Here is a 115343-nt window from a genome sequence, read left to right as displayed (position 1 = left end):
CCGTTGTGCGGAGAAGAGCAGGTCCGGTTTGAGATCCCCCATCCCGACATAGGGATTTGCGTGGTTTGCCAATATCCAAAGACTGATCGTGGCTGTGAGCACGTAGAGGATCAGGGCACGCCGCCCGGCAAGCGGTCGGTCGGCATGGACCGAAGCAATCGTGATGGCTGTCAGCAGGGTCAGGAAAAGGACGAGATACCACTTGGATTCGTCGATCGACGCGCTCGCCACCGCCAATCGCTCATTACGGGCATCCTGAAGTTCGTCAAAATCATTGACGAGTTGCGAGACAATCGGACCGGGCAGGCCCGAAAGCGCAATCTTTTGGACCATGGCGCGAATCTCCAGAATCGCGTGATCCACTTCCAATGTCGAAGCCGTGTTGTTCCGTCGTCCCCATTCATCGTCGACCACGATGGTGCGATAGTTGAGCACCGCAGTCTTTAGTTCCTCATCGTTGAGAACCATGGGGTTAGCTGTATCCAGCAATCGGTGGATGGCAGAGCGCTCCTTGCTCACGGAAAAATCGGCGCGAGAATTGAGCGACCATGCGTCGGCAGCGACAAAGCCAATGGAAAGCGCCCATGCGGTTGCAATCGTTCCGAGAAAGGCCGGTGCAGGTATGGAAAAAATATCGTGTTTGGCGTGCACATTGAGATATCGTAGCGCGCAATAGCCGATAGCGAATAGTATAAGAGCAAAAGCTATGAAAAACAAAAAGACGGCATAGGTGGGAAATTCTAGAAACGTCGCGAGCATTGTTTATGTCTCCACCTAACCCCTGAATAGTGGGGGCAATAATAACTGCTCGTCCGGCTCTGGCAATCGAGAGCGCAAACAATAAACAGAAAGGTCGGCCCGTAAACAATGCCGACGCGGAACCTCCGGGGAGGGAGCTTCGATGATTTATCCTGTGCATGACAGTCATGGTAATCGCATCGGCACCATCATGCCTGAAGACAGCGAAAACCCCGAGGAACGCTGGATCGCCTACGCGCTGCACAATCAGCGAATGGCGTTCGGCAGCTGGCAGGCAGCACGGGACTGGATTGAAAGAAAAGCCGCAGATGAGGGCGCGCGATAAGCCACTTCCGGAAGATGTTCCGTGTGCGTCTTATCGGTTAACCTAATTTAGCGGTTTCATGTGCATTTAAAACTGACATAGCTATACTTTTTTTGAAAAGGAACTGTCACGCTTGGGAGAATATTGATGCTACGGATTGCAGCTGTTGGTCTTGCTTCGCTTTTTCTTTGTCTGCCTGCGACGGCGGCCTCTAAAAAATGCGCCAATGCGCAAGATCAGGCCACGATGACCCAATGCGCTGGCGATGATTTTTCTGCTGCTGATAAGAAGCTCAACGCCAGCTTCAAGGAAATCCAGAAGCGTCTTGCCGATGACGCCGATGGAAAGGCGCGGTTTGTCAAAGCCCAGCGCGCATGGATTGCATTCAGAGATGCCGAATGCGGTTTCAATGCGGGCAATTCTTCCGGCGGCAGCATCTATCCGATGCTTGTTGCCAGCTGCAAAACTGACCTGACAGAGCAGCGCAATAAGCAACTGCGGACTTATCTAAGCTGCGAAGAGGGTGATCTCAGTTGTCCGGTTCCGGCTAATTGATTCTTTGCTTCCGAAGCGCAGCGCCATATTTCGGGCTGCAACGGGGCGCACACTCCTGATCGGAAGAGCAGGCGGAACTATAACGATCATAAGCCTGTCTTCCGAACCAAGGAGGATATGCCGTGAAAACGATGATTCTAGCGATCGGATTGGTCGCGCTATCGACGGCTGGCGCGTTTGCAGCCGAACCTGCCAAGATGATGGATAGCCAGTCCGGCAAAATACTGACCACACCGAAGGGCATGACGCTCTATACGTTTGACAAGGACGAAGGCGGTAAATCGTCCTGCGATGCCAAATGCCTGAAGATGTGGCCTGCATTTCATGCCGACAAAGGCGCAAAATCGGACGGCGACTTTTCTGTCGTCAAAGCCACGGACGGCAAGGATATGTGGGCTTACAAGGGAATGCCGCTTTATCGTTACCACGATGACATGAAGATGGGTGACGTTAAAGGCGACGGCAAGGGCGGCGTCTGGCACGTCGTCAAATGAAAGAGGGCGCTACGGCGCCCTTTTCGCTTCTAATCGTCATGAAATCATCCGCGTATGGTGACGGCGTAAAGCAAAGCCAGAAAATTGACGAGCATGAAGCCTGTTCCCATATAGGGCAAGGCCTTTGCAAAAAAGAACTGCAGCTTGGCCATAAATCATCTCCGCAATTGAACGATTGCGGCACTCTACAGGCCATTTCAATCCAGGATTCGGCAGCGAGGTTTCCAGCTGTTGCAATTTGTAACGTCAGATTGCCGACGAGGGATCAATTTCCGGTCGGCGCGGTTGCGCCGGAGACACCCTTGTCGGGAACCGGCGGCTTGTTGCCGTCCGGATTGGTCACCATAGTCAAAGCCGCTAACGCCAGCAGAATGGGGGCGGCCAGCATGGCCACGCGCAAAACGAAGCAAGCCGCGTGCTTCACTCGTCTCCATGTCGAGGCCTGTCTCATGGGCTTATTGTTGCACAGCTTGTCCTTTCCAATGCGTTAACAGATTGTAATGTTCTAAAATTCCTCAATCACACTGGCCGCAGGCGTTCATTCGTAGGCCAAGAGAAAACACCAAGGATTTTTTACACAAAGGGCTCGAATCGCTTGACGAAGTGGGCAGGGATCAATATTGGAACTGCGCAGAGCCGAACCAATTGATTTGGAAACGCTCTCAGGAAGGCCTCGTGGCGGAGTGGTTACGCAGAGGACTGCAAATCCTTGCACCCCGGTTCGATTCCGGGCGAGGCCTCCATCTCTTTCTCAAAATCACTGTAAGCGGTTGATATCCAAGGTTTTATTTTCTTGGGTGTGGCAATCTATTCACACGGTGTTCTGCCGCACTTTGATCGGGTGTGGCAAACCATGCCGTCTTTTGGCTCTCAGCCTCCGCAATATGTTCGCCCCGGCTTAGTAACTGACTGAAATTTCAATACTGTGGAGGGCGTCTAGATGCCGAAATACGGCATGTGCCGTATATCATCGAGGCCAAATCTGGCGTTTTCTAAACGCCGGATTGTGCGTCAGCGCCCGCATGATCTCATCGTATATCGGCGTCAGCTGGCGGGGCCAGCAAAGGAGGAACGATGAAGACCATAGCTTTGTTAGCCGTTGGTGCATTCATGACGGCAGGAACTGCATTTGCGGCCGCGCCAACGAACGGAAACCTGGATACCCAGACGGTAAAGTCCGATAAATCTACCGGGGTCATTGTCGCGGGCGGCAAGAACAGGAGCGGATTTACGACCAGTTCGGGATCGGGTTTCAGCGGTGGACGGACCATTTTCGGCGGTTGAATGATTTGCCCCGTTTAGGCGGGGCAGACGCTCACATGTGCTCTCCCGCAAGAGAGTTCTGCCTTAATGCTTATGCCTGCAGATAGTGTATCAAAACGAAATCCGGCGTTTGCCGTCCCAACGGCTGTTTGAACGGCCACGGCACCAATGTGTCAGGTGACGTCATCCTGGGCTATGATGCCGCCTTCGCCTTCGAGGATCGCTATGCGTTTGGCTTCGGAGGCGGTGAATTTCAAGCGAACGCCAACTCCGCGTTCATCTTCCGGGATAAAAACTGCGCCGAGATCTTCCAGCGCGCTTTGTAGCTGATTGATCGTTTCAGCGGACGGCTTGTCGATCTTTCGTTCAAAATCTTCGATAACCGATGCATCCACCTTGGATAGTTTGGCGAGGTTATCGCGTGAAATCTCGACGAGCGCGCGGCCTGCTCGACACAATGGGCCTGTCAGCATTTTTAACCTCCATGTTTTAGCTGCGGGAATTGAACCGTGAGTCTGACGCGGGAACAAGTCGGATCACGCGGTGGATTCCCGTCAGGCCGCCGATCACTTAGTCGTGGTCGTCATGATCGCGATCGGACGGTGTCTGCGTGCGGGCGAGATTGCCTTTTGAGAAAGTATAGCCGGTCTCAACCGCATTCAGCCCGAACTTGTTGCGCAGGCGGTCAATCGCGGTTTCGGCGACGGCGCGCTTTGTGGCCTGCGTGTCCACCAGATCCGGCGGGTCGGCACGGTCGCTTGAGGACAGCTCGCTGACACCGATTCCAAGCAGCCGGAATTTGGTGCCGTCCAGCTCCTTTTCCAGAAGCTGCAATCCATGGCGGAAAATGCGGTCAGCCAGCTGAGTCGGGTCCGAAAGCTGGCGATTGCGGGTGCGCAGCTTGAAGTCCTGCGTCTTGAGCTTGAGGACAACCGTGCGCCCGGCAATTTCACCTGCTTTGAGCCGTCGCGATACTTTTTCTGCAAGCGCACGCAAAACAGGCACCAGATCGGCCGCAGTGGAAAGATCGGTGCTGAAGGTCGTTTCCGCCGAAACGCTTTTCATATCATGTTCCGGCTCGACCCGTCGGCTATCCTGCCCCCGCGACAGGCGATAGAGACGCTGGCCCATGGTGCCATAGGCCTTCATCAGCCCGCCTTCATCCATCGTCTGGAGCTGGCCTATGCTACGGATGCCGTCGCTTTGCAGCTTGGCCGCAAATGCTTTGCCGACGCCCCAGATCATGCTCACCGGCTTATCGCGCAGAAAATCGAGCGCCTCGGCTTCTCCAATAACGGAAAACCCGCGCGGCTTTTCCAGATCGGAGGCCACCTTGGCGAGATATTTGCAATAGGACAGGCCGATGGATGCGCTGATTCCAATCTCGCTTTCCACGCGCTTGGAAAAGCGTGCGAGAACCACGGCGGGCGGTGCCTTATGCAGTCGTTCCGTGCCACTGAGATCGAGAAACGCTTCGTCAATGGAAAGCGGCTCAACCAATGGGGTGAGATCACGCATCAGCTGGCGCACTTCGCGCCCCACGCGGGCATATTTCTCCATATTAGGCTTGATAACGACCGCCTCGGGACAGGCTTCCAGCGCCTTGAACATCGGCATCGCCGAACGCACACCATGAATACGGGCGAGGTAACACGCTGTCGAAACGACGCCGCGCTTGCCGCCGCCGATGATGAGCGGTTTGTCGCGCAATTCAGGATTATCGCGCTTTTCAACAGAAGCGTAGAAGGCGTCGCAATCGATATGCGCCAGCGTCAGCTTGTACAATTCCGGATGTCGCACCAGGCGTGGGCTGCCGCAGGAAAAACACCGGCGCACCGAAGCACTCTTCTGTAGCGACAGGCAGTCGCGACATAAGCCTTGCTCCGAACTGTTTCCGGCGAAATTCTCAACCATCGTCCACATGCGCAGCTTCGTCGTCTGGCCCAGCTTCGACTCGATGAAGCCTGCTCAAACGAACATAAAAGGAACATGCTTTGTATATCACCAATCCCGCGCCACGCCACTGGCAGAGGCGCGCGCAACCGTCGTGCTCTTGACATTGGCAGCGATATCACCAAGTTTAGTGTTATGAACAACCGTTTCGCCGCCATACCCCATCGGGTTCAACCGATCGCGGGATAAAGGCCCTCGAGTCCTGCCTAGCGCAGAAGGACTCCGGGGGATGGTTCGTCGCTTGCCTCAAGCGAATTCGACAAGCGCTTTCATGAAAACATCCCAATAATCCGCTTCGAGCCATCATGCTCGGAGATATTTATCTTTTATAACAGTGAGCTATCGCCATGAGCGTCAAGAATCGCAAGAAGCCCAATATTGTCGTCAGCGACGTCGATTACGAGCGCCTGATGGGGCTGGCCAACAGCGTCGCCGAGCAGCACGAGGAAATCGCCGACGAGCTGATGGCCGAACTTGACCGCGCCAAGGTCGTGCCCGCCAAGCGGCTGCCGCAAAATGTGGTGCATATGGGTTCGGTGGTCGAATTCCGTTCCAATGACGGACATGAGCGCCGCGTGACGCTGGTTTATCCGGGCGAGGCGGACATTGCACAGGGCAAGGTTTCGATTCTGACCCCGATTGGCACGGCACTGATCGGGCTTGCACCCGGCCAGTCGATTTCATGGACCGCACGCGACGGGCGGGCGCATGAACTGAACGTTATCAATGTGTCCGCGGCGGAAGAGGTCGTCACCGGGCCGACAGCAGCCTGATTTCAGCTCAAAAACAGGGCGGTGTCTGTCGAATCAGTCGGCGCCGCTCTGCAAATGCTGGCCCACACCGCCGGGTAAGAAGGACGCCGCTTTCTGGATGATTGACGGATCGCGCCCGGTTTCTTCGCAAAAGCGCATCAGCGTTGGCTCGTGGCTTAAGAAAAACTGGAGCACACCAGCCAGAAAGCCCGGCTCACGCGCTGCCTGACGGATGGACGAGGCTTCGATGCCCGTCAGCGCAAGAAAGCGCGGGAGTAAATCCTTGTCCTGCGCAAGCCAGGCCAAAGCTTCAATGGCGAGACCCTGCGCTTCTGTTTCGTTCATAAGCGTTTTCATCGTCACCTCCATTTCAGCCGATCCATGCAGCCGCCACGCGGGCCTGCAATTGTTTTCATATAAGATGCAGGTCCTTGTAGCGACAACGGAATTATTTGCCTTTCGTCAATGAAATGAGGTTAAATCATAGAGTGGACCGAGGGGAATGTCGGTGCACACACTGTTTGGTGTCAGCCAATGCCAGTAGATGAATGAATAATCGGGCCGGGCAGTTGCCCCAGGGAAGTTTCGATGACGAAAAGCGTAATGATCGTCGAAGACAACGAATTGAATATGAAGTTGTTTCGCGATCTTATCGAAGCCAGCGGATACGAAACGATCCGGACACGAAACGGTCTCGAGGCGCTTGATCTCGCACGCGAACACCGGCCAGATCTCATTCTCATGGATATTCAGCTTCCGGAAGTCTCAGGTCTGGAAGTGACCAAGTGGCTGAAAGACGATGAAGAACTGCGCCATATTCCGGTGATAGCGGTCACGGCTTTCGCCATGAAAGGCGACGAGGAACGCATCCGGCAGGGCGGATGCGAGGCCTATATATCCAAGCCAATTTCTGTTCCGAGATTTATAGAAACGATAAAGTCTTATCTGGGCGACGCTTAGGCTCGACCAGGCGAGGGGGATCATGACTGCCAGAATTCTCGTCGTCGATGATGTGGCTTCCAATGTGAAGCTTCTGGAAGCAAGGCTGCTTGCTGAGTATTACGAAGTTGTCAGCGCTTATAACGGATCAGATGCCTTCGAAATCTGCTTAGGCGGGCAGATTGACGTTGTCCTGCTCGATGTTCTCATGCCGGGCATGAATGGCTTCGAAGTTTGCCGCAAGCTGAAGGACGACCCGCGCACGTCCAATATTCCTGTGGTCATGGTGACATCGCTTGACCGCCCGGAAGACAAGATTCGTGGGTTGGAGGCGGGTGCAGATGATTTTCTCTCCAAGCCGGTCAACGATCTCCATCTGATGTCGCGTGTGAAAAGCCTCGCCCGCCTGAAGCTGGTCTCGGACGAGTTGTTTCAGCGCAGCAACAGCGTGGCCGATGCCGAGGTGGAGGCGCTGCTTTCAGCCAAGGTTTCTGGTTCCGGTCCGAACTTGCAGGATGCCGCCCGCATCCTCGTTGTGGACGAGGATGAAACGGCGGCAGCACGGTTGCGCGTTATTTTGGGCGAAACCTATCGGGTCGATATCGCCACAGACGCCAATGCCGCTCTCATCAAGGCCATCGAGGCGGATTATGACAGCATCGTCGTTTCGGCGGCTTTCACCTATTACGACCCGCTGCGCCTCTGCTCCCAATTGCGCACCATCGAGCGTACCCGACTGGTGCCGATCATCCTGATTGTGCGGGAAGACGAGGGCGCGCTTGTCGTTCGCGCGCTGGAGCTTGGCGTTAACGATTATCTGATGCGCCCGCTGGAAAAGCTGGAGCTTTTTGCGCGGCTGCGTACGCAGATCAAGCGCAAGTGCTACAATGATCTGCTGCGGCAGAGCCTGAACCGCTCGATCACCATGGCGGTAACGGACGATCTCACGGGGCTGCACAACCGCCGCTATCTCGATACGCATATGCCGGTGCTTTATAGCCGCGCCACAGGCCGGGAGCGCCCGCTGACGGTCATCATGATCGACTTCGACTATTTCAAGCGCGTCAACGACCAGTACGGGCATGATGCTGGCGACGATGTCCTGCGCGAATTCGCATCGCGCCTGCGCAAGAATATACGCGGCATGGACCTGATGTGTCGCTATGGTGGCGAGGAGTTCATCGTCGTGCTGCCGGATACGGATTTGCAGGCTGGTGCAGCCGTTGCAGAGCGTATCCGCACCTCTGTGGAGGCAGTGCCTTTCTCGGTCGCTAGCGGGCGCCACAAGGTCAATATGACGATCAGTGTCGGTCTGGCTGGCTTGCGCCTGATCGGCGACAGCGTCGAAGCGCTGTTCGACAGAACCGATGCAGCGCTTTATCTCGCAAAAAAGAATGGGCGGAATCGGGTGGTCGCTTCGGCTGCCTGAATGTTTTGATAAACGACGGATCAAAAACAAAAAGCCGTCTCGTGAGAGACGGCTTTTTTGATTCCGGTCACCGCATGGGCAACGCGGGAAACGAATTACTTGATCTTCGTTTCCTTGAACTCGACGTGCTTGCGCGCAATCGGGTCGTACTTGGTCTTTGTCATCTTTTCCGTCATCGTGCGGCTGTTCTTCTTCGTAACGTAGAAGAAGCCGGTGTCAGCGGTCGACAAAAGCTTGATCTTGATCGTCGTAGCCTTGGCCATATCGAAATACCTGCTCTTTAACTTTGCCGGAGCATCACCTTTTCGGAAACCGGACCCGCTTATCGGGCTCCCATTCTCCGGGGTCATACTCTATGGATGGTAACCGCCAGCGATTCCGGCAATTCACCCGGCAGCGGAAATTCGCCGCATAACTACGGATTGGGGCCGAAAAGTCAAGTCCGCTTCTTTCTGAAAAGCAGTCTTCCTGCTGCAAAGATCGCATATGCGGCAAAAAATACCCCAAGCGTCCACGAAAAACCTGCCGGGCCGAAAGCATCCATGCCGACACCCACGGCCTGCGGGCCTGCCAGCATGCCAATTGCATAGCAGAACACGAAGGCGGCATTGGCCGACGCCAGTTCGCGGCCTGTGAGTTCGGAACCAAGATGCGCAAGACCGACCGTGTAGAGACCAGCCACCACGCCACCCCACAGGAACAGCACGCCCGCCATCAGATACCAGTGTTGCATCAGATAGGGCAGCGCGATCATGCCGATGAGGCCGGTGACTGCACAGAACAGCAGAAGCTTGCGGCGGTCGGAAATCTTGTCGCTGATGATGCCAAGCGGAATTTGCAGCAGCACATTGCCGAGACCGATCATCGTCAGCAACAACGCAGCATCCGCTTCCGGATAGCCAATACGCGCGCCAAAGACCGGGAAAAGCGCAAAGCCGCCTGTTTCCACGGCACCAAAGACGAAGACCGCCATCGTCGCGGTTGGCACGGCGAAGATAAACGGCAGGAAGGGAACATGTTCACCTTCCTCGAAATCCGGGCTGTCGCGCCAGGCAATTGTCACCGGGATGAGCGCAATCATGATGATTGCGAATCCAACGAAGAATGGTAGGCCACCGGCGCTGCCGATCTTTGAGAAAAGCCATGGTCCGAGCGCGAAACCGAGCGAGAGCGACGTGGAATAGATCCCAAGCACCAGTCCGCGTTTTTCCGGCGGTGCTGAGGCATTGATCCAATATTCTGACAGGACGAACAGCACCGTCAGTGCAAAATGCAGCACGATGCGCAACGCGAACCACGCCCAGAGCGGCTGGAAAAAATGAAAGCCGAGGAAGGCAATACCGCCGATGACGAGCATCAGAAAGATGGCTCTGACCACGCCGAGCTTTGCCGCAATCGGAGCGGCGAGGGGGGCGGCGGCAATCGAGGCAAGCCCGGCAACAGCGGTATTGGCGCCGATAAGGCTTGCCGAATGACCGCGGGCTTCCAGCAGCACGCTCAAAAGCGGAATGCCCAGCCCGATAGCCGCACCCACCGCGCTGATGGTCGCAATGGCCGCAGCAAGCGAACGCCAGTGCATCTGGCCTTCCTGCGGAAGAGCGCCGTTCACGCCTTCCGTGCTTGTTTTGGCAGAAGCACGGTCGGTTGCTGGAATTTCTGTATTCATCAGGTCAGATCACTTCACGGACAAAGCGGCCGTGCCGCACACGGTATTGCACCACCGGAAGGGCCGCAGGCAAATCAAGGCGTGTTTCAGCCAGTAGATTTTGTGCTTCCTCCAGGATGATCTGGGTAATGCGAGCGAGATCGAGTTTGCCCACATCATCGATCGATACCCAGTCGAGATTTTCCAGTTCACCGCTTGGTGCGAGCTTTTGCTTGCCGAATTCCGGCAGGCTGTCGCAAAATGCGATGAAGAAGCGTGTATCGAATCGACGGACATGTTCCGGCGGGGTCACGGCACGCGCAAAATAGCGCAGGCTGGACAAAGCGGGCAGGGCGCCCTGGCCGAGAAAGGCCCGCCAGTCCTGATGATTGGCCGCGGGGCCAAACGGCGGTTCAGCCGAAGAATCGCTGTTGACCGGATGCGCCACACGGAGACCGGTTTCCTCGAATGTTTCGCGGATGGCGCAGAGGCCAAGCGCGCGGGCGCGACGCATCGAGGGGCGGGAACCCATGCCATTCAGAAGTTTCAATGTGTCGTCGTGGCTGAGTTCGCTCGAAGCTGAAATCGCGCCGTCAATTGAATCGGCACGGCCGCCAGGAAACACGAATTTTCCCGGCATGAAGGCAAGGCTGTGATGGCGCTTGCCCATCAGCACGCAAGGCTTGCCGGATGAACGGTCGATCAGAAGCAGCGAGGCTGCGTCGCGCGGGCGCAGCACCTTCTTCTTCTGTTCAGCCAAGGGCGTGGAAACTGTCACGGTCATGATAGCCGGATCAGGTCACGTCGCCGTAGTCGCCTTCGCCTTTGCCCCCGAAACCATGCATGTAAAGCGCCCATTGCAGGCCGATGGTTGCCCCTTTGAGCGGCTGGAGCAGCATGAGCGACAAAATGACTGTCAGCGGCCCCCAGATCGCCATATGCGCCCACAGCGACAGATTGGTCGTGGCTTCCACGCCCATGAAAGCGCCGACCACGATGTGACCGACAACCAGAATCGTCAGATAGGCCGGAAGGTCATCAGCACGCTGTTCGGTATAATCCTCGTTACAGAAGGAACATTTGGCGACCGGCTTGACGAAAGCGCGGAAAAGCTTGCCCTCGCCGCAATGCGGACAGCGGCAGCGGAAACCGCGCCACATGGCCTCACCAAGCGGGCGCTTGGGATGGGCTTTTCTGCTGGTTTCGCCACCGAAAACCTGAATGTTCTGCGCGGAATTGGCCTCAAGCGTGCTCATTACCGACCTCTCTTCTTGTGACGCGGGATGCCCGAGGGCTTGCCCTTTCGTCCGCGCATCGTCCGGGTTGCCTTGTGATGCGAGCGCGTCGACATCGGCAGGGGATGCGGTTCCGATACCATCTCAAAACGAAGCGCGCCCGCAACGGGGAGCGCCTCAACCAGCCTGACCGTGACAGTATCACCGAGGCGGAAGCCTTTTCCGCTTCTTTCTCCGGCAATCGCATGGTTGGCTTCGTCATATAAATAGTATTCATGACCCAAAGTTGAAATGGGCACCAGTCCATCCGCGCCATATGTCGCAAGGTTCACGAAAAGACCGGCCCGGGTAACACCCGTCACGCGACCTTCATACTCGTCACCGAGATGTGAAGCGAGGAAATGCGCGATCAAACGATCCACGGTTTCACGTTCGGCCAGCATGGCGTGGCGCTCGGTTGAGGAAATCAGCGCGGAGATTTCCTCAAGGCGCGCTTCCTCATCGGTCGTTATTCCGTCCTTGCCAAGCCTCAGCGCCTTGATCAGCGCGCGATGCACGATCAGATCGGCATAACGGCGGATTGGTGAGGTGAAATGCGCATAGCGGCGCAGATGCAGCCCGAAATGCCCGATATTGTCAGGGCTGTATATGGCCTGGCTCTGCGTGCGCAGCACGACCTGATTGACCAGTTCCTGATGATCGGTGTCCTCGACAGCCACCAGAATACGGTTGAACTGCGATGGTTGCAGCGGCCCGCCCTTGGCGAGATTGAGGTCGAGCGTGCGCAGAAATTCGCGCAGGCTTTCCTGCTTGGCAAGCGCCGGCTCGTCGTGGATGCGGAAGATCAATGGCTGACGATGATCTTCCAGTGTTTCAGCTGCCGCGACATTGGCCTGAATCATGAACTCTTCGATGAGTTTGTGCGCATCGAGACGTTCCGGCACGATCACCTTGTCCACCTTGCCATCCGGCGTCAGCAGGATTTTCTTTTCAGGGAGATCGAGTTCCAGCGGCTCGCGGGCGTCCCGCCCGCGCTTCAACACCGCATAAGCAGCCCAAAGCGGCTTCAGCACGCTATCGAGGATCGGTGCCGTTTTGTCATCTGTCGCGCCGTCAATGGCGGCTTGAGCCTGACCATAGGCAAGCTTGGCGGCAGAGCGCATCATGATGCGGTGAAACTTGTGCGATTTCTTTCTGCCGTCTGCGGCAAAGACCATCCGCACAGCCAAAGCCGGGCGGTCTTCCAGCTCGCGCAGCGAACAGAGATTGTTCGATATGCGCTCCGGCAGCATCGGCACAACCCGGTCCGGGAAATAGACGGAATTGCCGCGCTTCAAAGCTTCCCGGTCCAGCGCCGAACCGGGGCGTATATAGGCCGCCACATCGGCAATCGCCACGATAACGATCTGGCCACCGGGGTTTTCCGGGTCGGTATCCGGCTCCGCATAGACGGCGTCGTCATGGTCCTTGGCGTCGGCCGGGTCGATGGTGAGAAGCGGAACCGCGCGCCAGTCTTCGCGGCCATCGAGCGTCGCGGGCTTGGCATCTTCGGATTCGCGGATCACCTCATCCGGGAACACATGCGGAATTTCATGTTCGTGGATGGCGATCATCGACAGCGCCTTTTCGCTATCGATGGAACCAACCACCTGTCGGACCTTGCCACGCGGCAGCCCCTGACGGCGCGACGAGATCAGTTCGACTTCCACCAGATCGCCGCTTTCGGCATTTTCCAGTTGGGCAGGGTCAAGCTGCACTTCCGCCTGCTTGCGATCCACAGGCTCCAGCCGCCACTCGCCATTGCCAAGCTTGCGTACAACGCCCAGCACCGCATCGGTGCGGTGTTCGAGCCGCTTCATCACGCGCGCGGTATAGTCCGGGCCGTCGCGGTCTTCATTGCGGAAAATCTTTGCGAGAACGCGGTCGCCGACACCGACCGCGGGACCACCTTCGGACGCCTTGTTAAGCCGCGTGCGGCGCACCAGCACCACGGGAGGCTTGCCATAGGCGGCCTCGTCCCATTCGGCTGGACGGGCCAGCAAGCCGCCATCCTCGTCGCGTCCCGTGACATCCAGTACGGTGACGCTTGGCAATGAGCCGGGACGTGAAAGCTTGCGTGCACGCTTTTCGACAAGACCGTCATCGGCCAGTTCGCGCAACAGGTCTTTCAGATAAACCCGTGCATCGCCCTTGATATTGAATGCCTTGGCAAGTTCACGCTTTCCAGCGCGATCAGGATTTTCCTCGATATATTTGAGGACTTCCTCACGCGTCGGCAGAAAGGCATGCGGATCACCCGTATGCGCGTCCGATTTTGCCTGTGCTGCACGCCGTTCGGTCCGTGCGGATCGACCGGAATCGGGTTTAGGAAAACGACGTGCCAATTGTTACTCCTCTGCCGCTGCGGCCTTCTTAGCCTTCGGAGCGGCTTTTGCCTTTGCGGGCGCTTTCTTTGCTGCCGGCTTTTTGGCTGCGGCTTTCTTTTCTGTACCGGCGGCAGATTTGCGGGCAGGGGCTTTCTTGCCCTTGGTCGAGCCAGCCTTTTCGGTGATCAGCGCCAGCGCTTCTTCCAGCGTGACACTTGCCGGGTCCTTGCCCTTCGGCAAAGTCGCATTGACCTTGCCCCAGTTCACATAAGGACCATAGCGTCCGTCGCGCACCGTGATCGACCCTCCATCCGGATGGTCGCCAAGCGTTGCCAGCGCCGCAGGTGTCGAACGCCCGCGACCGCCCTTCGACTGCTTGTCTGCCAGCACCGAAACGGCGCGGTTGAGACCAACCGAGAACACCTCCTCGGCATTTTCCAGATTGGCGAATGTGCCGTCATGGCTGACATAAGGCCCATAACGCCCGATGCCCGCTGAAATCATCTTGCCGGTTTCCGGATGCTGGCCCACATCGCGCGGCAGCGACAGCAGGGCCACAGCCTTTTCATGGTCGACCGTATCCAGCGTCCAGCCTTTCGGCAGGCTGGCGCGCTTGGCTTCCTTGCCTTCGCCACGCTGGATATAGGGACCAAACCGGCCTGTCCGTGCAGTGATTTCCTCACCCGTAAACGGATCTTTGCCGAGCGACTTCGGTTCGTCGGCTGCTGCTGCCTCGCCATTGGCTTCGCCACCGAGCTGGCGGGTGAATTTGCACTCGGGATAGTTGGAGCAGCCGACAAACGCGCCATACTTGCCAAGTTTCAGCGACAGCACGCCGGTGCCGCAGGTCGGGCACGAACGCGGATCGCTGCCGTCTTCGCGAGCGGGGAAAGCCAGCGGCGCCAGTTCCTCGTTCAGCGCATCAAGAACATTGGTAACGCGCAGTTCCTTGATGTCATCGACCGAGCCGGAGAAATCGCGCCAGAAATCACGCAGCACGTCTTTCCAGGAAAGCTTGCCATCGGAAATGAGATCGAGCTTCTCTTCAAGGCTCGCCGTGAAATCATATTCGACATAGCGGTCGAAGAAGCTTTCAAGGAAAGCCGTGACCAGACGGCCCTTCGGTTCCGGGATCAGCTTGCGCTTGTCCATGCTGATATATTCGCGGTCGCGCAGCGTGGCGAGCGTGGCGGCATAGGTCGAAGGACGACCGATGCCCAGCTCTTCCATCTTCTTGATCAGCGAGGCTTCCGAATAGCGCGGCGGCGGTTCGGTCGAATGCTGGGTGGCATCGATCTTTTCGCGCGCCAGCGCTTCGCCGCTGCGAATCTCCGGCAGCTTTGCGCTGTCCTCGTCGTCGTCCTCTTCCTCGCGATGATCCATATAGGCTGCAAGGAAGCCGTCAAACTTCGTCACCGAGCCATTGGCGCGCAGCATTGCCGAGCGCGAACCATTGACGGCTTCAATGTCAGCCGTGGTGCGCTCGATATCGGCGGCCTGCATCTGGCTGGCGATAGCGCGCTTCCAGATCAGCTCATAAAGCCGCGCCTGATCTTCATCGAGATAACGGCGCACTTCCTTCGGATGACGCGAAAAATCGGTCGGACGAATGGCTTCGTGCGCTTCCTGCGCGTTCTTGGCCTTGCTGGAATAATAGCGCGGCTTTTCCGGCACATATTTTGCGCCGAATGTGTCGCCGATGGCCTGACGTGCGGCAGTGATCGCTTCCGGTGCCATCTGCACGCCGTCGGTACGCATATAGGTGATGAGACCGGCAGTCTCGCCGCCGATATCCACGCCTTCATAAAGGCGCTGCGCCACCTGCATGGTACGCGACGCCGAGAAACCGAGCTGGCCGGAAGCGGCCTGCTGCAAGGTCGAAGTGGTGAAAGGTGGTCCGGGATTGCGCTTGGTCGGCTTGGCTTCGACCGAAATAGCCTTGAAGCTTGCGCCTTCCAGCATAGTGCGGATGCCAGTTGCCTGTTCGCCATTCTTGATATCAAGCTTGCCGAGCTTTTTGCCGTCCACGGCGGTCAGCCGCGCGGTGAAGCTGTCACTGCGCGGCGTCTTCAAAAGAGCGGCAATGTTCCAGTATTCTTCGCGAATGAAGCGTTCGATTTCCGACTCGCGGTCGGCGACGAGGCGCAGGGCGACCGACTGTACGCGACCAGCCGAACGTGCGCCGGGCAGCTTGCGCCACAGAACCGGCGATAGCGTGAAGCCAAAGAGATAGTCGAGCGCACGGCGCGCAAGATAGGCATCGACCAGCGGCTCGTCGATATCGCGCGGATTGGCGATGGCGTCGAGAACGGCCTTCTTGGTAATGGCGTTGAACGCGACGCGCTTGACCGTCTTGCCCTTCAGCGCCTTTTTCTGATTGAGCACTTCCAGCACGTGCCAGGAAATGGCTTCACCTTCGCGATCCGGATCGGTTGCGAGAATGAGGCCATCGCTGTCTTTCAGCGCCTTGACGATATCTGACAGTCGCTTGGAGGAATTGCCGTCCACTTCCCACGACATGGCAAAATCTTCGTCGGGCCGCACCGAACCATCCTTGGCTGGCAAGTCTCGCACGTGACCAAACGATGCCAGAACCTTATAGTTCGAGCCCAGATACTTATTGATAGTTTTCGCCTTGGCAGGCGATTCGACAACAACGACGTTCATTTAAAACAGCCCAGATTCGCGCCCCGCAGAGGCGTTTTGCCTCCCAACCGCGTCATATTTGTTGCCTTCCACATGAACAGAGGGCGACGTTTGGTCAAGAGTGCGAGACAAAAAATCGCGAAATACAACTATAAATAGTGATTGCCAGATATGTAACTTTTGGTAGATTTGGAGCCAAATATGGTCGGAGCGTTCATAATTTGCATAGTGATTTTCTAATAAAGCTACTTGCTTATTTGTTGGGGGCAGCATGAAGCAACGTCGTGAAGATAATCCTGAGACCCTCGTATATATAGAACAGATGCTGGGCGAACTTGGGAAACTGGCAAAGAAGACAGACAATCCCTTATTGGCTTACATGATTCAAATGGCTTCGGAAGAGGCGAAGGATCTGATTGAGGGGAAGCGAAATCATTAAAGGAACGGGCGGGGCACAGATTACCCCTCGGGGAGGAGGGCGATCTGATTGCCGGGATAGCGCACAAGGCGTCCCGCCAGATCAAGTTCCAGCAGAATAAGCTGGACCTGACTGGCTCCAATGCCGGTGTGACGGACAAGACTATCGATATCGACCGGGCTTGGACCGAGAACGTCCACAATGCGGTAACGTTCCTCATCCGTCATGAGCGCGGGCAGTTCATCCAGCGGTTCTTCCAGTTGATGGTTACCGTCAGCCTGCGGAATTTCGGCGCTAAAAAGATCTTGCGGCCGCAAGATAGGATTGAGTGCCTCGATCACATCTTCCACGCCGGTGACCAGTGTTGCGCCTTGTTTCAGGAGCGCATTGGTGCCACGGGCGCGTGGGTCCAGCGGTGAGCCGGGCACGGCGAAAACCGTGCGGCCCATTTCGCCCGCCATCCGCGCGCTGATCAGCGAACCGGAGCGTTCCGCCGCTTCCACAACGATCAGGCCGAGCGAAAGCCCGGCAATGATGCGGTTACGGCGCGGAAAATCGCGGGATCGCGGTTCTGCGCCCATCGGCATTTCGGTGATCAAAGCGCCGTCATGTTCGGGGATTGCGCGGTATAGCGGCAGGTTTTCAGGCGGGTAGGGGCGATCCAGCCCTCCAGCCAGCACGGCAACCGTGCCGCTCGTCAGGCTGGCCTTGTGTGCGGCGGCATCAATGCCACGCGCGAGGCCGGAAATCACGGCAAAGCCCGCATCGCCGAGATCACGCGCCAGTTTCTCCGTGAAGCGCGCACCCACAACAGAAGCATTGCGCGAGCCGACAATGGCAACGGGTGGCTTGCGGAACACGTTCTCACCGCCCTTGATGATCACCAAAGGCGGCGGCGCTTCGCAGTTCTTCAGTTGCGCGGGATAATCCGGTTCGCCCATGCCGACGAGGCGAGCGCCATGGCGCTCGATTGCCTCCAGTTCTCGCTCGGCATTTTCCATCGGCGTAATGCGAAGTGGTCTGGTGCTGCCGCCCCGGATGTTGAGATCGGGCAGCCTCTCCAACGCATTGGCGGCGGAACCACAAAAAAGGATAAGGTCGCGAAAGGTAACCGCACCGATATTGTCGGTACGAATAAGGCGCAGCCAGTTCAATCTCTGGCGATCTGAGAGGCGAATTCCGGTTTTTGAATTCGCACCCTCCATCACCCCTTGGCTCCGATCCGGCTTTCGGTGCCGTTCAGAAGCCGCTTTATATTGGCGTGATGCTTAAAGAAGATGATCACTGTCAGCACTGCAAACAGGCCCGCAATGGCGTGGTCGCCTTTGAAATAAAGGCCAATCGGCACGATGACACTGGCCAGAAGCGCGGATAGCGACGAATAACGCGTGACAATTGCGGTTACGATCCAGACAGCGGCGAAGATCAAGGCGCCGGGCCATGCCAGGCCGATCAGAATGCCGAGATAGGTGGCAACGCCTTTGCCGCCCTTGAAGCCGATCCATACCGGAAAGAGATGGCCGATAAAGGCGCCAAAGCCCGCAGCAATCGCGGCACCTTCGCCATAGCGCCAGGCGATCAGCACGGCAAAGGTGCCCTTCAGCGCGTCGAGAATAAGTGTCGCGGCGGCGAGTTTCTTGTTGCCGGTGCGCAGCACATTGGTTGCGCCGATATTGCCCGAGCCGATGGACCGCACATCACCCAAGCCCGCCAGTCGGGTGAGGATCAGCCCGAAAGGAATGGAACCGAGGAGATAGCCGAATATTAGTGTCGCAACGAGCACGAGATTAAAGAAACCGGTTTCGGCCATATAGATTCCCTCTGGCTTTTATTGTCATCCGTGGTCCCGAAAAGAATTCCCCTCCCGGGACCGTGGATTCTTATGCCGAATAAACGGTCTTGCCGGCGACTATAGTGCGGACAACGCGACCCTGAAAGCGGGCGCTTTCAAAACAGCTGTTCTTCGAAAGCGAATGCAGCTCTTCCTCCCGCACAATCCACGGCTCGTCGAGATCGACAATGGCAAGATCAGCGGAAGCGCCGGGCTTGAGCGTGCCTGCATCCAGACCGAAAATCTTCGCTGGGGCGGTAGACAGCACTTCAACCAGACGCAGCAGCGGGATGCTGTCATTGTGATAAAGACGAAGGGCTGCGCCCAGAAGCGTTTCCAGGCCGATGGCTCCGGCTTCTGCATCCGCAAAAGGCAGGCGCTTGGTGTCCACATCCTGCGGATCATGCGCGGAGACGACAATATCGATGGTGCCGTTCTTGACCGCCTCGACCATGGCAAGCCGGTCCTGTTCACTGCGCAGCGGCGGCGACAGGCGGAAGAAGGTGCGGAACTCGCCAATATCGTTCTCATTGAGCGACAAGTGGTTGATCGACACACCTGCCGTCACCTTGGCGCCAAGGTCCTTGGCACGGCGCATGGCATCTGCCGACATGGCGCAGGAAAGCTGTGCCGCGTGATAATTGCTGTTGGTCAGCGCGGCGAGGCGCAGATCGCGCTCCAGCGGGATGACCTCGGCTTCACGCGGACTTCCGGACAGGCCGAGCCAGCTTGCGAACAGGCCTTCATTCATCACGCCATTGGCACCGAGATAAGGATCGCGAGTTTCACAGGCGATGACCGCGTTGAAATCGCGGGCATAGGTCAGTGCGCGGCGCATCAGCTGCGTATTGGCTATTGTCTGACGGCCTTCGGTGAAGGCGACCGCACCGGCATCGCGCAACAGACCGATTTCAGTCATTTCTTCGCCGTGCAGCCCCTTGGTGATCGCAGCCGCCGGGTGCACATTGACAACGGCTGTATCGCGGGCAGTGCGCTTGACGAACTCCACCAGTGCCACATCGTCGATGACCGGATCGGTATCCGGCATCATGATGATAGAAGTCACACCACCGGCGGCAGCAGCGCGGCTGGCTGAAGCAATGGTTTCGCGGTGTTCCGCGCCCGGCTCGCCGATAAACACCCGCGAATCGACCAGACCGGGCAGAACTGCCTTACCGTCCAGATCGATGATTTCCGCGCCTTCCGGCGCGCCCTGATTGCGGGCATCCGCTCCGGCGGCAACGATCTTGCCGTCGCGGATCAGCACGCTGCCGGTTTCATCGAGACCGCGCGACGGATCGACGATGCGCGCATTTTCAAACAGAACGGCGCTCATGCTGCTTCTCCGTTGCTTGGATTTCGGCGCGGATCGAGTAGGGCTTCCATCACGGCCATGCGCACGGCAACGCCCATTTCCACCTGCTGCTGGATGACGCTCTGCGGGCCATCGGCGACATCCGAGGCGATTTCGACGCCACGGTTCATCGGACCGGGATGCATGACGAGCGCGTCAGGCTTGGCGTGTTTCAGTTTTTCCTTATCGAGGCCGTAGAAGCGGAAATATTCACGCACCGACGGCACGAAGGCACCTGCCATGCGCTCGCGTTGCAAGCGCAACATCATGACCACATCGGCGTCTTTCAGACCTTCCTCCATCGAGTTGAAGACTTCGACACTCATATCCGCCATGCCGGAAGGCAGAAGCGTGGATGGCGCGACGACACGCACGCGCGCACCGAGGGCGTTGAGAAGCAGAATGTTGGAGCGCGCCACACGTGAGTGGAGCACATCGCCGCAAATGGCGACAATCAGGTTTTCGATCTGGCCTTTGGCGCGACGGATCGTCAGCGCATCCAGCAGGGCCTGTGTGGGATGCTCATGCGCGCCGTCGCCCGCATTGACGACCGAGCAGCCGACCTTTTGCGCGAGCAGGGCGGCAGCTCCGGCAGAGGCGTGACGGATGACCAGAATATCCGGTTGCATCGCGTTCAGCGTCATCGCCGTATCGATGAGCGTTTCGCCCTTCTTGACCGACGAATTGCCGACCGACATGTTCATCACGTCGGCACCGAGCCGTTTACCGGCCAGTTCGAACGACGATTGCGTTCGCGTCGATGCTTCGAAGAAAAGATTGATTTGCGTGCGACCGCGCAGCACGGACTTTTTCTTCTCTGGCTGCCGGGATACGGCGATTTCCTGATCGGCAAGATCGAGGAGGCAGAGAATGTCCAGGGGCGATAGCCCCTTGATACCAAGCAGGTGGCGGTGAGGGAAAAGCGGAGAGACCGGTTCTTTTATCATGGCAAGTCACCCGTATAGGACCATAGCACTAAGCCCGCAACCGTCCTTATAACGGCATCTGCCGATTCCCCAAGAAAAACCTGTGTCGTTTGAGCGACAAATTCGGGAATGGATGGCAAATTTTTAGCAAATGCGGTGCAAGACGGTTAAGTTGAACAAAACGAACAGCACGGAATGAGCCTTTGAAAACGCACGAAGTCACCAACCAGACGCCGCCCATGACGGGCACCAATGCATATCTGGGCGATCCGCTTCTGATGCAGATTGCGGCTCGTTTTCCAAAAGAGCTCCACAATGAGCTGGAACAGACAGGGCGTTTCGTGCTGTCGGCGGAAGCGCAGGATCTGGCGCGACTGGCTAATACGGAACTGCCAAAGCTGCGCACCCATGACCGGCAGGGCAACCGTATCGATCTGGTCGAATATCACCCGGCCTATCACGCACTCATGCGCCGCTCCATCGCGCAGGGCCTGCATTGCTCGATCTGGGAGGATAATCCGGCAGAGACCGGTCGCCGTCATCAGGCGCGCGCCGCACGCTTTTATCTCACCGCACAGCTTGAAGCCGGGCACCTTTGCCCACTCACCATGACAAGCGCCTCGCTTGCGGCATTGATGGGCGCGCCGGACATCTACAAAGAGTGGTCTCCGGCGGTCCTGTCGCGCAAATACGACTTTTCTCAAAAGCCCGCGCTCGGCAAAAACGGCGTCACGCTCGGCATGGGCATGACGGAAAAGCAGGGCGGCACGGATGTGCGCACCAACACGACCCGCGCGACAGTCAATGAGGAGGGCACCTATACGATCACCGGGCATAAATGGTTCATGTCCGCGCCGATGTCGGATGCGTTTCTGGTTCTGGCGCAGGTCGATGAGCAGCTTTCCTGCTTTCTGGTTCCGCGCCTCACTTCGGAAGGTAAAGGCAACGGCTTTGCCTTCCAGCGGCTCAAGGACAAGCTCGGCAACAAGTCCAACGCCTCTTCGGAAGTCGAGTTCGACGGCGCCATCGGCCAGCTGATCGGCAATCCGGGCGAGGGCGTAAAAACCATCATGGACATGGTAACGCTGACACGGCTTGATTGTGCCGTTGCATCGGCAGGCCTGATGCGCTCCGGTCTGGCGGAGGCGGTGCACCACTGCCGTCACCGCGAGGTCTTCGGTAAGTCTCTGATCGAACAACCTTTGATGAGCCGTGTTCTGGCCGATATGGCGCTGGATGTTGCTGGTGCGACAGCGCTTTCCATGCGCCTTGCCCGCGCCTTTGACATGGCGGCTGGTGATCGCGCCGAAGCTGCTTTCGCCCGCTGCATGACGCCGGTGGTGAAATATTGGGTGTGCAAGATTGCGCCCGCCTTGCTTTACGAAGCCATGGAGTGTCTTGGCGGCAACGGCTATATCGAAGACGGCAATCTGGCCCGCGCCTATCGCGAAGCGCCGGTCAACGCCATATGGGAAGGTTCTGGCAATGTCATGGCGCTGGATGTGGCGCGGGTGCTGTCGCGTGCGCCCGGTCTGTTTGACGAAGTGCTGGAATGGATCGGCGGACAACTTGGCCAGCGCGGGCAGGGCACCATCGACGTTCTGCGCGCTGCTTTGCAACTGACGGAAAGCGATCAGGGGGTTGCCCGTCTTCTGACGGAACAGCTTGCCTATGCGGCTGCGGCGGCGGAATTGCGCCAGCTCGGCGCGGACGACATTGCTGATGCCTTCATCGAAACCCGGCTCGGCGGCCAGTGGCGCAGCACCTATGGCATGCTCGATGCGCGCCATGATGCGATGCGCATTCTCGACCAGCTTTATCCGGCGTCGTAATCGTCATCGGCTTCCGACCGCCTGATCAGATGCAGGCGGTCGAGCGCGCCTTGCAGGATGAAGGCAGCAGCAGCCGAATCGATGCGTTCGGCGCGCTTGCCGCGTGATACATCCATGCCGATCAGCGCGCGTTCAGCGGCAACGGTGGACAGCCGTTCATCCCAGAACACGAAGGGCAGATCGGTCAGCGGCTGCATGGTGCGCACGAAAGCGCGGGTTGCCTGAACACGGGGACCGGAAGTGCCGTCCATATTCATAGGCAAGCCGATCACGATCACGCCGACCCTATCCGCCTCCAGCGCCTTCAAAAGCGTTTGCGCATCCAGCGTGAATTTCACGCGTTTGATGACCGGACGCGGATTGGCAAAGGAGAAACCGAGGTCCGATACGGCGACGCCTATGGTTTTGGTGCCAAGGTCCAATCCGGCAATCGTCTGACCGGGCTTCAGCAGCGCCGGGATTTCCTCGATTTCAACGATAGCCATAAGTCCTCATCGGAATTTGAAGTGGTCTTCATATTGCTTTCAACTTTATGGGCGTCATATCTGTTCTCAACCCGGAAATCGAGATCGAAGGAGAATCGTCATGAAACTGACCTGGCTTGGCCATGCCGCCTTCCGCATTGAAACCGCAAAGGCGGTCATCCTCATCGATCCGTTCCTGAACGGCAATCCCGGGGCAAAAGGCATCGACTTCAAGGAAGCGACCAAAGGCGTCACCCATATTGCACTGACCCACGGCCACGGCGATCACATCGGCGACACGGTTGCCATTGCCAAGGAGCATGGCGCGACGGTTATCGCCAATGCCGATCTGGCAAGCTGGCTCGGCACACAGGGCGTTGAAAAGCTCGAGATGGGCAACACCGGCGGCACGCAGTCGCATGACGGCTTCACCGTCACCTTTGTCAATGCGCTGCATTCCTCGGCTTTTCTGACGGAAAACGGTGTTTCGCAGGCGCTTGGCAACCCGAACGGTCTGGTGTTCCACTTTGAAGACGATCCTACGCTTTATCACATGGGCGATACGGATATTTTCTCCGACATGGCGCTCATCCACGAGTTGCACCAACCGGAAATCGGCATTGTGCCGGTTGGCGACCGCTTCACCATGGGCGGTGCGGTGGCGGCTCTGGCCTGCCAGCGTTATTTCAACTTCAAGACCGTGTTGCCCTGCCATTACGGTTCTTTCCCGATCATCGACCAAACCGCGGAAAAGTTTGTGGCCGGTATGGCCGATCATCCCGGCACGAAGGTTCTGGCAGATCCTGCCGGCACCGTTCACAGCTTCTAATCCCTGTTGAAGCGCCAAGAAATGTTGCGCTTCAACAATCGCGCCGTTATAGCCGTAGCAAAGAACCTTCAGGGTGGCGGGTCGCCGCCCTGATACAGCATTTGCGGAGAACAGAATGTCCGTCGATATTTCCACCGTCAAACGCGTTGCGCATCTCGCGCGCATCGCCGTCAGCGAAGACGATGCCGAGCGCATGACCGGTGAACTCAATGCAATTCTGGGCTTTGTCGAGCAATTGAACGAAGTCAATGTTGACGGCGTCGAGCCGATGACCTCGGTGACGCCGATGAATATGCGCCTGCGCGACGACAAGGTGACCGATGGCGGCATCGCCGATGCCGTGGTTGCCAATGCGCCAGTCACGGAAGACAATTTCTTCGTCGTTCCGAAGGTCGTGGAGTAAGCCATGGCCGTTCGGGTTTCCATCGAGACCCCATTGCAGGACGACGTGCGCGAGCTGGTCGAGCACCTGAACGCGCATATGCTGCCGCTGTCGCCACTGGAATTCCAGTTCAAGATGACAGTTGAGCAGATGGCGGAGCCGGATACCACGGTTTTCGTGGCCCGCGACGAGACGGGCAGGGCTGTCGGTTGCGGCGCTTTGAAGCTGCACGAAGACGGCATCGGCGAATTGAAACGCATGTTCACCCGCCCGGAAGTGCGCGGCAAACGTGTGGGGTCTGCTCTCGTGGATGCGATTGTCGATGCGGCAAACGCCAAAAACGTTTCCCGCCTTGTGCTCGAAACCGGGACGGGCCCCGGCTTTGCCGGTGCCTGGCGGCTTTATGAGAATTCGGGTTTTACGCGCTGCGGTGTGGTTCTGGACTATCCGGACTCCGAATACAGCGCCTTTTTTGAAAAGCGTCTCTCTGAGGCGCACTGACAGGATTTGACGATGAGCGAACTGACCGCACTGACCATTGCCGAAGCGCGCGACAAGCTGAAGGCCAAGGCCATCACCGCGACCGAGCTGACCGATGCCTATCTGGCCGCTATCGACACCGCCAATGAAGCCATCAATGCCTATGTGACCGTTACGCACGATCAGGCGCGTTCCATGGCCAAGGCCTCGGATGAGCGCATCGCCAAGGGCGAAGCGGGCACGCTGGAAGGCATCCCGCTCGGCGTGAAAGACCTGTTCGCAACCAAGGGTGTGCATACGCAGGCTTGCTCGCATATTCTCGACGGCTTCAAGCCGGAATATGAATCGACCGTCACCGCCAATCTCTGGGCTGACGGCGCGGTCATGCTGGGCAAGCTCAACATGGACGAATTCGCCATGGGCTCGTCCAACGAAACCTCCTATTATGGCTCGGTCAAGAACCCGTGGCGCGCCAAGGGTTCCAATGCCGATCTGGTGCCGGGCGGTTCGTCCGGCGGTTCGGCTGCTGCCGTCGCCGCACAGCTTTGCGCCGGCGCCACCGCGACCGATACGGGCGGCTCGATCCGCCAGCCTGCAGCCTTCACCGGCACGGTCGGCATCAAGCCGACCTATGGACGCGTGTCGCGCTGGGGCACGGTTGCCTTCGCTTCGTCGCTCGATCAGGCTGGTCCGATTGCCCGCGACGTACGCGATGCCGCTATTCTGCTCAAGTCCATGGCATCGCTCGACCTGAAGGACACCACCTCGGTCGATCTGCCGGTGCCGGATTATGAAGCCGCCATCGGCAAGTCGCTGAAGGGCATCAAGATCGGCATTCCGCGGGAATATCGCGTCGATGGCATGCCGGGCGAGATCGAAGAACTGTGGCAGAAGGGCATCCAGTATCTGAAGGATGCCGGTGCCGAGATCGTCGATATTTCGCTGCCGCACACGAAATATGCGCTGCCTGCTTATTACATCGTCGCACCGGCGGAAGCTTCGTCCAACCTCGCGCGCTATGACGGCGTGCGCTATGGCCTGCGTGTGCCCGGCAAGGACATTGCCGACATGTATGAGCAGACCCGCGCGGCCGGTTTCGGCAAGGAAGTGAAGCGCCGTATCGTGATCGGCACCTATGTGTTGTCAGCTGGTTATTACGACGCCTATTATCTGCGCGCCCAGAAAGTTCGCACGCTGATCAAGAAAGACTTCGAGGACGTTTTCGCCAAGGGCGTGCACGCAATCCTCACGCCTGCGACGCCGTCGGCTGCATTCGGCCTTGCCGATGAAGACCTAGCTAACGATCCGGTCAAGATGTACCTCAACGACATCTTCACCGTGACTGTGAACATGGCCGGTCTTCCGGGCATTGCAGTGCCTGCTGGCATCAACGGGCAGGGCCTGCCGCTCGGTCTTCAGCTGATTGGTCGCCCGTTCGAGGAAGAAACCCTGTTCCAGACAGCCCACGCTATCGAGCAGGCCGCCGGACGCTTCACTCCGGCCAAATGGTGGTAAAAGTCGAAACTGCAATTCGCCGGGGATTGTATCGGCCCGAAAATCGAAGTCGATTTTCGGAAAGCACGATGCAACACTCAAAAGATATCGAGCGTCCTTTGTGCGTCCTTTCGGACGCACGGCGCTCGATGGCCGGCGAATTTGTTTTCATGGCCGCTCTTGCGGTCAGGGCGTGGGAAATCCCTGCCAAGACAGGTCCCTTAAGCGATCAACGTCGTGCAGAGCTGGAAGCGAATTTCCTTGGTTATCTGCATGAAAATGCCGATGGCGTTTTGGTTGCGGAGCTCGACGGAAAAATCCTCGGCTGGGGCGCTCGTGTTCCTGGCAGCAATTATATCGCCGATCTCTGGATCGATCCGCCCTATCACGGACAGGGCATCGGCAGACGCATTCTCGACGCGCTGATGGCGCAAATTCTGCTGGATGGCTTCGATTCAGTAACGATTGGCACACATGCCGATAATCTCCCGGCCATCGGCCTTTACGAGAAAATGGGCTTTCGCATCGAGTGGCGCGGCGAAGAAGCTTCTGTCAGCATGGGCCGTGTTGTTGAAAAAGTGCGTATGCGCGCAACGCTTTGAAACCCCTTGGAGTGCACCCCTTCTGTTGCCGAACAGTCCGGCGCGCCTATCCTTCTCTTGAGAGTTCCAGTTTTTCTGAGGAGGAGGGCCATCATGTGGATCATGCTGACGGATGTGAGTGGCGAAAAGCTCGCGATCAATTTCAACCACGTTCTATCCTATAATGCCTACGGTACTGGCACACGCATTCTGACGATGAGTGCGGACCAGACCTTCTTCGTCAAGGAATCGCTGGAAGATATTGAGTCGCGCCTAGGTATCAACGTGAAAGCGTAAAAATCTTTCTTTTCAGTCAGTTGAAATATCTGGCTCAGATATAAATAAAGCGGCGGTTGGCCAAAACCAACGCGCCGCTCTCTGTTCATGATAAGCTTAATTTAAATGTCGAGTTCTTCCACGAAAGCAGCGCGATCCGTGATGAAGCGGAAACGGGCTTCCGGCTTGGTTCCCATCAGTTCATCGACGGTGTTGCGGGTTTCATCGATATAGTCTTCGTCCACCTGCACCCGCAGCAGCGTGCGCTTCTTCGGGTCCATCGTGGTTTCCTTCAACTGCTCCGCGCGCATCTCGCCAAGACCTTTGAAGCGACCAATTTCCACCTTACCACGTCCGGTAAACATGGTGCGCAGCAATTCGTCCTTATGGGCGTCATCGCGGGCATAGGCTGTCTTGCCGCCTTGGCTCAGACGGTAAAGCGGCGGTACGGCCAGATAAAGGTGGCCGTTACGGATCAGTTCCGGCATTTCCTGATAGAAGAAAGTGATCAGCAGCGATGCGATATGCGCGCCGTCCACGTCGGCATCGGTCATGATGATCACGCGGTCATAACGCAGATCGTCTTCGCGATAATTCTTCCGCGTGCCACTACCCAGCGCCTGAATGAGATCGGCAATCTGCTGGTTTGCTGTCAGCTTTTCGCGGCCAGCGCTGGCGACGTTCAGAATCTTGCCACGCAAGGGCAGGATCGCCTGCGTGGCGCGATTGCGCGCCTGCTTGGCCGAACCGCCTGCCGAGTCACCTTCTACGATGAACAATTCCGCACCCGCTGCCGCATTCTGTGTGCAGTCGGCCAGTTTGCCGGGCAGGCGCAGCTTGCGCGTTGCGCTCTTGCGCACGGTTTCCTTTTCCTGACGACGGCGCAGACGTTCTTCCGCTCGGTCCACCACCCAGTCGAGCAGGCGCGAGGCTTCCTGCGGTGAGGCCGCGAGCCAGTGGTCGAACGGATCGCGGATTGCATTTTCCACAATGCGCTGCGCTTCCACCGTCGCCAGCTTATCCTTGGTCTGACCGACGAATTCCGGTTCGCGGATGAAGACCGACAACATGCCCGCAGCCGAAACCATGACGTCATCCGTCGTGATGATCGAAGCGCGCTTGTTATTGGTCAGTTCCGCATAGGCCTTGAGACCACGCGTCAGCGCAATGCGCAGGCCAGCCTCATGCGTGCCGCCATCGGCAGTCGGAATCGTATTACAATAGGAATGGACGAAGCCGTCGCCGCCATACCACGTGACCGCCCATTCGACGGCGCCGTGCCCGCCCTGCTTCTCGGTCTTGCCAGCAAAAAGCTCGCGGGTGACCTGATGCTCCTTGCCGAGGGAGGCCTGAAGATAGTCCTTCAGACCACCGGGGAAGTGGAAAACGGCCTTTTCAGGCGTTTCCCTTTTGGGGTCGAGCAGCGAAGGATCGCAGTTCCAGCGGATTTCGACGCCGCCGAACAGGTAAGCCTTCGACCGCGCCATGCGATAAAGCCGGTGCGGGTCGAAATGCGCCGTCTTGCCGAAAATATCCGGATCCGGGTGAAAGCGAACACGTGTGCCGCGACGATTATGCACTTCGCCTGCATCTTCCAACCCGCCCTGCGGAATACCGCGCGAAAAGCGCTGGCGATAGAGACGACGGTTGCGCGCGACTTCCACTTCCAGCACGTCGGACAGCGCATTGACCACCGAAACGCCGACGCCGTGCAGGCCGCCCGATGTTTCATAGGCCTTGCCGTCGAACTTGCCGCCCGCATGCAGCTTGGTCATGATGACTTCAAGCGTGGACTTGCCCGGCACCTGCGGGTGTTCGTCAACCGGAATGCCGCGGCCATTATCGGAAACGGTGATGAAACCTTCTGCATCGAGGCTGACTTCGATGAAATTTGCATGGCCTGCCACCGCTTCATCCATCGAGTTATCGATGACTTCCGCAAATAGGTGGTGCAATGCCTTTTCGTCGGTGCCACCGATATACATGCCGGGGCGCAAACGCACCGGCTCCAGCCCTTCGAGAACGCGGATGGACGAGGCGTTGTAATCATCGCCACCTGATGAAACCGGCGGGGCCTTGGTCGCAACCGGCTTTGCAGCCTGTTGAACAGGTGCAGACGGCAATGGCGTTGCCGCAGGTGGTGCGACGGGTTGAGGCGCGGCGCTCTGTTCCGTGCGTCGTTCCACCTGCCGCTCCCGGGCATTATTCACCACTCTCGAAAAGAGATCGTTGCTGTCGTCCATCTTTACCCGATAAGCTCTCTGTCAGAATTTCAGGAAGGACCATGCGGCTTGCTGCCCCGGCATGGACCGAAAATATACTGTCTGCGAATCATCCGAATGATGCCATGCGCAGCCGTGAAAGGCGAATGAAGTTCGCCTTACGTTCCACTTTCGCACGGCTTTATCAAAGGATTTCGTGTGATGTCGTGTCGGTTTGCACCGGAAACAAGGCGAAAGTCAAACAAGCGGATGTTCATTCGATGAATATGATGGAAACGGGGCCGTTGTTGGCCTACAGCGGACAAACGAGCATTTAGAAGAAATCGTGAGCGGGAAATGCAGGGCAGCGCGGCAGGCGGCGTAGAAGCGCATGTAAAAGGCATGGCCATTATGGTCGTCTCGGTGCTGATGCTTCCGCTGATGGACGCCATCGGCAAATGGCTGGCCATGATGGACAATATGCCTCCGGCAACCGTTACGTTCATGCGCTTTTTCGTGCAATGCTGGTTGATGTTCTTCATTCTGCTTGTGGCAGGTGGTGGAGTGGCGGCACTTCGCACGCAGCATCTGGCGGGCAACCTCATACGCGGGGTTCTGATGGGCTTTGGCGGCCTCTGCTTTTTCACAGCTGTCAAATATATGCCACTTGCCGACGCCATGGCCGTATTCTTCGCAGAGCCGCTTATCCTCACGCTGCTTTCGGCGATCTTCCTCAAGGAGAAGGTCGGCTGGCGGCGATTCAGCGCGGTCGGTATCGGCCTCATCGGCACGATGATCGTCATCCAGCCAAGCTTCGAGATTTTCGGCGCGGTGTCGCTGTTGCCGCTGGCGACGGCGGTGACATTCGCGATCTATCTGATCCTAAACCGCAAATTCGGCGCGAAGGAGAGCCCGCTCGTCATGCAGTTTTACGCAGGCGTTGGCGGCTGGGTGTTTGCGGGGCTCGCCATGCTCGTCGGGCCAACCATGGGCCTCGAAGATTTGAGCTTCGGCGTGCCCAACGGCATCCAGCCCTGGCTGCTGTTGCTGCTTCTGGGCACTATCGGCACGGTCAGCCATTTGATGGTCGTGCACGCCTTCAAACTGGCGCCAGCTTCCATGCTGGCACCGTTTCAATATCTGGAAATCGTGAATGCGGTTCTGGTCGGGCTGATCGTCTTCGGCGATTTTCCAACGCCATCCAAATGGTTTGGCATCGTGATCATCATCGGCTCGGGCTTCTATGTCTTCATGCGCGAGCGCAAACTGAAGGTCGAAGTCTGACGCTTACTTCACTGCGCGACGACCGAATACGTTTTCGAACGCCTTGCCGAGCGCCACATCCATATCGCCCAAGGTCACGGGCAGGCCGAGATCAACAAGGCTCGTGACGCCGTGTTCTGAAATGCCGCACGGCACGATGCCGCCGTAATGGCCGAGATTCGGCTCCACATTGATGGCGATGCCATGAAAGCTGACCCAGCGGCGCAGACGAATGCCGATAGCGGCAATCTTGTCCTCGCACATGTCGCCATTGGCAAGGCGGGGCTTTTCAGGGCGCATCACCCAGACACCGACGCGATCTTCGCGGCGCTCGCCCTTCACATTGAATTCGGCGAGGCTTTCAATGATCCATTGTTCCAGTGCGGCCACGAAAGCGCGCACATCTTCGCGCCGGCGCTTCAGATCGAGCATCACATAGGCCACACGCTGACCCGGACCGTGATAGGTATATTCGCCGCCGCGCCCGGTGTTGAACACCGGCAAACTGTCCGGCGTCAGCAGGTCTTCTGCCCGCGCGCTCGTGCCCGCCGTATAAAGGGGAGGGTGCTCCACCAGCCAGACGAGTTCACTCGCCGTGCCTTCGCGGATGGCCTGAACCCGCGCTTCCATGAAGGCGAGCGCTTCCTCGTAATCGGTAAGCCCATCCGCCACGAGCCATTCCACCGGCGGCGCATCGGCGTCCACAGGCAAGAACTGCACGTTGAGCGCGTCGCGTTGCGGCTTGGAGGAACTATCCATAAGTGAGGCAGAATTGGTCATGATGGCAGCATATGGCGGTTTTCAGCGCCCGTTTCCAGATGTCAAAATGCCTCTGCTCTTCACTGAACCGCGAGCGGCACTTCCGTTTCGCAGCGATTGCGGCCAGCCTGCTTGGCCCGATAGAGCGCCTGATCGGCGGCGTCGACCAGATGCGTATAGTCCGGATGGCCGTTGAATGTGGCGATGCCGATGGAAAGCGTCACGGTGTCCACCGTGCCATTGGTCAGATTGAATGTTTGTTGCTCGACCAGCTTACGCAGCTCTTCGCCAATACCAAAGGCCCTGTGTTCGTCGGTTTCGACGAGCGCGACCAGAAACTCTTCCCCGCCATAGCGGAAGACAAAATCTCCCGGACGGCAATGGGCCAGAATCGTTTCTGCGACCTGCTGCAATACGGCGTCGCCACCGCCATGCCCATGGGTGTCGTTGATCTTCTTGAAATGATCGATATCAACCATCAAAATGCTGAGATCGAGTCCTTTCTGCGAGGCCATGCGGATTTCGCGGGTCAGAATAGGCGGCAGAAAACGGCGGTTCAGGGCGCGTGTCAGCGGATCACGGCCTGTCTCCATCGTTGCTGCGGCCTGAAACAATTCCGCCAGCAGAAACTTCGCTTCGCCAATCCTTGTCTGAAACTCTGCCATCGCAGCTGGAAGCGCTGCCGGGTCACTTTTGCGGGCCGTATTCAAAGTTGGCAACAATTCATAATCGATGAGGCTGACGGTCTGACGCAGGCGCTCAAGCGTGGCCGAACCGGAAAACAGCATGTCGGCCTTGTGCTGCAGCCATAGGCCGAAATCCGAGCTGCCGAGCGAGAGCAGGGGGCTGTCGTTGTTGCCATAAAGGTTGAACAACAGAGATTGGCTCCATTCCATCAGGGCGGCGCGTTGCGATTCCCGTTCGAGTGGAATGTCGTGGCTTAGCGTGAAGGCGCGATATGCTTCGTCCGTCTGGGCGCTTTTGCGCGCGTCTTTGACGAAGGCCTGACTCATGATTTCAATGGCAATATCGACCGCATTGCTGACATGCACGATCAGCCGAGCCAGCGCATCGCGCTCCGGCACAGTCTTCTTCAACTGGCGGATGATTTCGTTTTTCAGCAGCCGTGCGCCCTGCATGACGATATGGATCGGCACCTGAATACGCGCATGAACCTCGCCAATCTTGCGCTGTTCCTGCACGAAAGCGGCGACATCCGTGGGACGACTCACCAGAAGATGCACGAGCCAGTCGCTGAGCGAATGTTGCAGACGATCATGCACGACAGTTTGCGACAGGAAGGCCGCCGCCTCGCGATTTTGCATCAGGCGGCTATAAAAGATGTCCACGAAGCTCTGTTTGTGCTGCTCGACCAGATCGGACAAAAGCCGCGACTGGTCTTCAGACAGGTGCGAGACCAGCTCTACCCATTCCTCTTCGGTCGCCCCAAGGCCTGTTTGAGATCCCCACCGCGTTGCATCGTTCAACAAGGCCGCACCACCCATATCCAAAATCCCGCCAAGCGCTGCCAGTTCCAGCAACCATCGTTACCGGCCAAGACCGGTTGAAATGGGGAACAGGATTCTGCAGCTTTCTTCAGGTTCTATAAGGTGTGCTCGGCGGAACTCAATGCCTTATGTCGTTGATGTGCGAATTTGCCTGCGAACGGCGTTGCTCGGGGAAATTCGGGGTCGAAAAAGCCCTCGAAGTCGCTGTGGCGCCGTTTTTATGCCTTCAGCCGGTTAATTTCGCCGTTTCATACTTCATAGTAAATTACTGAAATATAGGAGGTAAATTGCGTTCGGCTTGAAATTTGATATGATTGCTAATCATATTCAGGGTGCATTCATGTGGGAGACTTCATGATGCATGCACCTGAAAAGGAGAAGCATAATGAAGAGCAACCTTACAAGTTTTTGGTCTGGCAAGGCATTGCTGGCCGGAACGATTGGCGCGACATTTCTGATCGGCGCCATCGCACCCGCAGCTGCGGCGCCGGTCATGCCTTCGGCTCCAGCTGTCGCCAACGAAAACATCCAGCAGGTTCGCGACCACTGGAGAGGCCGCGGCGGACATTGGAACGGTTACCGCCATGGACCACGTCCGGGCTGGCATGGCGGCGGTTATCGTCCGGGGCCGGGCTATTGGAACGGCCATCGCGGCTATAACTACTACCGCCATGGCTATCGCCGCCACAGCGACGGCTGGTGGTATCCGCTTGCGGCCTTCGGTGCGGGCGCAATCATTGGCGGGGCTATCGCGGCTCCACCGCCGCCACCTCCACCGGTCTATCGCGCACCGGCCTACAACACGTCTCATGTGGAATGGTGCTATGACCGTTACCGGTCCTACCGCAGCTCGGACAATACGTTCCAGCCTTACAATGGTCCGCGCCAGCAGTGCTATTCACCGTATCGCTGATAGATTCGGCCTCAATGAATAGGAAGCCGCCCTTCGGGGCGGCTTTTCTTTTGTAAAAAGCAGCAAAAACCATCAGCTTGCGCTGATTGAAGCCAGTCTCGTTTCGCTATGGCGCGGGATTACGTGCAGTTGACAGGATTTTTTGAATTTATGTTGGAGAAACGTGATTTTATGGTGTTGACCATTCGAAAACTCGCCCTTATGTTCCGCCGCACTTCCAGGGACGATTTGTTCCTCAGGGAGCGCGTAGCTCAGCCGGTAGAGCAACTGACTTTTAATCAGTAGGTCCAGGGTTCGAATCCCTGCGCGCTCACCACTTTTCCAAGACCTTATTTGATCGACTCTCCAGTCTTTGGATCGATTTTGATTTCAACTTTTGCGCCGTTCTTCATGAAATACTCGATCTCATAATAGCCGCGATCATTCCAATCGACTTCATCGACATATGACACGTCCGAGGTTTGCTCGATCTTCGAAATGATTTCAGAAAGTTTCTGTCCTTCCGGGGCGGCGGCTGACGCCAGGCCACAGGTCGCTGCAAATGCCAGAACGGTAAGCATCAAACGCATTGGTTCTCTCCATTTTCCATTGTTACATGGGGAGATATAGGCCCGCATTCAGCAATGTTAAGGAACTAAATCCTCTGCACCTCGAATCTGGTCGCCTACGACGCTTCTTCCTCGACGGCAGTCTGTGCGATCTGTTGGGAACCGCTGTTGATCTGTTGTGCGGCAAGGAAGCCGAGCCAGACCGCGATCAGGCATAGGATAACCGAAATACCGATATTGAGCAGAGCTTTGCCGGGTTGGCCTGCTCGCAGGAGATCCAGCGTTTGCAGGCTGAATGAAGAAAATGTGGTGAAGCCGCCGCACACGCCGACCATGAAGGCGAGACGCCAGATTTCCGGCACCGCAAAGCGCCCCTGTTCAAGTGTCAGCGCACCGAAAAAGGAAATCGCAAACGATCCGGCTATATTGATGACGATTGTGCCCCAGGGAAGGTCGCGACTGACGGGCAACATCAAAAGCGCGAGCCAGTAACGCGCTACACTTCCGATTGCGCCGCCGAGCGCCACCATGATGGTTGCTTGCATAATTCACCTGTCAAAATTGCGGAACGAAATGCCTGCTGGAGAAAGTCGGGCAGGGGATAACCCTCAGCCCCGGCAGCTTCCCGCTATCGACGCATTGCGTTCCTGTTGTCAATTCGATCAGGAGTCATCAGCCAGAAGCGGCGGTTTCGGGAGAACCCCATTCCCATCATGCGCATCGTTTATATAGAATAGCCGCACGCCCCGTCAACGCGACTGGAGCTTCACAATCGCGCAACCCGATTCCGCAACGCATCGCTGATGCGATAAATAGTGGAAGCCGGTGCGGGAAGAGTACGTCGCATGAAAGCGACTTTCTTCAGGTAGCGGTCGATTTTCCAGGTGGCCCATGTTCCACCGCGGAAATAGCCCACATCACCGGCTTTCAGCGTTCGGTGTTTTCCGTCGGCATCGGTGACATGCACCTCGCCTTCGAGAATATAAACCGTTTCATCCCAGCCGAAATACCAGCGGAATTCGCCCGCGGTGCAATCCCAGATCGCAGTGAAAGCCGCGCGGTCACCGCTGGCGGATTGCTCGCACGAACGTGCCCTTGGCGATCCCGCCAGTATCCATTCAGGATTAATCGGCGCGGATTTCAGCTCCATGTCGAATGCATTATCGGCGATGAGCGCAGGCTTCGCCGGTGTGCTAAAAATATTAGGCTTAAAGACATTTGGCATTGTACGCGCAACCGCCATAACGGCTGTCGCCAGCATAAATTTCCAGGCCATGGTATCCCCCCCGATCCACAATGGCCTGTTCTTAGCTGTAAATCGTCGGAAAAGTATTAATTCGCGAGTGAATTTGGCGCGCCAAAACCAGAAATATAGTTTCCAACGGGCGTATCCATGCTTCAATTTTATTGAACTGATAGTGCGTTTTAGCCAATGAAAATGAAAAGGAGCTTGTGATAAGTGTGATGATGAACCCTCTTTCAGAGGGCATTGTCAGATCGATTTCGATAAGAGGCGCGCGTAATGAGCCAGACGAAGCTATTTTCTCCTTTGGACGTGGGCGGTTTGCATCTGAAAAACCGCATTGTCATTGCCCCGATGTGCCAATATTCGGCTGAAGACGGCAAAACGACCGATTGGCATCTGATGCATCTGGGTAATCTGGCGCAGTCCGGGGCAGGGCTACTGACCATTGAGGCAACGGCAGTCAGCCCAGAAGGCCGGATCAGTTATGCGGATGTCGGGCTTTATTCCGATGAAACCGAAGCCGCGCTGGAACGGACGCTCGACGGTATTCGTCGCTGGTCATCCATGCCCATCGCCATGCAGCTTGCGCATGCAGGCCGCAAAGCATCCACTGATTTGCCATGGCAAGGGGGACGCCAGATTGCGCCGCAGCACGAGAACGGCTGGCAGACCATTGCGCCATCCGCAGTGGCGTTTAACCCCGCCGACAATGCTCCGACGGCGATGGATAAAGACGAGCTGAAGCGCATCCGCGATGCATTTGTAAGCGCTGCCAAACGCTCGGCGCGGCTTGGCCTCGATGCAATCCAGGTGCACGGAGCCCATGGTTACCTTTTGCATGAATTCCTGTCGCCGCTCTCGAACAAGCGCGACGATGAATATGGCGGCTCGCTGGAAAACCGTCTGCGTTTTCCGCTGGAAGTGTTCGACGCTGTACGTGCAGCGTTTCCGGCAGACCGTCCGGTCACGATGCGCGTTTCCGGAACGGATTGGGTCGAAGGCGGTTGGGACATCGAGCAGACCGTGGCGTTCTCGCACGCTTTGGCCGCAAGAGGTTGCGCAGCAATTCACGTTTCGAGCGGCGGCCTTGATGCGGCACAGAAAATTCCAGTTGGCCCGAGCTATCAGGTGCCGCTGGCGCGCGCTGTAAAAGCGGCTGTCAATATTCCCGTCGTTGCTGTTGGTCTGATTACCGATTTCGAGCAGGCAGAAGCCATTCTAGCCACTGGTGATGCTGATATGATTGGACTCGCACGCACGGTTCTCTATGATCCGCGCTGGCCGTGGCATGCGGCGGCGCATTTCGGCGAAACGATTGAGGCGGCTCCCCAGTTTCTGCGTTCACAGCCGCGCCAGTTCCGCAATCTCTTCACACAGGCAAAGTAACGAACACCCGCCAAGCTGGATTAAACGGGGCAGTCTACGCTGCCCCTGACTGCTATGATTAATTGCATAACCTATGTTATGGAACATAAGTATCCATAAGTTTGCGACACAACAGCAAAACCCGACCGTGCATTATTTTTGGTGTTGGGGGCGGTAATTTTCGAAATGCAAACATTCTGGCTTGTCGTCCGGCCTATAGCTTCACCCAGATAATCAAGTTGCAGCCTTGCGGTTGAACGTTATCCCCAGCCAACCCCCGAGTGAAAATTCATCCGAATCGAGTTTGAATTTCTGTCTCTTCAACTGACAAGCGGAAGCCTCAAACCCTAGAAATTACGGAGATTTTTGCCAAAATCTGATGTAAAACAGAGCGGCAAAATTGTACGGAAACTCGTTTTTCCGTACCCGTTTTCGCCCACAAAAATCGCTCCCAATTTTTTGATTATTTGTATTAAATCAATGTGTTGCTAAGTTCGCTTGCATGTGGTCCGCTTATCCATAAGATGCAGGACATTTCATAAATTTCAAAAGAGGGGTTCTTAAATGTATCGGAAATTTCTACTGACAGGCGTATGTCTTCTGGCACTGGCAGGTGCGGCATCTGCCGAAACCGTACTCAATCGCGGTAATGACACAGATCCGGCCACTCTCGACCATCACCGCACCTCCAGTGTTGCCGAGGGTAACGTGCTGCGCGACCTCTATGACGGTCTGACCATTCAGGATGCTGACGGCAAGGCAATTCCCGGCGTCGCCAAGTCCTGGGATGTTTCCGAAGACGGCACGGTCTACACCTTCCATCTGCGTGACAATGCGAAATGGTCGAATGGCGATCCGGTCACCGCAGGTGATTTTCAGTTCACGTTCCGTCGTCTGATGGACCCGAAGACAGCTGCCGGTTATGCCAGCATGCTGTTTGTCATCAAGAACGCAGAAGATATTGCAGGCGGTAAAAAGCCTGTCGACCAGCTTGGCGTTGAAGCTCTCGACGACCATACGCTGAAGATCACGTTGAACGCCCCTGCTCCGTATTTTCTCGAGCTTCTGACACACCAAACCGGCTTTCCGCTGAATCAGAAAAGCGTTGAGGCCAATGGCGACAAGTTCACCACGCCCGGCAAGATGGTGACCAACGGCGCCTATATGCTTGAGAGCTTCACGCCGAACGACAAGATCGTCATGAAGAAGAACCCGTATTATTATGAAGCCGATCAGGTGAAGATCGATACGGTGAACTGGATTCCCTTTGAAGACCGCGCCAGCTGTATGCGCCGCTTCGAGGCCAAGGAAGTGCAAATCTGTTCCGACGTTCCCGCCGAGCAGATGGATTATGTGAAGAAAAATCTCGCCAAGGAATTCCGCATGGCGCCTTATCTCGGCGTCTATTATCTGCCGGTCAAAGGCAAATCGGCGGACAGCAAGCTGAAGGACGTCAAAGTGCGTCAGGCGATCTCGCTGGCCATCGACCGTGAATTTCTGGCCGATCAGGTCTGGCAGGGAACCATGCTGCCCGGCTATTCCATGGTGCCGCCCGGTATCGCCAATTACCTGAAAGACGCGCCAAAGCTCGATTATTCCGACGATATGCTGGAGCGTGAGGACAAGGCCAAGGAGCTTCTGAAAGAAGCCGGAGTGGAGCCGAATACGCTCTCCATCGAGTTGCTCTACAACACGTCCGAGAACAACAAGAACACCATGGCGGCCATTGCCGACATGCTGGGCAATATCGGCGTGAAGGCCTCGCTCAACGAGACCGAAGGCGCAACCTATTTCAATTTCATGCGCGATGACGGCCCGTTTGATATCGCACGCGCTGGCTGGATCGGCGATTACAACGACCCGCAGAACTTCCTGTTCATCAGCCAGGGCAATGTCAGCTTCAACTATTCCAAGTGGAAGAACGCCGACTATGACGCGCTGATGGCCAAGGCGGAAAAGACGACCGATCTCGGTGAACGCGCCAAGGTGCTGGGCGAAGCCGAAAAAATCCAGCTTGATGAAGTGGGCAATATTCCGATCCTCTATTACTCGTCGCGCGCGCTCGTTTCGGACAAGGTCGCCGGATGGAACGACAATCTTATGGATAGCCACAAGACCCGCTGGCTTTCCCTCAAACAGTAATTTCAGACAGGGCTGCGCTTGGTGGCGCGGCCCTATTTTTGCGTGGAAGAGGAACGAGATACCCCCTCTCCCGCCAGCGTTTCCGTTTTCGCCTTACGATGGGCGAAAGCAGAGAAAATACCAGAAAAACAATAATCTAAAGCCCTTAGTGGGATTTGTCGGCCAGGTTTTTGACCATCCGGCAAAGAAGGGACAACGACATGCTGGGCTATACGCTCCGACGATTGGGTAGTGCGATACCCACGGTCTTCATTATCGTCACGCTGACATTCTTTCTAATTCGGCTCGCGCCGGGCGGTCCATTCGACCTTGAGCGCCCGATTGATCCGCTGATCCTCGAAAATCTCAAACGCGCCTATAATATGGATGCGCCGCTCTGGCAGCAGTATCTGATTTATCTTGGTAATCTCTTGCAGGGCGATCTCGGCCCAAGCTTTACGCGGCGCGATTTTTCCGTGAATGACCTGTTCGCGTCAGGTTTGCCGGTGTCGATCATGCTCGGCACTTTGGGCCTGACGCTGGCGGCGATCATCGGCACTTTTCTCGGCACGCTTGCCGCGCTGAAGCAGAATTCCGCCGTCGATTATTTCGTGGTGGCTCTGGCGACCTTCGGCATCACAACGCCCAATTTTGTTGTAGCCCCCCTTCTCAGCCTGCTCTTCGGCGTCATTCTGGGCTGGGTTCCGGCAGGCGGTTGGTCATCGGCCAATGTCACCTACTGGATATTGCCGGTGCTGACGCTTGCTCTGCCGCAAGTGGGGGTTATTGCCCGTCTGGTGCGTGGCGCAACCATTGAAGCGTTGCGCGCCAATCATGTGCGCACCGCCCGCGCCTATGGCTTGCCGACCCGTGTTGTGGTTGGCGTTCATGCTTTGCGTGCTGCTATGCTGCCCGCCGTTTCCTATCTTGGGCCGACTGCCGCCGCCCTCCTCACAGGTTCGGTTGTGGTCGAGACGATTTTCGGCATTCCGGGCATCGGACGCTATTTCGTGCAGGGCGCGCTCAGCCGTGATTACACGCTCGTCATGGGAACGGTTGTGGTGATCTCGATCTTCGTCGTGGTGTTCAATCTGATTGTAGATCTTCTCTATGCATGGCTTGATCCGAGGGTTCGCTATGACTGATCTGACCGTACCAACGGAAACCGCCGAATTGAGCATGCCAAGCCGCTCGCTCTGGCAGGATGCATGGCTGCGCCTGCGCAAGAACAAGGCCGCCGTCGCCAGCGCTATCGTACTTGCCGTCTTGGCTCTTGCGGGCATTTTCGGGCCGATGCTGAGCCCGCATCCTTATGACAAGATTTATCCGCAGTTCGTGCGTGTTGCGCCAAGCCTCGAAGCCTATCCGCGCGCGGATACGATCCTGCCCGGCCTTGAACGCGAACTCGCCCGCGCGCGATTGAAGGCCTCCGCCGAACCGGAACTGACCGGCAACAACATCATTGTCGACTTTACGGCGCAACGCCCAACCGACGACCGTGTTCTGCGTTATTTCCAGCGCTCCGATCTGTTCAGCAATCCGAAGGTGGAACTGGCCGCCGACGGCCTGAGCGGTAAGCTGACGCTCAACGTAAGCCGCAATTATTTCCTGCTTGGCACGGATAATCTCGGTCGCGATCTGATGACGCGCATCTTCATCGGCGTGCGCATGTCGCTGGCCATCGGCCTGCTAGCCTCGGCCATGTCGCTGGTGCTGGGCGTCTCCTTCGGTGCGATTTCCGGCTATCTCGGCGGGCGCATCGACAATGTCATGATGCGTGTTGTCGATATCCTTTATTCGCTGCCGTTTATCTTCTTTGTGATCCTGATGCTCGTCTTCTTCGGGCGCTCAATCTTCATCATCTTCATTGCCATCGGCGCGACGGAATGGCTGGATATGGCACGCATCGTGCGCGGCCAGACATTAAGCCTCAAGCGGCAGGAATTTGTACAGGCGGCGGAAGCGCTCGGCGCAACACGGCGCGGGGTCATCACGCGGCATATCATTCCCAACGCGCTCGGCCCGGTGATCGTCTTCGTCACATTGCTGGTTCCCAAAGCGATCCTGCTGGAAAGCCTGCTCTCCTTCCTCGGCCTTGGTGTGCAAGACCCCCTCACCTCGCTCGGCTTGCTGATCTCGGAAGGTGCCCAAAACATGCGCGGTGCAAGCTGGCAATTGATCTGGCCCGCAGCAACATTGACCATCATTCTGTTTGCGCTGAACTTTTTGGGCGACGGCCTGCGTGACAGTCTTGACCCGAAGGACCGCTGAGATGACGAAGGAAACCATTCTGAGCGTTCGCGATCTTCGCGTGACCTTCGACACCCATGATGGCCCGGTTCCGGCAGTGCGTGGTATCGACCTCGACGTCAAGGCCGGGGAAACGGTGGCCATTGTGGGGGAATCGGGTTCCGGCAAAAGCCAGACAACAATGGCGCTGATGGGGCTGTTGGCGCGCAACGGCAAGGCAACAGGACAGGCGCTCTATCGCGGTCAGGACCTGATCGGCATGTCCGACAAGGCGCTGAACAACATTCGTGGCGCCAAGATCACCATGATCTTTCAGGAGCCGATGACGTCGCTCGATCCGCTCTATCGCATCGGCGACCAGCTTGCCGAACCGTTGCGCTATCACCGCGGCATGAGCAAGAAACAGGCGCGCCCGCGCATTCTGGAACTGCTGAAACTCGTTGGCATTCCGGAGCCAGAACGCCGCATCGACAGCTATCCTTACGAACTGTCCGGTGGCCAGCGTCAGCGCGTGATGATCGCGATGGCACTCGCCAACGAGCCCGATATTCTGATTGCCGATGAGCCGACCACGGCGCTTGATGTCACCATTCAGGCGCAGATACTCGACCTTTTGGCCGATCTGCAACAGCGCCTTGGCATGGCGGTTGTGTTCATCACCCATGACCTCGGCATCGTGCGCCGTTTTGCCGACCGGGTTTATGTGATGCGCTCCGGCGAGGTGGTCGAGACCAACCAAACGGAGGCGCTTTTTACCGCGCCGCAGCACGCGTACACCCGGATGTTGCTCGATGCCGAACCGGAAGGCGAAAAACTACCGCCTCCGGATGAAGCGCCTGTCTTGATCCGCGCCGATAATGTGAAGGTCAACTTCCTGATCCACAAACCTTGGCTCGGCGCTGCCAATTTCATGACCGCGGTGAACAATGTCTCGCTCACGCTCAAGGAAGGTCAGACCATTGGGATCGTTGGCGAGTCCGGTTCGGGCAAATCCACGCTCGGCCGTGCTATCCTCCGGCTTCTCGATTCCGAAGGCCGCATCGCCTATCTCGGCAAGGAATTGCCACGCGACCCGCAAGCCATGCGCCCGAAACGCCGGGAACTGCAACTGGTTTTTCAGGACCCGTTTGGTTCGCTCAGCCCGCGCATGACGGTAGGGCGCATCATCACCGAAGGGCTGCTGATCCACGAGCCACAGCTTTCAGCCAGGGAGCGTGACCGTTGGGCGCAGGAAGCGCTGAAAGAGGTCGGGCTGGACCCCGCCATGCGCAATCGCTACCCGCATGAATTTTCAGGCGGACAGCGCCAGCGTATCGCCATTGCCCGCACCATGATCCTGAAACCGCGCGTCATCGTTCTGGACGAGCCCACAAGCGCGCTCGACCGATCGGTGCAGAAGCAGATTGTGGCACTGCTGCGTGATCTGCAAAAGGAGCACGGCCTCTCCTATCTATTCATCAGCCACGATATGGCTGTGGTCCGCGCCGTGTCGGATTATGTGATCGTGATGCGCAATGGCAGGATCGTTGAACAAGGCGATACTGAGCAAATGTTCGATCATCCTCGTGAAGACTATACTAAGGCGCTGATGGCGGCAGCGCTCAGCGAGGAACGCTTCGGCTCGGCAAGCTAACGCAACCGGCATTCTTCAAAGCATACGATGAAAACGGGGCTTCGGCCCCGTTTTTTATTGCCCGGTTTAGAACTGCGAAGAAACGATGTGTCCGGCTGTAATTTCAAAATAGGTATCAATAAAACAAAGGCAACTAATAGGCGTTGTAAAATAAATATTAAAATGAACACACTGTCATATTCCTTATATTATTGCAAAAATATTGCAAAATTAAATATTTGGAATGAAAATATTCTCAATAAAATAAGGAATGAAACCTGAAATAATATTTTCAAAAATCAGGAGATATATATGCGAAGTTCTCGTCGAATTGTTCGATTATTAGCTGCGACTATTTATCTGTTTCCTTCTTATTCCAACGCGCAACAGGCCGAACCATCTCGAGCATTCACGTCCGACGCGGAATATCTGGCAAGCTGGGGCCTCCCCATGATCAACCCCATCCCCGCATACCGACGCGGTTTTACAGGAAAAGGCATCACGGTCGCCGTGCTCGACACTGGCATTGATATCTACCATCCGGAATTTGCCGGGAAAGTGCATCCCTGGTCGAGAAACTTCGGCACTTTCATGCACGAACGCGATGTTCGGGACCTTCAGCGAAACGGGACGCCCATCGGGCACGGAACCCATGTCAGCGGTACCATCGCGGCAGCCCGCAATGGAACCGGCATGCATGGCGTTGCCTATGATGCACAAATCCTCGCCTTGCGGGCCATCGTGCCGGACCGGCAATATGACGCGATCAACAGGGCACTGCGCTATGCATCAACGACAGGGGTGAAGGTGCTGAACGGCAGCTATGGCCCCTATGCGTTTCCTACCCCTTACAACAACCGCAATTATCAACGGTTGAGCTATCATCCGATTCTGTATGGCAACTATCTTCGTAATGATTATGAAGCCCTGAAAGTCGCCGCCAAAGCCGATATCGTCATGGTCTTCGCTGCCGGCAATAATTACAAGGTCCAGCCATATTCGTCAGCCCAGCCGAGCGGCAGCGCCCTGTTTCCTGCAATCACACCCCAGAATACCGCGCTCGGCAAATATAAATTTGTCGATGGTCGCCGCCGCGATCTCGACATGAACAATCCCAACACATTCCGCCTTTTGGCACCGAATGATCCTGCCGTCGCCAATCTCGACTTTTCGGATTTGAGAGGCTCGATCATTGCCGTTGTTTCCGTTGGTCCAAACCGGCAAATTGCGAGCTACAGCAATCGTTGCGGTATTGCGGCAGAATGGTGCATGGCGGCCCCAGGCGGCGATACGGGCGGCGCTGTTTACTCGACCTATCCCGGTGGCGGTTATTCCTACATGCAGGGCACATCCATGGCGACGCCGCATGTTGCCGGTGCCGCCGCCGTTGTGCGTCAGGCCTTTCCCTATATGAATGCGCGGCAGACGATTGAAACCCTGCTGACCACCGCCACCAATATCGGCCCGACCGAAATCTACGGCCAAGGCCTCCTGAATCTTGGCGCGGCAATCAACGGGCCGATGAAATTCCGCCATGCCGAAGGTTTCAACGTCGATACGCAGGGCTATTCTTCAACGTGGTCCAATCCCATCTCCGGCATCGGCGGTCTGACAAAACGTGGCGCAGGCATTCTGCGGCTCACCGGTGATAACAGCTTTACCGGCGATTCCGCAGTCGTCGGTGGAACGCTGATCTTCGACGGCGACAACTACACATCCGTCCGGGTTGCAAGAGCAGGGCGACTAAGCGGCATCGGCAGCGTCCAATCCGTGACCAACGAAACCGGCGGTGTTGTCGCTCCCGGTGATAATGGTGTCGGCACACTGACCGTCAAAGGCGATTACATCGGCAAAGGCGGCACGGTCGAGATTGCCACCGGTATCGGTGCCGATAATAGAGAGACCAGCCGTCTGGTCATAGCTGGCGACAGTTCCGGCAACAGCCAGCTTCGCCTTGTTTCCTATGGCCAGTCCAGCCAGCAGATTGCCGATGATACCAAGATCATCGAGGTTGCAGGCAATCCGGCGGGTACATTCGCGCTCGCAGGCGATTATACGACGGAAGACGGCGAAGCGGCGGTTGTCAGCGGCGTCTATGCCTACGAAATCACCGCAACACCTGACCAGCCGACCGAAGCCCCCTCGCCTGCGGCGTCAGAACCGGCTGCTTCTGCGGCAACCGCGAATAGCGTGGCGCTGACTGGTGACGGCGGATTTTATCTGCGCAATACATCCGCCAATGGCGAAAAGCGCTATAATCCGTCCATGCCGATCTATGAAGGCTATGCGCGCAATATGCAGGCGTTGAACCAGATGCCAAGTTTGCAGCAGCGCGTCGGCAATCGATACTGGACCGGTGATATATTGCCGAGTGAGGATATCAAGGACGGCCATGCGACGGCAGGACCGGATATCGCCATCGACAAATATGGCGTCTGGGGCCGTATCGAAGGAACCCACAGCAAATTTGCGGCGGGCGGCTCCACCGCCGATGTGACGCAGGATATCGGCGTATTCGTCATGCAGGCCGGTATCGACGCGATGTTTCACGAGAGCGAATCCGGTCGCCTGATCGGCAGTCTGACGGCGCAATATGGCAAAGCCAGCAGTGATATCTCGTCGTTTAGTGGCGATGGCACCATCGACACCGACGGCTGGGGATTAGGCGGCGCACTCACCTGGTATGGCAATAATGGCTATTATCTCGATGGACAGCTCCAGTTGACCTGGTATGACAGCAAGCTCGTGTCCGATACACTTAAAAAGTCATTGGCCGATGGCAATAAGGGCTTTGGCTATGGTCTCAGCCTTGAAGGTGGACGACGTATCGAAGTCAACGAACATTGGTCGATCACACCGCAGGCGCAGCTTGTCTGGTCTTCGGTGGATTTCGACAGTTTCCACGATGTCGCGGGCGTACCTGTCGATCTGCGCAACGGCGACAGCCTCAATGCCCGCATTGGGCTGGCGGCGGAATACCATAATGCATGGCATGACGAAAATAACAGGCTGACCCAGACCAAACTCTATGTCGCCGCCAATCTCTATCAGGAGTTCATGAACGACTATAAGATCAGAGCGGGTGGTGTTGATTTCAAAAGCGAAAACGACAAAACCTGGGGCGGTATCGGCGCCGGTGGAACCTATGCCTGGGCCGATGGCAAATATGCGCTGTTCGGCGAAGGCATGGTCAAGACCAGCTTCGAGGATTTCGGCGATAATTATAGCCTCAAGGGAACGCTCGGTTTCAAGGTGAACTGGTAATCTCATCTCATAACAACCAGAGGACCCCGTCAGGGGTCTTCAAGTTGAAAGCAGAATTCGGAACGTTTCCACGCTGCTTTGTGTTAAAAAGCCTTATGAGAGATTTGTTCGATCAGCTTGAACCTGTTGAGATTCTTGCGCCCGGCGCGGTACTTCTGCGCGGCTTCGCATTGCCGGATGAAGAAGCGATTTTGAAATCGGTCGCGGATATCAGCGCTGCCGCACCATTTCGGCATATGGTGACGCCCGGTGGCTATCGCATGTCGGTCGCCATGACCAATTGCGGGCAAGCGGGCTGGGTAACCGACAAAACTGGCTATCGATATAGCGCCAATGACCCTGAAACCGGGAAGCCATGGCCAGCCATGCCGGACGCCCTTCGGTCTCTCGCTGAAAATGCCGCCCGACAGGCCGGATATCCCGATTTTTCGCTTGATGCCTGCTTGATCAACCGATACGAGCCCGGCGCAAAGCTGTCCTTGCATCAGGACAAGGACGAGCGTGATTTCGCCAATCCGATTGTGTCCGTTTCGCTTGGTCTTCCGGCGATCTTTCAGTTCGGAGGCCTCAAGCGCAACGACCCGATCACCAAATATCCCTTGCATCATGGCGATGTGGTTGTCTGGGGTGGCCCGTCACGCCTTTATCACCATGGCATATTGGCGCTGAAAGATGGCGAACACGACAAGGTTGGTCGTGTTCGCCTCAATCTGACTTTCCGAAAAGCGTTTTAAACGCCTAGTTCAAAGCCTGCTGGCGCGTTTCGACATTGATCAGGAACGCAATCACACCTGCCAGCGCCAAAAGGCCAGCAAACATTGCCACAGCCACGTTGAAACTTTGGCTGATAACGATGGCCAAAGCCGACGGCGCCAGAAGGCCACCAAGACGCGCCATGGCACCTGCCGCGCCCATGCCGCTGGCGCGCAGGGCTGTCGGATAAAGCTCCGGCGTGAAGGCATAGAGCGCGCCCCATGTGCCGAGCAGCGCGAAGCTCATGATCAGGATCGATGCGCCGACTACAGCCGAACTATCGGCAATCGTGAACAAGGCACAGGCCGCAGCGCTGATGAACAGGAAGCTGATCAGCGTCTTGCGACGGCCCCATGTTTCAACGCCGTAAGCGGCGAGTGCATAGCCCGGCAATTGCGCCAGCGCCACCACGACCAGAAAGCCGTAACCGCGCACGAAGCCGAAGCCGTCACCGGCGAGCTTGGCCGGTATCCAGGTGAAAATGCCGTAATAGGATACCGAGACGAGGAACCAGATCGCGAGCGTTGCGAGCGTGCGCTGACGCAGCTTTGGCGACAAAAGCCGTTCATTCGTTACAAGAAGCGGCGCTTCAAGTCGCGCCTTTGGCGGCAGTTCTGGCTTTCCGTTGCGGCGCAGCACGCGGTTCATCACTGATTTTGCCTCATCCGCGCGACCGGATTTCAAAAGATGCATTGGCGATTCAGGCACCCAGAGGCGCAGCCAGATACCGATAAGCGCAGGCGCTGCGGTGACGACGAAAATATAGCGCCATGCATCCTCGACACCGGCAAGGCTCGCGGCCCATGCGGCAAGCGCGATCACCACGGTGCCCACGGCCCAGAAACCTTCCAGCATGACCAGCCAGCGACCACGGTTCCTGGAGGGCAAAAACTCAGCCATCATGGCATAATCGACAGGCAGCGTTCCACCGACGGCCACGCCGGTCAGGAAACGCAGTGCAAGCAGAACTTCGAAACCAGGTGCGAAGGCTGACAGCAGACCAAACACGGCATCGCACGCGACGGTGATCAGCAGCACACGGCGGCGGCCATATTTATCGGCGAGTCTGCCGAACACGGCTGCACCGACCAACATGCCGAAGAAGAAAAGCGTTCCGGTTTGCAATGCCTGCGGCACGGTCAGCCCGAATGTTTTTGCAATGGACGCTGCGGTGAAGCCGACAGCCAGAACCTGCATCGCGTCCGCTGCCCAGACGAGGCCGAAAACCCCGAGCAAGCCTCGCTGGAATGCGCCCGTCCCCGCCTGATCGAGCGATTGTTCGATGGTGATCTTCATGCCGTCTACGTCCCTCTCCGGCCGAATAAAGTGCGAGCATTTACAGCGCTGCGCATACCGTCCTGTCAATCGCTGTTTTCTGAAACTGCACCGCCTTTTGCCTGCAAAAAGGTCCACAGGCTTTCAGCACGTGGCGAAAGCGGTGCATCGTGGCGGAAGATGCGAATTTCCGTCGTCAGATCCCAATAGGGATCGACCGAAGCGGGCACCATATCGCCACGACGGATTTCTTCCAGAACCAGACTTTCCGGCAGCCATGCCATGCCCCACCCGGCCTGAACCATCGCTTTGAGACCGATAGACATGGTGTTCTCATGCACGACCTTGCGCGCAAAACTTGGACCGGACGCAAATTTCTGCGCCAGAGCCGCGCCGAAGAATGAAAAGTCGCCATAGCTGAGATAGGGCAGTGGCGCGCCGGTCTCGATAGCGCGATCCAGCACAGGCCCGTCCCCGGACGGCAACGACACCGGGATCAGCCTTTCTGTGCCCAGAACGATCGACGGAAACCGTTCCCTGTCGATCAGGATTGGCACTGACGGATGCGCATAAGTCAGAAAGAAATCGACTTCGCCTTCGGTCAGGGTCGCGATATTGTCTTCAAACCCGCCGCGATCCGGCGCCAGATGCGAATGAATATTGCCGATGGTCGCATCAATCCCCTTCAGCCATTGCGGAAAGAACGTGACGGTCAAAGTATGCAAGGCTGAAAATTTCAGCGCAGGGTTGTGTCCTTGCCGGCTTGGCTGAAGGCTTCTGCGCGTGGCGTAAAACTGCCGGACCGCATCTTCCGCGACGTGAAGAAAGGTCTTCCCTTCATGGGTCAACTGAGCCGGAAAGGTGGCGCGATTGACGAGCGTTACCCCCAGCCAGACCTCAAGCTGCTTGATCCGCCGCGAAAAGGCCGACTGCGTCACATGGCGCGCCTCTGCCGCCCGGGAGAAGCTCGACGTTGACGCAAGCGCGATGAAGTCTTCCAGCCATTTCAGTTCCATAGGCGCTCCTTAGGGGAGTAGGGGAATAAGGGAGTAAGGGAATAGGTCAGTAAGGCAGTAAGGCAGTAAGGCAGTATGTTTGCGTCTCGGACAGGCGATAACAACAGCTATTCACCTATTCCCTTACTCCCTTATTCCCCTACTCCCTTCCCCTTATGCAATTTCTGCATAGTGATTGCAAAACATAGCATTGGCCAGCTAAATTCTTTTTTCCTACCGTCCTTTCAATCGAGAAATGCAGATGCCGAGGACGTATTTTGGCCAGAGTAATTTATGTGAACGGAGCCTTCGTCGACGAAAGCGACGCAAAGGTTTCGGTTTTTGATCGCGGCTTTCTGTTTGGCGACGGAATCTACGAAGTGAGCGCTGTGATCGATGGACGTCTGGTCGATAATGATCTTCATCTCGCCCGGCTGGAACGCTCGGTCAAAGAAATCGACATCGCCCTGCCCGTCTCGCTTGACGATATTCGCAAGGCGCAGATTGAACTCATCCGCCGCAACACGCTTCACGAAGGCGTGGTCTACATGCAGGTGACGCGCGGCGAAGCCGATCGCGATTTTGTCTATGCAGACGATATCAAGCCCAATCTGGTGATGTTCACGCAGGCCAAAAATCTGGCCAATGCACCGTCGGTGCTGAATGGGGTTCGTGTCGATGTCACACCGGATACGCGCTGGGCACGCCGCGATATCAAGACCGTCATGCTGCTGGCGCAGGTCATGGCCAAGAAGCAGGCCAAGAGCAAAGGCTTTCATGAAGTCTGGCTGGTTGAAGACGGTTTTGTCACCGAAGGCGCTTCATCGACCGCCTTCATCATTTCGCACGACAATGTGCTGGTGACGCGTCCCAATTCGCATTCCATCCTGCCCGGCTGCACGCGCCGGGCCGTTCTGAAAATCGCCGAGGAACAGAACCTCACCATCGAGGAGCGGCTGTTCACGGTCGATGAAGCCAAGGCCGCCAAAGAGGCCTTTCTCACGAGCGCATCGAGCTTCGTGACGCCGATTATCGGCATTCAGGACCACACCATCGGCGATGGCAAGCCGGGTCCGCATACGCGTCGTCTGCAGGAAATCTACATGGATCTGGCCCGCACGGGTGCAGAAGCCGTTCTCTAACCCAAAAGAAAGCAAGAGGGGAATATGACAATAAAAAACCTATTTAAGTCAGCAGCTTATAGCGCATTGTTCGCAAGCGTCGCCACAGCGGCAGGAGTAAGCAGTGCATCTGCCGCTACCGAGGGTTACGGCGATTGCCCGCTGATCGGTGATAAGGGATCGGCATCGATCACCCCGGCTGTGCCCGGTCAGTTCACCGTCATCATCAACCTGCCTGCCATCGGCCAGTTCAATGGCGATACGCCGGACACGATCAAGGACGGCTATGAATTCTGCATGGCCGTCAATATCGCGCATCGCCTTGGCCTTGAGAAAGTAAAGCTGGTCAACGCCTCGTTTGACTCCATCGTTGCAGGCCAGAACAAGGATTATGACATCGCGCTGGCGCTGATCTCCGTCACCGAACCGCGCAAGAAGGTCGTTGATTTCTCCACGCCTTACATGAACTCCGACTATGGTGTAGCGGCCCGCGCCGACAAGCCGGTGACGGAAGCCGAAATGAAGACGGTGAAGGTCGGCACGCAGGCTGGCACGACGCTGGTTCCTTTCGCGCAGGAAACGCTGAAAGTTGCAAGCCTCGATGTCTTCGACGATACCGCATCGATGTTCACCGCGCTTGCCGCTGGCAAGGTCAATGCCGTGATGACCGATCTGTCGATCATTCTCGGTCAGGTGAAGAATTCCAACGGCAAGCTGGCAGTGGTCGGCAAATATGAATCCAGCGGCGAAACCGCCGGTATTTATCCGAAGGGCACAGAAAACAAGAAAGTCATCGATCAACTGATCGCCGACATGGGAAAAGACGGAACCCTGAAGAAGCTGGAAGCAGCCTATCTGCTGCCGTCATGGGGCATGTCCCCGTCCGACGTTCCACTTTGGAAGCCTTGATCTGACGGTTTGCCGGGCTGCGGCTGCCATTGCAGCCGTGGCCCGGTCTTCCGATCTTGACACCGTGGCAGCACGTTTCACAAACGGGCGCGCGACCACCTTGCCTCAGCGAGAATATCTATGTCCCATCCGGCACCGGAAGCCAGCGCGGAGCGCGCGCGGCAATGGCGCAGCCGAAACAAAGTCCGCACCCATAGCGGTCGGTCCTTGTTGGCTTTCGCCTTTTCGTTCATCACCCTTCTGGCTTCGGCGCAGACCGTCCACAGCGTGACCAGTTATACGATCTCGCAGGGATGGCCTGCGACGCCCGTTCTCACCATCGGCTGGGCGCTGCTTTTGGCTCCGCTCGCCGTATTGTGGTTCGCCTGGCGTGCTGTACAGCTTTCAATGCAGGCCGGGAAAAGCGCCGATATCTACGCGGGCCGGGAACTGGGTGCACGTGCTTCGGATATGTCCTGGCAGGTCATCTCCTATGCCGTTGCCGTGCTGATCCTCTGCGCTGGCGCATGGTTCATGATCGTCAATGATGCTGCGGTCAGCCGCACCTTCTTCGACGTCAGCCTGATTGCCAAGTCGGCGGGTACCGTACTCAAGGCCTTCGGCACCAACATTGTCATCTTCTTCATTTCAGCCATTCTCATCCTGGTCTGGGCGCTGGTCATTGCGATTGCCCGCACGCTTCCCGGAAAGGCTGGCAGGCCGATCCGCCTGCTCGCCACCTTCTACAGCGACCTGTTTCGTGGCCTGCCCGCCATCATCACGATCTATCTTATCGGTTTCGGCCTGCCCTTGACGGGCCTGCCGATCCTGAAAGACCTGTCGTCCAATGCCTATGCGATCATCGCGCTGACGCTGACCTATGGTGCCTACACGTCCGAAGTCTATCGCGCCGGCATTGAAAGCGTGCATCCAAGCCAGATTGCGGCAGCGCGCTCGCTCGGTCTCTCTTATGTCCGCACCATGCGCTATGTCGTGGTTCCGCTGGCCGTGCGCGGCATCATTCCGCCGCTGATGAACAACTGCATCAGCTTGCAGAAAGATACGGCGCTGGTCGCGATCATCGGCACCATCGACGCCTTCAACCAGTCGAAAATCATCGCCAGCAATTATTTCAACCTGTCGGCTGTCACCACCGTCGCCATTCTGTTCATCCTGATCACCATTCCGCAGGCCCGTTTTGTCGATCGTCTGATCGAACGGGATCGCCGGAAAATGCGTTCGAGTATGTGAGGAATACGGATATGGCACTCGTTGAAATCGACAAGGCAATCAAGCGTTATGGATCGCTGGAGGTTCTGTCCGGCATCAGCCTCGACATCGAAGAGCATCAGGTCGTTTGTCTGATCGGCCCGTCGGGCTGCGGCAAGTCCACGCTTCTGCGCTGCATCAACCGGCTCGAGACCATTGATGAAGGCGAAATCCGCCTGCATGGTGACCGTGTGACCGGACCGGGCGTTGACCTCGATGTCCTGCGCCGCGAAATCGGCATCGTGTTTCAGGGCTATAACCTGTTTCCGCATATGACCGTGATGGAAAACGTCACGCTCGGCCCGACAAAGGTGCTGGGCATGCCGGTCAAACAGGCGCAGGAAAAAGGGCTTGCCCTCCTTGCCCGTATCGGCCTTGACCACAAGGCGAAGGAATATCCGGACCGGCTTTCCGGCGGACAACAGCAGCGCGTCGCCATCGTTCGGGCGCTGATGATGGACCCGACATTGCTGCTTCTAGATGAGATCACCTCGGCGCTCGATCCAGAACTGGTATCGGAAGTGCTTGATATCGTGCGCGATCTGGCGACCAAGGGCATGACCATGGTGCTGGCCACCCATGAAATGGGTTTTGCACGCGAGGTTGCAGACAAGGTCTGTTTCCTGCAAAACGGTAAGGTCTATGAAGAAGGTCCGCCGTCGCAAATCTTCGGCAATCCGCAGGGTGAGCGCACACAAGCCTTTCTCAAGCGTATTATCGAAGCCGGGCGTCTCTGACCCACAGGTCTTTTAAAAACGGAACTATGACATGACCGCAACCGCACGTGACTTCGGCATCATCTGTGGCACCATGCCAACCGGCGCCAAAAATGCCATCACTGATGTGCCGGGCGTGCGGGTCGGCCACCACACTCTGCGCTATGGCGATATCAATACCGGCGTGACGGCCATTTTGCCTCATGATGGCAATCTCTATCGGCGCAAGGTTCTGGCTGCCTGCGATATCATCAACGGGTTCGGCAAGAGTACGGGGCTGGTTCAGATTGAGGAACTCGGCACGCTGGAAACGCCGATCCTGCTGACCAACACTTTTGGCGTCGGCACCTGCGCCAACGCCCTTATCCGCGACGCAATTGCCGCCAATCCCGATATCGGACGCACCACCGCCACCGTCAATCCGGTCGTTCTGGAATGCAATGACGGCCCGCTCAGCGACATTCAAGCCATGGCCGTAACCGAGGAACACGCGCGCCTTGCCTTGCAGGCAGCAAGCGACGATGTGGCCCAGGGTAATGTGGGTGCTGGAACTGGCATGAGCTGCTTTGGCTTTAAAGGCGGCATCGGTTCATCGTCCCGGCAATTCGTGCTGGATGGCTCGACCCATCATCTTGGTATTCTGGCGCTAACCAATTTCGGACGCGCGGGCGACCTCGTGCTTCCCGATGGACGCCGCCCCTCGCCCAAGACGGAAGCGCAACCGGAAAAAGGCTCGGTCATACTCGTGCTCGCAACCGATGTGCCCATGGAGCACCGGCAGCTGAAACGTGTCACGCGTCGTTGTGGTGCGGGGCTGGCGCGGCTCGGCGCGTTCTGGGGCCACGGCAGTGGTGATATTGCTGTCGGCTTTTCAACCGCCGTGACTTTCGACCATGACGAGCCGAGTGACTTCACCCGGATATCGGTCCTCAATGAAAACCGGATCGACACGCTGTTTCGCGCCGCGGCGGAGGCAACGCAGGAAGCGGTGCTGAATTCCATGTGCGCGGCGGAAGCCATGCGCGGACGTGCCGCAAACCGCCGTTCATTGGCCGACTGGCTTGCCGCAAACGCCGCATAGGCCACTCCCCCCAATATTTCAGTCCCCGTTCAGGCAACTGAACGGGGGCACATAGTTGGCGTTGTAACCACAACGCGAATATCATATTCCTCGCGCATCCGTCACTTTAATCGGAAGTCTGATCGCAGCTCTTTCAAGCATTATAAAGAGTATAGCCAATTTTATTGCTAGCAATTTAAAAATATGTTGCTTCGATGTACATACCATCCAATCCATATTAAAAACAATTCGAATTTTTTATTCGATTATTATTTATTTCTCTAAGGAAATATCAAAATTTCGAAAGTCCCCCTTTGCGCGATTTTGTTGTTTTTTCCGTTCAGCGCGGGCTGTGTTGCAGTTGGGCCGGATTATCGCGCCCCTGTCATCAATACGCCCCCCGCGTGGAACAGTAAGGCCAGCACCGTTGCTCCCAATCTCGCAGACTGGTGGAAAAACCTGCGCGATCCAATTCTGGACCAGCTCATTGCTGACGGCATTGAGGGCAGTCCTAACGTTGCGATAGCAAAAGCAAAAGTACGCCAGGCGCGCGCCAGCTACGCGTCGGCGGGTGGCACACTTTATCCGTCCGTGGATGGAAAAGGCAGTTTCACGCGTTCTGGTGGTGGTGGCAGTGATACCACCACCAGGTCGAGTTTCGGGTTAGATCCTGCATGGGATATCGATTTGTTCGGCGCGAACCGGCGCGGTGTCGAAGCGGCGTATTACGCAAAAGAATCGGCGAGCGAACAGTTGCGTGCGGCGCTCGTCAGTCTGATCGGTGATATCGCAACCAATTATGTCCAGTTGCGCGGCGCGCAGGCGCAGATCGCAATCGCCGAGCGCAATGCTAGTTCACAGCGCCGAACTGTTGCCCTCACCCGCACGCAGCTGGAAGCTGGCAACATATCACAGGTTGATCTGCTGAGCGCACAAACGCAGGCCGACACCACAGAGGCCGGAATTCCTTCGCTACGCATCAGCTATGCCAGTTCTCTGAACAAGCTATCGACACTCACGGGGCGTTCGTCGCTTGCGCTGGCCGCGATATTGGACAAGCCCCGGCCCTTGCCTTCCGCACCGCGCAGAATAGCTGCCGGATTACCTGCAAATCTCTTGCTCAGCCGCCCCGACATCCGCGCTGCAGAACGAGATTATGCTGCCGCAACAGCCAAGATTGGCCAGAGTCAGGCGGCACTTTATCCAAGCGTCTCCCTTACCGGCAAAATCGATACCGGCGGTGCAAACTTTGGCGATCTTGCCCGGTTGTCGACCATAGGCTGGTCATTCGGCCCCAACCTCACGATACCTGTTTTCCAGGGCGGCAAGCTGCTTGCTGATGTTGATGCGGCCCGGGCAACGCGGGACGAGGCTTTCATCAAATACCGCCAAACTATTCTGGACAGTTTGAGCGAAGTGGAAAACGCCAGTGTCCAATTCAACCAGAACCGTCTGCGCATCGCTCAGCTCGAGAAGATTGTGGGTAACAACCGTAAGATCACTGCGTTGACGCTCGACCAGTTCAAGGCCGGATCCAAAAATTTCCTCGACGTCCTCAACGCCCAGCGCAGTTTGCTCGATCAGGAAAACGCGTTGGCGCAAGCGCGCGTGGAGATCATCACCAACTACGTCGCTTTGCAGAAGGCACTCGGCGGAGGTTGGAACGGTCGGATCGACATCGACAGGTCGGAAGTCGTGGACGGCTATACTGGTCCGCATCTCGTGAAACCTCCCATGGCAACCGCGCCTGATCATCCTGCGAGGCCGCAATGAACTCCCCGAACTCTGTATCGAAGCGACGTTTTCGCAAACGTTGGGGCGCGGCCCTCCTTGTCTTGATGCTGGCCGCCGGTCTGTCGTTCGAACATTGGTCCGCTCACGAGCCGCTGCCTGAGATGACAACCGTAGAACGCGGTGACCTTGAAAGCTCTGTGGTTGCGTCGGGCACATTGCGCCCTAAAAATCTGGTTGCCATCGGCACGCAGGCCACAGGGCGGATACTCTCGCTCAAAGTGAAAACCGGACAGCATGTAAAACAGGGCGAGGTCGTCGCGCTCATCGATGCCGCGAGCCAGCAGAACGATCTGGACAAAGCCCAGGCGACACTGCGTCAGAACGAGGCCACCCGTGAGCAGAACCTCGCCGATCTGGAACTGGCGAAGCTGGATCTTGCCCGCAATCAGGCGATGATCGGAAAAAATGCTGTCGCGCGATCTGAATATGACAAAGCAGTAGCCGGATTGAAAAAGCAAAAAGCGGCCTTGGCCAATACGGAAGCCTTGATCGCGGCGTCGGAGGTTGAAGTCCGCATCGCGGAAACCAAGCTGGCCTACACTCGGATCACGGCTCCCATTGATGGCACCATACTTTCAATGGTGGCGCAGGAGGGCCAGAACGTCAACGCGCAACAAACCGTCCCGACAATCGCGATCCTCGGTCAACTCGACACGATGACGGTGGAAGCCGATATTTCTGAAGCGGATATTACGCAGGTGCATGATGGCCTGCCGATCTACTTCACCATTTCCGGAAGAAATTCAAAACGTTACGATGCAAAGCTCGAAACAATCGAGCCTGCGCCGGATTCCGTTGTGAGCGACAAGAGCTTCGGCACCAGCAACGGCCTTTCGGCTGCCAGCGGCGTGACGGCCTCTGCCGTTTATTACAAAGGCAAGTTCAGCATTCCCAACGCCGACGGTCTGCTCCGCACCTATATGACGGCGGAGATCCATATCGTTCTGGCGAAGGTCAAAAATGTCCTGCTCGCTCCTGTGTCGGCGCTGAAACCGCTCGGTAATGACGACCCGGATAGTCCGGGTAAAGCAACCGTCCGCGTGCTGAATGCCTATGGAACGCTGGAGGAGCGCACCGTGGAAACCGGAATCACCGACAAGATCAACACGGAAATCCGCTCAGGCTTGCAGGAAGGTGACAAGATCGTCACCGACAATCAGGAAACCACTGTAACGACTGACGGTGCCTGACATGAGCGATATGCCGTTGATTTTGTTGAAGGCTGTTTCGCGCCATTACCCATCCGGTGACGGTTTCACCACGGTCCTGCGCGATATCGACCTCACCATCCAGTGCGGCGAGATGGTGGCGATTGTCGGTGCGTCCGGTTCTGGAAAATCCACGCTGATGAATATTCTGGGCTGTCTGGATCGTCCCTCGGAAGGGCAATATCTGATTTCAGGACGTTCAACGGCGAAACTGGAACCGGATGAACTGGCTCAGCTACGGCGGGAGCATTTTGGCTTTATCTTTCAGCGCTATCACCTGCTGAATGAGCTGGATGCGGTCGGCAATGTCGAAATACCCGCGATTTATGCGGGACAGGCGTGCGAAGCACGGCGCGAACGCGCCCATGAAATCCTGCGGCGGCTTGGCATGAGCGGTCGGACGCACCACCGGCCCAACCAGCTTTCCGGCGGCCAGCAACAGCGTGTGTCGATAGCCCGCGCGCTCATCAACAACGCTGATGTCATACTCGCAGACGAACCGACCGGCGCGCTCGATAGCCGGAGCGGCGAAGAAGTACTCGGCATTCTTCAGGAACTGAACCGTGAAGGCCGCACGATCATCATTGTCACGCATGACAGGGCTGTCGCGGCGCGCGCAAACCGCATCATCGAAATCCACGACGGAGAAATCACAGCCGATACGCTGAAGGCTGTCGATTGCCGCAGCATTCGGACCAATGATCCCCTTGCTGCATCGGAGTCGGAAAAACCTAATCTTTTCCGCAGTATGCGTGATCGCTTTAAAGAAGCCTTTGCGATGGCCTTGCGTTCCATGAACGCGCACCGCATGCGAACATTCCTCACCATGCTGGGGATCATTATCGGAACGGCCTCCGTCGTCTGCGTCACGGCACTAGGGCAAGGTTCACAACAGCGCATCCTCGAACAGATCAGCAGCCTCGGCACCAACACGCTCTATATCGGCCCCGGAACCGGCTATGGCGATCTGAAAGCGGCGCTTGTCACCACATTGAACGTTGACGACGCAAACGAACTGGCCAAGCTGCCCTATGTCGTCGCGGCAACACCTGAAAGTTCCACGATGGGAACGGTCCGCGTTGGCAACAAGGAAGTCAGCATCACGGTCAATGGTGTCAGCGAACGTTATTTTGCGACCCGTAAAAGCAAGCTGGTTGAGGGGCGTTTCTTCGACAAAAGAAGTCTCGATAATCTCGCGCAGGACGCGGTGATCGACACGAACACCAAAAAGGAATTGTTCCCCAACGAACAGGGAACTGTCGTCGGCAGGATCGTTTTTCTGAAACAGATTCCTGTACGGATCGTCGGAGTTACCAAAGCCGATGAACAAGGCATGTCCGGATCGAGCAAGTTGGAATTGTTTCTGCCCTATACAACTGTTCAGACGCGCATGACCGGCTCACGCGCCTTGCAGTCGATAGCCGTCCGCATTCGCGACACCATGGACCCGGCGATCGCCGAAAAGATGGTGACGGCGTTTCTGCAAAGGCGTCATGGCAAAAAGGACTTTTTCATCTTCAACAGCGACACATTGCAGAAAACCATTCAGGCCACGACGGCAATGCTGGCCCTCCTTGTGGCGAGCATCGCGGGCATTTCGCTCTTTGTTGGGGGAATCGGCGTGATGAACATCATGCTGGTCGCAGTTTCGGAAAGAATCAACGAGATCGGCGTGCGCATGGCAGTTGGGGCGCGGCAAAGCGATATCCTGCAACAATTCCTCATCGAATCTATCTTGGTCTGTCTGATCGGCGGCATTGTCGGGGTGCTTGTCGCTGGCGGTTTCGGCCTGCTGTTCGCGCAGTTCAGCACAATGTTCAAACTGATCTACTCGCCAACATCCATTGTAGCGGCGCTGCTGTGCTCCAGCCTTATCGGTATCGGATTCGGTTTCATGCCCGCCCGCAATGCCTCCCGACTCGATCCCGTCGTAGCGCTTGCCCGTGACTGAGCCGTGCACCGGCAGCGTTTCGGGTAACTCGCTTTAAGGGAGTAATTTATATTCACAACCCATGCGGGTTTTCATATTGCTAATAAAGAGCATTAATCTACATATTTAATTATTTGTTTATATTGGCTATTATTGTTTTTTGGAATGACTTTCCCCGCCGAAAACCAGCGGTCAACCGCGACGACCCTGTCAGAATTTTCTGGGCGACGGTGAATTTATGAAGGGGGTTGTTAACCTTCATTTTTTATTACTTGGGCTCATTCAGGCGACAGTATCTATGGTTCAGGTATCATGCGTAATTTGAGAGAAAATTTCCCCCATTCTAACGGAAATCGTGCAGAGAACGCTTCGGACCCAAAGCCCCAGCGCGGCCAGACGGAGGCGCGTAATCCGACAGATGACGGCGCCTGGAAAATCCATTTTTCTCTGGGCGAGAATGTCCGTTTCACCCGCACGCCGGAAGTGGAACTGATGCGTCGTCGCGGCGAGGACCTGCCGGATGTCAACGCTCGCCCGCAGGTTCAGCCTGTTGCGGAAGCGCAGGAAGCCGTTGTTGAAAAAGCAGCCGAAGTCCAACCAATGGCGGTCGCCGCATTGCAGCAGAGCGTTTCGCTCGGCATGGTGCAGCCGCCCGTCGTACCTGTTCCGCCTGCCCTGCCGGTCATGCCAGCTGCCGTCGCGGCACCTGTCGTTCAGGCTATACCAGAACCTGTGGTAGCGCAGGCTCCTATCGCGCCCGCAACTGACATCACAACGTCTGCCTTCGCCTATATTTCCGACTTCGCCTTCTGGGAAGGATGCGATGTTGAGGCAAGCCTTGCGCCGACCGTGCCGCTTGTTGCTGCAGCACCCGCCGCTCCCAAAAAGCCAGCGCCGACTGTTGAATCCATTCTGGCACAGTTCCGCATTCGTGAATGGAACAGCCAGCCGGAAGAAACGCCGGTTGCGGCAGTTGTTGCTGAACCACAGCCAGTGGCAGAAGTTCCGGCTCCTGAACCCATTGTAGCGTCAGAACCTGTCGCCGTGGCTCCAGTCATTGCTCTGGTTGCAAAGGCAAAGGCAATCGCTCCGAAGAAGGTCGAAGCTGCACCGCAGATTGCGGAAGTTGCCGAGGTTTCAGGTGAAGCGACCGAAGACGATGTGGTGCTTGCCGTCGCAGAAGCCGAAGAGCACAGCGTTGAAGAAATCGAAGCGCCTGCACCAGTCGCAGCCACGCCTGCTCCGGCAAAGGCTGCGCCGTCGATTGCCCTCTATCAGCCCCAGCCCCTCCCCCGTGCGGAAGCACCGGTTATTCACGGCGAGTACGAGTTCCCGCCACGCGAGTTGCTGCAAATGCCGCCCACGCTGGATGGCAATGTGATCACGCAGGAAATGCTGGAGCGCAGCGCAGGCTTGCTTGAAAGCGTACTGGAAGATTTCGGCGTGCGTGGCGAGATCATCCATGTCCGGCCCGGTCCGGTCGTCACGCTTTATGAATTCGAGCCTGCCCCGGGTGTGAAATCCTCGCGCGTCATCGGCCTTGCCGACGATATCGCTCGCTCCATGTCGGCGCTTTCCGCTCGCGTTGCCGTCGTTCCCGGTCGCAATGTCATCGGCATTGAGCTGCCGAATGCCAATCGCGAGACTGTCTATCTCCGCGAGATGATCGACTCCCGCACTTTCGAAGCATCGAATTATCGCCTGCCGCTTTGCCTTGGCAAAGGCATTGGTGGCGAGCCGATCATTGCTGAACTCGCCAAGATGCCTCACCTGCTGGTGGCTGGCACCACGGGTTCGGGCAAGTCGGTTGCGATCAACACCATGATCCTGTCGCTGCTCTATCGGTTCAAGCCGGAAGAATGCCGCCTGATCATGGTCGATCCGAAGATGCTGGAACTGTCGATCTATGACGGTATTCCGCACCTGCTTACCCCTGTCGTGACCGATCCGAAAAAGGCCGTCGTGGCGCTCAAATGGGCCGTGCGCGAGATGGAAGAGCGCTATCGCAAGATGGCTCGCCTCGGCGTCCGCAACATCGAAGGTTTCAACGCCCGTGCGGCTTCGGCCAAGGGCAAGGGCGAAACCGTCATGTGCACCGTGCAGGCTGGTTTCGACAAGGAAACAGGCGAGCCGACCTATATTCAGGAAGAACTCGACCTGACGCCCATGCCGTATATCGTGGTCATCATCGATGAAATGGCCGACCTGATGATGGTTGCGGGCAAGGATATCGAAGGCGCGGTGCAGCGTCTGGCGCAGATGGCCCGTGCCGCTGGTATTCACCTGATCATGGCGACCCAGCGTCCAAGCGTCGATGTCATCACCGGCACGATCAAGGCCAACTTCCCGACCCGCATTTCGTTCCAGGTTACGTCGAAGATCGACAGCCGCACCATTCTCGGTGAAATGGGCGCCGAACAGCTTCTCGGCCAGGGCGACATGCTGCATATGGCTGGTGGCGGTCGTATCGTCCGCGTCCATGGACCGTTCGTTTCGGACGAGGAAGTGGAACAGGTCGTCAATCACCTGAAGGAACAGGGTCGCCCGGATTATCTGGCAACCGTGACGGAAGATGAGGACGCCGAAGAAGAAACCGCAGATGCCGCCGTCTTCGATGCGACGTCGATGGGTTCCGAAGATGGCGACGACGTCTACGATCAGGCGGTCAAAGTGGTGCTGCGCGACAAGAAGTGCTCAACCTCCTACATCCAGCGCCGTCTCGGCATTGGCTACAACCGTGCAGCCTCGCTCGTCGAGCGCATGGAAAAGGAAGGTCTGGTCGGACCCGCGAACCATGTCGGCAAGCGCGAGATTCTCACCGGCAATCGCGACTGATTTAATCGATATAATCACTTTAAAAGGCCGGTTTGCGAATGCGAATCGGCCTTTTCTCATCCAATCTCAAGCGCTTGCGCGATGTTGCAAGAATGCCCTTGTCAATATGTAAATTATGATTAATACTTTGGATATTCGTACATTCTTGATGACCGGCCGGGGTAGCCCGGATGCTACTCTGTGCCCAAAAAAACAGGGAGAATGGTTGATGAAAAGCATAATCATTGGGCCTACCGACAAGGATCGTACAGTTACGCAGCAGATACTGCATCGCATTCATGAGCAGATGCCAAAGCCGTCTGAAGACAAGACGCAGGTTTGCAATGTTTTGCGCCGTTCGAAGGGCGGTTATTCGCACCGGCGGCACAAGGTTCACAAGCTTGCCTGATTTTGCCCCATGAATTGAATATTATGTCGGTTCGTTATCAGCGCCACATGCCATTCTCGGCCTGCTGGCGCTGTTATTTTATCCGCTCCAAACTATCTAAATCCGCATGGCTGGTTTATGAGGGAGCATTGCTCCAGTTTCAGTAAATTCAGGAATGTGCGATGATAACCGAAGCCGATGGAAACGACGTGAAGAAAAAATCCGGTTTCTTTCTCGGTTTCATGGCCGTTTTGGCTGGCCTGTTTTTCCTGCTTTTTATGGGGCTTGGCGTCTGGCAGATCGAACGTTTGCAGTGGAAACTCGATCTGATCTCGCGCGTGGATGCTCGCGTCCACGCCGAGCCCGTTGCAGCGCCGGGCAAAGATGACTGGGCCAATGTCAATCAGAAGGACGATGAATATCGTCATGTCACCATCACCGGCACTTATCTGAACGATAAGGAAGTGCTTGTGCGTGCGTTGACCGAACGCGGCGCCGGCTATTGGATACTCACGCCGTTGCGCACTGCTGATGGATCACTGACCTATATCAATCGCGGCTTTGTGCCGGGCGACAAGCGTGATCTGTCAACCCGCCCGGAAACGCAGATTGCCGGTGAAACGACCGTGACCGGTCTTCTGCGCATGCCGGAGCCGGATGGGTTCTTCCTGCGGCCCAACGATCCAGAGAAGAACAGCTGGAACTCTCGCGATGTTGCGGCTTTCGCCGCGAAAGAGAAACTTGGCACCGTCGCACCCTATTTCATCGATGTGGACGCCAAGTCCAATCCGGGCAACCAGCCGATCGGCGGGTTGACGGTTGTATCCTTCCGAAACAGCCATCTGTCCTATGCAATCACCTGGTTTGCGCTCGCAGCCATGGTCGCCGGGGCTGCGGTGTTCGTCTGGCGTTACGAGCGCAAATCCAGAGCTTAAACATGCAATGCGTGGCCAAGCGCCTTCATGCTGGCCTCGGCAAAGCCTTCGCCCAAGGTCGGATGTGCATGGATTGTCCCAGCAATATCTTCAAGGCGCGCGCCCATTTCAACGGCTTGCGCAAAGGCAGACGACAGTTCAGAAATACCGACACCGACCGCCTGAATGCCCAGAATGACATGATTGTCTGCCCGCGCCACCACGCGGATAAAACCGTCTTCCCTCTCAACCGTCATGGCACGGCCATTTGCCTGAAACGGAAAAATACCGATCTGCGTATTGTGGCCTGCCTTGCGCGCCTCATCGGGCAGCAGTCCCACTGTTACGATTTCCGGGTCGGTGAAGCAGACGGCGGGGATGCAGCGCTTGTCCCAGGCCTGCTTGCCGCCCGCGATGATCTCGGCAACCATTTCGCCCTGCGCCATGGCGCGATGCGCCAGCATCGGCTCTCCCGTGACATCGCCAATTGCATAAACGCCGCGCATCGACGTGCGGCAACGATCATCGATGCGGATGAAACGCCCATCCATATCGAGCCGGATTTCACTCAAGCCCCAACCATCAGTCTGCGGCTTGCGCCCGACCGTCACCAGCACCTTATCGGCCTCGATGCGTTTCGCTGAACCATCAGCCGCCAACACTTCCAGCGCCTTGCCGTCGGTGGTCAGTCCCTTGGCCGATGTGCTGGTCAACACCTCCACGCCAATCGCTTTCAATCGTGCCATGACGGGACGCGTCAGTTCGGCATCATATTGCGGCAGGATGCGGTCGGTGGCTTCCACCACGGTGACTTTGGAACCCAGCTTGGCGTAAGCCGTGCCGATTTCGAGCCCGATATAACCACCGCCCACAACAGCTAACTTCTCCGGTATCGCTCCCAGAGACAAGGCTTCCGTGGACGAAATGATATTGCCACCGAAGGGCAGCGCCTCGATTTCAACCGGCACGGAGCCGGTGGCAATCACGATATTTTCCGCATGAATGGTCTGGCGGCCCGTATCGGTGTCAACCAGCACGGTCTTGCCGTCCATGAACCGCGCCTGCCCCTGAAACATGCGCACGCGCGACCGTTTCAACAGCCCTGCGACGCCGCTATTCAGCCGATTGACGATGCCGTCCTTCCATTCAAGCGTTTTGCCAAAATCGATAGCCGGATTTTGCGCGGTAATACCGAGTGCGCCTTTCGATGCGAAATGCGTCAGGCGCTGGAATTCATCCGCCGCATGGATCAGCGCTTTCGACGGAATACAGCCGACATTGAGGCAGGTGCCGCCGAGGCGCTTTCGCTCGACCAGCACGGTGTCGATGCCGAGTTGCCCTGCCCGGATGCCACAGACATAGCCGCCGGGACCGCCACCGATGATCAGAAGTTTGCAGTTAATCTCACTCATAAGTTCAGCCTTCCACAAAGATCATCGCAGGCGTTTCGATGAGGCTTTTCAGCTTCTGCACAAAGACAGCCGCATCCCATCCATCGATCACCCGATGATCGAAGCTGCATGAAAGGTTCATCATCTTGCGCGGCACGAACTGGGTTCCGTCCCACATCGGACGCACGGCAATCTTGTTGATGCCGACAATCGCGACTTCCGGTCGATTGATGATCGGTGTCGTGGCAATCGCCCCGAGCGGTCCAAGCGACGTGATGGTGATGGTGGAGCCGCTCAGTTCTTCCCGCTTTGCCGTGCCGTTGCGGGCGGCGTCGGTCACACGCGACAGCTCGGAAGCTGCTGCGAAAACGGTCATGCTCTCGGCATGACGCACCACGGGGACGATCAGGCCATTTGGTGTCTGTGTGGCAATGCCCACATGCACACCGCCAAACTGGCGGATAATATCGGCTTCATCATCGAAATGCGCATTGAGACCCGGCTGTTCTTTCGCCGCCTTGACGATGGCGCGGATGACGAATGGCAACAACGTCAGGCGCGGACGCCCTTCCTTCTTCTCATTGTTGAGACTGGTGCGTAGCTCTTCAAGCTGTGTGACATCGACTTCCTCAACAATGGTAATATGGGGAATATGGCGTTTTGCATCCGCCATTCGTTCGGCGATCTTGCGCCGAAGCCCGATCACTTTGATTTCGTTAACGGACGTATCGGCGGCATAGCCGGACAAAGCCGTTGCAGCCCCGCTTTCGGCCTCAAAAAACGCGTCCAGATCTTCATGCGTGATGCGCCCTGCCGGACCTGTTCCACGCACGCGCCTGAGATCGACACCCGCATCGCGCGCGCGCAACCGGACCGATGGCGTGGCCAGCGGCTTTTCGCCTTCTGCCCGGACAGGGCCAGCGCCCGCAAAAGTGCGGCTCGAGGTTTCACGCTTTGGTGCTGCCGGCTTTGGCGGAACGGGCGTCTGCAACAAGACCGGCCCTTCCGGAGTCTGCGGCTTTGGCGTTTCAGCCTCTATCGGACTATGCGCTGGCTCTTCCGCCTTCGGTTCCGCGCTTGCACCGGAAGCACCTTCGATTTCAAGCCGCACCAGTTCAGAACCGACGGCTATCTTTTCCCCCACCTCGCCATTGATCGCGATGACTTTGCCAGCGCGTGATGACGGGATTTCCACCGTCGCCTTGTCAGTCATGACAGCGGCCAGAAGATCATCCTCACGAATGATATCGCCAACATTCACATGCCATTCGACAAGTTCTGCCTCGGCAACGCCTTCGCCAACATCGGGGAGTTTGATTGTAAAATGAGCCATGGTCTCTCCCCTCACGCTTCCATGATAGACACAAGTGCGCGACCGACACGATCAGGACCGGGGAAATATGCCCATTCCTGCGCATGCGGATAAGGCGTGTCCCAACCGGTCACGCGAATGACAGGCGCTTCGAGGTGATAGAAGCAATCGCGTTGCACGAGTGCCGCCAGTTCCGCGCCATAGCCACAGGTCAGCGTTGCTTCATGCACGATGACGCAACGCCCCGTCTTGCGCACCGATGCCATGATCGTCTCCGTATCGAGCGGCAGAAGCGTGCGCAGATCGATGATCTCGGCATCGACGCCGGTTTCCTCGGCGGCGGCCAGCGCCACATGCACCATGGTGCCATAGGCCAGCACCGTAACCGCGCTGCCCTCGCGGCGAATGGCGGCCTTGCCGAGTGGAACCGTATAATAACCTTCCGGCACTTCGCCCAGATCGTGCTTCTTCCACGACGTCACCGGCTTGTCGTGATGGCCGTCGAAGGGGCCGTTATAAAGCCGTTTCGGCTCAAACATGATCACCGGATCGGGATCTTCAATGGCTGCAAGCAGCAGGCCTTTGGCGTCGGCCGGCGTTGACGGCATCACCGTCTTCAGGCCGGAGACGTGAGTGAACAGCGCTTCCGGGCTCTGGCTGTGCGTCTGCCCGCCATAAATACCGCCGCCGGATGGCATGCGGATCACGATGGGACATGTGAACTCGCCCGCCGAGCGATAGCGCAGACGGGCGGCTTCGGAAACAATCTGGTCATAGGCCGGATAGACATAATCCGCGAACTGCACCTCGATGCAGGGGCGCAAGCCGTAAGCCGCCATGCCAATTGCCGTGCCGACAATGCCAAGCTCGCTGATTGGCGCATCGAAACAGCGCTCCTTGCCGTATTTCTTCTGCAAACCGGCGGTGCAGCGAAACACGCCGCCGAAATAGCCGACATCCTCACCGAACACGACCACATTCTTGTCGCGCTCCATGGCAACGTCGTGGGCGTTCTGGATCGCCTCGATCATCGTCATTCTGGGCATAGTCATCTTGGTCATTGATCAGAACCCCGCTTCCTGACGCTGGCGAACAAGATGCGGCGGCGTTTCTGCGTAAACATCCTCGAACATGTCGCGCATGGACGGTTTGCGCCCGTCATGCAGGGTGCCAATGGCTTCCGCCTCGCGCTGCGCGCTGACGACAAGGTCCATCACTTCCGCTTCCGCCTGCTTGTGGCGGTCTTCCGACCAGACGCCACGCAAGATCAGATAGTTCTTCAGTCGCAAAATCGGATCGCCAAGCGGCCATGCATCGCTTTCCGCTTTGGGGCGATAAGCGGAAGGATCATCCGAAGTGGAATGGCCGCCAGCGCGATAGGTCACATATTCAATGATCGTTGGGCCAAGATTGCGCCGCGCGCGCTCAACAGCCCATTTGGCAACAGCGTGAACAGCCAGATAATCATTGCCGTCAACGCGCAGCGCCGGAATGCCGAAGCCATGCCCACGGGCCGCGAAAGTGCCGGAGCCACCGCGTGCAATCCCTTGAAATGTCGAAATCGCCCACTGGTTGTTGACGATGTTCATCACCACAGGCGCCTTGTAGGTCGAGGCGAACACAAGGGCTGCGTGAAAGTCGCTTTCAGCCGTCGAGCCGTCGCCGATCCATGCGGCGGCAATTTTGGTGTCGTGGCTGATTGCCGAGGCCATCGCCCAGCCGACAGCCTGCGTATATTGCGTCGCGAGATTGCCGGAAATGGTGAAGAAGCCGTGTTCCTTGGAGGAATACATCACGGGAAGCTGGCGGCCCTTCAGCGGGTCCTGCTCGTTGGAGAAAATCTGGTTCATCATGGTGACGAGCGGATAATCATCAGCAATCAGAAGTCCGGCCTGCCGATAGGTGGGGAAATTCATGTCGCCCTTGCGCAGCGCCTTGCGAAAGGCGCAGCTGACTGCCTCCTCGCCCAGATGCTGCATGTAGAACGACGTCTTGCCCTGACGTTGCGCCATCATCATGCGCGCATCATAGGCACGCAGGATCATCATGTGGCGCAGACCGTCTTTCAGCTCGTCATCGGTGAGCGTTCCAGCCCACGGGCCGACCGCTTCGCCCTCGCGGTTCAGAACGCGGATGATGCTGAAGGCCAGATCGCGCATCGCTTCCGGCTTTTCGTCTATTTCCGGTCTTCTTACACTGCCAGCGCGAGGGATTTTGACATGGGAGAAATCCGGCGCATCGCCGGGCCGCCATTCCGGTTCGGGAACATGCAGGGATAGTACGACATCGTCGCTCATGCGGGCATACCTCGCAATGGGCCAAGAACTGGCCTCGCAAAACTGGCACTGAATGTCGAACGGGTGGAATTCTGTTTGGGTCCGGCGAACAGGCTTCTTCAAAACCCGGTTTCCGGGTGGCCTTTCAAACACAGATTGACCGCATTCCTCCCATGCGACGTGAAGCCGGTTTTCCTCCTCCGATTTCACTGTCATTCAGGGTGATACGGGTTACAAAATAAAGCAAGATTATTTTCATGGCCTCGAGAGGTGATCCTGAAGTTTAGTTCTCCTACCTGAAAATGCATCGCTTCATGAGGTCAATGAAATAAGTGTATTTCCATGTTTTATATAGGATTTGATATGGAATGTTTCGGCGGTCATGCGCGCAATTTTCTTACGCAGCATTGACGAATGCGTCAGTACCATCTGGTACTCTATCGAGCGATATCCGCTTCATCCGATAGTGCCTGAGGCACTTTGTCCACCGCGTCGCGATGATAAAACTCACAGAAAATGCGATCCGGGAACCTGATTCTCGCGGGCACAAAAAACCGCGCTTGAAACAAGCGCGGTTCAATTTCATCGAATGTCGAATGGTTTAGCGGACAGCCTTGCCGTCATCGTCAAAGCGATGCGTCTTGTCCGCTTCCGGCGACACGAAGATGATGTCATCTTCCGTATAGTGGTGCTCCCCGAACAGGCGAACGGTGATGAGTCCCGCCACTTCGGTTTCCACGTAAAGAATGGTATCCGCACCGAGATGTTCGGCGTGGATAACCTTCCCCTTCCATTTGCCGCTTTCACGGCTGACGCCGAGATGTTCCGGACGGATGCCGATGGTCTTCGCGCCCGTTTCACCGATACGGCCCGCTTCGACGAAATTCATCTGCGGCGACCCGATGAAGCCTGCCACGAACAGATTGTCAGGCTTGTTATAAAGCTCCATCGGCGAACCGATCTGTTCGATACGGCCCGCATTCAGCACCACTATGCGGTCAGCAAGCGTCATGGCCTCAACCTGATCATGGGTGACATAGATCATGGTTGCTTTCAGTTCGCGATGCAGCTTGGCAATTTCGAGACGCGTTTGCACGCGCAACGCGGCATCGAGATTGGACAAAGGCTCGTCAAACAGGAACAGCTCCGGGTCACGCACGAGCGCGCGACCGATAGCGACGCGCTGGCGCTGGCCGCCCGACAGTTCCGCCGGACGCCGTGCCAGATAGGGATCAAGCGACAGCATGGATGAAGCGCGCGTGACGCGGCTTTCAATCTGCTCCTTCGGCGCGCCGGACTGTTTCAGGCCAAGGCCCATATTGTCCTTCACCGTCAGATGCGGATAAAGCGCATAAGACTGGAACACCATCGCGATGCCGCGCTTTGAAGGCGGAATGACGGTCACATCCTTGTCGTTGATCAGCACCTGCCCTGAAGACACATCTTCCAGACCGGCAATCGAACGCAACAGCGTGGATTTTCCGCAACCGGAAGGCCCCACGAAAATGATGAACTCGCCGTCGCGAACTTCCAGATTGATATCCTTCAGAACAGCCTGCGCACCGTAGCTCTTATGTATCGACTTGAGTAGCAGCGATCCCACAGTCAAAAATCCCTTACAGTTTTACCGGCTGGCCAAGACGCACGCTTTCGTCAGCGGCGAGACAGATGCGCAGCGATTGCAGCGCGTCATCCATATGGCGGTTGAGATCGATATCCTCACGAATGGCTTTCAGCATGTAAGCCTGTTCGCGTTCGCACAATTCCTGATGGCCCGGCTCGTCGGACATGGAAAGATCCGTATCGGGTTTGAGGAATTTGCCGTCCGCCCCGCGTTCGGCACGATGGATGCGGATGGTCGAGGTTTTTGTGTGTGCATCCACATCGTCGGACTTGGTGACGGCCTCGTTCATGACGATGGAGACGCAGCCATTCGGCGATATGACATCCTTCACGAAGAAGGCCGTTTCCGACATCATCGGCCCCCAGCCCGCCTCGTACCAGCCAATCGTGCCGTCATCGAACAGCACCTGCAGATGGCCGTAATTATACATATCCGGTTTGATTTCATTGGAAAGACGCAGGCCCATACCGCGCACTTCCACCGGCTTTGCATCGGTGATCTGGCACATGACATCGACATAATGCACACCGCAATCGACGATTGGCGACGTGGTGTTCATCAGGTTTTTATGCGTTTCCCACGTCGCGCCGCTCGACTGCTGATTGAGGTTCATACGGAAGACATAAGGACCGCCGAGCTGGCGTGCTTCGGAGATTAGCCGCATCCAGGATGGGTGGTGGCGCAGGATATAGCCGATGACGAGCTTGCGTCCGTTGGCCCGAGCGCAATCGATCACACGGCGCGCATCTTCCACGGTTGTCGCCAGCGGCTTCTCGACAAAGACATGCGCGCCCTGCTCCATCGCGGCCACGGCATAATCGGCATGGCTTTCCGAATAGGTGGCGATGCAGGCCATATCCGGTTTCAGTTCGGCCAGGGCCTCCTGAAAGGATGGATGAATTTCATAACCGGCAAGCTCGTCCGGGACAGCAACCTTAGTCCGGTTGACCAGACCGACGATTTCAAAACCCGGATTGCGATGGTAGGCCAGCGCATGGCTGCGGCCCATATTGCCGAGACCGGCTGAAAGAACGCGAATTGGGGCGACTTGGGCCGGGGCGGTTGTTGTATGTGCACTCATTTTACAGCTCCGGCTGTGATGCCGCGGATCAGTTGCCGCGAGAAGAGGACGTAGAGGACGAGGATCGGGAACATTGCAAGCGAAAGCGCCGACAGAACCGCATTCCAATTGGTGACGAACTGACCGATGAACAGCTGCGAGCCGAGCGTCACCGTCTTGGTGGCTTCGCTTGGCGCGAGGATCAGCGGGAACCAGAGGTCGTTCCAGATCGGGATCATGGTGAAGACGGCGACCGTCGCCATGGCCGGCCGGATCAGCGGCAGCACCAGCTTGAAGAAGATCGCATATTCCGACATGCCGTCTATTCGCCCGGCATTTTTCAGATCGTCGGACACGGTTCGCATGAATTCGGACAGGATGAAGATGGCAAGCGGCAAGCCTTGAGCCGTATAGACGAGGATCAGCGATGTCAGGCTGTTGACAAGCCCCACCGCGACCATGCCCTGCAACAATGCAACCGTACCGAGCCGGATCGGGATCATGATGCCGATGGCCAGATAAAGCCCCATCAGCGTGTTGCCCTTGAACCGATATTCCGACAGGGCAAAGGCGGCCATGGCGCCAAACAGAATTACGAAGAAGATGCTCGCCACCGTGACAATGGTGCTGTTCTGGAAATAGGTCAGGAACGAGCCCTGTTTCAGCACCGTCTCATAGCCGATCAGGCTAAAGCTTTCCGGTGTCGGAAACTGCAGCGGCGTGCGAAAAATCGCGTTGCGGTCCTTGAAGGAATTGATCAGCGTCAGCGCCACCGGAAAGACGGCGACAAGCATATAGATGATCAATGCCGCATGAACGAACGTTGTGCGAAGGGGCGAAGTGCGTGCTTTCGACATGATTTCTCGCTCCTCAGAATTGATAGCGGCGCATGCGACGCTGGATGCCGAACAGATAGAGCGACACACCGGCGAGGATGATGAGGAACATCACGGCGGCGATGGTGGCGCCCATGGACGGATTGCCAAGCTGAAGCTGGAAGCCGAAGAAGGTGCGGTACAGGAAGGTGCCGAGAATGTCGGTCGCCTTGTCCGGCCCCGCGAGTGCGCCCTGCATCGAATAGACCAGGTCGAACGCATTGAAATTGGCAACGAAGGTCATGACCGAGATCAGGCCAATCGATGGCAGAATGAGCGGCAGCTTGATCTTCCAGAACTGGCTCCAGCCGGTAATGCCATCGCATTCGGCAGCTTCGATGATTTCATCGGGAATATTGAGCAACGCCGCGTAGATCAACATCATTGGAATACCGACGAACTGCCAGACGGAAACAAGCGACACCGTGACCAGTGCTGTTTCGGCCTTGCCGAGCCATGGCCCAAAGGCCCATTTCATGCCCACCAGATCCATCATCCATGGCGCAACGCCCCAGATCGGCGACAGGATAAGCTTCCAGATAAAGCCGACAATCACGAAGGAGAGTAGCGTCGGCAGAAAGATCGCCGTGCGATAGAAGGCGGCAAAACGCAATCTCGGCAGCGACAGCATGGCTGCCAGCAAAATGCCGATCGGGTTTTGAACCAGCATATGAATACAGAAGAATATGACATTGTTTTTCAACGCATTCCAGAAATCACGCGACCAGTTTGCATCGCCGAAAAGCGTCTGGAAATTGGCAAAGCCGACAAAGACGCGCTGCCCGTCCACGACATTGAAGAACGCTTGCCGCAATGTCTCGATCAGCGGCAGCACCATGACGAGCGTATAAACCAGCACGCAAGGCAGCAGGAACACAAGAATGTGCCATCGCCTCGGGCGTTTTTGCTCAATGATTGGCAGGTCGGCAGACTGGCTCATCAACACTCGCTGTTCTTCGGCTTATGCGGTTCTTGCGAACATTCTTTTGCCGTGAGACTGACATGGATCGCGCAATGCGCGAAAGAAAAACTGCCTGTTAGGCGCCTTGCAAGTCTGTTCGGCATCGAAAATGCACACGGGCGGCCTGCCCTCAAGCAAAGCCGCCCGTGAATGATCATATTACTTCGCAGGCTTGTACCAGCTGTCGAGGCCTTCCTGCAGCTTCTTGGCGGCATCTTCCGGCGTTACAGTGCCGTTGATGACGTTAGCTGACTGAACCCAGGTTTCGTTTTCCAGGTTCGGCGTGCCGCGCGACAGGATCTGGTAGGTCGAACGGATCGTCGGCTTGCACTTTTCGCGCCAGGACACGAATTCCTGTGCCAGCGGATCGGACATCTTCACAGCCGTCGAATTCAGGCTGAAGAAGCCCGGCAGCGCGTTTGCGTAGATTTCCGCGAATTCCGGCGAAGCCACCCAGTTCAGGAACACCTTGGCCTGTTCGGTATTCTTGCTCGAAGCATTCAGGCCGAGACCGATATCGTTGTGATCCGAGATGTAGCAACTGTCGCCTGCATTCTTAACCGGCGGCGGGAATGCGCCCATCTTGAACTGCGCCTGCGTGTTGAATAGGCCGATTTCCCACGAACCTGCCGGATAAATCGCGGCACGGCCCAGCGTGAAGAGGTTCTGGCTGTCCGGATAGGTCTGGGCTTCAAAACCGTCGCCCAGATAATCCTTCCACTTGGCAAGAACCTTGAACGGCTCAACCCATGGCTCGTCGGTCAGCTTCTGCTCGCCAGCGATCAACGCCTTGCGGCCGTCCTCGCCCTTCCAGTAGGTCGGGCCGATATTCTGGTAGCCCATGGTCGCGGCTTCCCACATATCCTTCGTGCCCATGGCCATGGGGATATAGGTGCCGTCCGCCTTGATCTTCTCAAGCACGTCGAAGAATTCGGCTTCGGTCGCCGGAGCCTTCAGGCCGAGCTTGTCAAAGGCTTCCTGATTATAGATGAAGCCGTGAATGACCGAAGCCATCGGCACGCAGAAAGCTTTCTTGCCATCGTCGGTGGTCCATGCGGACTTGGCGACGTCGGAAAAATTCTTCATGCCTTCCAGATCGGTGAGATCGGCAAGCTTGCCTTTGTTGAACAGCTCCAACGAAGTGTCGAACGGACGGCATGAAATCAGATCGCCGCCCGAGCCAGCATCCAGCTTGGCATTGAGAGCGGCGTTATATTCTGTCGGCGCGCTTGGCGCGAAATTGATTTTGATGCCCGGATTCTTTGCTTCAAAGGCCGGAATGATCTTTTCCTGCCAGATTTGCAGATCGTCGTTACGCCAGCTTTCAACCGTCAGCGTGACATCCTGAGCCAATGCGGCAGAACCCGACGCCAGCAGCGTCGAACCCAGCAGCATGAATTTCAAGGTATTGCGAACCATTTGACCTTCTCCCGTTTTTTTGAACGCAGACGCACAAAAGAGGCGAGATACGCCTGTCCATTGCGATACACCACGTTAATAACGATGGCCCATCACGGTACGGGATAAGTGCCGGCTCCGCCGGTCTTCGCTCCATCCCATTTCCGCGCGACCCTCGCCTGTTAACAACCTTTGGCGACCCCTGGCGGCATTGCGCTCCCCTTTGATTGAATTTAATGCCAAAAACGTACCAATTGTCCAGCGAAGTTTACGAAATTCTCGCATAAAAATTGGTGGCAAGATAATTTACCTCAATTTATCAACGCATTAATCAAATTTGCTCGTCTCCGATAAATCTGCTTGGTTAATGGTATTTTTTTGGTATCTTCAAGTTGGAGGTATCTCATGGCAGAGTTTTTCATTGGCGTGGACGGGGGCGGCACCGGATGCCGCGCTGTGGTGGCAGATGGCAACGGTGCGATTCTCGGAACGGGACGCAGCGGATCGGCCAATATTGTCACTGATCCGCAGACTTCGCTCGTCAATGTACGTGCAGCCATAGACAATGCCTTCGCCGATGCGGGGCTGGACCAAAGCCACTATGACGAAAGCCATGCGGTGCTCGGACTTGCTGGCGGCAATGTCCAAGGCGCGGGCCTGCCTATTGAACGCGGCCTCCCCTTTGCTCACGCCAATGTCGAGTTCGACGGTCTTATCGCATTGCAGGGTGCGCTTGGCGATCAGGACGGGATCGTGGCCATTTTAGGCACCGGAACGGCCTATATCGTCCGGCAGCACGAACGAATTCATTCGGTCGGTGGCTGGGGGTTTCCGCTCAGCGATCTTGGCAGCGGCGCGCGGCTTGGACAAAGCTTGTTGCAAGAATGCCTGCTGGTGCATGACGGCATTCATCCCCGCAGCCGCCTGACAACAGACGTGCTCAATGAGTTCGGCAATAATCCCGACAATCTGGTTGAATTCGCCTGGACGGCAAAGCCGGGCGATTTCGGCAAATATGCTCCGCGTATTTTCCAATATGCTGCTAATGGCGATGAGACCGCGCGCATGCTTCTGCAACGCTCGGCAGGCTATGTCAGCGAAACGCTGGACATGTTGATTGCTCAGGGCGCGGAACGGATCAGTTTGTTGGGCGGGATGGCGCCGCTTTATGTGGAGTGGCTCCCCGCAAGCCAGCAGAAGCTCATTGTTCAACCGGCAGCGGACGCTTTGACCGGAGCTTTGCAGCTCGCGCTCAAGCGCTACGGCCACAAGGATGAGGCGCGTGCATGAGCGGCAATTTCAGCGCCTTTCTCCCCAAAAACCTTCAGGGCACTGCGCCAACTTCTGGCGCGGGACCGCTTTACATGCAGCTGCGCCAGTCGCTGGAGGCAGCGATTCGTGCCGGACATCTTGCCGATGGCGAGGCGCTGCCGCCCGAACGTGACATTGCGGAATATGCTAATATCAGCCGCGTAACTGTGCGCAAGGCGGTGGACGATCTCGTCAAATCGGGACTTCTGGTGCGTCGTCACGGCTCCGGCACTTTTGTTGTGCGCCCGAGCGAGCGGGTGCAGCAGTCGCTTTCCATGCTCACATCTTTTACCGAAGACATGGCGCGGCGCGGCATCGCCACCCAATCCAAATGGCTGGAACGCGGCCTCTATTATCCGTCGCCCGAAGAAATGATGAAGCTTGGCGTTTCATCCGAAACCCGGGTTGCGCGACTTGGCCGTTTGCGCATGGCAAGCGATCTTCCGCTGGCTATCGAGCGCGCCAGCTTGTCGAGCGAAGTTTTGCCCGATCCCGATGCAGTCAAGGGATCGCTCTATGCCGAACTCGGACGTACCGGCTTTCGTCCGGTACGCGCCGTGCAGCGCATCTCCGCCTGCAACATCAAGGACCCCGATGCCCGGATACTCGGCGTCAAGACCGGCGATGCCGGTTTGTCCATCGAGCGTATTTCCTATCTCGCATCAGGCCGCGCGGTCGAGTTCACCAAATCGCTCTATCGTGGTGATGCCTATGATTTCGTAGCGGAACTCTCGATACCATCGGCCTAAGACCAATATCAGCCCATAAAGAAAACGGCCCGTTTCCGGGCCGCTCCGTTTGTTAGTGATGCTTCGTACCTTGGTGTGCCAGATCTGCAGTCGGATCGGCTGCAAGACGCTTGCGTGCCCGGTCGTCCATCAGTTCATACCACATGGCATTGAGCACAGCGAAAGCTGCGGCGAGCGGCAAGCCCAGAAGCCAGGAAAAATACCACATATTGCTTTCCTTTCTTAGATTGAAAGGCGCGGGCGGCTAAGCCGCCCGCTGCCCGATCAATAAGCGTGGTTGCTCTCGTCTTCGATCATATCCTTGTCCACCTTGCCCCACAGCACCCGGTAAACCCAGGACGTGTAGGCAACGATGATCGGCAGGAAGATGAGCGTTACGACCAGCATGATGAACAGGGTCATGTGGCTGGAAGACGAATCCCAAACCGTCAGGCTTGCCCGGGGATCGAGCGAAGACGGCAGAATGAACGGGAACATAGACACACCGACCGACGAGATGATGCCGAAGATCGTGAGCTTGCCCAGCAGAAGCGGAGCAACTTCACGTCCGCCACGCAGTGTCAGAAACACCGCAATCGCGCCCAGAATGCCAAGCGCCGGAGCAATCAGCAGGATCGGATAATTCGCATAGTTGGCAAACCATGCGCTATGATCGAGCTCCACCGTCTTGCGCAGCGGATTGGAAGGTCCATCGGTAACGACGGCGCTTGTGATCCGGTAGCCCGACACCCAGAACCAGCTGGCAACACCGGCCAGAGCATAAAGAACGAGCGTGAGAAGTGCGGCGATGCTGCCATAGCGCCGCGCTCGTTGCTGAATTTCTCCGGTAGTTTTGAGGACCAGCCACGAGGCGCCATGCATCGACAGCATGGTGACCGACAACACGCCGCACACAAGTGCAAACGGGTTGAGCAGACCGAAGAACGAACCCTCATAGAATATCTGGAGATCATCGTTGAGACGGAACGGTACGCCCTGCAACACATTGCCGACTGCGACGCCGAAGATCAGAGCCGGTACAAACCCGCCGATGAACAGGGCAATGTCCCAGCCGCGACGCCATGCCTTGCCCTCACGCTTCGAGCGGTATTTGAAACCAACCGGGCGCAGGATGAGGGCAAACAGGATAACGAACATCGCCAGATAGAAGCCCGAGAAGGACACCGCATAGAGCGGTGGCCAGGCGGCGAAGATTGCGCCGCCGCCGAGGATCAGCCAGACCTGATTGCCTTCCCAGACTGGGCCGATCGTGTTGATGATGACGCGACGCTCGACATCCGTTTTGCCGACGAGCGGCATCAGAATATCCACGCCCAAATCAAACCCGTCCATCGCGGCAAAGCCGATCAGCAGCACGCCGAGCAGTACCCACCAGATGATGCGAAGGGTTTCATAGTCCAACAATTCGCTGAGTATCATGGTCCTTACTCCGCTGGCGCAATGCTGGCAGGTGCAAGCATGGCTTCAGGTTTGCTGTCGGGTTCCGGCCCGGCTTTGATAGCGCGGATCATCAGGCCCATTTCGATGATGAACAGGACTGTGTAGATCGCGACAAAGCCGATGATGGTGAGCAGAACCGTCGACGCGCCGAGATTGGAGACGGCAACTGCTGTCGGCAGAATGCCTTCGATAATCCATGGCTGACGTCCGAATTCGGCGACGATCCAGCCCATTTCGGCAGCGATCCACGGCAGCGGAATTGCAAAGACCGCCACTTTCAAAAGGAAGCGATGCTGATCAAGCTTGCGCCGCGCCGACAGCACAAAGAACGTGCCAGTCAGCAAGATCAAGGCGAAACCGATGGCAACCATGATGCGGAATGCCCAGAACAGCGGCAGAACACCCGGAACCGTGTCGTTTGCGGCCTTGGTGATCTGTTCGTCGGTAGCCGTGCGCGGATCGTCCACATAACGCTTCAGAAGAAGCGCATAGCCCAGCCATTGGCTGTTGTCGGCGAAAACGTCCTTCACATCCTGTGGAACGGCACTGGTGTCGCCAGCGGCACGGATTTTCTGCAACGCATCATAGGCGACGATACCGTTGCGGATATGGTTCTCCGCATTCTGAACCAGTTCGTTGATGCCCTGGATCGGCGTAGTTAGCGAACGCGTGCCGATCAACCCCATGACCCAGGGAATTTGCACTGCGAAATGGGTTTCGCGCGCCTGCTGGTCCGGGATGCCGAAAGCGGTAAACGGCGCGGGTGCCGGTTCCGTTTCCCACATAGCTTCGATGGCGGCGATCTTCATCTTCTGGTGTTCGTTGGCCAGATAACCGCTTTCATCGCCCAGAACGACGACGGAAAGCGAAGCGGCCAGACCGAACGATGCGGCAACCGTCATCGAACGCTTGGCGAGCTCAACCGAGCGTCCTTTCAGGAGATACCAGGCGGAAACGCCCAGAACGAACACCGATGCAGTCGCATAACCGGCTGAAACCGTATGCACGAATTTGGCCTGCGCCACCGGGTTCATCAGAACCGCGAAGAAATCGGTGATTTCCATGCGCATGGTTTCGGGATTGAAGGCCGATCCGACCGGGTTCTGCATCCAGCCATTGGCGATGAGAATCCACAAGGCGGAGAAATTCGATCCCGCCGCGACGGCATAGGTCGCGATCAGGTGGCCGACCTTGGAAAGACGGTCCCAACCAAAGAAGAACAGACCCACAAAGGTCGCTTCGAGGAAGAAGGCCATCAGGCCTTCAATGGCCAGCGGGGCGCCGAAAATATCGCCCACATAATGGCTGTAATAGCTCCAGTTCATGCCGAACTGGAATTCCATCACAATGCCCGTCGCGACACCGATCGCGAAGTTGATGCCAAACAGAGTACCCCAGAATTTCGTCATCTGTCGCCAGATGAGTCGCCCCGTCATCACATAAACGGTTTCCATGATGGCCAGCAGCACGGAAAGACCCAACGTCAGAGGTACGAAGAGGAAGTGATAAAGTGCCGTGATTGCAAACTGCAATCGCGACAGGGAGACAATATCGAGTTCCATCTTTTTCAGCCGGTAATCCCCGGCCCTCCTAGAGCATTTGCGGCCGGAAAAATCCCCGGCATCGCAGAATGCGACCAAAACGAGTTCATTTTGCACGTCGCATTAATTGGCAGACGCGACGCGCTTTCGCGTAACGGGCGTGGTCATGACATTGCCCGTTTGAAACGAAGATCGGATAAAGACCGCCCGCCGTTTCCATTCTCATGTGTTGGCAAAGCCCCTGATAGATGGACCTTCGCCCGCCCGGCTTACCTCATGGTATTGAGTATCTCACCGAAACGCTGGTCACTCATGCGCACAGACTCAACTAGAGCGCCTTGATTCAAAACAATGATCCGGTCGCAAATCCGCGCTTCGCGCTGGATATGTGTGGCGACAAGCAAGGTTTGTCCGCCCGACTGCGCCCGCAACCGCGCCAGCACATCTTCGGCGGTCGCCCCGTCGAGCCCCTCGGTCGGTTCGTCGAGAAGCCATAAGGACGATTCGCTTAAAAACAGGCGCGCCAGAGCAAGACGCCTTGCCTGCCCGCCGGATAATCCCAGACCGCCCTCGCCCAGCATCGTGTCGAGACCGCTCGGCAGGGTTTCGACGAATTCTCCGAGACCAGCGGTCTGCAAAGCCTGCATCAGCGCCGCATCATCGGCGTCCGGTTTGGCGAGCCGCAGATTATCGCGAAGGCTATCCTGAAAAAGCTCTGTGCGCTGGGTCAGCAAACAACTGGCCAGCACTCTAGCGCTGCCGTCCTTCACCGCGATTTCACCTGCGAGCACGTTGAACAGCGTCGATTTCCCTGCACCGCTGGTGCCAACGATGGCGACGCGCTCGCCCTCTTCGACGGTAAGATTGATGGATTTCAGGGCATCGACGGCTGCATCGTCATGGCGAACAGACAGGTTTTGAAGCTGTATTGCCAAACCATCCGGCGGCGTAGGTAGACCGGCAACCACCTTCTCATCACGCAATTGCGGGCCAACGCGCCGGGCAGCCAGAATGGTGCGGCCAAGTTCCATCGCGCCGCGCCGTAGCGCCGCGAAAGGCTCCATTGCGCCAAGAATAACCAGCATCGCCAAAGCTGCAACCGGAGCGCCGATTGTCCCCGCCTGCACCAGCCAGCCAGCGCCAATAAGGCCGCCAGCCAAAAGTGCGGCATGGGCCACCCCAAGCCCCGCGCCGGTTTTGATCTCGACGCGGTTGAGCCCGCGATCAGACGCCGCCACATAACTGTCAGCCCGGATAAGCGCTTCATTTTGTGCCTGCATCCGCCCGGCCATCAGCAGTTCCGTCTGGCCTGCAACCAGATCGACCGTGCGGGCGCGCAATGCTTCCGTGCCCTTGGCGCGCCTGCGCATCGGCTTTTCCGAACGTCGTGCAGCCAGTAACGGTAGGTTCAAACCGACGAGAAGAAGGAGAATTGCAACAGCAAGTCCGAACAGCGGGTGCATCAGAGCAAGCGCTATGCCAGCCACAAGCGCGGTTGCGAGCGCGGCGCCAATCGGCACGACGACACGCAGATAAAGCGAATCCAGCGCATCGATATCCGCAGTCAAGCGGAACAGAAGCCGTGCCGGGCGCTTCAACAGCGCATTGGCCGCTACCGGTTTTGCCCAGCTGCGAAACAGCGTTTCGCGCAACGCCGCCAGAATGGCGAGTGTCGCGTCGTGGGTGACAAGGCGTTCGAGGTAACGCGCGCCTGTGCGCACGATCGCGAGAAACCGGATACCGGCAGCTGGTGCGAAAACGTCGAACACGATGGCGGTTGCAAGGCTGAGGCCCGCAATGGCGGTTGCCGTAATGAACCAACCGGAAAGACCGAGCAGCGCGATGCCAGCCAACACCGTGACCGTAGCCGCGGCAATGCCTGCATAAAGGGCGGAACCTTTGGTTCTGAAAAACAGGCGCAGGATCGGGCGGAGCGCTTGCAGACCGTTCATTCGGCTGCCCTCCTCTGCCACAACGGATCACTATCTTGATTGTCAGCCAAGCGTATGATGCGGTTCATCTTGCGCGCCAGTCCCTCATCATGGGTAGCGACAATCAGGGTCTTGCCCTTGGCCAGTCGCAACAGGCTGTCCGCAATATGCTTGGCCGTCTCTTGATCGAGATGGGCCGTCGGCTCGTCGGCAAGGATGATATCGGCCTTAGGATCGACCGCGATGCGCGCCAGTGCAAGCCGCAACGCCTCGCCGCCAGAAAGCCCGGCACCGTTCTCGCCGAGAACACCATTGCCGGTGATACCCACAACATGCGCCAGCGCCATATCTTCGATGATCGAGGCGGTGGGGCTGACAGTGGTTTCGCGTCCGAGCGTGATATTGTGGCGCGCGGATCCCGCGAATATATGCGGCTTTTGGCCGATCCAGCTCATGCGTTGGCGCTGGGACATTGCATTTTCAGGAGCCATGGCGATTCCGCCAATTCTGATCGCGCCGGTCTGTGGCGCAGCCAGTCCGGCAATCAACGCCAGAATGGTAGACTTGCCGTAACCACTTGGCGCGAGCAGAGCGACGTGTTCGCCTGCTTCGATTGTCAGGTTGAAGCCTGTTAAAACCGCGGGCCCAGCCGGATACTGAAAACCGATATCGTGTAGTTGAACGGTCGGGTCTGTTTCCGTCGGTTTGTTCGCCGCGACGCCGTTGCCGCCAACAACCGGCATGGCATGACGGCTGAGATTCTCCAATGCATCGATGGCCGCTTCACCTGACGCACGGTCGTGCCAGACGGCGGAAAGGTCACGCAGCGGTTCGAAGAAAGCGGGAGAAAGCAACAGGATGAACAGGCCTTCGCCCAGCGTCAGCTTCTGTCCCCATGCGCCGAACTGCAAGGTGCCGAGCAGGTGAAAACCGATATAGACGGCGACCATGGCAACGCCAAGCGCTGCAAAAAGCTCCAGCACGGCGGACGACAGGAAAGCAATCCGAAGAACTTTCATGGTTTTGGTGCGCAGGGTCTCGGCATTATCACGCAACCGCGTGGCTGTCGCATCCACGGCGTGAAAACTGCGGATGGTCGTCAGGCCGCGCAGCCGGTCCAGCAGAAAACCATTCATGCCGCCAAGCGCCACCAACTGCTTTTCGCTGGCAGCTTTTGCTCGCCAGCCAATGAGCGCCATGAAGATCGGGATCAGCGGCGCTGCAATCAGGAGAACAAGCGCCGCCGCCCACGAAAACCAGAAGACGGCCAGCAGGATCGCAAGCGGCACCAGCATGACCCGAATGCGCACCGGCACAAAACGCGACAGATAAGGCACGACCATTTCCGCCTGTTCGGCGAGAATACTTGCAGCTTCACCCGACGGTGGCCGGGCTGTGTCGAGCGGCGACCGGCTGGAAAGCGCTGCAAAAGCGCGCTCGCGCAAGGCTGTCAGTTCAGCACGGGCAGAGTCAAACGCCTTGGCCGCACCAGCACCGTCAATCAGACTGCGCAGGCAACCCAGCACGAATATGCCAAGTGCCGCATAGTAAATCCGATTGTCGAAACCGGTATCGGCGAGCTGCCCGATGGCATAGGCTATAAGCCCTGCCTGCGGCAGCCACAAAAGCGCTGCCAGTGCCTGAAGATTTGCTCCCCGCCGAAGCATGGCCGGAACCGTCCGGCGCTCAGAACGACGCTTGGAAGACCGTGGGCGGCCTTCGCCGCTTTGCGCCTTCCCGTCGTCTGGCGTCAGATTTTCCGCCAGTTGCTCCGTTTGGGGGACATCAGATGTCAATCTCGCTTTGGCTCCTTCTTGGCCGATGTTCGTCCGCGCCCCAAAGCCACAATCCTGTCGGTGGTTTCGAGGAAGCGGGTCACCTTCGCGCCCAGCGCCAGAAGGCTTGTAAGACGGTCGGTATCGAGCTTCTTCACGTCGTCGTACCAATTGGTCAGCCGCTCGATCAGGCTGTACATGTCTTTCATGCGCTCCTGAGCGTAGCGGTCACTGTCATCCTGCGGCGCTTCCATCAGCACTTCGCGCAGAACCGACAGCGTCGGGTCGATCTCGCGCTTCTTGCGCTCTTCGGCAAGCGTGCGCAGAATCTGCCAGACGTCATCCGGCGTCGTGAAGAAATCGCGACGGTCGCCGGGAATGTGCTTCAGCAGCACAAGATTCCAGCCTTGCAGTTCGCGTATGCCCATGGAGACATTCGAGCGTGACACACCGAGCGCGTCGACGATCTCGTCGGCGCACATCGGCTGGGGCGACAGATAGAGCAGCGCGTAAATCTGCCCCACCGTGCGATTGATGCCCCAACGGCTGCCCATCTCTCCAAAGTGGAGCACGAACGACTGAACGATTGGCGACAATTCCAAAATTCTCTCTCCCGTACTTTCTGAATTTTCAGAAATTACTGAAATCCAGATAATCTAAATGATGAAAACCTTCAATCCGTCTGACCATCGATGCGCCGCATCTGGACAATTGGCCGCAGCCAGCAAGCACTCCTCCAAATGCCACCAGCCGCTCCTTCCGAACCCAACAGGCCGCAGGCAATATGCTTCAGATTCGGGAAAGAGCGAATATCGTGACCGAACAAGAGGATATGAGTCTTTAAGCGAACCCGAAAAAGCTCAATCCGTCCGTCCGAAAAACGATGGCGGCCCTTCTGGAAAGAAGCCGCTGAATTTCCCCGTTCTGCACTGCGGAAAAGCCGAAAACGCCCTTTCCGCACCCTCAAGCATGATGTCTGCCGGCCTCAATCGGGGTCGGAAGATGAAGGCAGCTCCTTGCTGTCCTGCGTCGTGTCGCGATGGATCACGGCGCGGCTGAGCAGCATGAGCGTCACCGGCGTTGTGATGACCACAAAGACGGTAATCAACACTTCATGCAGAATCGGCTTCGATTGCAAGATGGAGAAAAATATGATTGAAGCAATCAAGATTCCACCCGCCCCAAAAGACGAGCCGATGGTCGGCGCGTGGATGCGTTCATAAAAGGTCTTGAAACGCACAAGGCCAATGCATCCGACAAGCGTCAGGAAAGCACCGGCGACGAGAAAAAACGAAATGAGGATGGCGGCCCAGAGCGGGATTTCGGCTGCATGGATCATTCGATCACCTCCCCGCGCATCAGGAATTTGGCGAGCGCGACAGTGGCGACGAAGCCGAGCAACGCGATAATCAGTGCTGCTTCGAAATAAAGAACACTGCCGGTGCGAATGCCGAAAGTAATCAGCAGCAGCAGTGCATTGAGATAAAGCGCATCGGTGGCAAGCACGCGGTCCTGCGCGCGGGGTCCGATAAGCAGACGGTAGACCGCGCAGCCAATAGCGCCGATCAGCATCAATTGTGCAGCGAGCAGAGCCCAGAAGATGATAACGGCGCTCATGCGGATTTCTCCTTCTCGACGATGTCTGCTGCGCCGAAAATCGCGATCAGCGGCTTTTCGTATTTTTGCTTGATCAGATCACGCCAAACCTGCGCTTCCTCAAGGTCGAGCACGTGAATGGTCAGTTCGCGGCGCGCGCTATGATGATCCACCCACGCTGTGCCGGGGGTGGCCGTCACCACGCAGGCGAGAACCGCCAGCGCTGTACGGTTTTCCAGCTCCAGTGGGATAACCACGAAGCCGGGACGCCGTTTGCGGTTGGACAGGATAATGCGCGTGACGGTAATATTCGATTGCAGAATATCGAGGCTGAACGTGACGAAAAGCCGGAACATCGTCGGGATCGAGCGCAGATGGTTTTTCTGCGGCTGAAGCGCCGTCATGATCTGGCAGGCGAACAGCGCGATAATCGCGCCAAGGATAAGCTGCGCGCGGGTGAAACCGTTCAGCAGCAGCCAGAACAGGACAAGCGCCGCAAACATCAGCGGATATGGCAGGATCTTTTTCATTCTACCCCCGCCGCTTGCGCGTCCGTTGCCTTGGACGGCCCATATTCGACCTTGGGTGCTTTCAAGACACTGTTGATATAGTCGGACGGATTGTGCAGCGAGCGCGCCGTTTCGTCCATATAGCGCATGGCGGGACCGGCTGCGATTGTCAGCGCAAGGCAGAGCGCCAAAAGCCCTGCAATCGGCACGACTTCGCGCACCAGAACACGTGGCACATTGCCTTCGAGCGAGGCCCAGAAGGTGCGGATGCCGGTACGCGTCATGGCGATGAGCGCCGAAAGGCCGGACAGGAGAATCAGCGCAATCAGCGCCCAGCTTGCCGGACTGACCGGCATGGCGAGTTGCGGCGCCGCCCCGTCACCGTTGAAGACTGCAGCAAGGATGAGGAACTTGGCGATGAAACCCGAGAATGGCGGTAGGCCGATCAGCAAAATGGCGCAGATGGCGAAGAACGTGCCAAGGATGGCAAGGGTCGCGGGCAAGACCGCGCCGACCTCTTCTTCCTCTTCTTCTTCCTCGTCATCGCCATAGGCTTCCATCGTGACCGCGAGAACGTTGGCGGCGGCGTCCTGTCCACGTTCGACCAGTTCGATCAGCAGGAAGAATGCGGCAATCGTCAGCGTGGAACTGACCATGTAAAACAGCGCCGCCCCGGCCATGGCGGTGTTGCCACTGCCGATGGCAGCCAGAAGCGTGCCCGACGAAACAAGAATGCTGTAGCTTGCGAGCCTGCCCATGGCCTGCGACGCGACCACGCCGATCAGGCCGAAGGCCAGTGTGACCATGCCGCCGAAATAGAGCCAGTCATTGCCGAAACCGTAAGACGAGCCGGCATCCAGCCCGAACATCAACGGCGACAGACGCAGCAGCACATAAATGCCGACCTTGCTCATGATCGCGAAGATCGCGGCAACCGGCGCTGCGGCTGCCGTATAGGTCGGCGCCAACCAGAAATTAAGCGGCCACATGCCAGCCTTGATCAGGAAGGCGACACCCAAAACCGCCGCACCGGCTTCCAGCAGCATACGGTCCTCGGGCGCAACCTGCGTGATCCGCTGTGCAAGGTCCGCCATATTGAGCGTGCCGGTAACACCGTAGATGAGGCTCACGCCGATCAGGAACAGCGACGACGCCACCAGATTGACCGCGATATAATGCAACCCCGCCTTGACGCGGGCTGGGCCTGAGCCATGCAACGCCAGACCGTAGGATGCGGCCAGCATAACCTCGAAGAAAACGAACAGGTTGAACAGATCGCCGGTGAGGAAAGCGCCGTTCAGCCCCATCAGCAAAAGCTGGAAAATCGTGTGGAAATGCGGGCTTGCCTTGTGCCAATGCGCCAGCGCGAAGCTGAGCGCGGCCATTCCGAGCAGACTTGCCAGCAACAGCATCAACGCCGCCAGCCTGTCGAGCACCAGCACGATGCCGAACGGTGCGGGCCAATTGCCGATCAGATAGACGATGGCTTCCGGCGCTTTTTCGCTGGCCATGCCGACAAGCATGCAGGCAATGCCGATCAGGCCGAGCGTCGAGAGCGAGTTGATCGCCATCTTCAGCTTGCGGCTGCGCTCGTCGATCAACAGCAGCACAGCCGCCGTTACCAGCGGCAGAAGGATCGGAGCAACGATGAGGTGTGATTTCCAATCCATCATCAGTTCTCCTTGCCGTCGACATGGTCGGTGCGTGTCAGGCCGCGCGAGGCGAGCAACACGACAAGGAAGAGCGCCGTCATGGCGAAGCCGATAACGATTGCCGTCAGCACAAGCGCCTGCGGCACCGGATCGGTATATTGGGCCGCCTGTACGTCCACTCCGGAGTCCAGCACCGGCGCAGCGTTGGAACGTAGCCGTCCCATCGAGAAGATGAACAAATTGACCGCATAGGAGATCAGCGACAGGCCAATCGCCACCTGAAACGTGCGCGGACGCAGCACCAGCCAGACGCCGGAAGCCATCAGCACCCCGATTGCGAGAGCAAGAACCAGCTCCATCAGTTCTCCTCCTTCGCAGTCGCTGCGGCGAGTTTCTCGACGCGATGTTTACGGATCGATTGGTGCGCCAGCGCGATCAAGACAATAACCGTCGCGCCCACAACAAGCGCGAAAACGCCGAAATCGAACAGCAACGCGCTTGCCACCGGCAATTTTCCAACCTGGGGTATGTCCACATACTGGAAGAACGAGGTCAGGAACGGATAGCCGAACAGCCATGCACCCGAACCGGTTGCAGCAGCGCTGAGCAGACCCACACCGATCCAGCGTAAAGGCAGAATGCGCAGCCGGTCTTCAACCCAGCGCGTTCCGGCAGCCAGATATTGCAGGATGAAGGCAATCGCCAGCGCAACACCGGCCGCAAAACCGCCGCCCGGCAGATCATGCCCACGCAGGAACAGATGCACGGCCAAAACGATGATGACCGGAAACAGCCATTGCATGATGACCGACGGCACGGCCAGATAATCGTTCAGCGTCTCGCCCGCTTTGCGGTCGGGCATGGCCTCGTCATAGGCGTCCTGAATCTTCTGCTGCGCGGTCGAGCCGGTAGAATCCGGCGCGGGACGGAAACGACGCAGCAACGCAAAGACCGTCAGGCCGACAATGCCGAGGACGGCGATCTCACCGAATGTATCGAAAGCGCGGAAATCGACCAGAATGACATTGACGACATTCTTGCCGCCGCCACCCGAATAGGCGTTTTGCAGGAAATAATCGCCGATGCTGTTGGGCGACGGGCGCGTCATCATCGCATAGGCAATGATCGAAACGCCGACCCCACTAGCAACAGCCAGCACAAGATCGCGATAGCGACGGATACGTGGGCCGATCTTCACCGGAACCGGATCGGGATCTTCCCAACGCTTCGGCAGCCAGCGCAGACCGAGCAAAAGCAGAACCGTCGTGACGATTTCCACCAGAAGCTGCGTGACGGCAAGATCGGGCGCGGAAAGCCAGACAAAGGTGATGCAGGTCATGAGCCCCGCCCCGCCAAGCAGGATCAAGGCGGCGAGACGATGGAATTTAGCCTGATAGGCAGCGCCCACGGCGCAGGCACAGCCAAGAAGCCAGAGGCCGGCGAAAATCGGATCAACCGGCTGCGGCCCCAATAGACCCGAGCGCAGACCATCCTCAATCAGCGGCCATGCAGCAACCACAACGGCCACCGCCACGATGATGCGCAATTGCGGCTGCAAGCGGCGCGTGCTGAGGAAATTTTCAGCCTTACGCGCCCAGTTCCATGACAACGTCACCAGTACGCGCTCGAAAATGCGCTGACCTTGCAGGTGCCGGAACAGCGGCGGTCCATCCTCGCTGGTTGTCAGATAGTTTTTCAAGCACCAGTGCAGAAGTACGCCACCGATCATCGCGGCGATACTCATCATCAGGGGCAGATTGAAACCATGCCAGACTGCGAGACTATATTCCGGCGTCGCATCGCCAAGCACCGAGCGCACCGCCGAATGCAAGAATGGACCAATGGACAGGCCAGGAACGATGCCAATCAGAAGGCAGAGCAGAACGAGAAGTTCGATAGGGCGGCGCATCCAGTGCGGCGGTTCATGCGGCTCTCGCGGCAGATCATGCGGCGGCGGGCCGAAGAAGGTCGAGTAAATGAAGCGGATCGAATAGGCCACTGTGAAGATGCTGGCGAGCGTCGCCACGTAAGGGGTGATCGTGTCTAGCCAGGACGCAAGATGCGTTTCAACCGCCTCGGCAAAGAACATTTCCTTGGAAATGAAGCCATTAAGCAGCGGAACGCCAGCCATCGCCGCGCTCGCCACCATGGCAAGTGTCGCCGTATAGGGCATTAATCGGAACAGTCCGCTCAGGCGACGCATATCGCGCGTTCCGGTTTCATGGTCGATGATGCCTGCCGCCATGAAGAGCGACGCCTTGAAAATGGCATGGTTGACCATGTGGAAGATCGCGGCCACCGCAGCAAGCGGACTACCGAGGCTCAACAGCGCCGTAATCAGACCCAGATTGCTGATCGTCGAATAGGCGAGCAGCCCTTTGAGGTCCTGCTGGAACACAGCAAAGAAGCTTGCAAGCAAAAGCGTGATCAGGCCCGCAGAGCCCAATATCCAGAACCATTCTTCGGTTCCCGCCAGCACCGGCCACAGGCGGGCCAGCAGGAACACGCCTGCCTTCACCATGGTCGCCGAATGGAGATAGGCCGAAACGGGCGTTGGCGCGGCCATGGCGTTCGGCAGCCAGAAATGGAACGGAAACTGCGCACTTTTGGTGAAAGCCGCAAGCAAGATCAAGATGAGCGCGACGGTATATAGCGGATGGGTGCGAACCTCGTTGCCCGCTGCCAGCACGACATCGAGATCATAACTGCCGACGATATGACCGAGCAGCAGCATGCCCGCCAGCAGACAGAAGCCGCCAATGCCGGTGACCGTCAGCGCCATACGCGCGCCATCGCGCGCACTGGCATTATGATACCAGTAGCCGATGAGCAGGAACGAGAAGATACTCGTCAGTTCCCAAAAAACCGCAAGCAGGATGATATTGCCGGACAGAACGACGCCCAGCATGGATCCCATGAAGGAGAGCAGGAACGAGAAGAAACGCGGTACCGGATCGTCAGGTGACATGTAATAGCGCGCATAAATCACGACCAGAAGGCCGATGCCGGTGATCAGCATGGCAAACAGCCAAGCGAAACCGTCCATGCGCAATGTCACATTGAGACCGTAGGCGGGCAGCCAATCGACTGTGCCGCGCAAAACTTTCCCGTCCGAGACGATGGGATAAAGACTGGCTGTGACAATTAAGGCGACGAGAGCGATGGCTGCCGTGAACCAGGCGGAACCGCTTCGGTCCGCGCCCCTGAAAAGACCCGTGATGACGCTGCCAATAAAAGGAAGAAGGACAAGCAGGAAAAGCATTCTGCCGTCCATCGTCATGCGCCCAAGGCCTCCAATCCGCTCTTACTGTCTATAATCACACACATATGGTCCGAAAGCTGTTCACACTTTTGGAGATGCGCTCCACTTTGTCGTAATTTCCGGGCGCAAAACCGTCAGGCACTTTTGCAGGAAACGCTTTACAACTGATCCGGCGCATGCGCGGCTCAGGCGAGCAGCAACTGAAATGCCCCGATCAGATGTTGTGAGGAATCATATATTCCGATGTCGTTATTATGACCGGCCAGCCAATATATTGGCAATAGCTTTCGATAGTTTATATGGGACAAATCAGAGGCTTATCGCAATTTTCTGACTTTTTGGCCGCCAATTCCACGCGAATCTCTTTCTTTCGCCGCATATCAGCCCCTGCAACCTTGCCTTGAAGGGCAACTTGCCACGAAAATCTTGTCGGTGAACGATCAGCAGCACGGCATCGCTGGCCGAAAGATTCGTTTCAGGCTTCCCCTTCAAACAAGGTCTCGACCAGTTTGGCCGCCTGAACGCGAATATCCGGAACGGCTGTCGATTCCCAGAAGACGCCCTTCGTCACCGGACCGATCGCAAAGAACGAGCCCGACGGTTCCCCCCGCGCATTGATCAGCTGGAAATCCTTGGTGACATCCAGACCGAGATCAAGCGCATCGGGCTTTGCCAGCCCATGCTCCATAAGGCCAAGCAAGGCGGAATTGCGTGTCGTTGAAAACCTTGGGTTTCCGCCACGGCAATCGATGATCGTCGCTATTTTCAACTTCTGGAACGAACCCGTATGGCGCTCGCGATAGCGGATCGTCATATCCGTTTCGTTTTCCTGCACGGAAAGAAGCCGACCTGCTGCAATTTCAAGTTGCCCCGAGGCGCGCGCTGCGTCGATCCGATCAGCGACAGCGGGCGCCATACGATGACGGTGCGTGTCCCACCAGGGCCGCAGATGACGCAGAAAACTTCCACGTTGCGCCAGCGGCAACCGCGTCCAGATCTGCTGCGTGTGCGGTCGCAGCGCATCCATGACAGCGCGCCAGTTCGAACCCGCAGTCTCGGCCTCCTGCATCAAAGCGCGAACGCGACGCAACAGACCGACAATACCGGAAGCGACGAATAACGAATCGGTATCAACGTCAAACGGCTCCACCGCTGCATGGCGCGCAGGCACCAGTCCGCGCCGGGAGATCGCATGGATGGTTCCCTGATGCCCACGATCAAGCAGCGATAGCACGCTATCGACCATCGACAGTCCAGTCCCGAAAATCGCCACCGGCGCATCAGCCGGAATGTCGAAATAGCCGCTACTGGACCAGTATTCGGCAACATTCGCGCCAGAAACGGCAATCGCCGTTTCGTTGCCCGTCGCGACAATCACCGCATCTGCGGAAACAATCTCGCCTGTTTCAGTGACCACGGCAGGCTTGCCGCCGTCGAGTACGACATCGACAATCTCGCGCTGATCGACAACCAGTCTGGGTGTGTCGCCTGCACGGTATTGTTCGACAAGATCGTTCAGGTAATCGCGATAAAGCCTGCGAGGTGCGAATGACTGCGGTTGCCATTCATTGGCGATTTTAACGCCTGCCGTCGTTTGCCGCGTGTGAAGCCAGTTCAGGAAATGATCGGGATTGCCGGGAAAAGCGCTCATATTGCTGGCGCGAACATTGAGAAGGTGGCCGGGATTTTCCGTCGAATAGGCGATTCCCCTGCCGATCTGGCCGGATCGCTCAAAAATGCGAACCATCGCATCACGCGAGCGCTCCAGCACTTGCGCCGCAAGAATGACGCCGCTCGCGCCGCCACCGATAATGACAAAAGACTTCAAACTATCGTGACCTATCCCATTTCGCGACGGTTTCGCCCTCTGAACAGGTTCCGTCGTCCTTCCCATAATCCCACCAATTTAATAAGATTCCAACATCGTGCCCAAGATGTAAACCCCGGTTTGGCTGGGAATTTCCCCACAACGCACAGGCTCCGCCCCGCTATCGCTGATCAATATGGAAACAATGGCAGCTTCACCATCCCAATTTGTTGACAGTGTGTCTCTGAAAAGCGGGCTGGCGTTGAACGGTTTGACCCCAATATCTTGGGGCACGTCATGAATGTAACTTCTGGACATTCTGTATCGATAGATGTGTCGGGAAGTTCGCAATCTACTGCAACATCAGGATTAGAACGAATGAACAACAGCCATCTCGCATCCATCAAAAAGCGTCGCACCCAGTATGCTCTTGGCAAGAACCTCCCGCTCGCCAAGGAGCAGGTTGCAGAACTGATCCGCGAAGCCGTCAAGCACACGCCTTCGTCGTTCAACTCCCAGAGCTCGCGTGCAGTCATCCTGTTTGGCGCTGAAAGCGACAAGCTGTGGAACATTGCCAAGGAAGAACTGCGCAAGATCGTTCCTGCCGATGCCTTTGCGCAGACGGAAGGCAAGCTCAACAGCTTCGCAGCCGGTGCTGGCACGGTTCTCTTCTTCGAAGACCAGAACGTCGTGAAGGGCCTGCAGGAGCAGTTCGCACTTTATGCCGACAACTTCCCGGTCTGGTCGGAACAGTCGGGCGGCATGGCGCAGCATTCGGTCTGGACCGCCCTCTCCGACGCCGGTATTGGCGCCAGCCTTCAGCACTACAACCCGCTGATTGACGCAGAAGTCGCCAAGACCTGGGATATTCCGTCCTCGTGGAAGCTGCGCGCCCAGATGCCGTTCGGCTCCAACGAACAGCCTTTCGGCGAAAAGACCTTCATGGATGACGGCGAGCGCTTCAAGGTATTCGGCTGATTCCGAATTTCTGAATATGAGCAAAGGCCGGGCATCTCACGATGTCCGGCTTTTTTCTGGAAGATTTCCATTATTTACTTTTGATCGTCGAAGCTGAATGGCGGCAACTGTACGAGCGCCGATTTCAGCGCTTCGGACCAGCTTTCGGATACCGTCTGGTAATAAGGGTCCGTTGCCTCGAAGCGCCGTTGCACGCCGGTCTCGAGGCTATCAGTTTCGTAAATCTGCATATCCAGCGGAAGGCCGACAGAGAGATTGGCCTTCAGCGTGGAATCGAACGAAACTAGCAGCAGCTTCACTGCATCCTCGAAGCTCATATCCGGCTGATAAGCGCGCACCAGAATGGGCTTGCCATATTTGTTCTCGCCGATCTGGAAAAACGGAGTATCGACCGAGCTTTCGATGAAATTGCCTTCGGGATAAATATAGAACAGTCGCGGCTGGCCGCCCTTGATCTGCCCGCCCAGAATGAACGAAGCGCCGAACGCATCCGCTGCCTTCTGGCCGCCGGTAGCAGAACTCTGAATCACTTCCTTGACCGTATCACCAACCAGCCGTGCAACCTGAAACATGGATGGCGCGTCGAACACGGACGGGTGACGGTCAGCGGGCGCCTTCATCCGTTCTTCCAGCAAACTGGCGACTGATTGCGTCGTGGCAAGATTGCCAGCCGAGAGCAGGACGATGACGCGGTCACCGGGCTTCGACCAGCTCCGCATCTTAGAAAATTTCGAAATATTGTCGAGCCCCGCATTCGTCCGGGTGTCGGACATGAACACAAGGCCACGATCGATTTTCATTCCAACGCAATAGGTCATCGGCAGTATCCGGCAGGCGATATCATCGTTCTCGTCCGATCACTGCCCTACATTGATGTGAACCGCAAGGCTTTCGACCGTTCCGCCAAGCCGAACGCCCGAAATTGGAGCCGCATCGCGATAATCGAGCCCGGTCGCCAAACGCACATAGCGATCATTCGGGCAAATATTATTTGCCGCATCGAAACCAACCCAACCCAATCCGTCGATATGCGCTTCCGCCCAGGCGTGACTTGCAGTCTGGTCTTCCACGCCCTCCATCATGAGATAGCCGGAGACATACCGCGCCGGAATGCCGAGCAGCCGCGCGACGGCTAAGAAGATGTGGCTATGGTCCTGACAGACGCCCTTGCCCGCGCCGAGCGCCGTTTCCGCATCGGTGAAAACGCTGGTTGTGCCGGGCATATAGGCGACAGAACCATGGACGCGGTTCATCAACTCGTGAAGCAGGGCAAGCCGCTCCTGCCCGGTTGAAACTTCGCCAGCGAGCGTGCGAATGCCCTCGCCCGGCAGCGTCAGTTCGGTTTCGCGCTCGAACAGCCACAAGGGCGCATAGCCATAGACCGGACCGAGTACGCCGACACGGTCTTCCACATCGACAGTGCCGCTGGCGGTGATGATAATCTCGCTGGTATTGCGCTGGTGCTGCACCAGGTCGGTTTTGTTTCCAAAACCGTCGATATAGGAGACTTCCGGTTCGCCGCCTTGGATTGTCAGCTCCCAGTGCTTCACCATCTGTCCCGGCACGGTCGGCGGGCGCAAACGCAAACGCTGCACCGCATAGGGCACCGGATGTTCATAAACATAATGCGAAACGTGCCGGATATTGAACTGCAAGCGAGGACCTCAATTGAAATTATAGGTTTCAGCGATCTCGTTGCCGAGCCGGTTGTTGCATTTGATGAAGTCCGTCAGGAATTCATGCAGACCAACATCGAAGATTGCACTTATGTCCTGATTTTGCAGTGTCGAAAAGATTTTCTCCCCTGTTTCATGACAGGTAGCATGGCTGTCATAGTCCTTGGACAGAAAATCCAGATGCTCGTTGATGCTGCGATAGCAATAATTAAGCGAGCGTGGCATGCGTCCGTTCAGGATCAGATAATCCGCGACATGCGCCGGACGATAATCCCCGTCATAGACCCAGCGATAGGAGCGATGCGCCGAGACCGAGCGCAGAATCGACTCCCACTGATAATTATCGAGCGTCGTTCCGACATAGGAAATGGCCGGCAGCAGCACATAATATTTCACGTCCAGGATGCGCGCGGTGTTGTCGGCGCGTTCAATGAATGTGCCCAGGCCCGCAAAATCGAAAATCTCGTTGCGCAGCATGGTCCCGTGAAAGGCTCCGCGGATCAGTGCCGTTTCGCGCTTGATCTGGTCGAGAAGCGGCGGCAGGTCGCTTTCCTTGAGCGGCTTGCTCAGCGACTTCTTCAAAAGCATCCACGCTTCATTGACGCTTTCCCACGCCTCGCGCGTCAAAGCGGTGCGCACCATGCGCGCATTGGAACGCGCCGTCTCAAAACAGGACATCACGCTTGACGGATTGCTGGTATCACGCAGCAGGAAATCGGCTACATTCGCCGCATTATACGCATCGTATCTTGCGGAAAAGGCCTGACTGGCGCCCGCCGACACCACCACGGAAGACCATTCTTCCGGCGCGTCGGACGTCTTGGTCAGAGCCATGCGCAATCCGGCATCCACCAGGCGAGCCATATTTTCCGCCCGCTCAATGTAGCGGAACATCCAGAAAAGCCCGTTTGCCGTGCGGCCTAAAAGCATGAATTCATTCCCCTTATCGAGCCTTTAAGGCTCCATCTTCACGCGCCGGTCTTGATGCCGGATTTTGCGTACAAATTCGTTTCTGCTTCAGTTCTAGTCGTCCAGAACCCAGGTGTCCTTGGTGCCACCGCCCTGACTGGAATTCACCACCAGCGATCCTTCCTTCAGCGCCACGCGGGTCAAACCGCCGGGCGTGATGCGGATACGGTCCGAAACCAGCACGAACGGGCGTAGATCGACATGGCGCGGCGCGAGACCCTTTTCGGTAAAGATCGGGGTGGTGGAAAGCGCCAGTGTCGGCTGCGCGATATAATTGCGCGGACGCGCCTTCAGCTTTTTCGCAAAGGCTTCGCGTTCAGCCTTGGTGGATGCGGGCCCCACCAGCATGCCGTAACCGCCGGAACCGTGCACTTCCTTGACGACAAGATCGGCCAGATTGTCGAGCACATAGGCCAGACTGTCCGGTTCCGAGCAGCGCCATGTCGGCACATTTTCGAGGATCGCCTTGCGGCCCGTATAGAACTCTACGATTTCCGGCATATACGAATAGATCGCCTTGTCGTCGGCAATGCCGGTGCCCGGTGCATTGGCAATAGTGATATTGCCCGCGCGGTAGACATCCATGATACCTGCGACGCCAAGTGTCGAATCCGGACGGAACGTCAGCGGATCGAGATAGGCGTCGTCCACGCGACGGTAAAGCACGTCGATGGCGCGATAGCCCTGCGTGGTTCGCATGGCGACGCGCCCATCAACCACCCGCAGATCGCTGCCCTCCACCAGTTCGACGCCCATCTGGTCGGCCAAAAACGCGTGTTCGAAATAGGCGGAATTATAAATGCCGGGCGTCAGAACCGCGACGGTCGGCACGCCCTGCGTGCCGGGAGGCGCGACGCTCGCCAGCGACTGGCGCAGCAATTGCGGATAGTTCTCAACCGGGCGAACCTTGACGTTCTGGAACAGCTCCGGGAAAAGCTGCATCATCGTTTCGCGGTTTTCCAGCATATAGGAAACACCGGACGGCGTGCGGGCATTGTCTTCCAGCACGTAGAACTGGTTCTCTGCGGTGCGCACGATATCGACGCCGATAATATGCGTATAGACGTTGCCGGGCGGACGAAAGCCGATCATCTCGGGCAGAAATGCCTCGTTCCTGGTGATCAGTTCTTTCGGGATGCGCCCTGCCCTGACAATTTCCTGCCGATGATAAATATCATCGAGAAACGCGTTAAGCGCCATGACGCGCTGTTCGATGCCTTGCGAAAGACGCCGCCATTCCTGACCGGAAATGATGCGCGGGATGATATCGAAAGGGATGAGACGTTCGGCTGCTTCCTGATCGCCGTAAACCGCGAAAGTAATGCCCGTCTTGCGAAAGACGCTTTCTGCGTCCTGAGATTTCTGCAGAAGCTTGCCAGAATCCTGGCCGTCGAGCCATTGTTTGAGAAATTCGTAAGGTGGCCGGACATTCCCGCCATGGTTGAGCATTTCATCAAATGGCTTCACTGAGTACCCCTTTTTCCGCTATTATTCAGCGCGACTTTGGGGAAATGCAAGCATTGAAATCATATAAAAGTGCAAAGCAGGGTTGCGCAATTCGTCGTGATGACAACGGACGAATTGGAATGTAGACTCCCGGCCAAACCGGGAATCGCTTGGCCCGTTTCTATCCCGGACGATGTGCCTTGACGACCGCCGGGTCGGTTTCGATACGGCCAGCACCGATCAAATCAAGACAATATGGGATAGCCGGAAAGACCGCCTGCAAGGTCATTGCGATGGATGCAGGCTTGCCCGGCAGGTTGAGAATAAAGCTCTTGCCGCGGCTGCCCGCCGTCTGGCGCGAGAGAATAGCTGTCGGCGTTTGTTCGAGGCTGACGCGGCGCATCAACTCGCCAAAACCCGGCAATTCCTTGTGCAGAACGGCATGCATGGCTTCTGTTGTCTCGTCGCGCGGGCTTGGCCCCGTGCCGCCCGTCGTCAGGATCAGATCGCAAGCCTCATCATCGCAAAGCGCGATCAGCGTATCGCGTACCGACGCCATCCCGTCGGGAATGACGCGCTTCACCGTTTCGTAAGGCGTGACGATGGCGTTCTTCAGCCATGCCTCGATGGCCGGGCCACTCAAATCCTCATATTCGCCGCGACTTGCACGGTCGGAAACGGTAACAACGCCGATTTTCAAAACTGCATCCCCAAATCCTCTGAACGACGGCACTCATATCGTCCACCCGCGACAATGTGAAGACACCGTGTTCCGTTCCATGCTTGACGCGGGTGCAAAACCGCTATCAACGTCAATCGTAGCCCGCGCGTCGAAGGATGCGCAATATCACCGCCAAAAGCTTCTTCCGGTCATCATGATCATCAAGCGCAACGATCTCATTTTTGCGGTACGGACCACCGCCGCATCGCTGATCGCGCTTTATATTGCCTTCCTGATGAATATGGATGACCCGAAATGGGCCGCCATGACGGTCTGGATTGTCGCTCAAAGCAGCCGTGCAATGAGCGTTTCCAAGAGCATCTATCGCCTCATGGGCACGGCAATCGGCGTCGTGGTCGCGGTGTTGCTCACGGCAATCTTCATCCAGACACCCACTCTGTTTCTGCTGGTGCTCGCAGGCTGGATCGGCCTTTGTACTGCGCTTTCGACGGGCCTGCGCAACTTCCGCTCCTATGGCGCGGTGCTTGCCGGCTATACGGCTGCCATCGTCGCCATCGACTCTTTGTCCGACCCGGAAAATGTGTTTGAAATCGCTGTATCGCGGTTGATCTACATTGCATTGGGCATCGTGACCGAAGCCATCATCACCTGGCTGTTCAGCACCGATAATCCCTTCGAGGAAGCACGTGCGCAGCTTGGAAAATTCATGCGGCAGACGGCCAAGCTCTGCGCAGAAATGCTGGGCGGTGAAGCCGGAACCGGCGCGCTGCAAACCGCCTATCGCAATGCCATCGCCTTCGATACGGCCATTGAATACAAGGCCGCGAGTTCCGTCACGGTCAGGCGCAGCGTCGGCTACCTCCGGCAGGCGATGGTGGTCACGCTGCAACAGGCATCGGCTGTGCGCGCCATATTGGAAATGCCATCACAAACCACGAGCGGCGATCCATTGTTGCTGGAAGCCAAAAACGCCATGGCGCAGATCGCCGATGGCGACGAAACCGTTGATCTCGAAGCTCTGCGCGAAAAGATCATGCGCACGGCGGAAGAAGAAACGAGCGGCAATACCGATCTCACTTCCGGGCGGCTGATGTTTTTGTATCGCCTAAGAAGCATGCTCGGTTTTCAGGAACAGGCACTCGCCATCGAAGCCGAACTCGACACCGCGCATCCGAAAGCGAACCGTGTGCGCCTTTCCTACCATGTCGATCACACGGCAGCGTTTATCAACGGTATTCGCGCATTTGTGGCGCTGGCCGCAGCATCGGCTATCTGGATCTTCACCGCATGGCCATCCGGTCCCGGTTTCGTCATCGTGGTTGGTGTGGTCAACGCGCTTTTCGCAACCCGGCCAAACCCGGTTGCCAGCGGAACGGAATTTTTGAAAGGCTCGGCGATTGCCGCAATCGTGGCGGCCATCATGAATTTTGGCGTTTTGCCCGTCATTTGGGGATTCCTCCCCTTCACCATCGTCATAGCGCCCGTCCTGATCTGCGCCGGGCTTGCCATGCGCAATCCGTCTACCATCGCCAAAGGATCGGCATTCGCCATTTTTTTCTGGGATTTGATTGGCCCTGACAATTTCATGCGACCCGACGCCACGTCCTTTCTGAATGGCGTGCTTGCGCTGCTTCTCGGCATTGGCATTGGCACGCTTGTCTTCTCGCTGCTTTTTCCACCGAACGACTATGCCGCGCAGCGCCGCATGAAGCGCGCCATGCGCGACAGCCTGAAGAAGATCGGTGCGGCGCCACGTTCCATCTCCATCGAGGCGTGGATCAGCCAAAGTGCTGACCGTATCTCGCGTCTGCTCATAACCGAGACCTCTGCCGCATCACCTGAGGCGCATCAGGATTTGCGCGGTATGCTGGCCGTCCTGAACCTCGGCTCTGCGGCACTGGAACTGGCACAATTCACCGACCATCCCCAGCCGGATGTCCGCCTAGCAGTCCGCAACATGCTGCGGACATTGGCGGTTTTCGAGCCTGTAATGCTGATTGAAACCACCACGGCTGGCGCAGGCCAGATTCTGGCCGCATCGGAAGCTTCCAGCGCTGCGGAAAAAGACCGGTTGTTGCACGCGGCTGCACTCATGCAAGCCATGGCCATGACGACGGAAGCGAATGCGGCATTCCTGCGTTGACGTCTATTCCATAAAAGCAGGCATCAGTAAGAGATGCATTATTGATTAAAACAATACTTATTTATGCAACAATTATTCCAAAAAAATTCAAATATTTTAGAAGACGTAAACGATTGCCGGTTACTGTCTATGGTCATATGCTATAGTGAGCTTTAGCAAACTGGAAAGTTTTCGAACACAGACTTGCGGTGGCAAGCCCCCACCGGTCACATTGCGGAATGCATGGAAATGCCATTTTCGAGGGATTATTACTTCGGACGTTTCAAGGCCGACGAACTGGCAAGGTTGCAACAGGCCTATATTCAGTCCTGCGCAGCCATCGGCTGCTGCCCGATCACCTCGCCTTTGAAGGACGAGCTGGTCCGTGAAATCATCCAGATTTATGAGTGCGGCGTCTCCCAGCCTGAGAAGATCGCCGAACTCATGAAGCAGATCGAAAGCGTCAAACACCGTGCCGATCAGGCCCAGACGCTCGACCAATTTGCCGTTATACACTCCAAGACTGCATAAGCCCTGTTAGAGATCCGGCGACTTATTCCGCCGCATCCGCCAGATAGCCGAATTGCAGCACATTTTGGGGCGCTTTTACGCCCGGCAACAGACGCTCATCGTCAATCGGTTCGCCCAGATGTGTCGTCACCGGAATGACGCCCGCCCAGATCGGTAGCGCATAATCCCGCTCGTCATCCTTGGGTGGACCGGAGCGGACTTTCGCTGACGCTTCATTCAGTTCCAGTTCCAGCAGCATGGTCGCCTTCAGCTCCTTGGCCATCATCGGGCGTAGCCCTTCCCAGCGATCAGGAAAAAGCCCATTCACGAAGTTGCGCAAATGTCGCTCCTTCGCCACAACATCGGTAATTTTCTTCGCCGTGCCGAAAGCCATCACGGAACGATAATTGCAGGAATGGTGAAAGGCAGAACGCGCCAGCACCAACCCGTCCAATGTTGCGAAGCTGACGCAGACTTCCGCCTCCTCGCAAGCTTCCAGCATGCGGCTTGCCGAGGATCCGTGCCAGTAAATGAAATTGCCTTCCCGCCATACGAGCGTCGGCGACACATAGGGCGCGCCGTTGAAAACATAGGCTACATGGGCGAGCGGCTGAGCATCAATGATCGCGTGAACACTGTCCGCATCATAGCGGCCGCGATCATGCAGGCGCTTCACTCTGGTTCTTTCTGTTGGGGCATTCGTCATGCTGGTCGGTCCTGTTTGCATTTGCATTTTCAATGCATGCAAAATGCCGCCATAGTGGTATGTTGAAAATAACCACTTATAAGATACTGAGCCATGCCACTTATCGCATCGATACCGGAATTCGGGATTGACCGTACGAGCGCTACGCCTCTCGCCGTTCAGCTTGCAGAACAGATAAGGCAGGCCGTTCTGACCGGAAGGCTGAAGCCTGAAAGTCGCCTTCCCTCGACCCGCGCTTTTGCGGAAGAACTGGGCGTCTCGCGCGCCACAGCACTTTCGGCCTATGACCAGCTGATCGCGGAAGGTTATCTGGAAGGCAGGCACGGTTCAGGGACGCGCATTGCCGCTCAATTGCCGGATGTAACGTTGAAAACCGGGCCAACGGGCAGCGCCCCGACAGCGAAGACGACCACCAAGGCAACACTTACACCGCAGCCCTTTCAGCAAGGTGTATTCGACAGCGATCACTTTCCACATGCGGAATGGGGCAAATTGCTTGGGCGCATCTGGCGCAAGCCTGACACCAACCTGCTGAACGGCAACGATCCATTCGGCTATTTTCCGCTGCGTGTCGCGCTTGCCCGCCATCTGCATGAATGGCGCGGCATGGCGGTGGATGCAGGGCAAATTCTGATTACCGGCGGCAGTACCGACGCATTTTCGCTTCTCCGGGCAGCCATCTTCGAACCAGGCGACAAAATCTGGATGGAGGAGCCCGGCTATTCGCCTGCCCGTAACATTCTCGGCGGTCAGGGAATCGATGTTGTTTCCGTGCCGGTCGATGACAACGGTCTTGATGTGGCCGCCGGGCGACAAAGCGCGATGCAGGCACGTGCGGCTTTTGTAACACCGGCCCGCCATCATCCGACGGGTGTAACCATGCCGCTGGCGCGACGGCTCGATCTCATTGCCTGGGCGCGCGAAAGCGACGCATTCATCATCGAAGACGACTATGACAGCGAGCATCGCTATATCGGTCAGCCGCTTCCGGCCCTTATGTCGCTCGACCGCGACCGCATTCTTTATATCGGCAGTTTCTCGAAGGTATTTTCACCCGTCTTGCGGCTCGGCTTCCTGATCGTGCCTCTATATTTGACGGAAAAGTTTCGCACCCTCCGGCGCGAGCTTTTGCCGCCACCGTCGCTGCTTGCGCAACCGGCGCTGGCGCAATTCATCGAAACCGGCGCCTTCGCCCAGCACATCAGGAGGATGCGCCGTCTCTACGCGGCGCGTCGTAACAAGCTTATTGCGGCACTATCCCCCGGTGAACCGTCGCTTTTCAGCATTGAAGCGCCCCCCGCCGGGCTGACGCTATTGCTGGCGCTTTCAGACGCGCAAAACGATGTGATGCTTGCAAGTAAACTCGCCGACAGTGGTATAAAGGTTCAGCCTCTGTCGCCACTCTATGGCTTTTTCCAACCAAGACAGGGACTTATCCTCGGTTTCTCAGGCTTTGAAGAAGCTTCTCTGGAGAAATCTGCAACAGCGCTGATAAAAATCCTCGAAAGCTCAATTTGAACCGCGTGCGTTAGCACTTTCGTAAACTTTGGATTCAGTTTTTGCCGGTAATCTGACCTGAGCAATGACTCGGGAGAGCGTTGCAGCCCATTTGTTCTGAGTACGGGTGCCCATGCGTTCTTCGCCTTCGCGTTCTTTGGTCGTGTCTGCCATTGCGCTCGCTTGCGCCGCCCTGACGGGCTGCACATCGAGTTCCGGCATCGACAGCATCATGCTCCAGCCGAAACCCTCGGCGGAGATGACCAGTTCTGTTGTGAGGCCGGTTCCGCCCGCAGCCGTAACCGAAACAGCAAGCGCGCCACGCGCGCAGCCACTCCCCCCGCAAGAAGAGGTGCTTGCCTGGGCCGGACCTGTTCCAGACGGCGGACAGTTCAAGGTGCAGCCGCCTGCGCCGGTTGTGCCGCAACCGCGCGGGCCATTGCAGGAGCGCCCCGTCGCGCAGATACCTACACCCGTGCCGCAAACCGAAGCACCGCGCATGCCTGCACCGCAGGTGGCGGCCTATCCGGCAGTGCGTCTGGAACCGCAAGCGCGCACGGCACAAGATCGCTCCAGAATCTACAGCCATCGCTTCCGCGATGCGAAGCCGATCAATTTTGGCCGTGCATCGCCGCGCAAACTCGCCGTGCATGGCGTAGACGTGTCGCGCTGGCAGGGTGATATCGACTGGCCGAAGCTGCGCACGCAAGGCGCGAACTTCGCCTATATCAAGGCCACAGACGGCGGTGATCATCTCGACCCGATGTTCCGCAAGAACTGGCGCGAGGCCAAGGCCGCCGGCATTAAGCGCGGCGCTTATCACTTCTTCTATTGGTGCCGTGTCGCCAGCGAACAGGCTGACTGGTTCATCCGCAACGTGCCGAAAGACCCCGACGCACTGCCGCCGGTGATCGACGTGGAATGGAATGGCGATTCCGCATGCCGCCGCCGCCCGTCGCCGCAACAGGTGCGTGAAAAGATGCAGGTCTTCATGGACAAGCTGGAGCGCCATTACGGCAAGCGCCCGGTCATCTATACCGCACCGGATTTCTACGATGACAATCTGAAAGGCGCGTTCACCAACTATCCGTTCTGGTTGCGCGCTGTGGCACAACACCCATCGAAGGTCTATCCGGGCCGTCCATGGCTGTTCTGGCAATATTCTGGATCGGGCCTGTCTCAGGGCGTGAGCAACAAGATCGATCTCAATGTTTTCCATGGCTCCGAAGCAGAATGGCATCGCTGGTTGGAACGGGTCGGCAGCTGATAGTGCTTCATCCCAAACAAAACCCCGGAATTTCCATTCCGGGGTTTTGTTTATTCAGCGGCAGTCACTTCTTGCCGATATTTTCCAGATCGTACGGCGTCGACTGGTAAATTTCATTGATCCAGTTGCCGAACAGCAGATGCGCGTGGCCACGCCAGCGGTTTTGCGGCGGGCGGGTCGCGTCGTCGTCCGGGAAATAATTTGCGGGCACCTTGGTTTCAGGCTCAGCCTGAATATCGCGGAAATACTCATCTGCCAGCGAAGTCGTGTCATATTCGACGTGGTTGAACATGTGCAGCGCCCGATGGCGTGGGTCTTCCAGCAGACAAAGGCCGGATTCAGCGCTATCGACGAGAACATTCAGGCCGCTATCCTGCGGAATGTCTTCCTTGCGCACTTCCGTCCAGCGCGAAACCGGAATGGTGAAATCGTCCGAAAATCCGCGCAGATAGGGCGAGGCCGGGGCAAGGTTCTGCTGGCTGTAGACACCGGAGGCCTTGGCCGGAAGTTCATACTTGCCCATACCATGGAAATGATGGACGGCGGCCTGCGCCGACCAGCAGATGTTCAAAGAACGATGCACATGGGTCTGCGTCCAGTCGAAAACGCGCTGCAATTCATCCCAATAGGTCACTTCTTCGAAGTTCAACCGTTCCACAGGCGCACCGGTGATTACGAAGCCATCGAAGCGTTCGTCACGCACATCTTCCCATGGGCGATAGAAGGAGAGCATGTGATCGGCGGAGGTGTGGCGCGCGACGTGATTGGTAATGCGCACGAGCGTCAGTTCCACCTGAAGCGGTGTCGCGCCTAAAAGGCGGGCGATCTGCGTTTCCGTGGTCGCCTTGTTGGGCATGAGATTGAGCAGGCCGATGCGCAAGGGCCGAATGTCCTGACGCACGGCATCCGCCTCGCGCATGACCATAACGCCCTCGGCCTGGAGAACACTGGTTGCTGGCAGATCGTCAGGAATTTTTATCGGCATGATCGCGTCGGTCCCTCGTTCTGTCAGGTCGACGCGAGTGGCTTTATCCGCATAGTTGCCGGTTTGGCCACATCCTCCTTTTTCAGGGAGTACCACCTTGCCCGGAGCGGCAGGTTGGCGTTGGGCGTCTCCCCAACTCTTGATGTATTCGCACTTCTACTCAAACGCAGGCATAATGGCAATAGCTTTACGCAACGACAGCCGTGGCTGGAACAAATGTCCGCTTTCCACGTTGTTCGAAGTGCCCGCATACTGTCTCAGGCTCTTGTTTCGGTTTGAGGGCAACAGGGAGGGAGAAAATGAGCAACATCATATTTTGGACGGGCATTTTGCTTCTGCCGATCCTGGTGGGAACAGCGTTCGCCTATCTGCGTCACTATCATCACGAAGACGACTTCTGACGTAAAACCAGAAGCCGCCCATGGATTTAGAAGTTTCATGCGCTTTCGCGCATACCTTTTATTGCGTCGCTGAAACCAGCGAGAAGGCCACGCCCTTCGGGTCAAGACACTGGATGATCCACTCGCCATTCGGCACTTCTGTTGGCCCGAATGTTACTGTACCGCCCAGCGATTTCACACGTTCGGCAGCAGCGTTCGTTCCATCCACCATGAAATAAAAGCCCCAGCCATTTGGCACATTCGGCGGTGCGGTCATGATGCCGCCCGCATCTGCTCCGTTTACGCTAAAGATCTTATATTTGCCCATTGCGCCCATATCGAAGTCGCGCGCCAGCTTCCAGCCAAACACTTTCTCATAGAAACCAAAGGCTTCTTCGCCATTCTTGGCATAAAGCTCATGCCAGCTCGGATGGCCCACCTTGCGCGAACCGAAATCAGCCGGAGGCTCCGGCGGGTCTTTCGGCTCGAACAGCGCAAAGACCGAGCCTTGAGGGTCTGCCACGACAGCAAATCGCCCGACGCTTGGGATATCATGAGCCGGTTGCAGGATTTTGCCGCCTGCGGCTGTGACCTTCTCGGACATGGCGTCTACGTCGGCCACGCCGATATAGCCAAGCCAGCCGGGCTTTGTGTCACAATTTTCGCTCGGCATATCGGAAAGCGCCATCATACCGGCAACCGCACAACCCGGTGCTTCAAACAGCGTGTAGTTCACGCCGGGAACACCTGAGTCTTTCGTGTTCCAGCCGACGACCTTGCCGTAAAAATTTGCGGCCTCGGCGGCATCTTCAGTCATCAGTTCGTACCAGACGAACGGTGATGCTCTGTTATTCATTGTCATTCCTCCCAGAATTTGATTTTGGCGTTCAACTGCAGCAGCTGTGGTTTGCTGCAGGCGCGGCATATTCATCGTGGCGCCTCACGAAATGCATGGTGCTGTCTTCGTTGCGTCCTTTGGGTGCGCGGTCGAGGATCATGAGTGTGCTGATCCACTCCTCAATGCCGCGCGCATAGCTGGAATAGGTATGGTAGATCGTGCCGTCGTCGGCCTTGATGAAGGCGCTCATACCGGGCAGTTCATCATGCGCCTGTTCCGGCGGCAGCTTGTCGAAATTGTAGAAGACGCGCCCTTCTTCGATCTCGGCCTTGTCGAACGATACATGGAAATCGAAGTTGAAATCACCGCCATAGGACGACACCCATGGAAAGTGCCAGCCCATGCGGCGCTTGTAGTCTTCAAGCTTCGCAAGCGGCCCACGCGAAACGGCAATGAGCGTGACATCGTGATTGTTGAGATGGGGCAGCGCGCCGTCGAGATTGTCGGCCAGGAATGAACAGCCGACGCAGCCCTGCTCCCATTCCGGCCCGAACATGAAGTGATAGACGACCAGCTGGCTGCGTCCGTCAAAAAGCTCTGCCAGCGTTCGGCGTCCTGTCGGGGTGTCGAAGACATAGTCTTTCTCCACCTTGACCCAGGGCAGCGCCTGTCTTTCCTGATTGACGCGATCGCGAAGATGCGTCGCTTCCTTTTCTCTGGCCAAAAGCGCGCGCCGCGCCTCCAGCCAGACTTCGCGGGATACGACTTCATTCATGATGCAAGTCCTCCTCCGCCCCCGGATGGTAAAACGCCCAGTTTTTATAGGATATTAGCTTGACGATTTACATTGATATCAATATTAATGGATCATGTCAAACGCTGCCGAAGTTCCTTTTGAAACAACCCTATTGGTCAGAGACACCTGCCTTTGTCTGCATGTTCAGCGCGCGGCCCGCGCGCTTGCACGGCGTTTTGACGAAGCACTTCGTCCGGCTGGCATGACGAATGGGCAATTCTCCCTGATGATGTCGCTCAATCGGCCCTCGCCGCCGCCAATGAAGCCGGTTGCCGAATTGCTGGCAATGGATCAGACCACCCTCACCGCCGCTTTAAAGCCGCTGCAAAGGCAGGGCTGGGTGGAAATACTGGTCAATCCCGCTGACCGGCGTGAGCGCCTGCTGCAACTGACACCGGAAGGCAAAGCGGCACTGGCTGCCGCTGTCCCCATCTGGACCTCCACGCATGCGGAAATCGAAAAGAACCTGTCGCAAGGCAATGGCGATCAAATTCGCAGCGATCTGATTGCGCTGTCGTTCTAAAGTTCCAAAACTCGGCCTCAGATAGTCTGCAAGAATTCATGCAGCACGACGGCCTGATTGTGTTCCTCGTCCTTCGCGCCATAGAGTAAAGTCAGCGGCGCATCACCGGCCTTGGCAACCAGTGCTGTGAGATCCGGCATTTTATTTTGCAACTCGCGGTGATAGCGTTTTTGAAACTCTTCCCACTTCGCGGGATCATGATCGAACCATTTGCGAAGGTCTGTAGATGGAGCAACATCTTTTGCCCAGAGATCGATGGCGGCCTTCTCCTTGGTCATGCCGCGCGGCCAGACACGATCAACCAGAACCCGGTAGCCATCATCAGGTGATGGCGCTTCGTAGATCCGTTTGAGGCGAATATCGGTCAAGTTGGAATCTCCGCATCGTCGCTACTGTCACTTATTTAACGTAGCTGCGGGGAATAGGCGACAACAGAAGCGCCACGCGGGGGCGCAGCGCTTCTGTGTTTCGCAGGATTACGCGGCTTTGCCGAGCAAACCGTGCGGATCCAAGACGAACTTTTTCGCCACACCCTGATCGAAGCTTTCATAACCGGCTGCCGCATCTTCAAGCGAAATGACTTCCGCATTGACGATTTCGGCAATATTCAAACGCCCGTGCAGGATCGCCTGCATCAGTTGCCGGTTATATTTCAACACCGGCGTCTGCCCGGTGTGGAACGATTGCGCCTTGGCCCAGCCAAGCCCGAAACGAAGCGACAGGCTTCCCTGTTTGGCCGCGCCGTCCACCGCGCCCGGATCTTCCGTCACGTAAAGTCCCGGAATACCAACGGACCCGGCGGGACGGGTGATTTCCATCATCTGGTTCAGCACGATGGCAGGCTGCTCACCACCGCTATGGCCTCTGGCTTCGAAGCCCACCGCGTCAATGGCGCTGTCAACCTCGTTGCTGCCGGTGACTTCCGCAATCATGTCGCCCAGACGGTCGCTGGCGGAAAGGTCGATCGGCTCGAACCCGACCTTGCGGGCATGTTCCAGACGTTCCTTGTTGAAGTCTCCGACCATCACGACGGCAGCGCCAAGAATGCGCGCGGAAGCCGCCGCCGCCAGCCCGACAGGTCCGGCACCGGCCACATAGACCACCGAACCGACACCGACACCCGCCTTGACCGCGCCGTGAAAGCCCGTTGGCAGAATATCCGACAACATGGTCAGATCGCGAATTTTCTCCATCGCCCGGTCGCGATCCGGGAATTTCAGCAGATTGAAATCGGCGTAAGGCACCATGACATAGCGGGCCTGCCCGCCGATCCAGCCACCCATATCGACGTAGCCATAGGCGCCGCCAGCGCGTGACGGATTGACGGTCAGGCAGACGCCTGTGTCCTGCTCCTTGCAGCAACGGCAGCGACCACAGGCAACATTGAACGGCACGGATACGATATCGCCGACATCAAGCATCTCGACATCTGCGCCCTTTTCGATGATCTCGCCGGTAATCTCATGACCAAGCACAAGTCCGGGCATCGCCGTCGTGCGACCGCGCACCATATGCTGGTCCGACCCGCATATATTGGTCGAGATGACTTTGAGAATGACACCGTGACCGAGTTTCCTCCCATCAGGTGCAGACAGCACCGGGTCTTCGATATCACGGACTTCGACTTTTCCGGGTCGCATATAGACGACGCCACGGTTCCTGCTCATGTCTACCTCCTCCAGGTTGGACAACAAACGAAGATGTCAGAAGTGAAAACGTAACGGCGATGGGAGCAATGCTCAGTCTCAATCGCGACACGTCTCATTCAATTTGCACGCCGCAGAACAGCCGTCATAATTGCGAGTGATGATAATAGAACATTGTATATATTAGCGAAGCAGCTTGACTCTGGGTTGTGCGCAAGCTTCACATGACGCGGATTCTTTCCGCTCTTCCAGGGGACATTGGTCGGGCATGAAATCGCAAGGAGAGGCAGATGCTTAACGGTTTCAAACGGCAACTCGGGCGTGCGCTATCGGCACAGATTTTCCTGACGCTGGCTGCAATCACCGGTTTGACCGCAGGGCTTGCGATTGCGCCTGCGCCTTCGAACGCCGCTGAAACGCGCCGTATCGAGATAACTGAAGATAGCGATTATTTCGGCTTCGACCTGCGCACCCAGAAGAACCTCACGCTGGACCAGTGCAAGAGCACCTGCCTCGGTGACAATGCCTGCCGTGCCTTCACCTATAATCCGAAGGTGAAGTGGTGCTTCCTCAAGACGGATTTCAACAAGCTCAATCCCTCTGTCGGTTCCATTGCGGGTAAGGTTGTATCGGGCGCGGCCAAGGACACCGCCAAAGCTGACATTGGTGCCCCACCGGCCATCACCTTCTTCGCTGACAATCTTGTCGACGAAGCGCGCCGTTTCCGCACCTCTATCCTGGCTGCCGACAGCAGCGAGGGCCTCAGCACCCTGAAGGCCGATGCAGCCACGGCGCTCGCCAACAGCGACCCGCGCACGGCGATGGAAAAGTTTGCAGCCGCAGCGGGTGCTGCTCCTGACGACAGCGCGCTCTGGACCGGGCTTGCTCTCGCCACTTTGGCGACCGAGCCTTCCAACAGCGAAGAGACGGCCAAGTTCAAACGCGACGCCACTTCAGCAGCCTGGAACGGCTATCAGACCTCGCGCAGCAAGGCCGCGCGCGCCGACGCGCTGAACGCGATGGCGCAGGCGCTTGACCGTCGCGAACTGTCCCGCCCTGCCCTTCAGGCTTATGATGCGAGCCTCAATCTCGTCAATTCAGCCTCCGTTCGCGCCGCCTATGAAGACCTCAAGGCTCGCAAGGGTTTCCGCATTGTTGACCACAGTGTCGATAATGACAATGCATCGCCGCGTATCTGCGCCCAGTTTTCCGAAGAACTGGTCAAGAGCGGTGCCGATTACTCCAGCTTCGTGACGCTGGATAGCGCTGCGCCCAAGGCGATTGAAGCCAAGGATCGCCAGATTTGTGTCGAAGGTCTGGAACACGGCCGCACCTATAGCGTGACGTTCCGCGCCGGCTTGCCTGCCGCCATTGGCGAAACGCTGCCAGCGCCGGTAACCCTGTCTGTCTATGTGCAGGACCGCGCGCCCTCGGTACGCTTTACTGGCGACAGCTTTGTGTTGCCTGCCAAGGCGCGTCGTGGCATTCCGCTGGTCAGCGTGAATATGGATGCGGCCAAGGTAAAGCTCTATCGCATCGGCGACCGCTCCTTGGCGCAGCTTCTGTCTGGTTATCAGTTTCTGCGTCAGCTCGACGGCTATGATGTCAGCACGGTTTCCGACCAGATGGGCGCGCCCGTCTGGGAGGGTGAGATCGAAACGACTGGCGGCGAGCTGAACAAGGAAGCCACCACCAGTTTCCCCATCGATGAAGCACTGCCGCAGCGCAAGCCGGGCGTTTATGTGCTAACGGCAGAACCGATCAAGGCAAGCGGTGAAAGCTATGACACCAAGGCGACGCAATGGTTCGTCGTATCGGATATCGGCCTTTCGACCTATACCGGTCAGGATGGCATCAATGTCTTCGCGCGATCACTTGAAACGGCTGAGCCCCTTTCCGGCGTCAAGCTGACGCTGCTGGCCCGCAACAATGAAGTGCTGGGTGAAGCGACAACCGATAGCGATGGTCGCGCCACCTTTACCGCCGGTCTCACCCGCGGCTCCGGCGGCATGGTTCCCGCCGTCATGATGGCCAATCAGGGCGAAGACGATTTCGTCTTCCTCGATATGGCGCGTGCTGGCTTCGACCTCTCGGATCGCGGCGTCACCGGTCGTGCAGCGCCCAAGGCGCTCGACGTCTATGCCTGGACCGAACGCGGCATCTATCGTGCAGGCGAAGTGGTTCATGCCGCTGCCCTTGCCCGGGACGATGCGTCGCTCGCCGTGGACAATCTGCCGCTGACCTTCATCTTCACGCGCCCAGACGGCGTGGAAGACCGCCGCCTCGTCTCGGACAGCAGCAAGGCTGGTGGACATTCCGTCGACCTGACACTGCCCGCCAATGCCATGCGTGGTACATGGAACCTGAATATCTACACCGACCCCAAGCAACCGGCGGTCGCATCGCAGATGTTCCTGGTTGAAGATTTCGTGCCAGACCGCATCGAGTTCGACCTGACATCGGACAAGCCGGAAATTGCGAGCGGCGAAGCTGCCAATGTGACTGTCGATGGACGCTTCCTTTATGGTGCGCCCGCAGCCGGTCTGGCGCTGGAAGGCGAAGTCACGCTTTCGACCAAGCGCGACTGGGACCGTTTCAAGGGCTATTATTTCGGTCTGGCCGATGAAGGTCAGGGCGAAGCTACCCGTCTGCCACTCGACCAACTGCCCAAGGTTGGCGACGATGGCAAGGCGACATTCCCGGTCGTGATTGATGACCTGCCATCCACCACCCGTCTGATCAATGCAGCCGTCACCGTTCGCATGCGCGAAAGCGGCGGTCGTGCTGTGGAACGCAAGCTTGACCTTGCCGTTCGGCCGCAAGGATCGATGATCGGCATCCGGCCGGATTTTTCCGGCGATGAAGTACCGCAAGGCGGCACCGCAAAATTCAGCTTCATCGCTTCCGACGCCAAGGGCAACCGCACCAACCTCGACGGTGCGGTCTGGTCGCTGGTTAAGGTCGAGCGCAATTACCAGTGGTATCGCAGCGGCAATAGCTGGAACTACGAGCCGGTCACATTCACCAAGTCGGTTGCAACCGGCAAGATCGACCTCAAGGCCGATGCTGAAGCCAGCATCACCCAGCCGGTCGATTGGGGCCGCTATCGCCTTGAAATCGAGACTGGCGATGCTTCGGGTCCGGCTTCAAGCTACGAATTCGACGCGGGCTGGTATGTGGCCGCAACCTCGACGGAAACGCCCGACGGCCTCGAAATCGCGCTCGACAAGGATCATTATGCAGCCGGTGAAACCGCCAAGCTGAAGGTCAGCCCACGTTTTGCCGGTGAACTGCTGATCACCATCGGCGCAGAAAAGCTGCTGACGACCATCAGCGAAAGTGTTTCGGCGGATGGTGCAACCATCGACATTCCAGTCGGCGAAGACTGGGGCGCTGGCGCTTACGTCACTGCAACGCTGTTCCGTCCGGGCAGCGCGCAGGAAAGCCGCATGCCCGCCCGTGCTATTGGCCTCAAATGGCTGAAGGTTGATCCTGCCGACAAGCAACTGGCCGTCAAGCTGACGCCACCGGAGAAAGCCACTCCGCGCGGCACGCTCTCGGTTCCCGTTTCTGTGGAAAATGCAGGCGGCGAGCAGGCCTATGTCATGGTCGCCGCTGTCGATGTCGGCATTCTGAACCTGACACGCTATCAGCCGCCTAATCCAGACAACTGGTTCTTCGGCCAGCGCCAGCTCGGTCTTGAACTGCGCGATATGTATGGACGCCTTATCGATGGTTCGCTGGGCACCACCGGCAAGCTGCGCACCGGCGGCGACGGCGGCAACATGGCAGCTGAAGGCAGCCCGCCGACTGAAAAGCTGGTCGCGCTTTTCTCCGGCCCGGTCGAGCTGGATAGCGATGGCAAGGCAACCATTGATTTCGATATTCCGCAATTCAACGGCACCGTCCGCGTCATGGCCGTAGCTTGGACAGCCAAGGCCGTGGGCCACGCTTCCAGCGATGTGATCGTGCGCGATCCGGTGGTCATTACGGCTGGTCTGCCGCGCTTCATGGCGCCGGGAGATCAGGCGACACTGCGCCTCGATATCGCCAATACGGACGCGCCCGATGGAAATTACCGTCTTAGCGTCGAAACGAGCGACAATCTCGGCACGGAAATCGGCTCTTATCCCGACACGCTTGCGCTGGCCGGTGGCAAACGCCAATCCGTCGCTGTGCCGCTCAACGCGCAGAAGACCGGACAGGGCAATATTACGATACGCCTTGCCAATGATGCCGGACTGGCCATCGAACAGAAGCTTTCGCTGCCGGTGCGCCCCGTGGATCTGCCAGTCACGACACGTCAGGTGGTCAGCCTTCCGGCCAATGGTGGCAGTCTCAAGATCGATGGCGGCTTGCTTTCCGAAAGCCTGCTCGACGGCGCTTATGTCAGCGTTGGTGTCACCCGCAGCGCGGCGTTCGACGTGCCGTCGCTTCTGATGGCGCTCGACCGCTATCCATATGGTTGCGCCGAGCAGACGACAAGCCGCGCCCTGCCCCTGCTTTACTTGAGTGAAATGGCGGCAGGCTCCGAAGCAAGTGCTGGCCTTGGCGACCAGGATGAACTCAAGAAGCGCGTGCAGGACGCTATCTATCGCGTGCTGAGCTATCAGTCTTCGTCCGGTTCGTTCGGCCTGTGGGGACCGGGTTCCGGCGACCTGTGGCTTGACGCCTATGTCACCGACTTCCTCACCCGTGCCCGCGAGAAGGGCTATGTGGTTCCGCAGGAAGCCCTGCTCTCGTCGCTGTCGAACCTGCAAAATGCGCTCGGCTATACGACCGACGCCAAGGAAAAAGGCAACGAAATCGCCTACTCGCTCTATGTGCTGGCGCGCAACAAGAAGGCTTCGGTCGGCGATCTGCGTTATTACGCGGATACGCAGCTCGACAATTTTGCAAGCCCGATGGCGATTGCCCAACTGGCTGCGGGTCTGGCGCTTTATGGCGACCAGCAGCGTTCGGACCGGGTGTTCAACGTCGCTCTCGACCGGGCAAGCACCAATACGGCATTTGACTATAATCGCTCCGATTATGGTTCGCGGCTGCGTGATGGCGCGGCCATGCTGGCGCTGGCCGCCGAAAGCAAGCCTGCGCCGAAAGTGCTGCCTTCGCTTGTCACGCTGGTTGGTTACGAACGCGACCAGGCGAAATATCTCAGCACGCAGGATCAGGCGTGGATGCTGCTCGCAGCCCGTGGTCTCAAGGAGAACAATGCATCGATCAATCTCGATATCAACGGCACGGCCCATGAAGGCGCTTTCTCCGAACGCGTCAATGGCAACGCGCTGGAAGCTGAACCGCTTGTTCTGACAAACAGGGGCAGTGATACAGTGGACGCGGTGGTAACAGCCGTTGCGCCGCCCGCGCAATCGCTGCCTGCCGGTGGCGAAGGCTTCAACATCGAGCGGGCCTATTACACGCTCGATGGACAGGAAGCCAACATCACCAGCATCAACCAGAACGAGCGTTTCGTCGTGGTGTTGAAGATCGACGATCTGCAACAATGGCAGTCGCGCCTGCTGGTCACCGATCTTCTGCCAGCCGGTCTGGAACTCGACAATCCGGGCCTCGTTTCGAGTGCCGATCTCGGCAACTTCCCATGGCTCGAAAGCACGCAGGCCGCGCATCTCGAATTCCGCGATGATCGCTTCGTCGCTGCGTTTGACCGCTCGGCAGGTGAGAAAAAGCAGATTGTTCTCGCCTATGTCGTGCGTGCTGTGACGCCAGGGCTTTACACCCATCCGGCGGCGACCGTCGAGGACATGTACCGTCCGCAATATGCTGCGCGCACGGCGACTGGCATGATGGAGGTCACTGCGCCGTAGGGCTTTCGGATAAGATATGAAACGGCGTTGGAAAATAGCAATTGGCAGTGCCGCACTTCTCGGCATCGCCGCCGTTGCGACGGTCGGCCTTGACTGGCTTGACCGCGCTTTTCCACCCCCTTTGCCTGAACGCCTGACCATCTCCACCGAAGTCATGGATCGTGACGGCGAACTGTTGCGCGCCTATGCGACGCCGGATGGCTATTGGCGGCTCAATACACGCATTGAAGATGTCGATCCGAAATTCGTAAAAATGCTGATCGCTTATGAGGACAAGCGCTTTTACGATCATAGCGGTATCGATCTATGGGCCTTGGCGCGCGCGGCGGTGCAGCTTGCAGGCAACCAACGCATCGTGTCCGGCGGCTCCACCCTCTCCATGCAGTTGGCCCGGCTGATCGAACCACGCGAAAGCCGCAGCTTCGGCTCCAAATTCCGCCAGCTTGCCCGCGCCATGCAAATCGAGCGCCGTTTGAGCAAGGACCAGATATTGGAGCGTTATCTGACACTTGCCCCCTATGGCGGCAATCTGGAAGGCGTGCGCTCGGCATCACTTGCCTATTTCGGCAAGGAACCGCTGCGGCTCACCACATCCGAAGCCGCAATGCTTGTCGCGCTGCCGCAATTGCCGGAACGTCGTCGTCC

Annotated in this window: 103 protein-coding genes, 2 tRNA genes and 2 riboswitches (2 of these 107 only partly in view); of the genes, 48 read left to right on the top strand and 57 right to left on the bottom strand. The window is 57.3% G+C overall.

Annotated elements, in window-relative coordinates; translation table 11 throughout:
- A protein-coding gene (locus tag FIC94_RS02510; protein WP_140023805.1) for a bestrophin-like domain crosses the window boundary here: on the bottom strand, positions 1-759 show its 5' portion. It extends 36 nt beyond the left edge of the window; only the first 759 of its 795 coding nucleotides appear in the window; its start codon is at positions 757-759; its stop codon lies beyond the left edge, outside the window.
- A gap of 142 nt (positions 760-901) precedes the next feature.
- Between FIC94_RS02510 and FIC94_RS02505 the strand changes: the two genes are divergently transcribed.
- From FIC94_RS02505 to FIC94_RS02495, 3 genes are all read left to right on the top strand, one after another.
- The gene (locus FIC94_RS02505) at positions 902-1084 is read left to right on the top strand and encodes a hypothetical protein (protein ID WP_109367330.1); all 183 of its coding nucleotides are present in this window, start codon (positions 902-904) and stop codon (positions 1082-1084) included.
- Between the two features lie 126 nt (positions 1085-1210).
- Positions 1211-1618 carry a lysozyme inhibitor LprI family protein gene (locus FIC94_RS02500; protein WP_140023804.1) on the top strand — a complete coding sequence of 136 codons (408 nt, stop codon included), beginning with the start codon at positions 1211-1213 and terminating at the stop codon, positions 1616-1618.
- 122 nt (positions 1619-1740) lie between these two features.
- On the top strand, positions 1741-2112 hold the full coding sequence (locus FIC94_RS02495; protein ID WP_140023803.1) for a COG4315 family predicted lipoprotein: 372 nt from the start codon (positions 1741-1743) through the stop codon (positions 2110-2112).
- A gap of 265 nt (positions 2113-2377) precedes the next feature.
- On the opposite strand, the gene FIC94_RS22350 is transcribed toward FIC94_RS02495, so the two are convergent.
- Entirely contained in the window at positions 2378-2536 is a 159-nt protein-coding gene (locus tag FIC94_RS22350; RefSeq protein WP_167836083.1) for a hypothetical protein, read from the bottom strand.
- A gap of 245 nt (positions 2537-2781) precedes the next feature.
- Between FIC94_RS22350 and FIC94_RS02490 the strand changes: the two genes are divergently transcribed.
- Positions 2782-2855, top strand: a tRNA-Cys gene (locus tag FIC94_RS02490).
- 331 nt (positions 2856-3186) lie between these two features.
- Complete coding sequence (locus FIC94_RS02485) at positions 3187-3396, top strand: hypothetical protein (protein WP_140023802.1); 210 nt, start codon at positions 3187-3189, stop codon at positions 3394-3396.
- Positions 3397-3548: 152 nt separating this feature from the next.
- Here the strand turns inward: FIC94_RS02485 and FIC94_RS02480 are convergent, their stop codons facing one another.
- Both FIC94_RS02480 and FIC94_RS02475 read right to left on the bottom strand, forming a co-directional pair.
- Positions 3549-3848: a hypothetical protein gene (locus FIC94_RS02480; protein ID WP_109367334.1), complete on the bottom strand. Its 300-nt coding sequence runs from the start codon at positions 3846-3848 to the stop codon at positions 3549-3551.
- A 97-nt stretch (positions 3849-3945) separates the two neighbouring features.
- The gene (locus FIC94_RS02475; protein ID WP_140024027.1) at positions 3946-5289 is read right to left on the bottom strand and encodes a DNA polymerase IV; all 1344 of its coding nucleotides are present in this window, start codon (positions 5287-5289) and stop codon (positions 3946-3948) included.
- 386 nt (positions 5290-5675) lie between these two features.
- On the opposite strand from FIC94_RS02475, the gene rnk reads away from it, so the two are divergent.
- Complete coding sequence (gene rnk, locus FIC94_RS02470) at positions 5676-6101, top strand: nucleoside diphosphate kinase regulator (protein ID WP_140023801.1); 426 nt, start codon at positions 5676-5678, stop codon at positions 6099-6101.
- A 33-nt stretch (positions 6102-6134) separates the two neighbouring features.
- Here rnk and FIC94_RS02465 read toward each other — a convergent pair whose 3' ends face one another.
- A complete protein-coding gene (locus tag FIC94_RS02465) occupies positions 6135-6437 on the bottom strand; it encodes a DUF3572 domain-containing protein (RefSeq protein ID WP_140023800.1) in 303 nt (100 codons plus the stop codon).
- 231 nt (positions 6438-6668) lie between these two features.
- Between FIC94_RS02465 and FIC94_RS02460 the strand changes: the two genes are divergently transcribed.
- Together FIC94_RS02460 and FIC94_RS02455 are read left to right on the top strand one after the other, a co-directional pair.
- Positions 6669-7040 (top strand): response regulator, encoded by a 372-nt coding sequence (locus tag FIC94_RS02460; RefSeq protein WP_007878616.1) that lies wholly within the window; start codon positions 6669-6671, stop codon positions 7038-7040.
- A 22-nt stretch (positions 7041-7062) separates the two neighbouring features.
- Positions 7063-8448 carry a PleD family two-component system response regulator gene (locus FIC94_RS02455; RefSeq protein WP_140023799.1) on the top strand — a complete coding sequence of 462 codons (1386 nt, stop codon included), beginning with the start codon at positions 7063-7065 and terminating at the stop codon, positions 8446-8448.
- Positions 8449-8543: 95 nt separating this feature from the next.
- On the opposite strand, the gene rpmG is transcribed toward FIC94_RS02455, so the two are convergent.
- The 6 genes from rpmG to topA form a co-directional block, all read right to left on the bottom strand.
- Entirely contained in the window at positions 8544-8711 is a 168-nt protein-coding gene (rpmG, locus tag FIC94_RS02450; RefSeq protein WP_002966024.1) for a 50S ribosomal protein L33, read from the bottom strand.
- 173 nt (positions 8712-8884) lie between these two features.
- Positions 8885-10027 carry an MFS transporter gene (locus FIC94_RS02445; protein WP_140024026.1) on the bottom strand — a complete coding sequence of 381 codons (1143 nt, stop codon included), beginning with the start codon at positions 10025-10027 and terminating at the stop codon, positions 8885-8887.
- Between the two features lie 91 nt (positions 10028-10118).
- Positions 10119-10877 carry an NUDIX hydrolase gene (locus tag FIC94_RS02440; RefSeq protein ID WP_109367338.1) on the bottom strand — a complete coding sequence of 253 codons (759 nt, stop codon included), beginning with the start codon at positions 10875-10877 and terminating at the stop codon, positions 10119-10121.
- Positions 10878-10887: 10 nt separating this feature from the next.
- Positions 10888-11349, bottom strand: coding sequence for a DUF983 domain-containing protein (locus FIC94_RS02435; protein ID WP_140023798.1), 462 nt, complete (start codon positions 11347-11349; stop codon positions 10888-10890).
- Positions 11349-13712, bottom strand: coding sequence for a ribonuclease R (gene rnr, locus FIC94_RS02430; protein ID WP_140023797.1), 2364 nt, complete (start codon positions 13710-13712; stop codon positions 11349-11351). Before rnr ends, FIC94_RS02435 begins: the two co-directional genes overlap by 1 nt.
- Positions 13713-13715: 3 nt before the next feature.
- Positions 13716-16361, bottom strand: a complete 2646-nt coding sequence (gene topA, locus FIC94_RS02425) for a type I DNA topoisomerase (RefSeq protein ID WP_140023796.1) — start codon at positions 16359-16361, stop codon at positions 13716-13718.
- Between the two features lie 250 nt (positions 16362-16611).
- On the opposite strand from topA, the gene FIC94_RS22345 reads away from it, so the two are divergent.
- Positions 16612-16779, top strand: coding sequence for a hypothetical protein (locus tag FIC94_RS22345; protein WP_167836084.1), 168 nt, complete (start codon positions 16612-16614; stop codon positions 16777-16779).
- Positions 16780-16799: 20 nt separating this feature from the next.
- Here the strand turns inward: FIC94_RS22345 and dprA are convergent, their stop codons facing one another.
- From dprA to FIC94_RS02405, 4 genes are all read right to left on the bottom strand, one after another.
- A complete protein-coding gene (gene dprA / locus FIC94_RS02420) occupies positions 16800-17966 on the bottom strand; it encodes a DNA-processing protein DprA (RefSeq protein ID WP_140023795.1) in 1167 nt (388 codons plus the stop codon).
- Positions 17963-18568, bottom strand: a complete 606-nt coding sequence (plsY, locus tag FIC94_RS02415) for a glycerol-3-phosphate 1-O-acyltransferase PlsY (protein WP_140023794.1) — start codon at positions 18566-18568, stop codon at positions 17963-17965. The genes dprA and plsY overlap by 4 nt, the downstream gene beginning before the upstream one ends.
- Positions 18569-18638: 70 nt before the next feature.
- Positions 18639-19925 carry a dihydroorotase gene (locus tag FIC94_RS02410; protein ID WP_140023793.1) on the bottom strand — a complete coding sequence of 429 codons (1287 nt, stop codon included), beginning with the start codon at positions 19923-19925 and terminating at the stop codon, positions 18639-18641.
- Positions 19922-20890, bottom strand: a complete 969-nt coding sequence (locus tag FIC94_RS02405; RefSeq protein WP_109367345.1) for an aspartate carbamoyltransferase catalytic subunit — start codon at positions 20888-20890, stop codon at positions 19922-19924. The genes FIC94_RS02410 and FIC94_RS02405 overlap by 4 nt, the downstream gene beginning before the upstream one ends.
- Positions 20891-21072: 182 nt before the next feature.
- On the opposite strand from FIC94_RS02405, the gene FIC94_RS02400 reads away from it, so the two are divergent.
- A complete protein-coding gene (locus FIC94_RS02400) occupies positions 21073-22701 on the top strand; it encodes an acyl-CoA dehydrogenase family protein (protein ID WP_140023792.1) in 1629 nt (542 codons plus the stop codon).
- On the opposite strand, the gene ruvX is transcribed toward FIC94_RS02400, so the two are convergent.
- Positions 22686-23186, bottom strand: a complete 501-nt coding sequence (gene ruvX / locus FIC94_RS02395) for a Holliday junction resolvase RuvX (protein WP_109367347.1) — start codon at positions 23184-23186, stop codon at positions 22686-22688. The genes FIC94_RS02400 and ruvX overlap by 16 nt on opposite strands.
- A 100-nt stretch (positions 23187-23286) precedes the next feature.
- Here ruvX and FIC94_RS02390 point away from each other — a divergent pair, with 100 nt between their 5' ends.
- From FIC94_RS02390 to FIC94_RS02365, 6 genes are all read left to right on the top strand, one after another.
- Positions 23287-23994, top strand: a complete 708-nt coding sequence (locus FIC94_RS02390; protein WP_140023791.1) for a metal-dependent hydrolase — start codon at positions 23287-23289, stop codon at positions 23992-23994.
- Between the two features lie 115 nt (positions 23995-24109).
- A complete protein-coding gene (gene gatC, locus FIC94_RS02385; protein ID WP_078336964.1) occupies positions 24110-24397 on the top strand; it encodes an Asp-tRNA(Asn)/Glu-tRNA(Gln) amidotransferase subunit GatC in 288 nt (95 codons plus the stop codon).
- 3 nt (positions 24398-24400) lie between these two features.
- Entirely contained in the window at positions 24401-24877 is a 477-nt protein-coding gene (locus tag FIC94_RS02380; protein WP_121538338.1) for a GNAT family N-acetyltransferase, read from the top strand.
- 12 nt (positions 24878-24889) lie between these two features.
- The gene (gene gatA, locus FIC94_RS02375) at positions 24890-26371 is read left to right on the top strand and encodes an Asp-tRNA(Asn)/Glu-tRNA(Gln) amidotransferase subunit GatA (RefSeq protein ID WP_109367350.1); all 1482 of its coding nucleotides are present in this window, start codon (positions 24890-24892) and stop codon (positions 26369-26371) included.
- 68 nt (positions 26372-26439) lie between these two features.
- The gene (locus FIC94_RS02370) at positions 26440-26952 is read left to right on the top strand and encodes a GNAT family N-acetyltransferase (protein ID WP_235891938.1); all 513 of its coding nucleotides are present in this window, start codon (positions 26440-26442) and stop codon (positions 26950-26952) included.
- Between the two features lie 93 nt (positions 26953-27045).
- Entirely contained in the window at positions 27046-27228 is a 183-nt protein-coding gene (locus FIC94_RS02365) for a hypothetical protein (RefSeq protein ID WP_109367351.1), read from the top strand.
- A 101-nt stretch (positions 27229-27329) separates the two neighbouring features.
- Here the strand turns inward: FIC94_RS02365 and parE are convergent, their stop codons facing one another.
- A complete protein-coding gene (gene parE, locus FIC94_RS02360) occupies positions 27330-29450 on the bottom strand; it encodes a DNA topoisomerase IV subunit B (protein ID WP_140023790.1) in 2121 nt (706 codons plus the stop codon).
- A gap of 41 nt (positions 29451-29491) precedes the next feature.
- Here parE and FIC94_RS02355 point away from each other — a divergent pair, with 41 nt between their 5' ends.
- Both FIC94_RS02355 and FIC94_RS02350 read left to right on the top strand, forming a co-directional pair.
- Complete coding sequence (locus FIC94_RS02355; protein WP_140023789.1) at positions 29492-29746, top strand: hypothetical protein; 255 nt, start codon at positions 29492-29494, stop codon at positions 29744-29746.
- Positions 29747-29765: 19 nt separating this feature from the next.
- Positions 29766-30692, top strand: coding sequence for a DMT family transporter (locus FIC94_RS02350; protein WP_140023788.1), 927 nt, complete (start codon positions 29766-29768; stop codon positions 30690-30692).
- A 3-nt stretch (positions 30693-30695) separates the two neighbouring features.
- Here FIC94_RS02350 and lipB read toward each other — a convergent pair whose 3' ends face one another.
- Together lipB and FIC94_RS02340 are read right to left on the bottom strand one after the other, a co-directional pair.
- Positions 30696-31430 carry a lipoyl(octanoyl) transferase LipB gene (lipB, locus tag FIC94_RS02345; protein WP_371830819.1) on the bottom strand — a complete coding sequence of 245 codons (735 nt, stop codon included), beginning with the start codon at positions 31428-31430 and terminating at the stop codon, positions 30696-30698.
- A gap of 80 nt (positions 31431-31510) precedes the next feature.
- A complete protein-coding gene (locus FIC94_RS02340) occupies positions 31511-32971 on the bottom strand; it encodes a GGDEF domain-containing protein (RefSeq protein WP_235891937.1) in 1461 nt (486 codons plus the stop codon).
- A 352-nt stretch (positions 32972-33323) separates the two neighbouring features.
- On the opposite strand from FIC94_RS02340, the gene FIC94_RS02335 reads away from it, so the two are divergent.
- Positions 33324-33851: a BA14K family protein gene (locus tag FIC94_RS02335; protein WP_140023787.1), complete on the top strand. Its 528-nt coding sequence runs from the start codon at positions 33324-33326 to the stop codon at positions 33849-33851.
- 240 nt (positions 33852-34091) lie between these two features.
- A tRNA-Lys gene (locus FIC94_RS02330) sits at positions 34092-34167 on the top strand.
- Positions 34168-34180: 13 nt separating this feature from the next.
- Here FIC94_RS02330 and FIC94_RS02325 read toward each other — a convergent pair.
- The 3 genes from FIC94_RS02325 to FIC94_RS02315 all read right to left on the bottom strand — a co-directional run bounded on the left by FIC94_RS02325 (position 34181) and on the right by FIC94_RS02315 (position 35675).
- Positions 34181-34420 (bottom strand): PepSY domain-containing protein, encoded by a 240-nt coding sequence (locus FIC94_RS02325; protein WP_140023786.1) that lies wholly within the window; start codon positions 34418-34420, stop codon positions 34181-34183.
- 95 nt (positions 34421-34515) lie between these two features.
- Positions 34516-34944, bottom strand: coding sequence for a fluoride efflux transporter CrcB (gene crcB / locus FIC94_RS02320; protein WP_140023785.1), 429 nt, complete (start codon positions 34942-34944; stop codon positions 34516-34518).
- A gap of 111 nt (positions 34945-35055) precedes the next feature.
- Positions 35056-35118, bottom strand: a riboswitch (Fluoride riboswitch).
- Positions 35119-35165: 47 nt separating this feature from the next.
- On the bottom strand, positions 35166-35675 hold the full coding sequence (locus tag FIC94_RS02315) for a cupin domain-containing protein (RefSeq protein WP_140023784.1): 510 nt from the start codon (positions 35673-35675) through the stop codon (positions 35166-35168).
- Between the two features lie 246 nt (positions 35676-35921).
- Between FIC94_RS02315 and FIC94_RS02310 the strand changes: the two genes are divergently transcribed.
- From FIC94_RS02310 to alkB, 7 genes are all read left to right on the top strand, one after another.
- On the top strand, positions 35922-37031 hold the full coding sequence (locus FIC94_RS02310) for an NADH:flavin oxidoreductase/NADH oxidase (protein ID WP_140023783.1): 1110 nt from the start codon (positions 35922-35924) through the stop codon (positions 37029-37031).
- 543 nt (positions 37032-37574) lie between these two features.
- Positions 37575-39152, top strand: a complete 1578-nt coding sequence (locus FIC94_RS02305; protein WP_140023782.1) for a peptide ABC transporter substrate-binding protein — start codon at positions 37575-37577, stop codon at positions 39150-39152.
- A gap of 200 nt (positions 39153-39352) precedes the next feature.
- Positions 39353-40276 carry an ABC transporter permease gene (locus FIC94_RS02300; protein ID WP_109367385.1) on the top strand — a complete coding sequence of 308 codons (924 nt, stop codon included), beginning with the start codon at positions 39353-39355 and terminating at the stop codon, positions 40274-40276.
- On the top strand, positions 40269-41402 hold the full coding sequence (locus FIC94_RS02295) for an ABC transporter permease (RefSeq protein ID WP_140023781.1): 1134 nt from the start codon (positions 40269-40271) through the stop codon (positions 41400-41402). Before FIC94_RS02300 ends, FIC94_RS02295 begins: the two co-directional genes overlap by 8 nt.
- A gap of 1 nt (position 41403) precedes the next feature.
- Complete coding sequence (locus tag FIC94_RS02290; protein ID WP_140023780.1) at positions 41404-43014, top strand: ABC transporter ATP-binding protein; 1611 nt, start codon at positions 41404-41406, stop codon at positions 43012-43014.
- Between the two features lie 429 nt (positions 43015-43443).
- Entirely contained in the window at positions 43444-46257 is a 2814-nt protein-coding gene (locus FIC94_RS02285) for an autotransporter outer membrane beta-barrel domain-containing protein (protein ID WP_180917879.1), read from the top strand.
- Between the two features lie 95 nt (positions 46258-46352).
- A complete protein-coding gene (alkB, locus tag FIC94_RS02280) occupies positions 46353-46991 on the top strand; it encodes a DNA oxidative demethylase AlkB (RefSeq protein ID WP_140023778.1) in 639 nt (212 codons plus the stop codon).
- Between the two features lie 4 nt (positions 46992-46995).
- Here alkB and FIC94_RS02275 read toward each other — a convergent pair whose 3' ends face one another.
- Both FIC94_RS02275 and FIC94_RS02270 read right to left on the bottom strand, forming a co-directional pair.
- On the bottom strand, positions 46996-48306 hold the full coding sequence (locus FIC94_RS02275; protein WP_140023777.1) for an MFS transporter: 1311 nt from the start codon (positions 48304-48306) through the stop codon (positions 46996-46998).
- Positions 48307-48371: 65 nt separating this feature from the next.
- Entirely contained in the window at positions 48372-49301 is a 930-nt protein-coding gene (locus FIC94_RS02270) for a LysR family transcriptional regulator (protein WP_140023776.1), read from the bottom strand.
- Between the two features lie 257 nt (positions 49302-49558).
- Between FIC94_RS02270 and FIC94_RS02265 the strand changes: the two genes are divergently transcribed.
- The 11 genes from FIC94_RS02265 to FIC94_RS02215 all read left to right on the top strand — a co-directional run bounded on the left by FIC94_RS02265 (position 49559) and on the right by FIC94_RS02215 (position 63403).
- Positions 49559-50422, top strand: a complete 864-nt coding sequence (locus FIC94_RS02265) for a D-amino-acid transaminase (RefSeq protein ID WP_140023775.1) — start codon at positions 49559-49561, stop codon at positions 50420-50422.
- 24 nt (positions 50423-50446) lie between these two features.
- Entirely contained in the window at positions 50447-51310 is an 864-nt protein-coding gene (locus FIC94_RS02260; RefSeq protein WP_140023774.1) for an ABC transporter substrate-binding protein, read from the top strand.
- A gap of 120 nt (positions 51311-51430) precedes the next feature.
- On the top strand, positions 51431-52540 hold the full coding sequence (locus FIC94_RS02255; RefSeq protein WP_140023773.1) for an amino acid ABC transporter permease: 1110 nt from the start codon (positions 51431-51433) through the stop codon (positions 52538-52540).
- Between the two features lie 11 nt (positions 52541-52551).
- A complete protein-coding gene (locus tag FIC94_RS02250; protein ID WP_109367395.1) occupies positions 52552-53295 on the top strand; it encodes an amino acid ABC transporter ATP-binding protein in 744 nt (247 codons plus the stop codon).
- 31 nt (positions 53296-53326) lie between these two features.
- Positions 53327-54355 (top strand): DmpA family aminopeptidase, encoded by a 1029-nt coding sequence (locus FIC94_RS02245; protein WP_140023772.1) that lies wholly within the window; start codon positions 53327-53329, stop codon positions 54353-54355.
- 306 nt (positions 54356-54661) lie between these two features.
- A complete protein-coding gene (locus FIC94_RS02240; RefSeq protein WP_235891936.1) occupies positions 54662-56107 on the top strand; it encodes an efflux transporter outer membrane subunit in 1446 nt (481 codons plus the stop codon).
- Positions 56104-57318, top strand: a complete 1215-nt coding sequence (locus FIC94_RS02235) for an efflux RND transporter periplasmic adaptor subunit (protein ID WP_140023770.1) — start codon at positions 56104-56106, stop codon at positions 57316-57318. Before FIC94_RS02240 ends, FIC94_RS02235 begins: the two co-directional genes overlap by 4 nt.
- A gap of 1 nt (position 57319) precedes the next feature.
- Positions 57320-59287, top strand: coding sequence for a MacB family efflux pump subunit (locus FIC94_RS02230; protein ID WP_140023769.1), 1968 nt, complete (start codon positions 57320-57322; stop codon positions 59285-59287).
- Between the two features lie 291 nt (positions 59288-59578).
- Complete coding sequence (locus tag FIC94_RS02225) at positions 59579-62101, top strand: DNA translocase FtsK (RefSeq protein ID WP_140023768.1); 2523 nt, start codon at positions 59579-59581, stop codon at positions 62099-62101.
- 208 nt (positions 62102-62309) lie between these two features.
- Positions 62310-62489: a hypothetical protein gene (locus FIC94_RS02220; RefSeq protein ID WP_109367401.1), complete on the top strand. Its 180-nt coding sequence runs from the start codon at positions 62310-62312 to the stop codon at positions 62487-62489.
- A gap of 161 nt (positions 62490-62650) precedes the next feature.
- The gene (locus FIC94_RS02215; protein ID WP_371830882.1) at positions 62651-63403 is read left to right on the top strand and encodes an SURF1 family protein; all 753 of its coding nucleotides are present in this window, start codon (positions 62651-62653) and stop codon (positions 63401-63403) included.
- Here the strand turns inward: FIC94_RS02215 and lpdA are convergent.
- From lpdA to FIC94_RS02170, 9 genes are all read right to left on the bottom strand, one after another.
- Positions 63400-64794, bottom strand: a complete 1395-nt coding sequence (gene lpdA / locus FIC94_RS02210) for a dihydrolipoyl dehydrogenase (protein WP_140023767.1) — start codon at positions 64792-64794, stop codon at positions 63400-63402. The two genes, FIC94_RS02215 and lpdA, sit on opposite strands and share 4 nt — an antisense overlap.
- 4 nt (positions 64795-64798) lie before the next feature.
- A complete protein-coding gene (locus FIC94_RS02205) occupies positions 64799-66106 on the bottom strand; it encodes a dihydrolipoamide acetyltransferase family protein (protein ID WP_140023766.1) in 1308 nt (435 codons plus the stop codon).
- A gap of 11 nt (positions 66107-66117) precedes the next feature.
- Entirely contained in the window at positions 66118-67131 is a 1014-nt protein-coding gene (locus FIC94_RS02200; RefSeq protein WP_140024024.1) for an alpha-ketoacid dehydrogenase subunit beta, read from the bottom strand.
- Positions 67132-67149: 18 nt separating this feature from the next.
- Positions 67150-68382: a 3-methyl-2-oxobutanoate dehydrogenase (2-methylpropanoyl-transferring) subunit alpha gene (locus FIC94_RS02195; RefSeq protein WP_109367404.1), complete on the bottom strand. Its 1233-nt coding sequence runs from the start codon at positions 68380-68382 to the stop codon at positions 67150-67152.
- Positions 68383-68962: 580 nt separating this feature from the next.
- Entirely contained in the window at positions 68963-69964 is a 1002-nt protein-coding gene (locus tag FIC94_RS02190) for an ABC transporter ATP-binding protein (RefSeq protein ID WP_140023765.1), read from the bottom strand.
- Between the two features lie 13 nt (positions 69965-69977).
- A complete protein-coding gene (locus FIC94_RS02185) occupies positions 69978-71066 on the bottom strand; it encodes a Gfo/Idh/MocA family protein (RefSeq protein ID WP_140023764.1) in 1089 nt (362 codons plus the stop codon).
- Positions 71063-71902, bottom strand: a complete 840-nt coding sequence (locus tag FIC94_RS02180; protein WP_140023763.1) for a carbohydrate ABC transporter permease — start codon at positions 71900-71902, stop codon at positions 71063-71065. The genes FIC94_RS02185 and FIC94_RS02180 overlap by 4 nt, the downstream gene beginning before the upstream one ends.
- A gap of 13 nt (positions 71903-71915) precedes the next feature.
- Positions 71916-72860 carry a carbohydrate ABC transporter permease gene (locus FIC94_RS02175; RefSeq protein WP_109367408.1) on the bottom strand — a complete coding sequence of 315 codons (945 nt, stop codon included), beginning with the start codon at positions 72858-72860 and terminating at the stop codon, positions 71916-71918.
- A gap of 180 nt (positions 72861-73040) precedes the next feature.
- Positions 73041-74300 carry an ABC transporter substrate-binding protein gene (locus FIC94_RS02170; protein ID WP_140023762.1) on the bottom strand — a complete coding sequence of 420 codons (1260 nt, stop codon included), beginning with the start codon at positions 74298-74300 and terminating at the stop codon, positions 73041-73043.
- 384 nt (positions 74301-74684) lie between these two features.
- Here FIC94_RS02170 and FIC94_RS02165 point away from each other — a divergent pair, with 384 nt between their 5' ends.
- Both FIC94_RS02165 and FIC94_RS02160 read left to right on the top strand, forming a co-directional pair.
- Entirely contained in the window at positions 74685-75569 is an 885-nt protein-coding gene (locus FIC94_RS02165; protein WP_109367410.1) for a glucosamine kinase nucleotide-binding domain-containing protein, read from the top strand.
- Positions 75566-76339, top strand: coding sequence for a GntR family transcriptional regulator (locus FIC94_RS02160; protein WP_109367411.1), 774 nt, complete (start codon positions 75566-75568; stop codon positions 76337-76339). The genes FIC94_RS02165 and FIC94_RS02160 overlap by 4 nt, the downstream gene beginning before the upstream one ends.
- Positions 76340-76391: 52 nt before the next feature.
- Here the strand turns inward: FIC94_RS02160 and cydX are convergent, their stop codons facing one another.
- The 13 genes from cydX to FIC94_RS02095 form a co-directional block, all read right to left on the bottom strand.
- Entirely contained in the window at positions 76392-76547 is a 156-nt protein-coding gene (cydX, locus tag FIC94_RS02155) for a cytochrome bd-I oxidase subunit CydX (RefSeq protein ID WP_109367412.1), read from the bottom strand.
- A 56-nt stretch (positions 76548-76603) separates the two neighbouring features.
- Positions 76604-77758, bottom strand: a complete 1155-nt coding sequence (cydB, locus tag FIC94_RS02150) for a cytochrome d ubiquinol oxidase subunit II (RefSeq protein ID WP_109367413.1) — start codon at positions 77756-77758, stop codon at positions 76604-76606.
- A 5-nt stretch (positions 77759-77763) separates the two neighbouring features.
- Complete coding sequence (locus tag FIC94_RS02145) at positions 77764-79341, bottom strand: cytochrome ubiquinol oxidase subunit I (protein ID WP_109367414.1); 1578 nt, start codon at positions 79339-79341, stop codon at positions 77764-77766.
- 248 nt (positions 79342-79589) lie between these two features.
- Positions 79590-81272, bottom strand: a complete 1683-nt coding sequence (cydC, locus tag FIC94_RS02140; protein ID WP_140023761.1) for a thiol reductant ABC exporter subunit CydC — start codon at positions 81270-81272, stop codon at positions 79590-79592.
- Positions 81269-83047 (bottom strand): thiol reductant ABC exporter subunit CydD, encoded by a 1779-nt coding sequence (gene cydD, locus FIC94_RS02135; protein WP_140023760.1) that lies wholly within the window; start codon positions 83045-83047, stop codon positions 81269-81271. The genes cydC and cydD overlap by 4 nt, the downstream gene beginning before the upstream one ends.
- Positions 83044-83628, bottom strand: coding sequence for a GbsR/MarR family transcriptional regulator (locus FIC94_RS02130; protein ID WP_171317289.1), 585 nt, complete (start codon positions 83626-83628; stop codon positions 83044-83046). Before FIC94_RS02130 ends, cydD begins: the two co-directional genes overlap by 4 nt.
- A 383-nt stretch (positions 83629-84011) precedes the next feature.
- Positions 84012-84365: a monovalent cation/H(+) antiporter subunit G gene (mnhG, locus tag FIC94_RS02125; protein ID WP_078337010.1), complete on the bottom strand. Its 354-nt coding sequence runs from the start codon at positions 84363-84365 to the stop codon at positions 84012-84014.
- Positions 84362-84643 carry a K+/H+ antiporter subunit F gene (locus FIC94_RS02120; protein ID WP_109367418.1) on the bottom strand — a complete coding sequence of 94 codons (282 nt, stop codon included), beginning with the start codon at positions 84641-84643 and terminating at the stop codon, positions 84362-84364. Before FIC94_RS02120 ends, mnhG begins: the two co-directional genes overlap by 4 nt.
- Positions 84640-85152 (bottom strand): Na+/H+ antiporter subunit E, encoded by a 513-nt coding sequence (locus FIC94_RS02115; RefSeq protein WP_109367419.1) that lies wholly within the window; start codon positions 85150-85152, stop codon positions 84640-84642. The genes FIC94_RS02120 and FIC94_RS02115 overlap by 4 nt, the downstream gene beginning before the upstream one ends.
- Positions 85149-86801 (bottom strand): monovalent cation/H+ antiporter subunit D, encoded by a 1653-nt coding sequence (locus FIC94_RS02110; RefSeq protein WP_140024023.1) that lies wholly within the window; start codon positions 86799-86801, stop codon positions 85149-85151. Before FIC94_RS02110 ends, FIC94_RS02115 begins: the two co-directional genes overlap by 4 nt.
- A 2-nt stretch (positions 86802-86803) precedes the next feature.
- Positions 86804-87142: a Na+/H+ antiporter subunit C gene (locus FIC94_RS02105; RefSeq protein WP_121538830.1), complete on the bottom strand. Its 339-nt coding sequence runs from the start codon at positions 87140-87142 to the stop codon at positions 86804-86806.
- Entirely contained in the window at positions 87142-90063 is a 2922-nt protein-coding gene (locus tag FIC94_RS02100; RefSeq protein WP_140023759.1) for a monovalent cation/H+ antiporter subunit A, read from the bottom strand. Before FIC94_RS02100 ends, FIC94_RS02105 begins: the two co-directional genes overlap by 1 nt.
- A 457-nt stretch (positions 90064-90520) precedes the next feature.
- The gene (locus tag FIC94_RS02095) at positions 90521-91873 is read right to left on the bottom strand and encodes an FAD/NAD(P)-binding protein (RefSeq protein ID WP_140023758.1); all 1353 of its coding nucleotides are present in this window, start codon (positions 91871-91873) and stop codon (positions 90521-90523) included.
- A gap of 357 nt (positions 91874-92230) precedes the next feature.
- On the opposite strand from FIC94_RS02095, the gene FIC94_RS02090 reads away from it, so the two are divergent.
- Entirely contained in the window at positions 92231-92830 is a 600-nt protein-coding gene (locus FIC94_RS02090) for a nitroreductase family protein (protein ID WP_109367424.1), read from the top strand.
- Between the two features lie 74 nt (positions 92831-92904).
- On the opposite strand, the gene FIC94_RS02085 is transcribed toward FIC94_RS02090, so the two are convergent.
- The 5 genes from FIC94_RS02085 to mog all read right to left on the bottom strand — a co-directional run bounded on the left by FIC94_RS02085 (position 92905) and on the right by mog (position 97621).
- A complete protein-coding gene (locus FIC94_RS02085; protein WP_140023757.1) occupies positions 92905-93648 on the bottom strand; it encodes a proteasome-type protease in 744 nt (247 codons plus the stop codon).
- A gap of 39 nt (positions 93649-93687) precedes the next feature.
- Positions 93688-94485 (bottom strand): transglutaminase family protein, encoded by a 798-nt coding sequence (locus tag FIC94_RS02080; RefSeq protein ID WP_140023756.1) that lies wholly within the window; start codon positions 94483-94485, stop codon positions 93688-93690.
- A gap of 9 nt (positions 94486-94494) precedes the next feature.
- Positions 94495-95436 (bottom strand): alpha-E domain-containing protein, encoded by a 942-nt coding sequence (locus FIC94_RS02075; protein ID WP_109367427.1) that lies wholly within the window; start codon positions 95434-95436, stop codon positions 94495-94497.
- Positions 95437-95529: 93 nt separating this feature from the next.
- Positions 95530-96942: a circularly permuted type 2 ATP-grasp protein gene (locus FIC94_RS02070; protein ID WP_109367428.1), complete on the bottom strand. Its 1413-nt coding sequence runs from the start codon at positions 96940-96942 to the stop codon at positions 95530-95532.
- 160 nt (positions 96943-97102) lie between these two features.
- Positions 97103-97621 carry a molybdopterin adenylyltransferase gene (gene mog / locus FIC94_RS02065; RefSeq protein WP_109367991.1) on the bottom strand — a complete coding sequence of 173 codons (519 nt, stop codon included), beginning with the start codon at positions 97619-97621 and terminating at the stop codon, positions 97103-97105.
- A 67-nt stretch (positions 97622-97688) separates the two neighbouring features.
- On the opposite strand from mog, the gene FIC94_RS02060 reads away from it, so the two are divergent.
- Both FIC94_RS02060 and FIC94_RS02055 read left to right on the top strand, forming a co-directional pair.
- Positions 97689-99746, top strand: a complete 2058-nt coding sequence (locus FIC94_RS02060) for an FUSC family protein (protein ID WP_180917877.1) — start codon at positions 97689-97691, stop codon at positions 99744-99746.
- 228 nt (positions 99747-99974) lie between these two features.
- The gene (locus FIC94_RS02055; RefSeq protein ID WP_109367992.1) at positions 99975-100256 is read left to right on the top strand and encodes a hypothetical protein; all 282 of its coding nucleotides are present in this window, start codon (positions 99975-99977) and stop codon (positions 100254-100256) included.
- 22 nt (positions 100257-100278) lie between these two features.
- On the opposite strand, the gene FIC94_RS02050 is transcribed toward FIC94_RS02055, so the two are convergent.
- On the bottom strand, positions 100279-100941 hold the full coding sequence (locus tag FIC94_RS02050) for a pyridoxamine 5'-phosphate oxidase family protein (protein WP_140023754.1): 663 nt from the start codon (positions 100939-100941) through the stop codon (positions 100279-100281).
- Between the two features lie 93 nt (positions 100942-101034).
- Between FIC94_RS02050 and pdxR the strand changes: the two genes are divergently transcribed.
- Both pdxR and FIC94_RS02040 read left to right on the top strand, forming a co-directional pair.
- Positions 101035-102459 (top strand): MocR-like pyridoxine biosynthesis transcription factor PdxR, encoded by a 1425-nt coding sequence (gene pdxR, locus FIC94_RS02045; protein WP_140023753.1) that lies wholly within the window; start codon positions 101035-101037, stop codon positions 102457-102459.
- Positions 102460-102571: 112 nt separating this feature from the next.
- Positions 102572-103705, top strand: a complete 1134-nt coding sequence (locus FIC94_RS02040) for a glycoside hydrolase family 25 protein (protein WP_140023752.1) — start codon at positions 102572-102574, stop codon at positions 103703-103705.
- A gap of 64 nt (positions 103706-103769) precedes the next feature.
- On the opposite strand, the gene metA is transcribed toward FIC94_RS02040, so the two are convergent.
- From metA to FIC94_RS02025, 3 genes are all read right to left on the bottom strand, one after another.
- The gene (gene metA, locus FIC94_RS02035) at positions 103770-104690 is read right to left on the bottom strand and encodes a homoserine O-acetyltransferase MetA (protein ID WP_109367994.1); all 921 of its coding nucleotides are present in this window, start codon (positions 104688-104690) and stop codon (positions 103770-103772) included.
- Positions 104691-104731: 41 nt separating this feature from the next.
- Positions 104732-104841: riboswitch (SAM-I-IV-variant riboswitch) on the bottom strand.
- 308 nt (positions 104842-105149) lie between these two features.
- Positions 105150-105926 carry a VOC family protein gene (locus FIC94_RS02030; RefSeq protein ID WP_140023751.1) on the bottom strand — a complete coding sequence of 259 codons (777 nt, stop codon included), beginning with the start codon at positions 105924-105926 and terminating at the stop codon, positions 105150-105152.
- Between the two features lie 31 nt (positions 105927-105957).
- The gene (locus FIC94_RS02025; RefSeq protein WP_180917898.1) at positions 105958-106686 is read right to left on the bottom strand and encodes a DUF899 domain-containing protein; all 729 of its coding nucleotides are present in this window, start codon (positions 106684-106686) and stop codon (positions 105958-105960) included.
- Positions 106687-106777: 91 nt separating this feature from the next.
- Here FIC94_RS02025 and FIC94_RS02020 point away from each other — a divergent pair, with 91 nt between their 5' ends.
- On the top strand, positions 106778-107227 hold the full coding sequence (locus FIC94_RS02020; RefSeq protein WP_140023750.1) for a MarR family winged helix-turn-helix transcriptional regulator: 450 nt from the start codon (positions 106778-106780) through the stop codon (positions 107225-107227).
- Positions 107228-107244: 17 nt separating this feature from the next.
- Here FIC94_RS02020 and FIC94_RS02015 read toward each other — a convergent pair whose 3' ends face one another.
- Both FIC94_RS02015 and fdhA read right to left on the bottom strand, forming a co-directional pair.
- A complete protein-coding gene (locus tag FIC94_RS02015; protein WP_140023749.1) occupies positions 107245-107595 on the bottom strand; it encodes a DUF488 domain-containing protein in 351 nt (116 codons plus the stop codon).
- A 108-nt stretch (positions 107596-107703) separates the two neighbouring features.
- Positions 107704-108894, bottom strand: coding sequence for a formaldehyde dehydrogenase, glutathione-independent (gene fdhA / locus FIC94_RS02010; RefSeq protein WP_109367436.1), 1191 nt, complete (start codon positions 108892-108894; stop codon positions 107704-107706).
- Positions 108895-109163: 269 nt separating this feature from the next.
- Here fdhA and FIC94_RS02005 point away from each other — a divergent pair, with 269 nt between their 5' ends.
- Both FIC94_RS02005 and pbpC read left to right on the top strand, forming a co-directional pair.
- Entirely contained in the window at positions 109164-114698 is a 5535-nt protein-coding gene (locus tag FIC94_RS02005; protein WP_140023748.1) for an alpha-2-macroglobulin family protein, read from the top strand.
- A gap of 16 nt (positions 114699-114714) precedes the next feature.
- Positions 114715-115343 carry the start of a penicillin-binding protein 1C gene (pbpC, locus tag FIC94_RS02000; RefSeq protein WP_140023747.1) on the top strand. 1456 nt of this gene lie beyond the right edge of the window, so 629 of the gene's 2085 nt are visible here — the first part of the coding sequence; it begins with the start codon at positions 114715-114717; its stop codon lies off the right edge, out of view.

Source organism: Ochrobactrum teleogrylli, assembly GCF_006376685.1.
Classification (GTDB): Bacteria; Pseudomonadota; Alphaproteobacteria; order Rhizobiales; family Rhizobiaceae; genus Brucella; species Brucella teleogrylli.
The sequence above is the reverse complement of the archived record's forward strand: the minus strand, read 5'-3'. Positions and strand labels throughout refer to the sequence as shown.

Excerpts from the sequence above, each read along its gene's own strand:
- FIC94_RS02505 (WP_109367330.1), top strand. The coding sequence starts at position 902 with ATGATTTATCCTGTGCATGACAGTCATGGTAATCGCATCGGCACCATC.
- FIC94_RS02500 (WP_140023804.1), top strand. The coding sequence starts at position 1,211 with ATGCTACGGATTGCAGCTGTTGGTCTTGCTTCGCTTTTTCTTTGTCTG.
- FIC94_RS02485 (WP_140023802.1), top strand. The coding sequence starts at position 3,187 with ATGAAGACCATAGCTTTGTTAGCCGTTGGTGCATTCATGACGGCAGGA.
- FIC94_RS02480 (WP_109367334.1), bottom strand. The coding sequence starts at position 3,848 with ATGCTGACAGGCCCATTGTGTCGAGCAGGCCGCGCGCTCGTCGAGATT.
- FIC94_RS02475 (WP_140024027.1), bottom strand. The coding sequence starts at position 5,289 with ATGGTTGAGAATTTCGCCGGAAACAGTTCGGAGCAAGGCTTATGTCGC.
- rnk (WP_140023801.1), top strand. The coding sequence starts at position 5,676 with ATGAGCGTCAAGAATCGCAAGAAGCCCAATATTGTCGTCAGCGACGTC.
- FIC94_RS02465 (WP_140023800.1), bottom strand. The coding sequence starts at position 6,437 with ATGAAAACGCTTATGAACGAAACAGAAGCGCAGGGTCTCGCCATTGAA.
- FIC94_RS02460 (WP_007878616.1), top strand. The coding sequence starts at position 6,669 with ATGACGAAAAGCGTAATGATCGTCGAAGACAACGAATTGAATATGAAG.
- FIC94_RS02455 (WP_140023799.1), top strand. The coding sequence starts at position 7,063 with ATGACTGCCAGAATTCTCGTCGTCGATGATGTGGCTTCCAATGTGAAG.
- rpmG (WP_002966024.1), bottom strand. The coding sequence starts at position 8,711 with ATGGCCAAGGCTACGACGATCAAGATCAAGCTTTTGTCGACCGCTGAC.
- FIC94_RS02445 (WP_140024026.1), bottom strand. The coding sequence starts at position 10,027 with ATGCACTGGCGTTCGCTTGCTGCGGCCATTGCGACCATCAGCGCGGTG.
- FIC94_RS02440 (WP_109367338.1), bottom strand. The coding sequence starts at position 10,877 with ATGACCGTGACAGTTTCCACGCCCTTGGCTGAACAGAAGAAGAAGGTG.
- FIC94_RS02435 (WP_140023798.1), bottom strand. The coding sequence starts at position 11,349 with ATGAGCACGCTTGAGGCCAATTCCGCGCAGAACATTCAGGTTTTCGGT.
- topA (WP_140023796.1), bottom strand. The coding sequence starts at position 16,361 with ATGAACGTCGTTGTTGTCGAATCGCCTGCCAAGGCGAAAACTATCAAT.
- FIC94_RS22345 (WP_167836084.1), top strand. The coding sequence starts at position 16,612 with ATGAAGCAACGTCGTGAAGATAATCCTGAGACCCTCGTATATATAGAA.
- plsY (WP_140023794.1), bottom strand. The coding sequence starts at position 18,568 with ATGGCCGAAACCGGTTTCTTTAATCTCGTGCTCGTTGCGACACTAATA.
- FIC94_RS02410 (WP_140023793.1), bottom strand. The coding sequence starts at position 19,925 with ATGAGCGCCGTTCTGTTTGAAAATGCGCGCATCGTCGATCCGTCGCGC.
- FIC94_RS02405 (WP_109367345.1), bottom strand. The coding sequence starts at position 20,890 with ATGATAAAAGAACCGGTCTCTCCGCTTTTCCCTCACCGCCACCTGCTT.
- ruvX (WP_109367347.1), bottom strand. The coding sequence starts at position 23,186 with ATGGCTATCGTTGAAATCGAGGAAATCCCGGCGCTGCTGAAGCCCGGT.
- FIC94_RS02390 (WP_140023791.1), top strand. The coding sequence starts at position 23,287 with ATGAAACTGACCTGGCTTGGCCATGCCGCCTTCCGCATTGAAACCGCA.
- gatC (WP_078336964.1), top strand. The coding sequence starts at position 24,110 with ATGTCCGTCGATATTTCCACCGTCAAACGCGTTGCGCATCTCGCGCGC.
- FIC94_RS02380 (WP_121538338.1), top strand. The coding sequence starts at position 24,401 with ATGGCCGTTCGGGTTTCCATCGAGACCCCATTGCAGGACGACGTGCGC.
- gatA (WP_109367350.1), top strand. The coding sequence starts at position 24,890 with ATGAGCGAACTGACCGCACTGACCATTGCCGAAGCGCGCGACAAGCTG.
- FIC94_RS02370 (WP_235891938.1), top strand. The coding sequence starts at position 26,440 with ATGCAACACTCAAAAGATATCGAGCGTCCTTTGTGCGTCCTTTCGGAC.
- FIC94_RS02365 (WP_109367351.1), top strand. The coding sequence starts at position 27,046 with ATGTGGATCATGCTGACGGATGTGAGTGGCGAAAAGCTCGCGATCAAT.
- parE (WP_140023790.1), bottom strand. The coding sequence starts at position 29,450 with ATGGACGACAGCAACGATCTCTTTTCGAGAGTGGTGAATAATGCCCGG.
- FIC94_RS02355 (WP_140023789.1), top strand. The coding sequence starts at position 29,492 with ATGCGGCTTGCTGCCCCGGCATGGACCGAAAATATACTGTCTGCGAAT.
- FIC94_RS02350 (WP_140023788.1), top strand. The coding sequence starts at position 29,766 with ATGCAGGGCAGCGCGGCAGGCGGCGTAGAAGCGCATGTAAAAGGCATG.
- lipB (WP_371830819.1), bottom strand. The coding sequence starts at position 31,430 with ATGGATAGTTCCTCCAAGCCGCAACGCGACGCGCTCAACGTGCAGTTC.
- FIC94_RS02335 (WP_140023787.1), top strand. The coding sequence starts at position 33,324 with ATGAAGAGCAACCTTACAAGTTTTTGGTCTGGCAAGGCATTGCTGGCC.
- FIC94_RS02325 (WP_140023786.1), bottom strand. The coding sequence starts at position 34,420 with ATGCGTTTGATGCTTACCGTTCTGGCATTTGCAGCGACCTGTGGCCTG.
- crcB (WP_140023785.1), bottom strand. The coding sequence starts at position 34,944 with ATGCAAGCAACCATCATGGTGGCGCTCGGCGGCGCAATCGGAAGTGTA.
- FIC94_RS02315 (WP_140023784.1), bottom strand. The coding sequence starts at position 35,675 with ATGGCCTGGAAATTTATGCTGGCGACAGCCGTTATGGCGGTTGCGCGT.
- FIC94_RS02310 (WP_140023783.1), top strand. The coding sequence starts at position 35,922 with ATGAGCCAGACGAAGCTATTTTCTCCTTTGGACGTGGGCGGTTTGCAT.
- FIC94_RS02305 (WP_140023782.1), top strand. The coding sequence starts at position 37,575 with ATGTATCGGAAATTTCTACTGACAGGCGTATGTCTTCTGGCACTGGCA.
- FIC94_RS02300 (WP_109367385.1), top strand. The coding sequence starts at position 39,353 with ATGCTGGGCTATACGCTCCGACGATTGGGTAGTGCGATACCCACGGTC.
- FIC94_RS02295 (WP_140023781.1), top strand. The coding sequence starts at position 40,269 with ATGACTGATCTGACCGTACCAACGGAAACCGCCGAATTGAGCATGCCA.
- FIC94_RS02290 (WP_140023780.1), top strand. The coding sequence starts at position 41,404 with ATGACGAAGGAAACCATTCTGAGCGTTCGCGATCTTCGCGTGACCTTC.
- FIC94_RS02285 (WP_180917879.1), top strand. The coding sequence starts at position 43,444 with ATGATCAACCCCATCCCCGCATACCGACGCGGTTTTACAGGAAAAGGC.
- alkB (WP_140023778.1), top strand. The coding sequence starts at position 46,353 with ATGAGAGATTTGTTCGATCAGCTTGAACCTGTTGAGATTCTTGCGCCC.
- FIC94_RS02275 (WP_140023777.1), bottom strand. The coding sequence starts at position 48,306 with ATGAAGATCACCATCGAACAATCGCTCGATCAGGCGGGGACGGGCGCA.
- FIC94_RS02270 (WP_140023776.1), bottom strand. The coding sequence starts at position 49,301 with ATGGAACTGAAATGGCTGGAAGACTTCATCGCGCTTGCGTCAACGTCG.
- FIC94_RS02260 (WP_140023774.1), top strand. The coding sequence starts at position 50,447 with ATGACAATAAAAAACCTATTTAAGTCAGCAGCTTATAGCGCATTGTTC.
- FIC94_RS02255 (WP_140023773.1), top strand. The coding sequence starts at position 51,431 with ATGTCCCATCCGGCACCGGAAGCCAGCGCGGAGCGCGCGCGGCAATGG.
- FIC94_RS02250 (WP_109367395.1), top strand. The coding sequence starts at position 52,552 with ATGGCACTCGTTGAAATCGACAAGGCAATCAAGCGTTATGGATCGCTG.
- FIC94_RS02245 (WP_140023772.1), top strand. The coding sequence starts at position 53,327 with ATGACCGCAACCGCACGTGACTTCGGCATCATCTGTGGCACCATGCCA.
- FIC94_RS02235 (WP_140023770.1), top strand. The coding sequence starts at position 56,104 with ATGAACTCCCCGAACTCTGTATCGAAGCGACGTTTTCGCAAACGTTGG.
- FIC94_RS02230 (WP_140023769.1), top strand. The coding sequence starts at position 57,320 with ATGAGCGATATGCCGTTGATTTTGTTGAAGGCTGTTTCGCGCCATTAC.
- FIC94_RS02225 (WP_140023768.1), top strand. The coding sequence starts at position 59,579 with ATGCGTAATTTGAGAGAAAATTTCCCCCATTCTAACGGAAATCGTGCA.
- FIC94_RS02220 (WP_109367401.1), top strand. The coding sequence starts at position 62,310 with ATGAAAAGCATAATCATTGGGCCTACCGACAAGGATCGTACAGTTACG.
- FIC94_RS02215 (WP_371830882.1), top strand. The coding sequence starts at position 62,651 with ATGATAACCGAAGCCGATGGAAACGACGTGAAGAAAAAATCCGGTTTC.
- lpdA (WP_140023767.1), bottom strand. The coding sequence starts at position 64,794 with ATGAGTGAGATTAACTGCAAACTTCTGATCATCGGTGGCGGTCCCGGC.
- FIC94_RS02205 (WP_140023766.1), bottom strand. The coding sequence starts at position 66,106 with ATGGCTCATTTTACAATCAAACTCCCCGATGTTGGCGAAGGCGTTGCC.
- FIC94_RS02200 (WP_140024024.1), bottom strand. The coding sequence starts at position 67,131 with ATGCCCAGAATGACGATGATCGAGGCGATCCAGAACGCCCACGACGTT.
- FIC94_RS02195 (WP_109367404.1), bottom strand. The coding sequence starts at position 68,382 with ATGAGCGACGATGTCGTACTATCCCTGCATGTTCCCGAACCGGAATGG.
- FIC94_RS02185 (WP_140023764.1), bottom strand. The coding sequence starts at position 71,066 with ATGAGTGCACATACAACAACCGCCCCGGCCCAAGTCGCCCCAATTCGC.
- FIC94_RS02180 (WP_140023763.1), bottom strand. The coding sequence starts at position 71,902 with ATGTCGAAAGCACGCACTTCGCCCCTTCGCACAACGTTCGTTCATGCG.
- FIC94_RS02175 (WP_109367408.1), bottom strand. The coding sequence starts at position 72,860 with ATGAGCCAGTCTGCCGACCTGCCAATCATTGAGCAAAAACGCCCGAGG.
- FIC94_RS02170 (WP_140023762.1), bottom strand. The coding sequence starts at position 74,300 with ATGGTTCGCAATACCTTGAAATTCATGCTGCTGGGTTCGACGCTGCTG.
- FIC94_RS02165 (WP_109367410.1), top strand. The coding sequence starts at position 74,685 with ATGGCAGAGTTTTTCATTGGCGTGGACGGGGGCGGCACCGGATGCCGC.
- FIC94_RS02160 (WP_109367411.1), top strand. The coding sequence starts at position 75,566 with ATGAGCGGCAATTTCAGCGCCTTTCTCCCCAAAAACCTTCAGGGCACT.
- cydX (WP_109367412.1), bottom strand. The coding sequence starts at position 76,547 with ATGTGGTATTTTTCCTGGCTTCTGGGCTTGCCGCTCGCCGCAGCTTTC.
- cydB (WP_109367413.1), bottom strand. The coding sequence starts at position 77,758 with ATGATACTCAGCGAATTGTTGGACTATGAAACCCTTCGCATCATCTGG.
- FIC94_RS02145 (WP_109367414.1), bottom strand. The coding sequence starts at position 79,341 with ATGGAACTCGATATTGTCTCCCTGTCGCGATTGCAGTTTGCAATCACG.
- cydC (WP_140023761.1), bottom strand. The coding sequence starts at position 81,272 with ATGAACGGTCTGCAAGCGCTCCGCCCGATCCTGCGCCTGTTTTTCAGA.
- mnhG (WP_078337010.1), bottom strand. The coding sequence starts at position 84,365 with ATGATCCATGCAGCCGAAATCCCGCTCTGGGCCGCCATCCTCATTTCG.
- FIC94_RS02120 (WP_109367418.1), bottom strand. The coding sequence starts at position 84,643 with ATGAGCGCCGTTATCATCTTCTGGGCTCTGCTCGCTGCACAATTGATG.
- FIC94_RS02115 (WP_109367419.1), bottom strand. The coding sequence starts at position 85,152 with ATGAAAAAGATCCTGCCATATCCGCTGATGTTTGCGGCGCTTGTCCTG.
- FIC94_RS02110 (WP_140024023.1), bottom strand. The coding sequence starts at position 86,801 with ATGGATTGGAAATCACACCTCATCGTTGCTCCGATCCTTCTGCCGCTG.
- FIC94_RS02105 (WP_121538830.1), bottom strand. The coding sequence starts at position 87,142 with ATGGAGCTGGTTCTTGCTCTCGCAATCGGGGTGCTGATGGCTTCCGGC.
- FIC94_RS02100 (WP_140023759.1), bottom strand. The coding sequence starts at position 90,063 with ATGACGATGGACGGCAGAATGCTTTTCCTGCTTGTCCTTCTTCCTTTT.
- FIC94_RS02090 (WP_109367424.1), top strand. The coding sequence starts at position 92,231 with ATGAACAACAGCCATCTCGCATCCATCAAAAAGCGTCGCACCCAGTAT.
- FIC94_RS02085 (WP_140023757.1), bottom strand. The coding sequence starts at position 93,648 with ATGACCTATTGCGTTGGAATGAAAATCGATCGTGGCCTTGTGTTCATG.
- FIC94_RS02075 (WP_109367427.1), bottom strand. The coding sequence starts at position 95,436 with ATGCTTTTAGGCCGCACGGCAAACGGGCTTTTCTGGATGTTCCGCTAC.
- FIC94_RS02055 (WP_109367992.1), top strand. The coding sequence starts at position 99,975 with ATGCCATTTTCGAGGGATTATTACTTCGGACGTTTCAAGGCCGACGAA.
- FIC94_RS02050 (WP_140023754.1), bottom strand. The coding sequence starts at position 100,941 with ATGACGAATGCCCCAACAGAAAGAACCAGAGTGAAGCGCCTGCATGAT.
- pdxR (WP_140023753.1), top strand. The coding sequence starts at position 101,035 with ATGCCACTTATCGCATCGATACCGGAATTCGGGATTGACCGTACGAGC.
- FIC94_RS02040 (WP_140023752.1), top strand. The coding sequence starts at position 102,572 with ATGCGTTCTTCGCCTTCGCGTTCTTTGGTCGTGTCTGCCATTGCGCTC.
- metA (WP_109367994.1), bottom strand. The coding sequence starts at position 104,690 with ATGCCGATAAAAATTCCTGACGATCTGCCAGCAACCAGTGTTCTCCAG.
- FIC94_RS02030 (WP_140023751.1), bottom strand. The coding sequence starts at position 105,926 with ATGAATAACAGAGCATCACCGTTCGTCTGGTACGAACTGATGACTGAA.
- FIC94_RS02020 (WP_140023750.1), top strand. The coding sequence starts at position 106,778 with ATGTCAAACGCTGCCGAAGTTCCTTTTGAAACAACCCTATTGGTCAGA.
- fdhA (WP_109367436.1), bottom strand. The coding sequence starts at position 108,894 with ATGAGCAGGAACCGTGGCGTCGTCTATATGCGACCCGGAAAAGTCGAA.
- FIC94_RS02005 (WP_140023748.1), top strand. The coding sequence starts at position 109,164 with ATGCTTAACGGTTTCAAACGGCAACTCGGGCGTGCGCTATCGGCACAG.